This is a genomic window from Streptomyces sp. NPDC001194 (genome assembly GCF_042896985.1).
GTDB lineage: Bacteria > Actinomycetota > Actinomycetes > Streptomycetales > Streptomycetaceae > Streptomyces.
In genome coordinates this window covers 1-113,423 of sequence record NZ_JBIAXU010000024.1, presented here as the reverse complement: position 1 = coordinate 113,423, position 113,423 = coordinate 1, and the positions used below count along the sequence as shown (strand labels likewise).

99 protein-coding genes and 2 tRNA genes (1 of these 101 running past the window's edge) are annotated in these 113,423 nt (G+C 72.6%); 68 read left to right on the top strand and 33 right to left on the bottom strand.

What is annotated here, in order from left to right; genetic code table 11:
* Positions 1-225, bottom strand: partial view of a helix-turn-helix domain-containing protein gene (locus ACFY1T_RS32605; RefSeq protein ID WP_390791389.1) — the start only. It extends 660 nt beyond the left edge of the window; only the first 225 of its 885 coding nucleotides appear in the window; the start codon lies at positions 223-225; its stop codon lies beyond the left edge, outside the window.
* A gap of 277 nt (positions 226-502) precedes the next feature.
* Entirely contained in the window at positions 503-1,249 is a 747-nt protein-coding gene (locus tag ACFY1T_RS32600) for a GPP34 family phosphoprotein (protein WP_030865569.1), read from the bottom strand.
* A gap of 163 nt (positions 1,250-1,412) precedes the next feature.
* Between ACFY1T_RS32600 and ACFY1T_RS32595 the strand changes: the two genes are divergently transcribed.
* The 3 genes from ACFY1T_RS32595 (at position 1,413) to ACFY1T_RS32585 (ending at position 7,600) form a co-directional block, all read left to right on the top strand.
* Entirely contained in the window at positions 1,413-4,214 is a 2,802-nt protein-coding gene (locus ACFY1T_RS32595) for a hypothetical protein (RefSeq protein WP_390791388.1), read from the top strand.
* Positions 4,215-4,358: 144 nt separating this feature from the next.
* Positions 4,359-6,386, top strand: coding sequence for an MFS transporter (locus ACFY1T_RS32590; RefSeq protein ID WP_390791387.1), 2,028 nt, complete (start codon positions 4,359-4,361; stop codon positions 6,384-6,386).
* Between the two features lie 566 nt (positions 6,387-6,952).
* Complete coding sequence (locus tag ACFY1T_RS32585; RefSeq protein WP_390791386.1) at positions 6,953-7,600, top strand: sortase domain-bontaining protein; 648 nt, start codon at positions 6,953-6,955, stop codon at positions 7,598-7,600.
* A 53-nt stretch (positions 7,601-7,653) separates the two neighbouring features.
* On the opposite strand, the gene ACFY1T_RS32580 is transcribed toward ACFY1T_RS32585, so the two are convergent.
* Positions 7,654-7,726, bottom strand: a tRNA-Arg gene (locus ACFY1T_RS32580).
* A gap of 405 nt (positions 7,727-8,131) precedes the next feature.
* On the opposite strand from ACFY1T_RS32580, the gene ACFY1T_RS32575 reads away from it, so the two are divergent.
* Positions 8,132-8,305, top strand: coding sequence for a hypothetical protein (locus ACFY1T_RS32575; protein ID WP_390791385.1), 174 nt, complete (start codon positions 8,132-8,134; stop codon positions 8,303-8,305).
* 78 nt (positions 8,306-8,383) lie between these two features.
* Positions 8,384-9,280: an FAD binding domain-containing protein gene (locus ACFY1T_RS32570; protein ID WP_390791384.1), complete on the top strand. Its 897-nt coding sequence runs from the start codon at positions 8,384-8,386 to the stop codon at positions 9,278-9,280.
* 3 nt (positions 9,281-9,283) lie between these two features.
* On the opposite strand, the gene ACFY1T_RS32565 is transcribed toward ACFY1T_RS32570, so the two are convergent.
* Both ACFY1T_RS32565 and ACFY1T_RS32560 read right to left on the bottom strand, forming a co-directional pair.
* Positions 9,284-9,766: a RidA family protein gene (locus ACFY1T_RS32565; protein ID WP_384717040.1), complete on the bottom strand. Its 483-nt coding sequence runs from the start codon at positions 9,764-9,766 to the stop codon at positions 9,284-9,286.
* Between the two features lie 152 nt (positions 9,767-9,918).
* A complete protein-coding gene (locus ACFY1T_RS32560) occupies positions 9,919-11,196 on the bottom strand; it encodes a M6 family metalloprotease domain-containing protein (RefSeq protein WP_390791383.1) in 1,278 nt (425 codons plus the stop codon).
* Between the two features lie 246 nt (positions 11,197-11,442).
* On the opposite strand from ACFY1T_RS32560, the gene ACFY1T_RS32555 reads away from it, so the two are divergent.
* The 3 genes from ACFY1T_RS32555 (at position 11,443) to ACFY1T_RS32545 (ending at position 15,159) form a co-directional block, all read left to right on the top strand.
* The gene (locus ACFY1T_RS32555; protein WP_390791382.1) at positions 11,443-12,177 is read left to right on the top strand and encodes a TetR/AcrR family transcriptional regulator; all 735 of its coding nucleotides are present in this window, start codon (positions 11,443-11,445) and stop codon (positions 12,175-12,177) included.
* Between the two features lie 93 nt (positions 12,178-12,270).
* Entirely contained in the window at positions 12,271-13,809 is a 1,539-nt protein-coding gene (locus tag ACFY1T_RS32550; protein ID WP_390791381.1) for an MFS transporter, read from the top strand.
* A 372-nt stretch (positions 13,810-14,181) separates the two neighbouring features.
* Positions 14,182-15,159 carry an RNA polymerase sigma factor RpoD/SigA gene (locus ACFY1T_RS32545; protein ID WP_030865601.1) on the top strand — a complete coding sequence of 326 codons (978 nt, stop codon included), beginning with the start codon at positions 14,182-14,184 and terminating at the stop codon, positions 15,157-15,159.
* A 74-nt stretch (positions 15,160-15,233) separates the two neighbouring features.
* On the opposite strand, the gene ACFY1T_RS32540 is transcribed toward ACFY1T_RS32545, so the two are convergent.
* Positions 15,234-16,184 (bottom strand): YafY family protein, encoded by a 951-nt coding sequence (locus tag ACFY1T_RS32540; RefSeq protein WP_030865602.1) that lies wholly within the window; start codon positions 16,182-16,184, stop codon positions 15,234-15,236.
* A gap of 64 nt (positions 16,185-16,248) precedes the next feature.
* On the opposite strand from ACFY1T_RS32540, the gene ACFY1T_RS32535 reads away from it, so the two are divergent.
* The 3 genes from ACFY1T_RS32535 to pfkB all read left to right on the top strand — a co-directional run bounded on the left by ACFY1T_RS32535 (position 16,249) and on the right by pfkB (position 19,558).
* Positions 16,249-17,733 carry an MFS transporter gene (locus ACFY1T_RS32535; protein WP_390791380.1) on the top strand — a complete coding sequence of 495 codons (1,485 nt, stop codon included), beginning with the start codon at positions 16,249-16,251 and terminating at the stop codon, positions 17,731-17,733.
* 119 nt (positions 17,734-17,852) lie between these two features.
* Positions 17,853-18,611, top strand: coding sequence for a DeoR/GlpR family DNA-binding transcription regulator (locus ACFY1T_RS32530; RefSeq protein WP_390791379.1), 759 nt, complete (start codon positions 17,853-17,855; stop codon positions 18,609-18,611).
* Entirely contained in the window at positions 18,608-19,558 is a 951-nt protein-coding gene (gene pfkB, locus ACFY1T_RS32525) for a 1-phosphofructokinase (RefSeq protein ID WP_390791378.1), read from the top strand. Before ACFY1T_RS32530 ends, pfkB begins: the two co-directional genes overlap by 4 nt.
* 20 nt (positions 19,559-19,578) lie before the next feature.
* Here the strand turns inward: pfkB and ACFY1T_RS32520 are convergent, their stop codons facing one another.
* The gene (locus tag ACFY1T_RS32520) at positions 19,579-20,361 is read right to left on the bottom strand and encodes a DUF6227 family protein (protein ID WP_390791377.1); all 783 of its coding nucleotides are present in this window, start codon (positions 20,359-20,361) and stop codon (positions 19,579-19,581) included.
* 192 nt (positions 20,362-20,553) lie between these two features.
* Here ACFY1T_RS32520 and ACFY1T_RS32515 point away from each other — a divergent pair, with 192 nt between their 5' ends.
* A complete protein-coding gene (locus ACFY1T_RS32515; RefSeq protein WP_390791376.1) occupies positions 20,554-21,195 on the top strand; it encodes a vitamin K epoxide reductase family protein in 642 nt (213 codons plus the stop codon).
* A 107-nt stretch (positions 21,196-21,302) separates the two neighbouring features.
* Here the strand turns inward: ACFY1T_RS32515 and ACFY1T_RS32510 are convergent, their stop codons facing one another.
* Positions 21,303-21,713, bottom strand: a complete 411-nt coding sequence (locus ACFY1T_RS32510) for a rodlin (RefSeq protein WP_390791405.1) — start codon at positions 21,711-21,713, stop codon at positions 21,303-21,305.
* 281 nt (positions 21,714-21,994) lie between these two features.
* Here ACFY1T_RS32510 and ACFY1T_RS32505 point away from each other — a divergent pair, with 281 nt between their 5' ends.
* Positions 21,995-22,648, top strand: a complete 654-nt coding sequence (locus ACFY1T_RS32505) for a hypothetical protein (RefSeq protein ID WP_390791375.1) — start codon at positions 21,995-21,997, stop codon at positions 22,646-22,648.
* 169 nt (positions 22,649-22,817) lie between these two features.
* A complete protein-coding gene (locus ACFY1T_RS32500; RefSeq protein ID WP_030865615.1) occupies positions 22,818-23,057 on the top strand; it encodes a chaplin in 240 nt (79 codons plus the stop codon).
* A gap of 103 nt (positions 23,058-23,160) precedes the next feature.
* On the opposite strand, the gene ACFY1T_RS32495 is transcribed toward ACFY1T_RS32500, so the two are convergent.
* The 5 genes from ACFY1T_RS32495 to ACFY1T_RS32475 all read right to left on the bottom strand — a co-directional run bounded on the left by ACFY1T_RS32495 (position 23,161) and on the right by ACFY1T_RS32475 (position 26,267).
* Positions 23,161-23,508, bottom strand: a complete 348-nt coding sequence (locus ACFY1T_RS32495) for a hypothetical protein (protein WP_390791374.1) — start codon at positions 23,506-23,508, stop codon at positions 23,161-23,163.
* Between the two features lie 167 nt (positions 23,509-23,675).
* Entirely contained in the window at positions 23,676-24,890 is a 1,215-nt protein-coding gene (locus tag ACFY1T_RS32490) for a chaplin (RefSeq protein WP_390791373.1), read from the bottom strand.
* Positions 24,891-25,007: 117 nt separating this feature from the next.
* Positions 25,008-25,241 carry a chaplin gene (locus ACFY1T_RS32485; protein WP_390791372.1) on the bottom strand — a complete coding sequence of 78 codons (234 nt, stop codon included), beginning with the start codon at positions 25,239-25,241 and terminating at the stop codon, positions 25,008-25,010.
* A 245-nt stretch (positions 25,242-25,486) separates the two neighbouring features.
* Positions 25,487-25,897 carry a rodlin gene (locus tag ACFY1T_RS32480; protein ID WP_384713776.1) on the bottom strand — a complete coding sequence of 137 codons (411 nt, stop codon included), beginning with the start codon at positions 25,895-25,897 and terminating at the stop codon, positions 25,487-25,489.
* A 142-nt stretch (positions 25,898-26,039) separates the two neighbouring features.
* Positions 26,040-26,267 (bottom strand): chaplin, encoded by a 228-nt coding sequence (locus tag ACFY1T_RS32475; RefSeq protein WP_390791404.1) that lies wholly within the window; start codon positions 26,265-26,267, stop codon positions 26,040-26,042.
* Positions 26,268-26,456: 189 nt separating this feature from the next.
* Between ACFY1T_RS32475 and ACFY1T_RS32470 the strand changes: the two genes are divergently transcribed.
* From ACFY1T_RS32470 to ACFY1T_RS32430, 9 genes are all read left to right on the top strand, one after another.
* Positions 26,457-27,569: a DUF3344 domain-containing protein gene (locus ACFY1T_RS32470; RefSeq protein WP_390791371.1), complete on the top strand. Its 1,113-nt coding sequence runs from the start codon at positions 26,457-26,459 to the stop codon at positions 27,567-27,569.
* Positions 27,570-27,588: 19 nt separating this feature from the next.
* Entirely contained in the window at positions 27,589-28,806 is a 1,218-nt protein-coding gene (locus tag ACFY1T_RS32465) for a glycosyltransferase (RefSeq protein WP_390791370.1), read from the top strand.
* Positions 28,803-30,320 carry an exopolysaccharide biosynthesis polyprenyl glycosylphosphotransferase gene (locus tag ACFY1T_RS32460; RefSeq protein ID WP_390791369.1) on the top strand — a complete coding sequence of 506 codons (1,518 nt, stop codon included), beginning with the start codon at positions 28,803-28,805 and terminating at the stop codon, positions 30,318-30,320. Before ACFY1T_RS32465 ends, ACFY1T_RS32460 begins: the two co-directional genes overlap by 4 nt.
* Entirely contained in the window at positions 30,320-31,672 is a 1,353-nt protein-coding gene (locus ACFY1T_RS32455) for an O-antigen ligase family protein (RefSeq protein ID WP_390791368.1), read from the top strand. Before ACFY1T_RS32460 ends, ACFY1T_RS32455 begins: the two co-directional genes overlap by 1 nt.
* A 146-nt stretch (positions 31,673-31,818) precedes the next feature.
* Positions 31,819-33,546: a murein biosynthesis integral membrane protein MurJ gene (gene murJ / locus ACFY1T_RS32450; RefSeq protein ID WP_390791367.1), complete on the top strand. Its 1,728-nt coding sequence runs from the start codon at positions 31,819-31,821 to the stop codon at positions 33,544-33,546.
* Complete coding sequence (locus tag ACFY1T_RS32445) at positions 33,536-34,312, top strand: polysaccharide deacetylase family protein (RefSeq protein ID WP_390791366.1); 777 nt, start codon at positions 33,536-33,538, stop codon at positions 34,310-34,312. Before murJ ends, ACFY1T_RS32445 begins: the two co-directional genes overlap by 11 nt.
* Before the next feature lie 5 nt (positions 34,313-34,317).
* Entirely contained in the window at positions 34,318-35,547 is a 1,230-nt protein-coding gene (locus ACFY1T_RS32440) for a glycosyltransferase (RefSeq protein ID WP_390791403.1), read from the top strand.
* Complete coding sequence (locus tag ACFY1T_RS32435; protein ID WP_390791365.1) at positions 35,540-36,307, top strand: lipopolysaccharide biosynthesis protein; 768 nt, start codon at positions 35,540-35,542, stop codon at positions 36,305-36,307. Before ACFY1T_RS32440 ends, ACFY1T_RS32435 begins: the two co-directional genes overlap by 8 nt.
* Entirely contained in the window at positions 36,304-37,446 is a 1,143-nt protein-coding gene (locus ACFY1T_RS32430; protein WP_390791364.1) for a GNAT family N-acetyltransferase, read from the top strand. Before ACFY1T_RS32435 ends, ACFY1T_RS32430 begins: the two co-directional genes overlap by 4 nt.
* Before the next feature lie 5 nt (positions 37,447-37,451).
* On the opposite strand, the gene ACFY1T_RS32425 is transcribed toward ACFY1T_RS32430, so the two are convergent.
* A complete protein-coding gene (locus ACFY1T_RS32425; RefSeq protein WP_390791363.1) occupies positions 37,452-39,074 on the bottom strand; it encodes a glycosyl hydrolase in 1,623 nt (540 codons plus the stop codon).
* A gap of 294 nt (positions 39,075-39,368) precedes the next feature.
* Between ACFY1T_RS32425 and ACFY1T_RS32420 the strand changes: the two genes are divergently transcribed.
* The 4 genes from ACFY1T_RS32420 to ACFY1T_RS32405 all read left to right on the top strand — a co-directional run bounded on the left by ACFY1T_RS32420 (position 39,369) and on the right by ACFY1T_RS32405 (position 44,705).
* Complete coding sequence (locus ACFY1T_RS32420) at positions 39,369-40,673, top strand: ATP-grasp domain-containing protein (protein ID WP_390791362.1); 1,305 nt, start codon at positions 39,369-39,371, stop codon at positions 40,671-40,673.
* An 85-nt stretch (positions 40,674-40,758) separates the two neighbouring features.
* Positions 40,759-42,021: an NAD(P)-binding domain-containing protein gene (locus ACFY1T_RS32415; RefSeq protein ID WP_390791402.1), complete on the top strand. Its 1,263-nt coding sequence runs from the start codon at positions 40,759-40,761 to the stop codon at positions 42,019-42,021.
* 327 nt (positions 42,022-42,348) lie between these two features.
* A complete protein-coding gene (locus ACFY1T_RS32410; protein WP_390791361.1) occupies positions 42,349-44,436 on the top strand; it encodes a SpoIIE family protein phosphatase in 2,088 nt (695 codons plus the stop codon).
* Between the two features lie 89 nt (positions 44,437-44,525).
* Positions 44,526-44,705: a hypothetical protein gene (locus tag ACFY1T_RS32405; RefSeq protein ID WP_390791360.1), complete on the top strand. Its 180-nt coding sequence runs from the start codon at positions 44,526-44,528 to the stop codon at positions 44,703-44,705.
* A 43-nt stretch (positions 44,706-44,748) separates the two neighbouring features.
* Here the strand turns inward: ACFY1T_RS32405 and ACFY1T_RS32400 are convergent, their stop codons facing one another.
* Positions 44,749-45,210: a DUF6299 family protein gene (locus ACFY1T_RS32400; protein WP_390791359.1), complete on the bottom strand. Its 462-nt coding sequence runs from the start codon at positions 45,208-45,210 to the stop codon at positions 44,749-44,751.
* 162 nt (positions 45,211-45,372) lie between these two features.
* Between ACFY1T_RS32400 and ACFY1T_RS32395 the strand changes: the two genes are divergently transcribed.
* Positions 45,373-45,939, top strand: coding sequence for a hypothetical protein (locus tag ACFY1T_RS32395; RefSeq protein ID WP_390791358.1), 567 nt, complete (start codon positions 45,373-45,375; stop codon positions 45,937-45,939).
* A 56-nt stretch (positions 45,940-45,995) separates the two neighbouring features.
* On the top strand, positions 45,996-46,487 hold the full coding sequence (locus ACFY1T_RS32390; RefSeq protein WP_030866068.1) for a DUF5949 family protein: 492 nt from the start codon (positions 45,996-45,998) through the stop codon (positions 46,485-46,487).
* Between the two features lie 60 nt (positions 46,488-46,547).
* On the opposite strand, the gene ACFY1T_RS32385 is transcribed toward ACFY1T_RS32390, so the two are convergent.
* Both ACFY1T_RS32385 and ACFY1T_RS32380 read right to left on the bottom strand, forming a co-directional pair.
* The gene (locus ACFY1T_RS32385; protein WP_390791357.1) at positions 46,548-47,816 is read right to left on the bottom strand and encodes a cytochrome P450; all 1,269 of its coding nucleotides are present in this window, start codon (positions 47,814-47,816) and stop codon (positions 46,548-46,550) included.
* Between the two features lie 63 nt (positions 47,817-47,879).
* Positions 47,880-49,034 carry a low temperature requirement protein A gene (locus ACFY1T_RS32380; protein ID WP_390791356.1) on the bottom strand — a complete coding sequence of 385 codons (1,155 nt, stop codon included), beginning with the start codon at positions 49,032-49,034 and terminating at the stop codon, positions 47,880-47,882.
* Positions 49,035-49,229: 195 nt separating this feature from the next.
* On the opposite strand from ACFY1T_RS32380, the gene ACFY1T_RS32375 reads away from it, so the two are divergent.
* The 10 genes from ACFY1T_RS32375 to ACFY1T_RS32330 all read left to right on the top strand — a co-directional run bounded on the left by ACFY1T_RS32375 (position 49,230) and on the right by ACFY1T_RS32330 (position 60,982).
* Complete coding sequence (locus ACFY1T_RS32375; protein WP_390791355.1) at positions 49,230-50,654, top strand: MFS transporter; 1,425 nt, start codon at positions 49,230-49,232, stop codon at positions 50,652-50,654.
* A 265-nt stretch (positions 50,655-50,919) separates the two neighbouring features.
* Positions 50,920-53,190 (top strand): formate C-acetyltransferase, encoded by a 2,271-nt coding sequence (gene pflB, locus ACFY1T_RS32370; RefSeq protein ID WP_390791354.1) that lies wholly within the window; start codon positions 50,920-50,922, stop codon positions 53,188-53,190.
* A 111-nt stretch (positions 53,191-53,301) separates the two neighbouring features.
* Complete coding sequence (gene pflA, locus ACFY1T_RS32365; RefSeq protein WP_390791353.1) at positions 53,302-54,087, top strand: pyruvate formate-lyase-activating protein; 786 nt, start codon at positions 53,302-53,304, stop codon at positions 54,085-54,087.
* Positions 54,088-54,187: 100 nt separating this feature from the next.
* Positions 54,188-55,321, top strand: coding sequence for an MFS transporter (locus ACFY1T_RS32360; protein ID WP_390791352.1), 1,134 nt, complete (start codon positions 54,188-54,190; stop codon positions 55,319-55,321).
* Entirely contained in the window at positions 55,318-57,636 is a 2,319-nt protein-coding gene (locus ACFY1T_RS32355) for a molybdopterin oxidoreductase family protein (RefSeq protein WP_390791351.1), read from the top strand. Before ACFY1T_RS32360 ends, ACFY1T_RS32355 begins: the two co-directional genes overlap by 4 nt.
* Positions 57,637-57,642: 6 nt before the next feature.
* Positions 57,643-58,242: a 4Fe-4S dicluster domain-containing protein gene (locus ACFY1T_RS32350; RefSeq protein ID WP_390791350.1), complete on the top strand. Its 600-nt coding sequence runs from the start codon at positions 57,643-57,645 to the stop codon at positions 58,240-58,242.
* Complete coding sequence (locus tag ACFY1T_RS32345) at positions 58,239-58,892, top strand: ubiquinol-cytochrome c reductase iron-sulfur subunit (RefSeq protein ID WP_390791349.1); 654 nt, start codon at positions 58,239-58,241, stop codon at positions 58,890-58,892. Before ACFY1T_RS32350 ends, ACFY1T_RS32345 begins: the two co-directional genes overlap by 4 nt.
* Complete coding sequence (locus tag ACFY1T_RS32340; protein ID WP_390791348.1) at positions 58,889-59,257, top strand: hypothetical protein; 369 nt, start codon at positions 58,889-58,891, stop codon at positions 59,255-59,257. The genes ACFY1T_RS32345 and ACFY1T_RS32340 overlap by 4 nt, the downstream gene beginning before the upstream one ends.
* A gap of 2 nt (positions 59,258-59,259) precedes the next feature.
* Positions 59,260-60,687, top strand: a complete 1,428-nt coding sequence (locus ACFY1T_RS32335; protein WP_390791347.1) for a NarK family nitrate/nitrite MFS transporter — start codon at positions 59,260-59,262, stop codon at positions 60,685-60,687.
* A gap of 73 nt (positions 60,688-60,760) precedes the next feature.
* On the top strand, positions 60,761-60,982 hold the full coding sequence (locus tag ACFY1T_RS32330) for a hypothetical protein (protein ID WP_390791346.1): 222 nt from the start codon (positions 60,761-60,763) through the stop codon (positions 60,980-60,982).
* Between the two features lie 4 nt (positions 60,983-60,986).
* On the opposite strand, the gene mscL is transcribed toward ACFY1T_RS32330, so the two are convergent.
* From mscL to ACFY1T_RS32295, 7 genes are all read right to left on the bottom strand, one after another.
* Complete coding sequence (gene mscL, locus ACFY1T_RS32325; RefSeq protein WP_390791345.1) at positions 60,987-61,532, bottom strand: large conductance mechanosensitive channel protein MscL; 546 nt, start codon at positions 61,530-61,532, stop codon at positions 60,987-60,989.
* Positions 61,533-61,670: 138 nt separating this feature from the next.
* A complete protein-coding gene (locus ACFY1T_RS32320; RefSeq protein WP_390791344.1) occupies positions 61,671-62,009 on the bottom strand; it encodes a hypothetical protein in 339 nt (112 codons plus the stop codon).
* Positions 62,010-62,432: 423 nt separating this feature from the next.
* Positions 62,433-62,963 carry a hypothetical protein gene (locus ACFY1T_RS32315; RefSeq protein WP_390791343.1) on the bottom strand — a complete coding sequence of 177 codons (531 nt, stop codon included), beginning with the start codon at positions 62,961-62,963 and terminating at the stop codon, positions 62,433-62,435.
* Positions 62,960-63,793 (bottom strand): S-methyl-5'-thioadenosine phosphorylase, encoded by an 834-nt coding sequence (locus ACFY1T_RS32310; RefSeq protein WP_390791342.1) that lies wholly within the window; start codon positions 63,791-63,793, stop codon positions 62,960-62,962. The genes ACFY1T_RS32315 and ACFY1T_RS32310 overlap by 4 nt, the downstream gene beginning before the upstream one ends.
* 78 nt (positions 63,794-63,871) lie before the next feature.
* Positions 63,872-64,162: an FmdB family zinc ribbon protein gene (locus ACFY1T_RS32305; RefSeq protein ID WP_376018232.1), complete on the bottom strand. Its 291-nt coding sequence runs from the start codon at positions 64,160-64,162 to the stop codon at positions 63,872-63,874.
* Positions 64,163-64,229: 67 nt separating this feature from the next.
* Positions 64,230-65,564: an MFS transporter gene (locus ACFY1T_RS32300; RefSeq protein WP_390791341.1), complete on the bottom strand. Its 1,335-nt coding sequence runs from the start codon at positions 65,562-65,564 to the stop codon at positions 64,230-64,232.
* Between the two features lie 437 nt (positions 65,565-66,001).
* Positions 66,002-67,459 (bottom strand): potassium/proton antiporter, encoded by a 1,458-nt coding sequence (locus ACFY1T_RS32295; RefSeq protein ID WP_390791340.1) that lies wholly within the window; start codon positions 67,457-67,459, stop codon positions 66,002-66,004.
* A 289-nt stretch (positions 67,460-67,748) separates the two neighbouring features.
* Here ACFY1T_RS32295 and ACFY1T_RS32290 point away from each other — a divergent pair, with 289 nt between their 5' ends.
* On the top strand, positions 67,749-70,610 hold the full coding sequence (locus ACFY1T_RS32290; protein ID WP_390791339.1) for a penicillin acylase family protein: 2,862 nt from the start codon (positions 67,749-67,751) through the stop codon (positions 70,608-70,610).
* A 6-nt stretch (positions 70,611-70,616) separates the two neighbouring features.
* On the opposite strand, the gene ACFY1T_RS32285 is transcribed toward ACFY1T_RS32290, so the two are convergent.
* Complete coding sequence (locus tag ACFY1T_RS32285) at positions 70,617-71,231, bottom strand: 5-formyltetrahydrofolate cyclo-ligase (RefSeq protein WP_390791338.1); 615 nt, start codon at positions 71,229-71,231, stop codon at positions 70,617-70,619.
* Between the two features lie 96 nt (positions 71,232-71,327).
* Here ACFY1T_RS32285 and galU point away from each other — a divergent pair, with 96 nt between their 5' ends.
* The 9 genes from galU (at position 71,328) to ACFY1T_RS32240 (ending at position 82,465) form a co-directional block, all read left to right on the top strand.
* The gene (gene galU / locus ACFY1T_RS32280) at positions 71,328-72,230 is read left to right on the top strand and encodes a UTP--glucose-1-phosphate uridylyltransferase GalU (RefSeq protein ID WP_383514882.1); all 903 of its coding nucleotides are present in this window, start codon (positions 71,328-71,330) and stop codon (positions 72,228-72,230) included.
* Positions 72,231-72,234: 4 nt separating this feature from the next.
* Positions 72,235-73,575, top strand: coding sequence for a gephyrin-like molybdotransferase Glp (gene glp, locus ACFY1T_RS32275; protein ID WP_051805594.1), 1,341 nt, complete (start codon positions 72,235-72,237; stop codon positions 73,573-73,575).
* Between the two features lie 74 nt (positions 73,576-73,649).
* Entirely contained in the window at positions 73,650-74,162 is a 513-nt protein-coding gene (moaC, locus tag ACFY1T_RS32270) for a cyclic pyranopterin monophosphate synthase MoaC (RefSeq protein ID WP_390791337.1), read from the top strand.
* A 116-nt stretch (positions 74,163-74,278) separates the two neighbouring features.
* On the top strand, positions 74,279-74,779 hold the full coding sequence (locus ACFY1T_RS32265; protein WP_390791401.1) for a molybdenum cofactor biosynthesis protein B: 501 nt from the start codon (positions 74,279-74,281) through the stop codon (positions 74,777-74,779).
* A 17-nt stretch (positions 74,780-74,796) separates the two neighbouring features.
* Positions 74,797-75,387 carry a GNAT family N-acetyltransferase gene (locus ACFY1T_RS32260; RefSeq protein WP_390791336.1) on the top strand — a complete coding sequence of 197 codons (591 nt, stop codon included), beginning with the start codon at positions 74,797-74,799 and terminating at the stop codon, positions 75,385-75,387.
* A 154-nt stretch (positions 75,388-75,541) separates the two neighbouring features.
* Positions 75,542-76,591: a hypothetical protein gene (locus ACFY1T_RS32255; protein WP_390791335.1), complete on the top strand. Its 1,050-nt coding sequence runs from the start codon at positions 75,542-75,544 to the stop codon at positions 76,589-76,591.
* Positions 76,592-76,667: 76 nt separating this feature from the next.
* Positions 76,668-76,741 (top strand) — tRNA-Ala (locus ACFY1T_RS32250).
* Between the two features lie 277 nt (positions 76,742-77,018).
* Positions 77,019-81,014 (top strand): hypothetical protein, encoded by a 3,996-nt coding sequence (locus ACFY1T_RS32245; protein WP_390791334.1) that lies wholly within the window; start codon positions 77,019-77,021, stop codon positions 81,012-81,014.
* A gap of 92 nt (positions 81,015-81,106) precedes the next feature.
* Positions 81,107-82,465, top strand: a complete 1,359-nt coding sequence (locus tag ACFY1T_RS32240; RefSeq protein ID WP_390791333.1) for a CoA transferase — start codon at positions 81,107-81,109, stop codon at positions 82,463-82,465.
* 54 nt (positions 82,466-82,519) lie between these two features.
* Here the strand turns inward: ACFY1T_RS32240 and ACFY1T_RS32235 are convergent, their stop codons facing one another.
* Positions 82,520-83,014: a GNAT family N-acetyltransferase gene (locus ACFY1T_RS32235; protein WP_390791332.1), complete on the bottom strand. Its 495-nt coding sequence runs from the start codon at positions 83,012-83,014 to the stop codon at positions 82,520-82,522.
* Between the two features lie 38 nt (positions 83,015-83,052).
* Here ACFY1T_RS32235 and ACFY1T_RS32230 point away from each other — a divergent pair, with 38 nt between their 5' ends.
* Complete coding sequence (locus tag ACFY1T_RS32230) at positions 83,053-83,856, top strand: exodeoxyribonuclease III (protein ID WP_390791331.1); 804 nt, start codon at positions 83,053-83,055, stop codon at positions 83,854-83,856.
* Here ACFY1T_RS32230 and ACFY1T_RS32225 read toward each other — a convergent pair.
* Positions 83,838-84,521, bottom strand: a complete 684-nt coding sequence (locus tag ACFY1T_RS32225) for a MerR family transcriptional regulator (RefSeq protein WP_030865734.1) — start codon at positions 84,519-84,521, stop codon at positions 83,838-83,840. The genes ACFY1T_RS32230 and ACFY1T_RS32225 overlap by 19 nt on opposite strands.
* A 147-nt stretch (positions 84,522-84,668) precedes the next feature.
* On the opposite strand from ACFY1T_RS32225, the gene ACFY1T_RS32220 reads away from it, so the two are divergent.
* From ACFY1T_RS32220 to ACFY1T_RS32205, 4 genes are all read left to right on the top strand, one after another.
* A complete protein-coding gene (locus ACFY1T_RS32220; RefSeq protein ID WP_390791400.1) occupies positions 84,669-86,195 on the top strand; it encodes a flavin-containing monooxygenase in 1,527 nt (508 codons plus the stop codon).
* A complete protein-coding gene (locus ACFY1T_RS32215; protein WP_390791330.1) occupies positions 86,192-87,157 on the top strand; it encodes an alpha/beta fold hydrolase in 966 nt (321 codons plus the stop codon). Before ACFY1T_RS32220 ends, ACFY1T_RS32215 begins: the two co-directional genes overlap by 4 nt.
* Positions 87,154-88,047 carry an SDR family oxidoreductase gene (locus ACFY1T_RS32210; RefSeq protein WP_390791329.1) on the top strand — a complete coding sequence of 298 codons (894 nt, stop codon included), beginning with the start codon at positions 87,154-87,156 and terminating at the stop codon, positions 88,045-88,047. Before ACFY1T_RS32215 ends, ACFY1T_RS32210 begins: the two co-directional genes overlap by 4 nt.
* Before the next feature lie 76 nt (positions 88,048-88,123).
* On the top strand, positions 88,124-88,297 hold the full coding sequence (locus tag ACFY1T_RS32205; RefSeq protein ID WP_390791328.1) for a hypothetical protein: 174 nt from the start codon (positions 88,124-88,126) through the stop codon (positions 88,295-88,297).
* Between the two features lie 100 nt (positions 88,298-88,397).
* Here the strand turns inward: ACFY1T_RS32205 and ACFY1T_RS32200 are convergent, their stop codons facing one another.
* A complete protein-coding gene (locus tag ACFY1T_RS32200; protein WP_390791327.1) occupies positions 88,398-91,679 on the bottom strand; it encodes a S41 family peptidase in 3,282 nt (1,093 codons plus the stop codon).
* Between the two features lie 172 nt (positions 91,680-91,851).
* Between ACFY1T_RS32200 and ACFY1T_RS32195 the strand changes: the two genes are divergently transcribed.
* Positions 91,852-92,454 (top strand): TetR/AcrR family transcriptional regulator, encoded by a 603-nt coding sequence (locus ACFY1T_RS32195; RefSeq protein WP_051805598.1) that lies wholly within the window; start codon positions 91,852-91,854, stop codon positions 92,452-92,454.
* A gap of 113 nt (positions 92,455-92,567) precedes the next feature.
* The gene (locus tag ACFY1T_RS32190) at positions 92,568-94,769 is read left to right on the top strand and encodes an MMPL family transporter (RefSeq protein ID WP_390791326.1); all 2,202 of its coding nucleotides are present in this window, start codon (positions 92,568-92,570) and stop codon (positions 94,767-94,769) included.
* 131 nt (positions 94,770-94,900) lie between these two features.
* Here ACFY1T_RS32190 and ACFY1T_RS32185 read toward each other — a convergent pair whose 3' ends face one another.
* Positions 94,901-95,320 carry an SsgA family sporulation/cell division regulator gene (locus tag ACFY1T_RS32185; RefSeq protein WP_390791325.1) on the bottom strand — a complete coding sequence of 140 codons (420 nt, stop codon included), beginning with the start codon at positions 95,318-95,320 and terminating at the stop codon, positions 94,901-94,903.
* Positions 95,321-95,501: 181 nt separating this feature from the next.
* On the opposite strand from ACFY1T_RS32185, the gene ACFY1T_RS32180 reads away from it, so the two are divergent.
* The 4 genes from ACFY1T_RS32180 to ACFY1T_RS32165 all read left to right on the top strand — a co-directional run bounded on the left by ACFY1T_RS32180 (position 95,502) and on the right by ACFY1T_RS32165 (position 99,391).
* Positions 95,502-96,560 carry an energy-coupling factor ABC transporter permease gene (locus tag ACFY1T_RS32180; RefSeq protein ID WP_390791324.1) on the top strand — a complete coding sequence of 353 codons (1,059 nt, stop codon included), beginning with the start codon at positions 95,502-95,504 and terminating at the stop codon, positions 96,558-96,560.
* A gap of 1 nt (position 96,561) precedes the next feature.
* Entirely contained in the window at positions 96,562-97,323 is a 762-nt protein-coding gene (cbiQ, locus tag ACFY1T_RS32175; RefSeq protein ID WP_390791323.1) for a cobalt ECF transporter T component CbiQ, read from the top strand.
* Complete coding sequence (locus tag ACFY1T_RS32170; RefSeq protein WP_390791322.1) at positions 97,311-98,105, top strand: energy-coupling factor ABC transporter ATP-binding protein; 795 nt, start codon at positions 97,311-97,313, stop codon at positions 98,103-98,105. Before cbiQ ends, ACFY1T_RS32170 begins: the two co-directional genes overlap by 13 nt.
* A gap of 107 nt (positions 98,106-98,212) precedes the next feature.
* The gene (locus ACFY1T_RS32165; protein ID WP_390791321.1) at positions 98,213-99,391 is read left to right on the top strand and encodes a serine hydrolase domain-containing protein; all 1,179 of its coding nucleotides are present in this window, start codon (positions 98,213-98,215) and stop codon (positions 99,389-99,391) included.
* 70 nt (positions 99,392-99,461) lie between these two features.
* Here ACFY1T_RS32165 and ACFY1T_RS32160 read toward each other — a convergent pair whose 3' ends face one another.
* From ACFY1T_RS32160 to ACFY1T_RS32145, 4 genes are all read right to left on the bottom strand, one after another.
* On the bottom strand, positions 99,462-99,935 hold the full coding sequence (locus tag ACFY1T_RS32160; RefSeq protein ID WP_390791320.1) for a YbaK/EbsC family protein: 474 nt from the start codon (positions 99,933-99,935) through the stop codon (positions 99,462-99,464).
* Between the two features lie 142 nt (positions 99,936-100,077).
* Positions 100,078-101,712, bottom strand: coding sequence for a penicillin-binding transpeptidase domain-containing protein (locus ACFY1T_RS32155; protein ID WP_390791319.1), 1,635 nt, complete (start codon positions 101,710-101,712; stop codon positions 100,078-100,080).
* Positions 101,713-101,833: 121 nt separating this feature from the next.
* Positions 101,834-102,040, bottom strand: coding sequence for a hypothetical protein (locus tag ACFY1T_RS32150; protein WP_390791318.1), 207 nt, complete (start codon positions 102,038-102,040; stop codon positions 101,834-101,836).
* A gap of 91 nt (positions 102,041-102,131) precedes the next feature.
* Positions 102,132-103,928: a dolichyl-phosphate-mannose--protein mannosyltransferase gene (locus ACFY1T_RS32145; RefSeq protein ID WP_390791317.1), complete on the bottom strand. Its 1,797-nt coding sequence runs from the start codon at positions 103,926-103,928 to the stop codon at positions 102,132-102,134.
* A 317-nt stretch (positions 103,929-104,245) separates the two neighbouring features.
* Between ACFY1T_RS32145 and rsmI the strand changes: the two genes are divergently transcribed.
* The 8 genes from rsmI (at position 104,246) to ACFY1T_RS32105 (ending at position 113,333) form a co-directional block, all read left to right on the top strand.
* The gene (gene rsmI, locus ACFY1T_RS32140; RefSeq protein WP_390791399.1) at positions 104,246-105,094 is read left to right on the top strand and encodes a 16S rRNA (cytidine(1402)-2'-O)-methyltransferase; all 849 of its coding nucleotides are present in this window, start codon (positions 104,246-104,248) and stop codon (positions 105,092-105,094) included.
* Positions 105,095-105,255: 161 nt separating this feature from the next.
* Positions 105,256-105,756, top strand: coding sequence for a hypothetical protein (locus ACFY1T_RS32135; protein WP_390791316.1), 501 nt, complete (start codon positions 105,256-105,258; stop codon positions 105,754-105,756).
* 72 nt (positions 105,757-105,828) lie between these two features.
* A complete protein-coding gene (locus ACFY1T_RS32130) occupies positions 105,829-106,704 on the top strand; it encodes a TatD family hydrolase (protein ID WP_390791315.1) in 876 nt (291 codons plus the stop codon).
* A gap of 143 nt (positions 106,705-106,847) precedes the next feature.
* Entirely contained in the window at positions 106,848-108,275 is a 1,428-nt protein-coding gene (locus ACFY1T_RS32125; protein WP_390791314.1) for a ubiquitin-like domain-containing protein, read from the top strand.
* A complete protein-coding gene (rsmA, locus tag ACFY1T_RS32120) occupies positions 108,272-109,195 on the top strand; it encodes a 16S rRNA (adenine(1518)-N(6)/adenine(1519)-N(6))-dimethyltransferase RsmA (RefSeq protein WP_390791313.1) in 924 nt (307 codons plus the stop codon). The genes ACFY1T_RS32125 and rsmA overlap by 4 nt, the downstream gene beginning before the upstream one ends.
* Positions 109,196-109,200: 5 nt before the next feature.
* Entirely contained in the window at positions 109,201-110,100 is a 900-nt protein-coding gene (locus tag ACFY1T_RS32115; RefSeq protein ID WP_390791398.1) for a 4-(cytidine 5'-diphospho)-2-C-methyl-D-erythritol kinase, read from the top strand.
* Between the two features lie 74 nt (positions 110,101-110,174).
* Entirely contained in the window at positions 110,175-111,506 is a 1,332-nt protein-coding gene (locus tag ACFY1T_RS32110; RefSeq protein WP_390791312.1) for an acyltransferase family protein, read from the top strand.
* Positions 111,507-111,533: 27 nt separating this feature from the next.
* Positions 111,534-113,333 (top strand): ABC-F family ATP-binding cassette domain-containing protein, encoded by a 1,800-nt coding sequence (locus ACFY1T_RS32105; RefSeq protein WP_390791311.1) that lies wholly within the window; start codon positions 111,534-111,536, stop codon positions 113,331-113,333.
* Positions 113,334-113,423: the final 90 nt, after the last annotated feature.

Genomic DNA, 113,423 nt, shown 5'->3' with positions numbered 1-113,423 from the left:
GGAGTCGACGAGCCGGCGGTCCTCGACCTCGTACACGTCGCACAGGTCACGGACGTCGCGCTGGCTGATGGAACGGCGGCCGTTCTCCAGCCTGCTGATCTTCGACTGGGAGACGAGCAGGCGTTCGGCGACCTGCTCGGCCGTCATGCCCTTGTCCTCGCGGAGCTTGCGCAACTCCATGCCCAGTCGGCGGCGTCGGACGGTGGGATTGACATTGGACGCCACGTGGACGGCACCTCCGCCTTCTTCTGTTCTGTCTCTCTGCGTGTCTGATGGTGAGCAGACTGCCACCGAAGGGCGGGGCGGCGCCGGAGAACGGCCCGGAAATGCGGACGCGCGGGACGGCGGGGCCGGCGGACCGGCCCCGCCGTCCCGCGCGCTGGCGGCTCCCGAACCGGGTCATCGGGGACGCCGGTTGCGGCGATGGCGGTTCGGTGGAGCGGTGAATCGGTAAAGCCGTGGATCCGAAATTCCTTCGGTCCGGTGGTTCTTGCGGATCCGATCAGTGCGCGGCCACACCGGCGCGAGCCATCGCGCCCGTCCGGCGAGCCTGCAGCGGAACACCGTTCGCCGTGGCCCGGGCGGGCGGCGGGGCCGCCGGTGCGCGGTCGCGGCGCGGCTGCGCAGCCACACCGTTCTGGACGTCCATGACGGCGTGCGCCACGAGACCGCCCATCGGGTCGTGCCGGATCAGATCCCGCAGCCGGGACCTGGACGACCGCCCCTCGTTGCCGGGGTACAGGTGCTTGCCGAGTCCGACCGCGTGGGCCAGTGCGGCGAGCGCCGCGGTCCGCGGGTCCGGCGGTACACCGGTGCGGATCGCACTGTCGAGCCGGGCACGGATCTCCCGGCTGATCGCCGTGTCGGTCGCCTGGTAGCGAGTCGTCGGCAGCACTCCGCACATCTGGCCCGCGACGGCATGCACCATGCCGCAACGCTCCAGATGAGCGAGGTAAATCTGGCGGAGCCCCAGCCGGGGTCCACCGATCCAGTGGACGGCCCGTACCGGGCTGCCGCGCCTGCGCAGCAGTTCCAGTGCGGAGTCCAGAGTCGGATCTCCTGTCGGCCGTGGCATCACCACGGCGATACGATCCCCGTCAGGGGCTATCCGTCCTGCCAGAGCCAGCTCTACTAGCTGTGCCCCGGCCAGGCCGAGGTCGAGCGACTGCGGCTGCGCCGTGGTACCCGTGGTCGGGTCCAAAGCGAGCAGCAGAAGCTCCTCCGGAATTGTTCTGCGGCTCCTGCCCATCCATGCCTCCCCGCGTGGATGAGTGACAGGGTGACGCCTCTCACATTCATCTGTCGAGAGCGCGTGGTCGCTTTGTGGGGGAACTGGCAAGTATGTCGTTCTCGTCTAGCACGGGGGCGATGCCCCCTAGACGGGACACTGTTAGACATTCGGACAGCCGAACGTGGTGGCGATCGAGGAGGAACTGGTGGCGGGCGAGTCCCCCGACAAGTCGGTTGATGAAGGAGCGCCGGGGGCGGCGATGTCCTCCGCGGAGCGTGACCCGAGGCTGTCGGTGTTCCGGCCGCGGGAACCCGAGTCCGGGACCTCCGCCGCCGCTTCCGGCGAGGACCGGGATCCGCTGCGCGACGCGGTGGCGGCGTGGGTGGCCACGACCGAAGACGAGACCGAAGCCGAAGCCGAAGCCGAGTCCGGGACCGAAGCCGAGACCGAGCCCGAGGCGGCGGCAGAGGCCGAGCCCGAGGGCGAAGCCGGTGCCGGGTCCTCCGGACGGGTGGATGCGGCCGCGGATTCGGCCAAGGCGGGTACGGGCGCTCCGGCTCCGGATTCGGCCAAGGCGGGTACGGACGCCCCGGCCGAGGCCCCGGTCGCGGCTCCGGCCAAGGACCCGGCCAAGGACCCGGCCAAGGCGCCGGCCAAGGCCCCCGCCGTCGCCCCGGAGCCGGAGCCGGCTCCGGCAGTCGCCGAGGGCGACGCGGACGCCGCCGCCGAGGCTGCGCCCGAACCGTCGGCGCACGACAGCGAGCGCACCGCGGTCTTCCGGGCCGTGCGCCCGGAGAGCCGTAAGGATGCCCCGGCGCCCGCCACCGCGAAGTCAGCCGACGCCGAGCGGACCCGCGCGGCGGATTCCGATTCCGCCCCCTCCGACACCTCGACCGCGGGTTCCGACACCGCTCAGGCTGCCGCCGACGCCCCGTCCGGCAAGCCGGCTCCGGCTTCCGGCGGCAAGCCGTCCGGAGCCGCTCGACCTGATTCCGGTTCGGCATCCGCCACGGACAGGCCGACCGCTGCCGAGACCGCGGCCAAGCCGTCTGCGGAGAACGGTGAGCGCACCGCCGTCTTCCGCACCGTGAAGCCGGGTACGACCCCCGCGGCCAAGTCTGCGGATTCCGGTTCGGCTTCCGCTCCGGAGCGGCCGGCTGCCGCGAAGCCGTCTGCGGACGACAGCGAGCGCACCGCCGTGTTCCGCACGGTGAAGCCGGGTTCGGTCCCCGCGGGCAAGCCTGCGGATCCCGCGGCCAAGTCTGCGGATTCCGGTTCGGCTTCCGCTCCGGAAAAGCCGGCTCCCGCGAAGCCGTCGTCGGAGGACAGCGAGCGCACCGCCGTGTTCCGTGCGCCGAAGGTGGATTCCGCGGCCGGTGGCGCGGGCAAGGGCTCCGACGAGGCCGCGGACAGCGAGCGCACCGCGGTGTTCCGGGCCGTGAAGCCGGATGCCAAGGCCTCAGCCCCGGCCGCGGAGAAGCCCGCGGCCTCCCGGCCCGTGCCGCCGAAGGCGGTCGGCGGGGAGCGGGCCAGCACGTTCGTACCGCTGCGCAAGGACGACGCCCCGGCCCCGGCCCCGGCGAAGCCCGCGCCCGCGCCCGCGGGATCCGCCCCGGCTCCGGCGAAGCCCGCGGCAGCGACGCCGGCCCCCGTACCCGTACCCGAGCGGAGCGAGCGGACCACTCAGCAGCCGCTGCCGCCCAAGCCGCCGCTCGACATGCTCGCGGACCTCACCAACAACCCGCCTCCGCCGCCGAGCCCGATCCGCACGGCCGTCCGGCGGTTCAAGATCTACGCCCCGCTCGTCGCGCTCCTCGCGATCATCCTGGCCGTCGTCCAGCTCGTGCGCCCGATGCCCGAGCCGAAGCTCACGATGACCGCGAAGTCCTCGTACACCTTCGACGGCGGCAACCCGGTCCTGCCCTGGCCGAAGGAGGGCCAGGGCTACATGGCCGCCGCGGGCCTCGGCACCGTCGGCAGTTTCGGCGAGCAGAAGCCGGTCGCCATCGGCAGTGTCGCGAAGACCATGACGGCGTACGTGATCCTGAAGAACCACCCCCTCAAGAAGGGGGAGAAGGGGCCGCTGATCGACATCGACAAGACGGCGGTCGACGACGGCGCCAAGAGCTCCGAGGGCGAGTCCACGGTCGGCACGCTCAAGGCGGGCGACAAGATCAACGAGTACGACGCCCTCGCCGCGATCATGATCCCTTCGGCCAACAACGTCGCGCGGCTGCTCGCGCGCTGGGACTCCGGCGGCGACCAGGAGGCGTTCGTCAAGAAGATGAACGACGCCGCCAAGGAACTCGGCATGACCAACACGACGTACACCGACCCCTCGGGTCTGGACGCGACGACGGTCAGCACCGCCGAGGACCAGGTCAAGCTCGGTCTCAAGGTCGTGGAGATGCCGGAGCTGGTCGCGATCACCAAGCTGCCGGAATGGACCGACCAGTACGGCAAGAAGTGGCGCAACTACAACACCCTCATCCCGGGCAACGGCGCGCTCGGCATCAAGACCGGCTCCACCACCAAGGCCGGAGGCAACCTGCTCTTCGCCGCCGAGAAGCAGGTCGGCAACACCAAGCAGCTGATCGTCGGCGCGGTGCTCGGCCAGTACGGCGTCCCGATCCTCGACACGGCGATCGCGGCGAGCAAGCAGGTCATGCTGGCCACGCAGAAGATGCTGGTGAACGCGCCCGTCGTGAAGAAGGGCGATGTCGTCGGGTACGTGGACGACGGTCTCGGCGGCCACACCCCGGTCGTCGCCACCGCCGACGTGGAGGCGGTCGGCTGGCCGTCGCTCACGGTCAACCTCAAGCTCGCCGCCGGGGACGGCAAGCTGCCCCAGACCGCGAAGGCCGGCACCGAGATCGGCGTCCTGACCGTCGGTGAAGGGGCCAGCCAGGTGAAGGTGCCGGTGGCGCTGCAGAGCGACCTCGCCGCGCCGGGCATCGGCAGCAAACTGACCCGTGTCGGCTGATCGCCCCCGCGATACCGCGTGATTCCGGCGCCCCGGGCAACCCCGGGGCGCCGCCGCGCGTCTAGCGACCGGGGAACGGTACGCAGAAGTTCGATCGATGCTCCGGTGAACCCGGGGAGTCCGGGCCATCCGGGGAGTAGTGCAGTGACCACCGCTGAGCAGCAGAGCCAGGGCGACCGGAGTGCACCGGCGGCCGCCGGCGGATCCGGTGCGTCCGGCGTCGGTGACCTGCCGGAAGCCGCGCCCGGCGGCATAGGGGCCACCTCGGCCGCCACGGCCACCCCGGCCCATCCGGCCGCTACGGCAACCCCGGGTCCTCCGGCCACTCCGGCCACCTCGGCCGCTGCGGCCACCCCGGGCCTCCGGGCCGCCACCGCCGCCCCCGGTGCCCTCTCCCCGGTCTCCCGCTCCCTCGGCTTCCTCCGCCGCCACCCCGTGCTCGTCGCCACCGCGGTGGCCGCCCTCCTGCACGTCATCTGGTTCTTCAGCTTCGCCAACAGCGGCGGCGACCTCGCCGCCCAGGACGCCTGGGCCGAGTTCGTCGGCCGCCATCCCGACTCGGCGTACAACCTCGCCTGGTACGGCGGCATGCACCCGGTGTCGTACAGCGTGGTGTCCCCGTATGTGATGTACATGATCGGCGTGCGGACCACGATGATGGTCGCCGGTACGGTCTCGGCCGGGCTGCTCGCGCTGATCCTGACCCGCTGCCGGGGCCGCGTCCGCGAGCCGCTGTGGCCGGCCCTGGCCGGGGTGTACGGGCTGCTCTGCAACGCCCTGTCCGGCCGGGTCACCTTCGGGCTCGGCGCGATGTTCGCGCTCGCCGCCGTCGCCGCCGTCTTCTGCTGGCCCCGCAAGTGGGCGGAGCGGCGCTGGGCCAAGGCGGCCGTGGCGGCCCCGCTGGCCGGGCTCGCCACCGCCTCCAGCCCGGTCGCCGGGCTCTTCCTCGGGGTGATCGCGGCCGCGCTGTTCCTGAGCCGGCGGCGCCCGGGGGCGTACGCCCTGGGCCTGGCCCCGGTGGCGGTCGTCGGGCTGTCGGCCTGGCTGTTCCCGTTCTCCGGGACGCAGCCGATGAAGCTGGGCTCGGCCGCGCCGCCGTTCCTCTTCGGGCTGGCGATCCTGTTCCTCGTGCCGAAGCGCTGGAAGACGGTCCGGATCGCTTCCGCCGTCTACGCCTTCGGGGTGCTGCTGACCTGGGCGATCGACTCGCAGGTCGGCTCGAACGTCACCCGGCTGGTCATGCTGTTCGGCGGGGCCGTGCTGCTCGCGGCCCTCCCGTACGCGGTTCCGCGCAGCCGGCACTGGTACGCGGTGCTGCTCGCCTTCGTCGGCGTCAACGTCTGGATCACCGCCAACAGCATCACGGACATCGTCCGGACCACCCCGGTGGCCGCCTGGAACCGGGAGCTGGCCCCGCTGGTCGACCAGCTGAAGAAGGCGGGTGCCGAGCGCGGCCGGGTCGAGGTGGTCCCGGCCAGCAGCCATCGGGAGTCCTCCGCCTTCCCCGCGTACGTGAACCTCGCGCGCGGCTGGAACCGGCAGGCGGACCTGGAGCGGAACCCGCTCTTCTACGACGACACCCTTACGGCGGCGAGCTACCGGGAGTGGCTGGACCGCTGGGCCGTGCACTACGTGGTGCTGCCGGCCGACAAACCCGATTCGGGCGGTGAGGACGAGGCGAAGCTGGTGAGCGAGGGGCTCCCGTACCTCCGGCAGGTGTGGGGCGACCGGAACTGGCGGCTGTTCGAGGTCGACCGGCCGACGGACCTGGTGTCCGGACCGGCGACGGTGGTGCGGGCGGGCGCGGACCAGCTGGTCGTGGACGTGAAGGCGGCCGGGCGGGTGCTCGTACGGATTCCGCACTCGCCGTGGCTGGGGCTGGTGGACGGGGCCGGCAAGCCGGTGCCGCCGCCGCAGGAGACGTTCGCGTCGAAGGCGCGCGGCGGGGGCGGCTCGGGCACGCTGGCGAAGGAGTACGCGAACACGGCGGGGTGCCTGTTCAAGGCGGCCCCGGACACGGCGGGCGACGTGTGGACGGAGCTGCTGGCGCCGGGGCCCGGGGTGTACCGGGTGGCGGCGAAGTACCAGCTTCCGCGGGGGACGCCGTGCCCGGAGGAACTGACCCGGTGGCTGGCGGGACCGCTGGAGCGGCCGGCTCCGCCGCGCCCTTGATCGGGAGTTTTTACGGTCGGTCCGGGTGCGTTGCGCCGCATATCTGCATACCATCCCAATAGTCCGATTGGGTGCTTCCCGAGGGAGTTGACGACGGGATGAGCAAAGAGCAGCAGAGGCAGGATTTCCGTGAGGCCTTCCGGGCCCAGGAGCCGGATCGGCCGCCGCGCCCGGCAGGCCACGGCTTCGACGGTCTCGTGCGGAGCAAGGTCAAAGGCGGAGCGCACACGAAGGCGGCCCTGAAGCGGGCCGGCACCCCTCAGGGTGACCGCATCGGCGAGCGCAGCAGAGGCCTGAGCTGATCCCGAGATCCAAGCGCACGCGTCTCGCCGAAGGCCCTCCCGGCACCGGCCGGGAGGGCCTTCGTCTGCCGTCGTACGCGCTCACCAGGGGCTTCGGTCCTTCACGGGGTCGCGCGCCAGCATCCGGGCAATCGTTACATTGTCGATGTATCACCAGGACATGGCCCTCGTAGTGTCGCTTCCGTCGCCAGGCCGCACGCCCCACCGCACGGGGTGGACGGCCGGACCGAGACCCGCGGGCGACTCCCATCCGAGGGGAACACCATGCCCGGCAGCCTCATGCCCCGCACGCGCCGCGTGATCGTGACGACGGCCCTGACGCTGTCCGTCACGGGCGCCCTGTCCGCCTGCGGTGCCGGCGGGGGCGGCTGGTCCGGCGGCGCCGAGCTCCCGCCGGACCCCAAGGTCGGCAACGCGTCGGCGGCGGCCCCCGCGGCCGACACGACGACGGCCCTCCCCCCGTCGAAGCCGACCGGCATGAAGATCGACGCGGCGGGCGTGGACGCGAAGAGGATGGTCGACCTCACGGTGGACGCCGCCACCGGCGAGCTCGGCGTCCCCGACGTCGACACGGCCGCGGACGACCCCGGCTGGTGGACCGGGGGAGCGACCCCGGGCGAGCGGGGCGTCTCCGTCCTCGTCGCCCACTTCGACACCAGGCACGGCCCGGCGCTGATGAAGGACGTCAAGAGGATCGGGCTCGGCGACCTGATCGAGGTCCCGCGCGAGGACGGCAGGACCGCCAGGTTCAGGATCCGCGAGATCGAGGACGTCGACAAGAAGGACTTCCCGACCGAGAAGGTCTACGGCGAGACCCCGCGCCCCGAACTCCGCCTGCTCACCTGCGGCGGCGGGATCAAGGACGGCCACCGCACCAACAACGTCATCTTCTACGCCGACCTGGTCGCCTGACCCGCCCCACACGAAAGGGCACCCACCGGTTTCGGTGGGTGCCCTTTCCGCTGTGCCCTCGGCAGGATTCGAACCTGCGACACCGGCTTTAGGAGAGCCGTGCTCTATCCCCTGAGCTACGAAGGCGTGACCGCTGACAGCCTAGCGGATCGTGCTGGGCGTGGTCGCATGGATTGCCGCAGGCGCGGGTCCGAGGCGAGGTCATGGTCGCGACCGGGACGGGCTCGAAGGTGCGGGTCCCGTCGTCGAGGCGGATGCTTTGGGCGATGCGGCCTTGGCCGCACCCGAGTTCGTGACCGCTTCGGCACGACGTCTGGAACTGCTGTACGGGGATGGCTGCTTCGTCCTCGCACGCGCCTCCGGGTACGTGGGCGAAGCCGAGGATGGCGCGTGCCCCGGTGGCCGTTCCATCCCGACGGGTCGTCACGGCGGCCGTCGGCGTCCGCGTAGTTGATCTTTGCTTGCTCTTTGAGCTCTCCGCAGTTGTGAACGATCAGGCGCGGTCAGGGTCAAATGGCCGCGAGGAGCCGGGTGAGCGCCGTCTGCCTCTGGATCTGCTACGGAGTCATCCCGCTGGGCTCACTGTTCGGCGGCACCCTCGCGACGGCAGCCGGGCTCGAGCCGACGCTGTGGGTGTGCGTGACCGGCATGTGGAGCGCCGCGCTGTTCGTGGTGTTCTCGTCCGCCACTGCCCACACTCCGTGACGTGCCCGGCTCCCCGATGACCGGGGGAATTCGGCCTGATTCGGTTTGAGGCCGGACGCCCCGGTCCATGGGACACCCATGGAATTCCTTCGCCCCGCCGGCTGGGAGGAGGCGCTCGCCGCCAAGGCCGAGCACCCCACCGCCGTGCCCATCGCCGGCGGCACCGACGTGATGGTCGAGATCAACTTCGACCACCGTCGGCCGGATTACCTCCTGGACCTGAACCGCATCGGCCTGCTGCGGGAATGGGAGATCGGCGAGGACGTCGTACGGCTGGGCGCGTCCGTCCCGTACACGCAGATCATGGAGCACCTGCGGGCGCGGCTCCCGGGCCTGGCCCTCGCCTCGCACACCGTCGCCTCCCCGCAGATCCGCAACCGCGGCAGCGTCGGCGGCAACCTCGGCACGGCGTCCCCGGCCGGTGACGCGCACCCGGCGCTGCTCGCCGCCGGCGCGCAGGTCGAGGTGGAGTCCGTACGGGGCTCGCGGCTGATCCCGATCGACGCGTTCTACACCGGGGTCAAGCGCAACGCCCTCGCCCCCGACGAGCTGATCAAGACCGTGCACGTCCGCGTGGCCGACGGACCCCAGCAGTTCTCCAAGGTCGGCACCCGCAACGCCATGGTCATCGCCGTCTGCGCCTTCGGCCTGGCCCTGCACCCGCGGACCCGCAGCGTACGTACGGGCATCGGCTCGGCGGCGCCCACGCCGGTCCGGGCGAAGACGGCCGAGGAGTTCCTGGCCGCCGCCCTCGACGAGGGCGGTTTCTGGGAATCCCGCAAGGTCGTCACCCCGTCGATCGCCAAGCAGTTCGGGGACCTCGCGGCCGCCGCCTGCAATCCCATCGACGACGTCCGCGGCACCGCCGCGTACCGCCGCCACGCCGTCGGCATCCTGGCCCGCCGCCAGCTCCTGTGGACCTGGGAGGAATACCGCTCCGGCGCGGCCGCGTCACCGCGGTCCCCGGCCCGGTGACCCTCAGACGCCCATCGGGGTGTGCAGCTCCACGACGACCTCCACCTCGACCGGCGCGTCCAGCGGCAGCACCGCCACGCCCACCGCGCTGCGCACGTGGATGCCCGCGTCGCCGAAGGCGGTGCCGAACAGCTCGCTGGCCCCGTTGACCACGCCCGGCTGGCCGGTGAACCGCGGATCGCTCGCGACGAAGCCGACCACCTTGACCACCCGTTTGACGGCCGACAGGTCGCCGGCCACCGAGGCGATCGCGGCGAGCGCGTTCAGCGCGCACTGCCGGGCCAGCCCCTTGGCCTCCTCCTCCGAGACCTCGGCCCCGACCTTCCCGGTCAGGGGCAGCGCGCCGTCGATCATCGGGAGCTGGCCGGAGGTGTACACGTGGTGCCCGTTGACCAGGGCCGGCACGTACGCGCCCAGCGGGGCGAGGGTCTTCGGGAGCGTGAACCCGGCCGCGGCGAGCCGCTCCTCGGGGGTACCGGTCGTCATCCTGTCTCTCTCCTCGGTCTCGTGATCTCGTTGGCCGGCGTCTCGGTGGCTCGGCGTCTCGGTCGCCCGGCGTCTCGGCGTCTCGGCGTCTCCGTCGCCCGGCGGCTCTCGGCGGCGCTTTCCGTCTTCCGGCCCCTCCCGGCCGCGCGGTCTCAGGGGCGGGTGATCCGGACCTGGAAGCTCCCGTCGCGCAGCTCGCCCACCACCGAGATGCTGATGCCGGCCTGGTCGTCGGTGAAGGTCTCGCCCGGCCGGAACGGCGCGTCCGACAGCTCCCCGTGCACGTTGGGCCGCCGGGTGCAGCCGCCGCTGCCGATCGCGCTGTCGGAGACGGTGACGGGCCCGCGCCCGGTGTCCACCTGGGAGTCCACCTTGTAGATCAGTACTCCGGGCTTGCAGACGGCCTCGTCGTTCCCGGCCCGGGTGCGCACCTCCACCGCGTACCCGGCGGTCTCCGACAGCGGTACGAAGGCCAGCTTCGTGCCGCCCTCGACGGCCAGCGGGGTCAGGGTGTGGTCGCTGACGCCGGATTTCGCGGCGCAGCTGATCTGCGAGCTGTCCAGCCAGCCCAGCTTCCACTTGTGCCAGCCCAGCAGGTCGTTGTTGGCTCCCCAGTCCTCGCTCATGATGTCCCAGTGCCCGACGGTGCCCCCGCCGTCGGCGGTGTAGAGGTCGGGCAGCCCGAAGACGTGCCCGTTCTCGTGCGGGAGCACCCGGTAGCCGGTCTCCCGGTACGTGCCCGAGCCGTCGTCCTGGCGGCTGTAGACGAAGGACGTGTTCGCGAGCGGTACGCCGTCGGCCATCGGGGCCTCGGCGTTGCCGGAGAAGGTCACCGAGAGCACGGTGTCCAGGGCGGACGGTCCGGCGTTCGGCGTGACGAGGACGTTGACCAGGTCGTAGCGGCTGAAGTCCACCTCGGCGTCGGCGGCCTTCGCGATGTGCTCGACGAGCTGGCGGTAGCCGGGCTCGTACGCGGATCCGCGCTCGATCCCGTACGCGGCGAACGGCATCGGCATCCGCAGCCATGTCCTTATCGGCGCCTCGGCCCGGTACGTGAGCCGGCCGTAGGAGCTGGTGCGGAACCAGTCGGAGGTCTGGGGGAAGAACTCCGCCATGCGGTCCAGCGCGGTGCCCTCGCCCTTGGCGTCCGGGAAGTCGATCATCAGGTTCAGCGCGCGGATCTCGCCGGTCGAGCGGGAGTACCCGGGCGGGGTCGGCAGTCCCTCGGACATCTGGACGCCCATCGCGCCGGTGATCCGGCAGGGTGCCAGCGCCGACTCGGCGCTCGTGGCCACGGGCCCGGCCGCGGAGTGGCTGCGGCCGGATATCCCGGTGCTGGCGGTGGCGGTGATCCCGAGGGCCAGCACGGTGAGGCCGATGTACGCGCCGGCGCGGCGTGGTCTGCGTATCCGGTGGCGGGTCTGCGGCATGGAGATCGCCTTCGGGTCCGCGGCAGCCGGCCGGGCCCGGACTGCGCTCTGTGCGATCACCCTCCGTCGGCTGCGGCGCGCCCGCGCGCCGGGTGCGTCCGAACGGGAATCGGGATGTGAGCCAGGTCACACAAGAGAGTGAAATAACCGGGGACCCAATCCCCGTTTGTACGTGAGTCCCGCAAAGCGGGGACCGACTCCCCGTTTGGGGGGCGGGTACGAGACCCAGGCCCAGGGAGGCCTCGCATGAACCGCCTCACCACCCCGGCGGCGGCCCCGTCCGCCCCGGCGGAGGCCGTGGACCTGTCGGCGGATCCGTCCGCGGACCCGGCGCAGCCGTCGGCCGCGGCTGCCGCCCCGGTCCCGCGGCCGCGCGCGGACGCCGTGCGCAACCGCGAGCGGATCCTGGTGGCGGCGCGCGAGGTGCTGGTGGAGCAGGGCTCGGGGGCGCCCTTCGACGAGATCGCCCGCCGGGCGGGCGTCGGCAACGCGACCCTCTACCGGCACTTCCCCGACCGGGCGGCCCTCGTCCACCACGTCGTGCTCTTCGTGATGGACCGGGTGACCGTCCGGGCCGAGGACTCCCTCGCCGACGAGCCCGACGCCTTCGCCGCGCTGTGCCGCTTCACGCACGCCGCGGCGGACGAGCGGATCGGTGCCCTGTGCCCCATGCTCGCCGGGGACTTCGACGGCGAGCACCCCGAACTCATCGCGGCCCGCGAGGCCTTGGCGGCAGCCGTCGAGACCCTCGTGGCCGCGGGCCAGGAAGCCGGGCTGGTCCGCACGGACATCGGCGTCGGCGACCTGATGGTCGCCCTCTCCCAGCTCAGCCGGCCGCTGCCGGGCATCTCGTGCATGGCGGTCGACGGATTCGTCCACCGTCATCTCCAGCTGTTCCTGGACGGTTTGCGGGCGCCGGCCCGCTCCGAACTGCCGGGCGAGGCGGCCACGCTCGAGGACCTCAGGCAGAAAACCATGTGACGCCCCGGGTCGCGCCCGCTAGCGTCGTAAACCCGTCTCAAACAGCTTTAAAGATCATATTTCAGTCATTCCGCACAGTAAGTGGGTACTCCCATGTCGAAAACAGCCGCGCCCGCGCCGCTGGCTGCCGATCCCAGTCGCTGGAAGGCACTCGTCTTCATAGCCCTGGCCCAGCTGATGGTCGTCCTCGACGCGACGATCGTGAACATCGCCCTCCCGTCCGCCCAGACCGACCTCGGCATCTCCGACGGCAACCGCCAGTGGGTCATCACCGCGTACGCCCTGGCCTTCGGCGGACTTCTGCTCTTCGGCGGCCGCATCGCCGACAAGTGGGGCCGCAAGAACGCCTTCATCGTCGGCCTCATCGGCTTCGCCCTGGCCTCCGCGCTCGGCGGCGCCGCCAACGGCGAGGCGATGATGCTGGGCGCCCGCGCCCTCCAGGGCGCCTTCGGCGCACTGCTGGCCCCGGCCGCACTCTCCCTGCTGGCCGTCATGTTCACCGACGCCAAGGAGCGCGCCAAGGCCTTCGGCATCTACGGTGCGATCGCCGGCGGCGGCGGCGCCGTCGGCCTGATCCTCGGCGGCTTCCTCACCGAGTACCTGAACTGGCGCTGGACCTTCTTCGTCAACATCCCGTTCGCGATCATCGCGGCCGTGGGTGCGTGGATGATCATTCGTGAGCCCGCCGGCGGCCGCAACCGCGCGCCGCTCGACATCCCCGGCGTGATCCTGTCGACCACCGGCCTCGTCGCGCTGGTCTACGGCTTCACCCGCGCCGAGTCGGCCGGCTGGTCGGACACCGTCACCGTGGCGATGTTCGTCGCCTCGGCGGTGCTGCTCGCCGCCTTCGTGTTCGTCGAGTCCCGCGTGAAGTCCCCGCTGCTGCCGCTGCGCGTCCTGCTGGAGCGCAACCGCGGCGGTGTCTACCTCTCGCTCGGCCTGGCCGTCATCGCGATGTTCGGCCTGTTCCTCTTCCTCACCTACTACCTGCAGGTCGTGAAGGGCTTCTCGCCCGTCAAGACCGGCTTCGCCTTCCTGCCGATGATCGCGGGCATGATCACGGGCTCCACCCAGATCGGCGCCCGCCTGATGACCCGGGTCCCGCCCCGGCTGCTGATGGGCCCGGGCTTCCTGCTCGCCGCCACCGGCATGCTGCTGCTGACCCAGCTCGAGGTCGGGTCCTCGTACCCGGCGCTGATCCTGCCGGCGCAGCTGCTCCTGGGCCTGGGCATGGGCACGGCCTTCATGCCGGCCATGTCGCTGGCCACGCACGGGGTGAACCCGGCCGACGCCGGTGTCGCCTCCGCCATGGTCAACACCTCGCAGCAGGTGGGCGGGGCCATCGGCACCGCGCTGCTGAACACGATCGCCGCCTCGGCGACGACCGCGTACCTGACCGACCACGCGGCGGCGGTCGCCGCGGGCGGCCCGGCGGCGAAGCTGGTGCAGGCGCAGGCGATGGTGGAGGGCTACTCCTCCGCCATCTGGTGGGCGGTCGGCATCCTCGTCGCCAGCTCGGCCATCGCCCTGACGCTGATCAACACGGGCCGGCCGGGTGCCGGCGGTCCGGTCGCCTCCGGTGACGGGGCGGGTGCGGACGCCGAGGTGAAGATCCCGGTGATCGCCCACTGACGCGCCTGGGGGGACCCCCGGAATGACTGATGACCCCCGTGTCGTTCGAAATTGAACGACACGGGGGTCAGTCGTGTGCGGGTTCGGATGGGAATGGGTTGGTTGTCCGGGCAACCGGAAACGGGCGGGGGTCGTCTTCAAGGGTGGAGTGTGCAGCTGCGGCGCATGGTCGCGAAGTGTGACGGCGGTCACGTGAGCACGGCGGCGGGGCAGGATACTGCAAGATCTCCAAAAAGAGGGACCGGCGTGGGAATTCTGTCCCGATTCCAGTCGTTGTTTCCTTCGGAAGCGGGCACTCGGGAGAGTGTCCAGGGACGCGGAGCCGCGTCCCAGCAGCCGCACCGCGACCTAACTCATTGCAAGGGAGCACGCATGGCAACCCGCGCCGTCGCCCGTCGTCAGTCCAGGAGCAGCGCGCGCGCTGTGGGCGGGGAGATCGCCGACCGCGACCTGGTGGGCATGTACCTGGACGAGATCGCGCGTACCCCGCTGCTCGACGCGGCCAAGGAAGTGGAGCTCTCGCAGATCATCGAGGCGGGCGTGTACGCCCGGCAGATCCTCGACGGCGAGACGGAGCGCGAGGGCGAGACCCCGGCCCGCGAGGAGCTCGAAGCGCTGGCCGCCGAGGGGGAGCGGGCCAAGGAGATCTTCATCCGCTCCAACCTGCGCCTCGTCGTCGCCGTGGCCCGCCGCTACCCGCGCAGCGGCCTGCCCCTGCTCGACCTGATCCAGGAGGGCAACGCCGGCCTGGTGCGCGCCGTCGAGAAGTTCGACTACGCCAAGGGCTTCAAGTTCTCCACGTACGCCACGTGGTGGATCCGCCAGGCCATCACCCGCTCCATCGCCGACCAGTCCCGCACCATCCGCCTCCCCGTCCACCTGGTCGAGGAGCTCGGCCGGATCCGCCGCGTCCAGCGCGAGTTCAACCGCGAGAACGGCCGGGACCCGGAGCACGCCGAGATCGCCGCCGAGCTCGACTCGACGGAGAAGCGCGTGGGTGACGTACTGGACTGGGCGCGCGACCCGGTCAGCCTGAACATGTCCGTGGACGACGAGGGCGAGACGCAGTTCGGCGACCTCCTGGAGGACACCTCCGCGATCTCCCCGGAGCAGTCCGTCCTGTCCCTCCTGCGCAGCGAGGAGCTGGAGGACCTGCTGGGCAAGCTGGACCAGCGCACGGCCTCGATCATCAAGATGCGGTACGGCATCGACGACGGCCGCGAGCGGACCCTGACCGAGGTCGGCAAGCAGCACGGCCTGACCCGCGAGCGGATCCGCCAGATCGAGAAGCACGCCCTGCTGGAGCTGAAGCGGATGGCCCGCGACACGGGCTTCGACGCGGTGGCCTGACCCGCCCCGACCGCCCCCCGAACGAGCCCCCGGTGCCTACCCCCCAGGCGCCGGGGGCTCCCCCTCGCCCGCGCTCACCCCTGCGGGGGCACGGCCGCGGTGAGCCGGGCCGCCAGCGCGCGGGCCGCCTCGGCCAGGAAGTCCGGGGTGTGCACCGTGAAGGGCGCCGCGGTCAGCGCCAGCCGGGCCGCGACCCACTCCGGGGAGTCCCCGCTGGAGAACCGGACCCGGCACCCGGCGCCCACCGGCTCGGCATGCTGGCGCAGCCACCCCGGCAGCACCTCGGCCGGGGCCGCGAACGACACGTCCACCGCGTACGTCTCCCCGCCCCGCAGCCCGCGCCGGACGAACTCCGCCGCGTCCATCGGCAGCTCCCGCGGCGCGAAGCGGGCACCCGTCGCGAACGGCTCCGCCACCCGGTCCACCCGGAAGGTCCGCCAGTCCTCCCGGTCCACGTCGTACGCCACCAGGTACCAGCGGTTCCCCGTGCTCACCAGCCGGTACGGCTCCACCAGCCGCCGGGAGTCCGCCCCGTCCCGCGCCCGGTACGCGAACCGCAGCCGCTCGGGCCCCGCCACCGCCGCCGCGATCGTCGTCAGCGTGCGCGGGTCGATGCTGGGCCCGTCCCCGCGGGTCACCGCGATCGTGGCCGACTGCAGGGCGCCCACCCTTCGCCGCAGCCGCCCCGGCAGGACCTGTTCCAGCTTCGCGAGGGCCCGTACGGACGCCTCCTCGACCCCCTCGATCGCGTGCCCGGCGCCCGCCCGCAGCCCCACCGCGATCGCCACCGCCTCCTCGTCGTCCAGCAGCAGGGGAGGCATCGCGGCCCCGGCGACCAGCCGGTACCCGCCCTCCGCACCCAGCGAGGCCTCCACCGGGTACCCCAGCTCCCGCAGCCGCTCGATGTCGCGGCGGATCGTGCGCGGGCTCACCCGCAGCCGCTCCGCGAGCTCGCTCCCGGGCCATTCGCGGGGTGTCTGGAGCAGGGAGAGCAGCGTCAGCAGCCGTGCCGGGGTGTCGGTCATACGATCCACATTGCCACGGGAAATAGGACACCATCTGACCTAGATCCCGTCTAAGTTCTCTCCCATGACCTCCGAGACCACCTTGCCCGCCGATCGCCGCCGCTGGCTGGCGCTAGCCATCGTGATGACCGCGTCCTTCATGGACCTGGTCGACGTCACGATCGTCAACATCGCGATACCCAGCATGCGCCAGGACTTCGGCGCCTCCACCAGCGCGATCCAGTGGATCACCGCCGGCTACGCGCTCGCCTTCGCCGCCGGTCTGATCACGGGCGGCCGTCTCGGGGACATCTACGGGCGCAAGCGCCTCTTCCTCGTCGGCGTCGCCGGCTTCACCGCCGCCTCGCTCCTGTGCGGCATCGCGGCCGACCCCGCCATGCTCGTCGCCTCCCGCCTCCTCCAGGGCGGCATGGCGGCCATGATGGTGCCGCAGGTCCTGGCGATCATCCACGTCACCTTCCCGCCGCAGGAGCGCGGCAAGGTCTTCGGCATGTTCGGCGCGATCGTCGGCCTCGGCGCGGTCTCGGGGCCGATGCTCGGCGCGCTGCTCACCGAGTGGAACCTCTTCGGCCTCGAATGGCGCACGATCTTCCTGATCAACCTGCCCGTCGGCATCGCGGCCGTGATCCTGGGCCGCAAGTTCATCTCGGAGTCCAAGGCCCCCAAGGCCCTGCGCCTCGACCTGGTCGGCGTGGTCCTCGCCACCCTCGCCCTGGTCATGCTGATCTTCCCGCTCACCCAGGGCCGGGAGAACGACTGGCCGCTGTGGGGCTTCGTCAGCATGATCGCCTCGCCGCTGGTCTTCGCCGCATTCATCGTCTACGAGAAGTACAAGATCAAGAAGGACGGCTCCCCGCTCGTCGAGCTCTCCCTCTTCAAGGTCAAGAGCTTCGCCGGGGGCATCGCGGTCCAGCTGGCCTTCGGCCTGGCGACCGGCATCTTCTTCCTCGTCTGGACGCTCTACATGCAGATGGGCCTCGGCTGGAGCCCGCTGCGCGCCGGCACCACCGGCATCCCCTTCTCCATCGCCGTCTCCGTCGCCGCCGGCCTCTCGGTCGAGAAGCTCGTCCCGCGGTTCGGCCGCAAGGTGCTCCAGGCCGGCGCGCTGACCATGGCCGCGGGCCTGCTCCTCTACATCTGGGAGTCGCAGCACTACGGCATGGGGATCGCCTCCTGGCAGATGGCCGCCCCGCTCGTCGTCATGGGCGCCGGCATGGGCCTGATCGTCGCCCCGCTGAACGACACCATCCTGTCCCAGGTGCCGAGCGAGCACGCGGGCTCGGCCTCCGGCCTGATCAACACCACCGGCCAGATGGGCAACGCGCTCGGCCTCGCCCTGACCTCCGTCGTCTTCTTCGGGTCGATCGAGGACGACCGGATCTTCGGCGCACCGTACGTCGAAGCCTTCCGCGGCGCGCTGTGGTGGGTCGTGGCCGTACTCGTCGCGATCTTCGCGGTGATGTTCGTGCTGCCGCGCAAGCAGATCCCGATGGAGGAGCGCGAGGGCGGTACGCCGGCCCCCGCTTCCGACGCCGTCCCCGTCGGGTAGTCCCTCCCCACCGCTCACGGGCATGTCCGCTTCTGTTGGCGGACATGCCCGTTTGCTTTGGATTGGTCCGATATCGGCGTACAGTGGGGCGCAATCCGGAGAAACGGACGCGAATCCACATGTACGCACCGGAACGCCAACAGGAGATCCTCCGCCTCGCCCGCGAGGCGGGCCGCATCGACGTCCCCTCCCTCGCCGACCGCTTCCAGGTCACCGCCGAGACCGTACGCCGCGACCTGAACGCCCTGGACCGGGCCGGCCTGGTCCGCCGCGTGCACGGCGGGGCCATCCCGGCCGGCCGCCTCGACTTCGAACCGGACCTCACCGAACGCGAGGCGACCCGGGCCGACGAGAAGGACCGCATCGCCGCCGCCGCCCTCGCCGAACTCCCCGAGGGCGGGAGCATCGTCCTCGACGCGGGCAGCACCGTCGCCCGCCTCGCAGCCGCCGTCCCCGTCGACTGCGCGCTCACCGTGGTCACCCACTCCCTGCCCGTCGCCGCCCGGCTCGCCGACCACGCCGGCATCGACCTCCACCTCGTCGGCGGCCGCGTCCGCCACCGCACCCGGGCCGCCGTCGACGCCTGGGCCCTGCGCGCCTACGCCGAGATCCGCGCCGACGTCGCCTTCCTCGCCGCCAACGGCTTCTCGGCGCAGGGCCTCTTCACCCCCGACCTCGCGGAAGCCGCCGTCAAGCGGGCCGCGATGGCAGCCGCCCGCCGGGTGGTGCTGCTCGCCGACTCCTCGAAGGCGGGCCGGGAGCACTTCGCGTGCTTCGGCTCCTTCGAGGACGTGGACCTCCTGATCACCGACCAGGGGCTCGCCCCTGCCCAGCAGGCGGCCATCGAGGCCGCCGGTACGGAAGTCGTGCTCGTATGATCCTGACCGTCACCCCGAACCCCTCCCTCGACCGGACGTACGAGGTCCCCTCGCTGGAGCGCGGCGCGGTGCTGCGCGCGACCGGCGACCGCGTCGATCCCGGGGGCAAGGGGGTCAACGTCTCCCGGGCGGTGGCCGCCGCCGGGGTTTTCACGACGGCGGTCCTCCCGCTCGGCGGCGCCCCGGGTGCGCTGATCGCCGAACTGCTGGGCATGCAGGGCGTGGACGTCACGGCCGTGACGGTCTCCGGGCAGACCCGCTCCAACATCACGCTCGTCGAACGGGACGGCACCCTCACCAAGATCAACGCGCTCGGTCCCGAACTCACCGCGGAGGAATCCGCCCTCCTGTTGGAGACCGTCCGCACCGCCATGGGCCACCCCGACTGGATCGCGGCCTGCGGCAGCCTCCCGCGCGGACTGCCGCCCGAGTGGTACGCCGACCTCGTCACCCGCGCCCGCGAGACCGGAGCCCGCGTCGCCCTCGACACCTCGGGCGCGGCGCTGACGGCCGCCCTGCCGGCCCGCCCCGACCTCGTCAAGCCGAACGCCACGGAGCTGGCCCAGGCGGTGGGCCGCCCGCTCGCCACCCTCGGCGAGGTCACCCGCGCGGCCCAGGAGCTCCGTTCGCGGGGCGCGGGCGCGGTGCTGGCCTCCCTCGGCGCCGACGGGCAGCTCCTGGTGAGCGCCGAGGGCATCTTCCACGGCACGGCCCCCGTGACCGCCGTCCGCAGCGACGTCGGGGCCGGCGACGCCTCCCTGGCCGGATTCCTCATCGCGGGCGGGACGGGCCCCAAGGCGCTCGCCTCGGCCCTGGCCCACGGCGCGGCCGCGGTCCAGCTCCCGGGCACTGCCGTGCCGGCCCCCGCGGACCTGCGCCCAGAGGCCGTACACATCACCGAGAACCCGCCCGAGGCCCTCCGCCTCTCCTCCCCAGCCCTCCCCTAGGGAGCGTCGTCAAAATCCCGTCATCGCACCCGCGCGCGCAGCTCCATCGCTCCGCGGGCGGCCGTCTCGCTCTCGTACACCTCGCACATGTGCCGCCCGTCCGGCGTCGCCGTGTGCTCGACCTCCCACAGGCTGAGCTCGGTCCCGTCCAGCAGCACGAACGAGTGCTCGTACAGGTTGAATCCGGAGGCCCGCCCCTCCGCCGTGAACGGCCGGGCCCCGAACGCCTGCGTGATCTGGTGCGCGTACGCCGACCGCAGCAGCAGCGCCGTCCCCTCGCCCGGCCGGTCCGGGTTCTCCGCCCGGCGCAGCACCCGGCGGGCGTGGTCGGCGGATTCCTCCACCGCGTACTCCCGGTGCCGCCGCGCCGGCGAGCTCGCCGCGAACAGCGCGCTCAGGTCCGCCACACCCGTGTCCGGCTCCTCCTCGGCGGCGGCGAGCGCCGGATCCAGCGCCGGGTCGAAGGCCGCCTCCGCCGGGGCCTCGCCGAACAGCCGGGCCACCGCCAGGCAGGCTTCCGCCTTGCTCACGAAGACCTCGTGCCGGATCGTCCGGTCGCCCACCAACCGGTACACCAGCTCCCACAGGGACGCCGAACCGCCGTCGGACAGCAGGTACGTGTGCCGGTGGACCTCCCGCCACAGGCCCGCCGCCGGACTGTGGTGCGTCGTGTGCAGGGAGGAGCTGTGGGCGAGCGCCGCTTCCAGGCGCTCGACCAACCGGTCCGGCAGGTCGAAGGAGTTGAGGGCGCGGCCCAGGAGTCGCTCGAGGTGCGCCTCGGTTGTCTCGTACGGATCGCTCAAGGTGGGTCTCCAGGCCGTCGCAGCTAGTGACTTCGCGGAAGCTCAACGTAGCCCCTGGGTCTGACATCACGTCCGGGGTTCGGTAAAACGTCCGGGAAGCATCAGGGGTTCCCGCCACCCCTTCAGGTCAACTTGCCCCGGGATGAGCATGGTTCGCCCAGGTCTGTGCCGGAGAGGGGGAACATGGCCCGTATGGCAACGAAAACAGTGGGCCTTCCCCGCCAGCAGGGGCTGCCCCGGAGCAGACACGAGGACGAACCGGAGGGCGCCCCGCGGGCGTTGGCCTGGCTGCTGGCGCTCACCGGAGCCGCCGGGGTGCTGGCCTCCTGGGTGATCACCCTCGACAAGTTCCTCCTGCTGGAGGACCCGGACTTCAAGCCCGCCTGCAGTCTGAACCCGGTGGTCTCCTGCGGCAGCGTCATGAAGAGCGAGCAGGCGGCGGCCTTCGGCTTCCCCAACCCCCTGCTGGGGCTCGTCGCGTTCGGGGCCGTCGTGTGCGTCGGCGCGGGCCTGCTGGCCGGCGCCCGCTACCGCGGCTGGTTCTGGCTGGGACTCAACGCCGGGACGGCCTTCGGAGTCGGCTTCTGCAGCTGGCTGATGGTCCAGTCCCTGTACGAGATCAACGCGCTCTGCCTGTGGTGCTGCCTCACCTGGGCGGCCACCCTGCTGATGTTCTGGGCGGTCACCGCCCGCAACGTCCGTACGGACGCCCTGCCCGCGCCCGGCCCCGTACGGACCTTCTTCACGGAGTTCGCCTGGGCCCCGCCCGCCCTGCACCTCGGCGTGATCGGGATGCTGATCCTCACCCGGTGGTGGGAGTTCTGGACCGGCTGAAGCCCCGGCACGCCCGAGGGCCCCGGCAGCTGGAGGCTGCCGGGGCCCTCGTCACATCGCTCCACGGGCGCAGGGGGCCCGGACCGCGGAAAGCAGGGGAGCCGGAATCAGCTGCCGATGGAGCCGTTGCCCGACAGGACCGGGATGTTGTCCAGGATGTGGGAGAGCGGCTCGTCGCCCTTGGCCTGGGTGGAGTTCTCGGTGCACTGCTGGTTCATCGGGTTGGAGAGGACGTTGATGTCCTGGACGCCGACGTTGAGGGCCGCGAGGATCGACTGGGCGTTGACCTTGACCGGCAGGCCGATGCAGGGCTTGTTCAGGGTGCCCTGGACCAGGCCGAGCTGCGGGCTCATGTCGCCGGCGGTCTTCTGGTTGCCGTAGATCTGCGAGGCGCCGTTGCCGTTGACGGTGTTGATCCCGTTGTCGTTGCCGATGGCCATGGCCGGGGCCGCAACAGCAGCGCCCGCGCCGACGGCGGCGGCGGTGACCGCGGCAGCAGTCATGATCTTCTTGAGCATCATTGGTCCTTTTGTCGCACGAGTGCCCGCTAGTGGAGCGCCCTGGTCAACTGGCCTTCCCGGGGGTTGGTTCCGCTGCTTCACTCAAACGGCCCGTTGCGGCCGGGGATTTCCCCACCCCGGGTGAGCCTTCTGCGGACGCGTGCGCGAAGCCCGTACGCAGCGCCCAGGGCGGGCCGGACCGTTCAAGATCCGGTTGCGCTCCGTAGAAGGTGTTCGCACGGTGGGTGAGGAAGCGGATCGCTCGGGTCCGCCTCTGTGCGACCACCGAAGGAAATGCCATGCACCGCACGAAGCCGTCCCGCATCCGCGTCCTCGTCCCGTCGGCCCTCGCCGTCGTCATACTCTCCGGCGCGGCCGCCCCCGCGGGCGCCGCGGACGGTGACACGGCCGCCGCCGTCCGCAACCGGGTGGCGGCCGCCCGGCAACAGATCGAGCACCGCGCGGAGGCAGCCGCCGCGGCCGGTCCGCTCGACGACCTCCTGGCGGGGATCTCCGCCACCCTGGACGGACTCCTCAAGTCCCTCCAGAACCTGCTGCCCGGGGTGACGCTCCCGCCGATCAAGCTGCCGACCCTGCCGAGTCTGCCGGCGATCCCGGACATCCCGGCGCTGCCGATCCCCGCACTCCCCGAGATCCCGTCGATCCCCGCCCCGGAGATCCCCGACATCCCCGTCTCCAAGCCCGCGGCCCCGGTCTCCAAGCCGGCCGCACCCGTCTCCAAGCCGGCGCTTCCGGCGGTGCCGGCGGCACCCGTGGTCCCGGCCAAGCCGGCGGTCCCGGTCAAGCCGGCGGTCCCGGTCAAGCCGGCGCTCCCGGCGGTGCCCGCGGTCCCGGCCAAGCCCGCCGCGCCCGCGGTTCCGGCACCGGTCGAGCCGGCCGGCCCGGTCCTGACGCCGGTGGAGATCGTGCCGGAGGTCCCCGACCTCCCGTAGTGGGGGAGGAAGGATCGCACACGGCGGCCCGAAAACCGCGCGTGGTTACGACTATTGAGCTGAACAGGTCTGATTGCGTGCCGGGCCGTGTCGTCTTGGGAGCCAGAACCGTTTCGCTCGGTGTGAGCCCCGCGTCGGGGCAGAACATCGAACAGAAGGTGCACTTCCCATGAACTCTGCCAAGAAGGCCGCCCTGGTCCTGGCCTCCGCCGGTCTCGCTGCGGCCGGTGCCGCCGGCTCCGCCATGGCCGACTCGTCGGCCGAGGGCGCGGCCGTGGGTTCGCCCGGTGTCCTCTCGGGCAACCTGGTCCAGGTCCCGGTCCACGTGCCGGTCAACGTCTGCGGTAACACCATCGACGTGATCGGCCTGCTGAACCCCGCGTTCGGCAACGTCTGCGTCAACGACTGACGTCAGTCGGCACATGTGACTGTGGGCGTCACCGGCCTCGCCGGTGGCGCCCACAGTCTTGTCCGCTCCCGCGGTTCCCGCCGGGGCGGGGGGCCCGACCGGCTCAGTGGGCCCCGCCGTTGAGCTTCACGCCGCCGAGGAGCGGGGACGCCTGCGTGGCCCCGTCGGCGACCTTGAGCACCTCGCCCGGCGCATTGTTGCGGACCTTGTTGACGCGCTGCGCGGTGTCCACGACCTTGTTGACGGTCTCGCCCTGTTCGGCCACGCCGTTGCTCAGGGTCTGCGGGAGCTGCTCGGTGACCGGGGCGAGCGAGTCGAAGGCCTCCGTCGCCCCGCTCGTCAGGCTCATGGGGGGCATCGCGACCGGCGCTGCGGCGGCGAAGGCGGGGGCGGAGGCGCCGAGTGCGGCGACGGACCCGGCGATGACCGCGGCGACCTTCGTGAGCTTCATTATCGAAATCCTCTTCTTTCGTGGACAGAGGTGTCAGCGGCGACCGTCGCGCCGCTTTCGCCCTGCGTAACGATTCCCGTCCGGTCCGGAAACGCGTACGGCAACGGCCGGAGAATCCGACGGGGGATTCTCCGGCCGATATTTCTTCCGATTACCGGCATTGCCGGTCAGGCGGTTCGGGACCTCCGGTACAGAATGGCGCCGCCCAGGACCAGTGCCGAGGCGAGGGCCGCCGCGGCGCCGGGCTGACCCGCGCCGGTGGCGGCGAGTTCCGGTGCGGACACCTGCGCGGGGGCGGGCGCCGGAGCGGGAGCCGGCGCGGCGGGCGTCACCGGGATGGGCACCGGTGCGGGCGCCGGCGTCAGGTGGATCGGGGTGTCACCGGCGGGGGCGGCCGGCGGCTGGTCGGCCGGACGGACGACCTCGGGCGCCGGAGCGGGAACCGGCGCGGGGGCCGGGTGCTCCACGAACTGGCTGCCGTGCGGCGGCGCCGGTGCGGGCGCCTCCTCGGCGACCGGCGCGGGGGCCGGGAGCGGACGGGGCGCCTCCACGACCGGTGCGGGGAGCGGAACCGGTGCGGGGAGCGTTACGGGCGCCTCGTGGACCGGCGGCTTCGGAGCCGGGTGGGGGAGCGGCTTCGGCGCCGGGTGGGGCTGGGGCGCGGGCCTCGGAGCCGGGTGCTCCGCCGCCGGCTTCGGCTGCGGCTTGGGCTGCGGCTTCGGGTGGGGCCGCGGCTGAGGCCGCTCGGGCGCCGGGGGAGCGTGGTGGGCCACCGGGGCCGGGGCCGGGAGGGCGTGCGGGTGGTCGTCGCACTCCTCCTCGTCCGGGCCGCCGTAGCCGCCCTGCCCGGGGTGCGCTCCGTGGCCGACCGGTCCGCCGTGGCTCCGGTCGTCCTCCTGGCCCGATCCGCCGTAGCCGCCCTGGTCGCGCGGCTCTTCCTGCCGGGGGGCCGCGTGCCGGGGCGCGTGGCGGCGGGCCTCCTCGTGGCGGGGTTCCTCGTGGCGCTGCTCGGGCAGCGCGTGCCGGCCGCCCTGGTGCTCTTCGAGGTAGCGCTCGAACGCCTGGGCGTGCTCGGGGCTCAGGTAGCGCTCGTAGTCGCGGTCGGCGCGGTGGGCGTCGGAACCGGTCGTGGTGGCGCAGTTGTTCCCGAACGAGGGGTTCAGCGCCGCACCGCCGTCCACGCTGTTGCCGCACACGTTCGGCGAGACGGTGATCGGTACCGAGACGCTGTTGCCGGACAGCACGCCCGGCGAATGCGAGGCCTCGGCCGTCGCCCCCGGGTGCGCGTAGGCCGCGCCGGTCGCGATCGACAGCAGGCTCGAGGCGGCCGCCGCCGTGAGCATTCCCTTGCCCAGTACCTGTCGGCTCAGTACCTGTCGCATGGGTCCTTCCCTGTCTACCGGCTCCCGCCGGTGCTGAATCGAAGGTGGCCTCGGAGTGCACCGCCGTGCACTCCGAGGCCACCCCGAGGAGGTTTGCCCTTGCGGGCAGCCGCTTCGTCAGGCGTTGACGCAGGTGTTGCCGAACGCGGGGTTCAGCAGGCCGATCACGTTGACGCTGTTGCCGCAGACGTTCACCGGGATGTGCACCGGAACCTGGGCGAGGTTGCCGGAGAGCACGCCCGGGGAGCCGACGGCCTTGCCGTCGGCGACCGAGTCGGCCATGGCGGGCGAGGCGGCACCGGCGGCCACGAGAACGCCGGCGGCCAGCACCACTGCCTTCTTGTACGTCATTTGTTTTCGATCCTTCCCGCAGAGGCTTGTCCACTGCAGAAATAACAACGAGTGGGTCCGGGAAAAGAAACCGGAGATTTTCCCGGGCGGCTCCGCGAATTCATCCGGGCCGGCGCCGGCCGGAATTCATGCCGGTTTTACGCGCTATTTGCGGCGGGTGCGCGCGGCGCGACCGGGCCGGGTGGACAAGCGGCGAGGCCGCCGCGACCCGGAGGGTGCGGCGGCCTCGCTTGCACGGGCTGCGGTCAGCTGCCGGCCGACGCGTTGCCGGACAGGACCGGGATGTTGTCCAGGATGTGGGAGAGCGGCTCGTCGCCCTTGGCCTGGGTGGAGTTCTCGGTGCACTGCTGGTTCATCGGGTTGGACAGGATCGGGATGTCCTGGACGCCGACGTTGACGAGGGCGAGGATCGACTGGGCGTTGACCTTGGCCGGCAGCGCGATGCAGGGCTTGTTGAACGAGCCCTGGATGAGCGCCATCTGGGGGCTCATGGTGCCGTAGGTGGCCTGGTTGCCGTAGATCTGCGAGGCGCCGTTGCCGTTGACGGTGTTGATGCCGTTGTCGTTGCCGATCGCCATCGCCTGCGGGGCCATGGCCGCACCGATGCCCACGACCGAGGCTGCGGCAGCCGCAGTTGCCATCATCTTCTTGATCATTGTCGTCCCTTTTTTGCTGGATTGCCCGGTAGTGGAGCACCCGGATCAACGGCCGCGCCCCGGTTCGGGTTGCGTGGCTTCACTCGGATGCCTTGGTTTCGAGCGGCCTGATTGACGGTTCGGCTGACAGTCGGACCGTCGGTCAGGCGTTGACGCAGGTGTTGCCGAAGGCCGGGTTCAGCACGCCGACCAGGTTGGCCGTGAGGCCGCAGACGTTCACGGGGACGTTGACCGGGACCTGGACCAGGTTGCCGCTCCCCACGCCGGGGGACTCCGCCGCGAAGCCCTCGGCCGCCGAGTCCGCGGAGGCGAGGCCCGCGCCGCCCATCAGCACCGCGGTGCCGGCGACCGCCAGGGTGGTGGCGCGCATCAGCCTCTTCGTCATCTCCGTTTTTCCTTTCGGTTCGAACAATGGTGCTCCGCATAACGACCCGCCGCCTGCGAGGGTGCGTGTTATCGCCCAAAAGGCCGTACGAGCGAGTCCGGCGTGATTTCCAGCCTGATTTCTGACAAAGTTCACTCCTGTTTTGTCCCCTTGATCGAAATTGGAGACGGGGTCATGGGTTCGTCCCGCGGAATCCTCGGCACGCTCGGTCTGCTGTCCTGCCTCGCGCTTTCGGCGAACGTCCCCGCCGTGGCCGCCCCGCCGGGCCCCGCGGCTCCCGCCGTGCGGGAAATGGCCAAGATCCCATTCACCCAGCGTTACCAGGCCGTCCAGCGGGGCGGACTGGTCCGCGCCTCCAACTCCTCCATCGCCTGCCGCCGTGAGGAGGCGCCGGACGCCGAGCCGTGCGCCGAGGTCAACCGGGGCGCGGCGGGGGTCAACGGCGATTTCGACATGTTCTACAGCGAGGTCGACAAGGATCCGGACACCTACAACTCCACCCGGGCCGAGCTCAAGGTCCCGCAGGGCGCGAAGGTCTCGTACGCCCGCCTGTACTGGGGCGGGAACCTGCGGGTGGGCGAGCAGAAGCCGCCCGAGGACAACGGCCGGGTGCTGGTCGCCGAGCCGGGCGGGGCCTACAAGGAGGTCCTCGCCGACACGGTGATCGGCCACCGGACGGACGCGGGCAGCGATGCCTACCAGGCCTCGGCCGACGTGACCCCGATGGTCCGCAGGGGCGGCGCCGGCATGTGGACGGTGGCCCAGCTGAACATCGCGATGGGTCATTCCGAGGTGGGTGCCTGGGGCGGCTGGACGCTGGTCGTGGCGTACGAGCACCCGCAGGAGCCGGTTCGCCGGATCTCGGTGTGGGACGGCTTCGAGTCGATCGCCGCGGGCCCCGGCGGCGGGGCCGGCGAGACGGTCGAGATCGCCGGCCTGGACGCGGCCGCAGGGTCGGCCGGGAAGGCCGGGGTGGTCGCCTACGACGGGGACCGGGGGACCCTCGGCGACTCACTCACGGTGACCTCCGACAGTGGTCGCCGGGTCAACATCAGTGATGCCGAAAATCCTTTTAATGATGTTATGAATTCCACGATCACGGAATTCGGAGATCCCTCGTTCGTGCGACAGCCCGAACACATGAACAATCTCGGATATGACGCGGACGTGTTCGACCTGAGTCCCGCCTTGTCCGGTGGCGCCCGCAGCCTGAGCTTCAGGTTCACGGGCGAAAGCCAGGGTCAATTCCTCGGCGTGCTCTTCGTTCAGACAGACGCGCGCCGCTGAACGTAGGAGACCACTCCGCGTGCCGACACAGCCTTCCCCCGCGCAGCCCTCTCGTGCGCAGGATCCGATTCCCCGTCCCCTCTCCGTCCTGCACCTCGTCCAACCCGTCGACGGCGGTGTCGCCCGCGTCGTCGTCGACCTCGTCCGCGCCCAGACGGCCGCCGGCCTGCGGACCGCCGTCGGCTGCCCGCGCGGCGGACAGCTCGCCGACGCCGCCCGCGAGGCCGGGGCGGAGGTGCTCACCTGGCGCGCCGCCCGGGCCCCCGGACCCGACCTGCCCGCCGAAGTGCTCGGCGCCCGGCGGGTGATCCGCCAGGTCGGGCCCGACGTCCTGCACGCCCACAGCGCCAAGGCGGGCCTCGCCGGGCGGCTCGCCGCGCGCGGGGCCGTGCCCACCGTCTTCCAGCCGCACGCCTGGTCCTTCGACGCCGTCGGCGGGGCCACCGCCGCGCTCGCCCTGCGCTGGGAGCGGTTCGGCGCCCGTTGGGCCGACCGGGTGCTCTGCGTCAGCGAGGCCGAACGCCGGGCCGGAGAGGCCGAGGGCATCGCCGCCCACTGGTCGGTGATCCGCAACGGCGTGGACCTGGACCACTTCCGCCCCGGCGGCCCCGACCGCGAGGCCGACCGGGCCCGGGCGCGAACCGAACTCCCCTTGCCCGCCGCCTTCCTGGGCGACGGGCCGCTCGCCGTCTGCGTGGGCCGGCTCTGCCAGCAGAAGGGTCAGGACATCCTGCTCCGGGCCTGGCGGGAAGTGCTCGGCAACATCCCCGAAGCCCGTCTCGCCCTCGTCGGAGACGGCCCCGACACCGAGCGGCTGCGCCGCACCGCCCCGCCCGGGGTGCTCTTCGCGGGAGCCGCTCCCGACATCCGACCGTGGCTTCGGGCCGCCGATCTCGTTGTACTGCCGTCGCGGTGGGAGGGCATGGCGCTCGCCCCGCTCGAAGCCATGGCCTGCGGCCGACCGGTCCTGGTCTCCGACGTCAGCGGTGCCCGGGAGAGCCTGCCGCCCGGACAGGGGCGGCTCTGCCTGGTACCGCCGGAGGATCCGACGGCCCTGGCCAAAGCCCTGGGTCGGCTGCTCGCCGAACCGAGGCTGCTCGCCGAACTCGGGGAGCAGGCCGGGCAGCACGCCCGGACCGACTTCGACGTGCGGCGGACCACGGACGCGGTCACCGGCCTGTACCACGAACTGCTGGGCAGGCCCCGGCCCTTGAACCAGGAGCGCATCAGCCGATGACGATGGACAGCGCACCCGCCCGGCACACCGGGCAGGGCGGCACGGGGCCCGCCGGCGGCACCGCCGGCACCGCAGCCGTCCGACGGTCCGTGACCGCCATCCACCCCCCACGCCGGCCCCGGGCCGACCCGGCCCGGCCGCTCGCGCGGCCGCAGCGGGCACGGCGCAGCGACGGGGTCCTCCCGCTGCTGACCGCCGATGCGCTGGCCGCCGTACTCGCCACCACGGTCCTGTCCGCGCCCGGCACGGCGGTACCCCCGGCGGCGGCCGTCCCGATGGCCGTGCTGGCCGCCGCGCTGCACGCGCAGGCCGGGCTGTACCGGCCGCGGCTCGCGCCCTCCGCACTGCTGGAGCTGCCCGCGGTGGCCGGGCGGGCCGCCATCCTGTGGTGCGCCTTCGCCACCGTCGTGGCCGCCACGGCGCCGGGCGGGGCCCTGGGCTGGCCGGCCCTGCTGGAGGCCGTCCTTCTGCAGACCGTACTGACGTGCGCCGGGCGCGGGTTCGTCAACCAGCTCCGCCGCCGCGCGGCCCGCCGCCGGCCCGCCTCCGCACTCGTCGTCGGCCCCGGCGCCGGGGCGAGCGCGGTCGCCGCCGCCCTGCACGGGCGTCCCGAGTACGGGCTGCGGCCCGTCGGGCTCGCCGACACCGCCTCCCCCGAGGAGGGCGGCGGTGGCGTGCCGGTGCTCGCCACGCACGAGGACATCCGGCGCGCCGTCATCCAGAACTCGGTCCGGCACGCGGTGTTCACCCGCCCGCCCGAGGCCGACGAGCGCACCGCCTCCCTGGTCCGGCTCTTCCACGACCACGGTTGCCGGCTCTGGCTCGCCGACCCGGCCGGCACCGCCAAGGTGACCGGCATGCGGGTGGCCCAGCCCGCGGACCAGCTGTGGGGGTACGCCGTACAGCCGCTGCTGCCGCGCCCGTCACGGCCGGTGGAGCGGTGGGTGAAGCGGGCCATCGACGGACTGCTGGCCGCGCTCGCGCTGATCGCCGCCGCCCCCGTGATGGGCGCGTGCGCGCTGGCCGTACGGGTCTCCGACGGGCCCGGGGTGATCTTCCGGCAGGAGCGGGTCGGCCTGTACGGGCGCTCCTTCACGCTGCTGAAGTTCCGCACCCTGCGCGCCGACGAGCACGAGTCCGCCACCCGGTGGACGGTCGCCGGCGACAACCGGATGAGCCCGATCGGCTCCTTCCTGCGCAAGTCCTCGCTGGACGAGCTGCCGCAGCTGTGGAACGTCGTACGGGGTGACATGAGCCTGGTCGGACCACGGCCGGAACGGCCCTTCTTCGTCGCGAAGTTCAGCACCGTCCACCCCGGCTACGAGGCCCGGCACCGGATGCCCGTCGGCATCACCGGGCTCGCCCAGATCAACGGCCTGCGCGGGGACACCTCCATCGAGGACCGGGCCCGCTTCGACAACCACTACATCGACACCTGGTCGCTCTGGCAGGACCTGTGGATCCTCGCCCGCACCGCGGCCTCCTTCTTCCGCTTCCGGCTGGGGGGCAGCTGATGAGCCTCGCCGTATCCCCGTTCGGCGCGGCCGCCCGGCCCGGCACGGCGGGGCTGCTGCGGCGGCACTGGCCGCTGCTGCCGCTCGCCGCGACGGTCCTGCTGCTGCTCGCCCCGATCGCGGCGGGCGACGCGAGCACCTCCGGCAAGGTCGGCCCGGCCGACGCCGCCTCGCTGGTGCTGGTGCTGGTCTGCGCGGTGCAGGCGCTGCGCGGCCGGGTGCGGGAGCTGAGCCCGCTGGGCGCGGCGGTGCTCGGCGTACCCGCCGTGGGGCTGGCGGTGGCGACCGCCACCGCCGGGGACCCGTACGCGGCGCTGCCCGGGTTCGTGCGCTACCTCCAGGTGTTCGTCCTGGTCCCGGCGGCGATCGTGCTGCTGGTGCGCGACGCCGGGGAGTTCCGCCTGGCCGCCGGGTGCTTCGTGGTGCTGGCGCTGGTGCAGGGCGCGGTGGGGGTCGTGCAGTTCGCGACCCACACGGGGGCCTCGTACCAGGGCGAGGACATCCGGGCCGTCGGCACGTTCGGGCCCGGCGACGTGATGGGCATGGCCACGGTGGTGGCGTACGGGCTGGTCGTGGCGACCGCTGCGGCCCTGGCTCCGGGACTGCCGGGCCGGGTGCGGCGGATGGCCGGCGGCGCCGCCCTGGTGCTGGTGGTGCCGCTGGTGCTGTCGTTCAGCCGGGGCGCGTGGATCGCCACGGTCGGCGCGGCGCTGCTGGTGATCCTGCTCGCCGGGATCCGGCGGGCGCTGAAGGTGCTGCTCGCCCTGGCAGCGGCCGGGGTGGTCCTGGTGGGCGGGCTCGGGGTCGGCTCCGAGATGGTCGCGGAGCGGCTGACCTCGATCACGCAGGTCTCCAGCGCCCCCGACCAGTCGGTGACCGACCGCTACACCATGTGGGCCGCCGCCGAGTCGATGTGGCGCGAGCGGCCGGCCGTCGGGGTGGGGCTCAAGGGCTTCCCGGCCAACCGGGACGGGCACTCCTCGCTGGGCCTCTCCTCCGGCAGCGACACCGCCGGCGCGGGGCAGGCGTTCATCCGCCAGCCGCTGCTCTCCCCGCACAACATGTACCTGCTGGTGCTGAGCGAGCAGGGGCTGATCGGCCTGACCGCGCTGGTGGGCGGCTGGGCGGCGCTGCTGGTCGCGGGCCTGCGGCGGTACGCGGGCGGTGCCGGGCTCCGTGACTGCGGGCTGATCGCGATCGGGCTCTTCGTCTGGCAGCTGACCGACTTCCTCTACGCGGACATCGGCGGACCGTCCACGGTCCTCACCGGGGTGATCATCGGCCTGGCGGCCTGGTGGGCCCTGCCGTCCCCCTCCGAAGGGGACGCGGTCCCCGATGGTCCCGGCCGGTGACCGATACGACGCCTTGGCGGCCCGCCGCCGGCCCCCCGGCCGGGGCGGGCCCCGCCCGCGTCCCGGGCACACCGGCCCCGTCTTCCGCCGCGGCCCCGCACGGCTCCGCCGGAACCCGGCCCCCGTCCGCGGGCGGAACCGGAGCCGTGGCCGGAGCCCGCGCCGAGCGCGGTGTCAGGGTGGCGGCCCGGGCCGCGCGCCACGCGCTCCCCGAGAGCCCGGGGCCCGTACGGGACGACGCGGCCGCCGGCCCCCCGGGCACGAACGCGGCTCCGGCCCCGCTGGGGCGGTTCCTGGCCAAGGCCGCCGCCGTCACCGCCGGACTGACCGCCGCCGGGGCGGTGTTCGGGCTGTTCCGGGACCAGACCATTGCGCACCTCTTCGGGGCCGGGCACGACAGCGACGCCTTCCTGATCGCCTGGACCGTGCCCGAGATGGCCTCGACGCTGCTCATCGAGGACGCCATGGCCCTGCTGATGGTGCCCGCGTTCAGCCAGGCGCTGGCCCGGCGGGCGGCCTTCCGCGCGGGGCTCACCCGCAAGGAGGCCCGCTCGCAGGACCCCGTACGGCTGCTCGTGGGGGCGACCCTGCCGCGGCTGACGCTGTTCCTGGCCGCCGTCGCCTCCCTGCTCGTCGTCGCCGCGCCGCTCGTCGTCGCGGTGCTCGCGCCCGGACTGCCCGATCCGGCGCTGGCCGTGGAGTGCACCCGGCTGACCGCGCTGACCGTGCTGTCCTTCGGGATCGCGGGGTACTTCAGCGCCGCGCTGCGGGCACACCGCTCGTTCGTGCCCCCGGCCGCGATCTACGTCTCGTACAACGTCGGGATCATCGGGACGATGATCGCGCTGCACGCGGTCTGGGGGGTGCGCGCGGCCGCCGCCGGGGTCGCCGCGGGCGGGCTGCTGATGGCGCTCGTCCAACTGCCCGCGTTCGTGCGGAACGTGGGCTTCGGGCCGCCCCGCGCCAAGGGCGCGCCGCGCAGCCAGCGCGACCGGGACCGGCCCACCCTCATCGCGTTCGGCGTGATCGCCCCGGTGATCTTCTTCGCGGTGTTCCGGCAGTCGCAGGTCCTCGTCGAGCGGTTCCTTGCGGCCTCGCTGCCGTCGGGGGCCATCTCGCACCTGAACTACGCGCAGAAGGTCGCGCAGATGCCGATGGTGCTGTCCCTGATGATCTGCACCGTCACCTTCCCCGTCGTCGCCCAGGCCATGGCCGGCGGGGAGCGCGAGAAGGCCAGGCGGCGCGTCGAGCAGGACCTCGCGCTGGCCTCGCTCGCCGTCCTCGTGGGCAGCGCCCTCGTCATCGGGTACGCGCCCCAGATCATCCAGGTCCTCTTCGAACGCGGCGCGTTCACCCACCGCGACACCCTGGCCACCGCCTCCGTCATGCGGGTCTACGCCCTCGGACTGCTCGGCCACTGCCTCGTCGGGGCGCTGTCCCGGCCCTTCTTCTCGACCGCCCGGCCCACCTGGTTCCCGGCGCTCGCGATGGGCGCCGGACTCCTCGTCAACGTCGTGGCCGGCGCCTTCGCCGTCGGCTGGTGGGGCACCTACGGCATCGCCGCCGCCAACGCGGCCGGCATCTCCACCACCGCCGCCCTGCTGCTCACCGGGCTCGGCTCGCGGATCGTCGCCATCCAGGTCCGCCGGGTCGCGCTCAGCATCGGGCGGCTCTCCGTCGCCGCCGTCGGCGCCTGCGGCACCGGCTGGATCGCCGGTCCGATGATCCCCGACCCGCTGCTCAGCGCCGCGCTCGGCTGCCTGCTCGTCCCCGCCATGTTCGGCGCCTGCGGCATGGCCATACGGGCGCTCGAAATCACCGCCCTGCCCGCCCAGATCGCCCAGATGACCCAGAGGTTCCGCAATGCCCGCTGACACCCGCACGGCGCCGACCGCCCAGGTGGTCCACGCCCGCCGGACCGCCTCGCCGTGGGTCCTGATGTACCACTCGGTCGCCGAGTTCACCGACCCGGCCGAGGACCCGTACGGCATCACCGTCACCCCGGGCACGCTGGAGGCGCAGCTGCTGTGGCTGCGCTCGCGGGGCCTGCGCGGGGTGTCCGTCGGCGAGCTGCTGCGGGCCTGCGCGGCCGGGCGGGGCGCCGGGCTCGTCGGGCTGACCTTCGACGACGGCTACACCGACTACCTGACCCGGGCGCTGCCGCTGCTGCGCCGGCACGACTGCACCTCCACCCTGTTCGTGCTGCCGGGGCGGCTCGGGGTGGACAACGTGTGGGACCCGCTGGGCCCGCGCAAGTCCCTGCTGACCGCCGAGGGCATCCGCGAAGTCGCCGCCGCCGGGCAGGAGATCGGCTCGCACGGGCTGCTCCACCAGGACCTCACCGCGGCCGCCGACGACATCCTCCAGCAGGAGCTGAGGGGCAGCCGGGAGCTGATCAGGGAGCTGACCGGGACCCTGCCCGAGGGGTTCTGCTACCCCTACGGGCACCTCGACGAGCGGGTCGTCGAGGCGACGCGGGCCGCCGGGTACGGGTACGCCTGCGCCATCGACCCCGGCCGGCTGGCCGGCCCGCACGCCCTGCCGCGCACCCACGTCAGCCAGGCGGACGGGCCCGGAAGGCTGCGGATCAAGCAGCTGCGGCACCGGACGCAGGAGCTGCGGCGGGCGGTGCTCCGGTGAAGTCGCTGCGGGCGCTGCACATCATCACCGGGCTCGGGGTCGGCGGCGCCGAGCAGCAGCTGCGGCTGCTGCTGCGGCACATGCCGATGCGCTGCGACGTGCTGACGCTGACCAACCCCGGGCCGGTGGCCGAGGGCCTGCGGGCCGACGGGGTCCGGGTGGTGCACCTGGGGATGCGGGGCAACCGGGACCTGGGGGCGCTGCCGAGGCTGGTGCGGTTCATCCGGCGCGAGCAGTACGACCTCGTGCACACGCACCTGTACCGGGCCTGCGTGTACGGGCGCCTCGCGGCCCGGCTCGCGGGGGTCGGGGCGACCGTGGCCACCGAGCACTCGCTCGGCGAGGACGAGATCGAGGGCCGGAAGCTGACGGGCGGGGTGCGGGCGCTGTACCTGGCCAGCGAGCGGCTGGGTGCGGCGACCGTGGCGGTGTCCGACACCGTCGCGGCGCGGCTGGAGGGCTGGGGGGTGCCGGCCGCGCGCGTGCACGTCGTACCGAACGGGATCGAGGCCGTCCGCTTCCGCTTCGACGAGGGGGTGCGCCGGGCCACCCGGGCCCGGACCGGGCTGCCGGAGCGGGCGTTCGTGGTCGGCGGGGTCGGCCGGCTGGTGCCGGGCAAGCGGTTCGACTCGCTGGTGCGGGCGGTGGCGGCGCTGCCCGGGGCGCACCTGCTGCTGGCCGGGGACGGGCCGGAGCGGGCGGCGCTGCGGCGGCTGGCCGCCGAGCTGGGCGCGCAGAGCCGGATCCACCTGCTGGGGGAGCGGGATCCGCTGGGCGACAGCGCGGACGGGCGCACGCCCGGGATCCCGGCGCTCCTGGCCGCCATGGACGTGTTCGTGTCGCCGTCGCGGGAGGAGGCCTTCGGGCTGGCGGTGGTGGAGGCGCTGGCCGCGGGGCTGCCGGTGCTGCACGTCACCTGCCCGGCGATCGACGACCTGCCGGCCGCGGAGGCTCCGGGGGCGCGCCGGATCGGGACCGGGACCGAGGAGCTGGTCGCCGCCCTGCGCGGGCACATGGAGGCCGGGGCGCGGCGCCTGCCCCAGCCCCCGGTGGCCCGCCGCTACGACATCTCCCGCAGCGCGGAGCAACTCCTCGCGGTCTACGCCCTGGCGCTGCCGGGGGCCCGCCCCGCCCCGGTGCCCGGCGACGCCCTGATCGACGCACCACCGACGGGGTCCCCCGCGCGGGGGACCGAAACCACTCCCATCCCTCCAGGAAGGCACGTACATGGCTGACACCGCCGATCCGAAGAAGGCCGACCCGAAGAAGGCCGATCAGAAGGCCGATCAGAGGAAGGCCGAGAGGAAGTCCGAGCAGAGGAGGACCGACCGCCGCCGCCGCAAGGTGCGGCTGCTGCCGCCGCCCGCGTGGTGGCCGCTGCCCGCCGCCGCCCTGCTGGGCCTGGCCGCGGGCGGGGCGTACGGCGTGCTGAAGGCACCCGAGTACGCCGCCACCAGCTACGTCGTCGCCGTCCCGGACGAAACCACCGAGCCGGCCACCGCCCTCGGCTTCGCCCAGGCGTACGCCCGCATCGCCACCAGCAGCTCCACCCTCGGGTACGCCCAGCCGCGCGCCGGCATCAGCGCCCGCAAGCTCCGTACGCAGGTGCGCGCCGAGACCTCCCCCGAGTCCCCGATGATCGCCATCACCGGGACGTCGAAGAGCCCGGCCGAGGCCGCCGACATCGCCAACGCCGTCGCCGACGCGCTCTCGCTGAGCAGCAATCAGGCCGCCAAGAACACCGGCGTCCAGCTGCTGCTGTTCAACCAGGCCGTGGCGCCGAGCGAGCCCGCCTCGCCCTCCGCCGCCATCAGCGGGGCCGTCGGGCTGTGCGCCGGCGGACTGCTCGGCGGGCTGTGGCTGCTCGCCCGGCCCACCGCCCGCACGCGGCGGCCCGAGGAGCGCCCCGTCGCGGAGCCGGTCGTCGAGGAGTACGCCTCCCTGCCCGCCCAGGGCGAGCACACCGAGACCAAGGAGAAGGAGTCCGTGCGATGACCACGGGCTCCACCGGGGCCCTGTCGGTGACGCTGTGCCGCGACCCCCGGCAGTTCGCCGCGCTGGAAGAGCCGTGGAACCGGCTCTTCCGGGCCTGCCCCACCGCCACCCCGTTCCAGAGCCACGCCTGGCTGCACTCCTGGTGGCTCTCGTACGGCCGCGACGGGCGGCTGCGGATCGTGCTCGTACGGCGCGGCGGGGAACTGGTCGGCGCCTGCGCGCTGATGCTCGTCCACCGGCCGCTGCCGCTGCTGGTGCCGCTCGGCGGCGGCATCACCGACTACTTCGACGTCCTGGTGGACGCCGCGTACGCCGAACAGGTCGTCCCGGCCCTGGTCCAGGGCCTGCACCGGGCCGCCCGCGGCGCGGTCGTCGACCTGCGCGAGGTACGCCCCGGGGCCGCCGCGGAGGCGCTGTACGGCCAGTGGCCGGGGATCCGGAGCAAGCTCACCGACTCCACCTGCATGGAGCTGCCCGCGCTGCCGTTCGACGAGCTGGTCAAGCGGATGCCGGCCTCCGGGGCCCAGCGGGTCCGGGCCAAACTGCGCAAGACCGACGCGGCCGGGATCGAGGAGCGCGAGGTCACCGAGCAGGAAGTGCCGCGTGCCGTACGGACGCTGCTGCGGCTCCACGAGAAGCAGTGGCGCGGACGCGGGGTGACCCCGGAGCACCTGAGGCCCCGCTTCGCCGAGCACCTGACCCGGGCCACCCGGCGGATGGTGCGGGTCGGCGAGGGCCGGCTGACCGAGTTCCGGCTGGACGGGAAGGTGGTGGCCGCCAACGTCACCCTGCTGTCGGGGGCGCTCAGCGGCGGCTACCTGTACGGGGCCGACCCGGACCTGCGGACCCGGAAGGTGGACGTGGCCACGCTGCTGCTGCGCTACGAGGCGGGCCGCGCACTGGCGGAGGGCCGCCCGGTGGTGAGCTTCCTGCGCGGCAACGAGCCGTACAAGAACCACTGGCGGCCCGAGACCGTCGTCAACCAGCGTCTGCTGCTGGCCAGGACGACGCTCGCGCCCCTGCTGCGCCTGCACGAATCGCAGGTGACGGGGCGCGAGCGGGCGGTGGACGCGCTGCGCGAGGCGCTGCCGGCCGCCAGGGACTGGCGGGCGCGGCTCAACGAACTGCGGGTCCGATGACGGCTCTACCAGGGCCAGAAGCCGGAGTCCCTGCCCCAGTCGATCTTGACGCAGACCGACTGCTTGCCGACCAGCTTGGAGAGCCACTCGCCGAAGTTGACCGGCACGCACCACTCCGTGCTGTTGACGGGCGGCTCGGTCGGCTGGGGCTTCGGCACGGCCGGGGGCAGCACCGGCGACGGCTCCGGGACCGGGACCGGTACGGGGTCCGGGCTGGGGCTGCCCGGACCCACCGGGGTCTGCGGGGACGGGACAGCGGGCGAGGGCACGGGCTCGGGGGAGGGGCTCTCGGGCGCCGGGACCTGCGGGCTCGGCCGGACCGGGTCCGGGGACACGGGGACGGTGACCGGGACCTCGGGCGACGGAACGGCCGGCGAGGGTACGGGCACCGGCTCGGGGACGGGTACCGGGGCGGGCTCGGGCACGGGGCTCGTACCGGGGCCGGGACCCGTGTCCGGGGTCTCGGGCGACGGGACCGGCAGCGGGATGCCGGGGGTCGGGACCACCGGGGAGGGCACGGGGACCTCGGGCGTCGGGATCGACGGGGTCGGGATCGACGGGGTCGGCACGACCGGGGTCGGGATCACCGGCGTCGGGACGACCGGCGTCGGGATCACCGGGGTCGGGACGACCGGCGTCGGGACCGGGCCCGGACGCTCGGGCGCGAGCGCGGCCCGGAAGGCCTTCGCGGACCGCGGGTTCTGCTTGCACTGCCACACGCCGTGCGGGCAGTAGTCGGTGATGGTGTGGTAGAGCGGCTTGTGCTGCTCGATCCACTTCAGCATGCGCTGCACGTACACCGGGTTGTCCCCGTGCCGGAACAGGCCCCACTCCGGGTACGAGATCTCTTTGCCGTGCGCTTTCGCGAAATCGACATGCTGCTGGAGCCCGTACGGCTGGCTGACCATCTCGTCGAAGGTCTTGCCGGGAGCCTGGTCGTACGAATCCATGCCGACGACGTCGACCACGTCGTCACCCGGGTAGCACTTGGTCCATCCGACCGCGTCCGAACCGCGGTTGGGTGCGAAATCGAACTTGAACTGCTGACCGGGGACGGAGCGCATCGTGTTGACGATGCGGTTCCAGTACTCCTTCCAGCCCTCCGGGTCGGGAGCGCAGCGGTGCGTGTACGTGGCGCCGTTCATCTCCCAGCCGAGCACGATCACCGTGTCCGGAACGCCCAGATCCACCAGCTTGTGGGCGAGCTGTTCGAAGTGGTGGTCGAACTCGCCCTCCGCGCCGGCCCGGATGAGCCGGGCCACCTCGCGGTCGGGGACGTGGTCCTCGTTGTGCTCCTGCATGGGCACGTTGAGGACGAAGAGCCGGTCGGGCCTGGCCCGGCGCCACTGGGCCCAGGCCTCCAGGAAGTCGGGGTTCTCGATGCGGGCCCACCGGTCCCCGGGCAGATAGGTGTGCCCGACCCGGATCTCCTTGCCGCCCAGCCAGCGCGACAGCTGCGGGATCCGGGCGACTCCGCTCTGGCCGGAGTCGAGAAAGGCGCCCATGGCGATGTCGGAACCCTTGGGCTGCTCCTTCTCGGGGGCCGCGAGCGCGGCTCCGGTGGCGAGCAGTCCGGCCGTCACCGTACCGATGCAGGTGCTCGCCAGTCGGCGGTGTGGTCTGGGCATGGCGTCTCCCGAACTTTCCTGAATCGGTGTGCTTGTCAAAGACGTTAGGCATCACATCTGACGAATGGCCTGTCCGGTGACCGCCGCCTAGGCCATTCGCAGCTGCGTATCCTCCCCGCTTGGTCCGACTAGGTGAAAGACACCGTTCCCATGCACGCGTTCGACGGCCATGTGCCCGCAGTAGTGCTCAGACTCGATCGGAATCCGTTCCACCACGGAACCCTCGGCGCCGTCAGATCGCTCGGGCGCAGGGGCGTGGAGGTCCATGCCGTCGTCGAGGCCGGGGGAGGTCCCATGGCGCGTTCGCGCTACCTGCGCGCCGTACACCCCGGGCCGGCCGGGGGGTTGGACCCCGAGGCCCCTGAGACGCTGCTGGAATGCCTCGTCGGGGTGTCGGAGCGGATCGGCCGGCCCGCGGTGCTCGTGGCGATGGACGACCTGAGCGCCATCGCCGTCGCGCGGATCGCCCCGATGCTCGACGGGCGCTTCCGGATCCCCCATCAGCCCGACGGGCTGCCGGCCCGGGTGGCGGACAAGGCCGAGCTGTCGCGGCTGTGCGCACGCTGGGACGTCCCGCACCCGGAGACGGTGATCCCGGCGAGCGGGGCCGAGGCGGCGGATGCCGCGTGGCGGCTCGGACTGCCGGTGGTGGCCAAGTGGAGCCGGCCGTGGCTGCTGCCCGCGGGCACGGGGCTGCGCAGCACGACGCTGGTGCACACCGCGGCCGAGGCGCGCCGGCTGTACGAGCGCACGGAGGCGGCCGGGAGCCGGCTGCTGCTCCAGCGGTTCCTTCCGGCCGGGACGGACACCGACTGGTTCTTCCACGGAGCGTTCGGCCGGGGCGGGCATCCGCTGCTCGCCGGGTCGGGCCGCAAGGAGCTGTCCTGGCCGGTGCGGACGGGGCTGACGGCGGTGGGGCGCTGGCTGCCGGACCCGGCGGTGGAGGAGGCGGGGCTGCGGCTCGCCCGGCGCCTCGGCTACCAGGGGATCCTGGACCTGGACTTCCGCCGGGACGAGAAGGGCTGCTTCCGGCTGGTGGACTTCAACCCCCGGCCGGGCGCGCAGTTCCGGCTCTTCACGGACGCGGGCGGCCTGGACGTGGTCCAGGCGATGTACCTGGACCTGACGGGGCAACGGGTCCCGGAGCCCGCGGGCGGACCCGGCCGGGTGTTCGTCGCCGAGAACTACGCCCTGCTGGCGGCGGTCCGCGGCCGCCGACTCCCCCGGCGCTCCCCGGCCGAGGGGCGGGCGTCGGTTCCCGCTCCCGCACGGGCCGGGGAGGCCGGGGCCGGGCACGGCCGTACCGGGGGCGAGCGGCCCGGACCGGTGCGGGTGGCGCCGCGGGCGGAGCGGGGGCGGGTGGAGGCGGCCTGGTTCGCCGCCGACGACCCGATGCCGTTCCTCGCGATGCTCGCCGCTTTCCTCGGCAGGGGTGCGGGGAAGGGCGTGCGCGCGCTGCGCGGTGTCCCGGCGCACGGCCGGCGTACGGCGCGCGCCGTGGTGCGCGCCCCGCGCCAGCGCGCCCGGGGCCTGACCCCGTCGCAGACCCCGGCCACCCCGGCCGCCTCCGCGGAACCGGACGAGCTGGTGACCAGGTGACGCCCCGCCACCCGCCCCCGACCGCCTTCGGGGGCGAGGGCACTGACGCGGGGCCCATGAGACTGGAGGGACAGCGGTGACGCGGATGGACGACCTCGTCGTGGTCGGCGCCGGACCGTACGGGCTGTCGATCGCCGCGCACGCGGCATCGGCCGGGCTCGGCGTACGGGTGCTCGGACGGCCCATGGCCTCGTGGCGGGACCACATGCCCGAGGGCATGTACCTGAAGTCGGAGCCCTGGTCCTCCAACCTGTCCGCCCCCGGCGGCCGGCACACCCTCGCCGCGTACTGCGCCGGCCGCGGCATGGCGGCCGATCACGGCAGCCCGCTCCCGATCGACGTGTTCAGCTCGTACGGCATGTGGTTCGCCCGGAACGCCGTGCCCGAGGTGGAGGAGGTGACGGTCACCGAGGTCTCCCCGCAGGGCGAGGGCTTCCTGGTCCGCACCGCCGAGGGGCCGCCGCTGCTCGCCCGTACGGTCGCACTGGCCGTCGGGGTGATGCCGTTCGTGCACCTCCCCGAGCCGCTGCGGGGACTGCCTCCCGGGCACTGCTCGCACAGCAGCGGGCACCGGGACCTGGCCCGGTTCGCCGGCCGTGAGGTCGCCGTGATCGGGGCCGGGCAGGCGGCCCTGGAGACCGCCGCCCTGCTGGCGGAGAACGGGGCCCGGCCCTGTCTCGTCGCCCGCCGCTCCCGGCTCAACTGGAACACCGTGCCCCAGCCGCTGGAGCGTCCGGTGCTGCGCGCCCTGCGCGAGCCGCACAGCGGCCTCGGCACCGGCTGGCGCAGCTGGGTGTGGTCCGAGCTGCCCTGGGCGGTGCGCCGGCTGCCCGCGCCGACCCGGGAGCGGATCGCGGCGACCGCGCTCGGGCCCGCCGGGGCCTGGTGGCTGCGGGACCGCTTCGAGCGCAGCGTCCCGGTGCTGCTGGGGCACCGGCTGCACCGGGCGGCGGCGGTGGGCGAGCGGACCCGGTTGGGGCTGACCACCGCGTCCGGCGAGTCCGTCGTACTGGACGTCGCGCACGTGGTCGCGGCCACCGGTTTCACCCCGCACATGGGGCGTCTGGAGCTGCTGGACGCCCGGCTGCGGGCCGCCCTCACCACCGTCGGGGGCGGCGGCACGCCGGAGCTGAGCGCCGGTTTCGAGTCCTCGTGGCCGGGACTGTTCTTCGCGGGACTGCTGACGGCTCCCTCATTCGGCCCTTCCATGCGATTCGTGCACGGTGCGGGGTTCACGGCGGGGAGACTGGTCAATGGAGTCCGAAAGCGCCTGGGAGGTGCTGTGAGGATCAGGCCGGATCAGAGAACGGCCTCCGGTGCCGGGCATCCCAAGACGTCTCTCCGGTGAGGTCGAGAGGGGACCGCGATGAGTGCGGAGCAGCGAGCACAGGGTGGCCGTGGCTGGGTGCGCATTCCCGCGAGCCGGGCGGAGCAGCCCGGCCCCGGGCCCGCGGCGCGGCCTGCCGCGAGGCCCGCGGTCAAGGCCGCCGCCTCGCCGTACTCCCCTCCCGCCTACGGCCCTCCCGGGCACGCGGCACCGGACCAGCCGACGATCTACCTTTCCCTCGTCAAGCGCTGGCAGGAGGCCGGGCGCACCCTTCCGGGGCATCCTGACGAGGAGTGGGAGCGGTTGATCTCCCAGCCGTGCTGGCCCGGCCGTTAGGTGGTGTGTCTCGTGGCAGCGGCGGAGCGCGACAGATCCGGGCAGGGCAGCCGGGACCCCGTGACCGGGCCCGGCGAGCGGCTCGCGCTGAACGGCATGGGCAGCTTCGAGTGGGACCTGGACGCCGGGACGCTGAGGCTGGACGAGTCCGGGCTCGTGGTCTTCGACCTGGAGCGCGAGGAGTTCGACGACACCCCCGAGGCGCTGGGGCTGCGGATCCCGCCCGACGACGGAGCCCGGCTGGCGGAGTCCACGCAGGCGGCCCTGGACGGCGGCATGGAGACGTACGGCTCGTACTTCACCGTGCAGCGGCGCGACGGCGTCGACCAGTGGACGCACACGCAGGGCCGGATCCTGCGCGACGCGGCGGGCCGGCCCCTGCGGATCGTCGGGATCGTCCGGGACGCCACGGCCGAGCTCGCGCACGCCACCGTGCTGCGCAAGCTGGAGTCGGCCCGGGCTCAGCAGGCCGCGATCGTGCAGCGGACCACGGAGGCCCTGTCGCGGGCGGTGACCGTGGACGACGTCACGGCCACGCTGACCGGGGCGGGGGCGCTGGAGCGGCTCGGCGCGGACGGACTGGCCCTGGGACTGGTCGAGAACGGCGCCATCAAGATCATCGCGCTCAGCGGGGAGTCTCTGGAGATCCTCAGCGAGCGGCGCTTCACCCGGCTGGACGGCTCGCTGCCGCTGTCCCAGGCGGTGCTCACCCGCAAGGCGCGCTTCGTCACCTCCCTCGCCGATCTGGCGGGCGAGTTCCCGCTGCTCGCGGACTACCTGCGGCGGATCCGCTTCGACGCCGCCGCCTATCTGCCGCTGATCGCGCAGGCCAAGGCCATCGGCGGGCTGGTGCTGTTCTACCGGCGGCGCAGCGATTTCAGCCCGGAGGAGCGCAACCTCTGCCTCGGGCTGGCCGGCATCGTCGCGCAGTCCCTCCAGCGGGCGCTCCTGTTCGACCAGGAACGGGAGTTCGCGACGGGCCTGCAGGCCTCGATGCTGCCGCGCCGGATCCCCGAGATCAGCGGCGGGGAGATCGCGGTGCGCTACCACTCCGCGTGGAGCGGGCGGGAGGTCGGCGGGGACTGGTACGACGTGATCGCGCTGCCCCGCGACCGGGTCGGCATCGTCGTGGGCGACGTACAGGGCCACGACACGCACGCGGCGGCGATCATGGGCCAGCTGCGGATCGCGCTGCGGGCGTACGCGGGCGAGGGCCATCCGCCGTCCACCGTCCTGGCCCGGGCCTCCCGCTTCCTTGCCGAGCTGGACACCGAGCGCTTCGCGACCTGCATGTACGCACAGGTGGACCTGGAGACCGGAGGCGTACGGGCGGTCCGCGCGGGCCATCTCGGCCCGCTGATCCGGCACACGGACGGGCGCACGGGCTGGCCCAACGTACGCGGCGGGCTGCCGCTCGGGCTTGCCTCGGTGTTCGAACAGGAGGACTTCCCCGAGACCCGGCTCGACCTGGTGCCCGGGGAGACCCTGGTGCTGTGCACCGACGGCCTGGTCGAGGAGCCCGGCACCGCCATCACCCAGGGCATGGAGGCCCTCGCCCACGCCGTGCGCAGCGGCCCGCAGGAGGCGGGGGCGCTCGCCGACCACCTCTCGGACCGGCTCTGGGAGCGCTGGGGCTCCGGGGACGACGTGGCCCTGCTGGTGCTGCGCCGGGCCCCCGACCCGGGCACCCACCGTGCACCGCGGATCCACCAGTACATCCACCAGGCCGACCCGGAAGGGCTCTCGGAGGCCCGCTACGCCCTGCGCCAGGCCCTGCGCGACTGGGGCATGCCGGAGCTCGCCGACGACGTGGAACTGGCCGCGGGGGAGCTGCTGGTCAACGCCCTGCTGCACACGGACGGCGGGGCGGTGCTGACCATGGAGGTGCTGCCGGAGCCGGTCCGGCGGATCCGGCTGTGGGTCAAGGACCGCTCCAGCGTCTGGCCGCGCAGGCGCACCCCGGGGGAGGCCGCGACCACCGGGCGCGGGCTGCTGCTGGTGGACGCGCTGGCCACGCACTGGGGCGTGGAGTCCCGGGGCGACGGCAAGGCGGTGTGGTGCGAGTTCGCCGTCGCGGGCACCGTGCGCGGCATGGGGTGACCGTACGGTCACTCCGAGTTGTGGGATGCCGGGGCCGGAGTGATGATGCGGTCCATGGAAGGGACGACCACTCGGGCCGGGACGCCGCCGTGCACCGGCTGAACAAGCGGCCGGGCAGGGGGGCCGCGACCGCTCTCCTCGCGCTGCTCGTGCTGGCCGTCGGCGTACCGACGGCCGTGCACCGTACGGCCGGGCACCCGCACGCGGATCCCGGCTGCCGCACCGTCGCGTTCATGTCGATGACCGGCGTGGCCCCCGCCTGCCGGTAGCGGCGGCCACCGGCCGCGGGCGGGTCGCCGGGCCGGCGCCGGCTCAGCGGTGCTTCTCCTCCAGGACGACGTCCTGCTCGGCCTGCGCCAGGTAGGACACGCTCAGCTTGAAACCGGAGTGCAGGCTGGCCGTCTGGAGCCGGGCCTGCGCACCGGCCGCGCCCGGGTGCAGGTTCACCAGGGACGGGTTCACGTCGGCGGAGGCGGACCAGTCGTGCGGCTGCCCGTCGCACTCGGCCTCCTGGCCGCCGAAGCCCAGGCGGGTGGTGCCCCGGTCGCCGGCGTCCTGGGTGAGCGTGACCTGGATTTGCACTCCACGGGGTGACGAGGGCGCGCACGCGTAGGTCCCGTAAAGAGTGACGTGGCCGCCTTCGGAAATGTGACCGACTTCCTGTACGGAAATCGCATTCTGGTGGGAGCGGGCATCGGCCGGGGCGGTGAGCGCGGTGGCGGCGGCCAGTGCGGAAAGCACCGTCACGGCCAGGCGGCGGGTGGAAACGCGCATGAATCCTCCATGGGGGTGGGGCGGCACAAAAGCGCCGAAACGCATTGTGCTGGCAGATGGCGGGCAACTCCCTCCGCACACCCGTGTCGGTGTGTGCAATTGCCCGCTCGGGCGCGTGAGACTGGCCGGAATACCTCCCGAAGGTCCCCGAAGGGATCACGCATGCGCCAGTCCGCTTCCGTCCTCGCCGCCGCTCTCCTGCCCTTCCTGCTGTTCGGTGCCACGGCCTGCTCCGGTGCCCCCGAGGGGGCCGCGCTCGCCCCCGCGGCGGCGCCCGCCGTCCCGGTGGACGACGGCGCCCCGGGGGCCGCCCCGAAGGACGCCCACGTCGGAGACCCCGTACGGGTGCGGGGCCGCCAGATGGGCCGCCACCTGCAGGCCGTGCTCAACGCGTACGTCGACCCGGCGGTCAGCGTGGAGAAGAACTACGCCCCGCCCGCGGGCAAGCGCTGGGTGGCCGCCTCGATGTCGTTCGTCAACGTCGGCGGGGACTCGTACGGGGAGCTCGGGCGCATGTGGGCGTACGACAGCGCGGGCGGGCGCCACGGGGTGGTGCCGACCGGTGAACTGACCACCGGGAAGCCGCTCGTCTTCGATTCCCTCGCGGTGGGCCGGCGGGCCGAGGGGTGGGTGGTGTTCGAAATCCCGGAAAAGGCGCGCATCGTGCGCCTCCAGTATCAGGACGCGAACATGCGGGCGAATTCCGGAGAGGGATTCTGGGCCGTATAGCCCGCGCGGGTGAAAGGCCGAAAAGGCGCGGCGGAGAGAGCACTAGGGTGCGGCGCATGACTTCAACTCAAGCCGAAACCGACCGGTCCCACCTCGGCACCCTTTCCGTGCTCGCCTGGATCGGCGACCCCTCCGAGGGCCACGACATCCCGTACCTGCTCGCCTACACCCTCGGCGACGGGCCGCTGGGTGCGGAGGCCGGGGAGAAGGCCGCCCGCGGGCTCCTGGAGGAGATCGGCCTGCCCATCGGTGACGTGGTCATGGACGGCACCCGCAACCCGGCCGGCTTCCCCGTGCAGATCGTGCTCGCGGACAACCAGGTCGCGCTGACCCTGCCGGGGCTCAACGCGACCTGCACCGCCCCGGACGAGTGGGTCGCCGCGGCCAACGAGAGCGGCCAGGCCTACTTCCTGTTCGCCACGCGCGCCTGGCCCGAGGCGGTTCCGGGCCGGCCGGTCGACCCGAAGACCCTCCAGGAGTTCGCGGGCGACGAGTCCGTGCTCACGGGCAGCGCCCACTGCGTGCTCGCGGTCCGGCGCCTCCAGTAGGGACGCCCCCCGCTCCGGCCGCCGGGCCCCCAGCCCGCCCGGCGGCCGGTACCGCCGTCCTCAGGGGCGTTCGAAGGCGAACCTGAGCGAGCGGACCCGGTTGTCGAAGTTCGAACCCGCCAGGTCCGGCAGCCCCACCGCCCGCAGCCCCACCGGCCGGGTCAGCAGCTCGCGGAACAGGGCCTTCATCTCCACGCGGGCCAGGTGCGCGCCCAGGCAGAAGTGCGGGCCGCCGCCGCCGAAGCCCAGGTGCGGATTGGGCGAGCGGGTGATGTCGAAGGCGTCGGGATCGGGGAAGACCGCCTCGTCGCGGTTGGCGGAGGCGTAGTACAGCACCACCTTGTCGCCGGGGCGGAACAGGTGCCCGCCCAGGGTGTGTTCGGCGGCGACGGTCCGGCGGAACTGGATGATCGGCGTCGAGTGGCGGATCATCTCGTCCACCGCTCCGTCCGCGTACGTCTCGAAGTCCCCCAGCAGCAGGTCCCGCTGGCCGGGGTGGTCGGTCAGCAGGGTCAGCCCGTGGGTGATCGCGTTGCGGGTGGTCTCCACCCCGGCCACCATCAGCAGCGAGAAGAACGCGCCGAGCTGGCGGGCGTTCAGCGCCTGCCCGTCCACATCGGCGCGGACCAGCGCCGAAATCAGGTCGTCGGTGGGGTTCTTGCGCCGCTCCCGGCCGATGCCCGCGACCATCCGCTGCATCTTGGCCAGGGCCCGCAGTCCGCGCCCGGGCATCCGCAGCCGCGAAGCCAGCCCCCGCTCCACACCGATGTTCTCCGAGGCGTGGTTGACGCGGTCGGCGATCTCGGCGCGGTAGCGCTCCGGGATGCCCATCATGTTGCAGATGACCTCCAGCGGCAGCCGGGAGGCCACGGCCGTGACGAACTCGTCGGGCTCCTCGGCCAGAACGTCGTCCACGATCCGGGCGGCCACCGCGTGGATGTCCTCCTCGGCCGCCGCCAGCAGCCGCGGTGTGAACGCACGCTGCACGATCTTGCGCAGCTGCGCGTGGTCCGCGCCGTCCAGGTTGACCATCGAGTCCCCGAACAGCGCCCGCACCCAGCGGGCCGGCTCGGGCGTGGTCACCCCGGGCGCGCTGGCGAACACCTTGGGCAGCCGGCTCGCCTCCTGTACGTCCGCGTGGCGTACGAGGGCCCAGTGCCCGCGGCCCTTGCCCTCGGGCACGTAGACCGGGGAGTCCAGGGCCCGCAGCCGGGCGAACGCCGCGAGCCGGGCCGCCGGGGGCTGCTGCCAGAACGCCGGGTCGGCGAGCTCCCCGTACTCCGCCACCGCCGCGCCCGTGTCCGCGTACCGCTGTACCGGGACCTTCATCGTTTCTTCTCCCTGTCGCCGGCGCGCTCGCCCTGGCCGCCGCGGCCGTGCCGCCCGCCGTCCTCACGCACCAGAACGCTCCTGGTGGGCCAAGGTCACGCCCACCGCGACGGAGGCCGAGGCGACCAGCCCGGCCCACAGCACCGCCTGCGCGCCGGTCCACGCGCAGGCGAGGATCGCCAGGGCGGTGAGCGGCAGCACCGACTGCTGGGCCGTGCCCCGCTTGAAGTGGCGGGAGTGCAGGAGCCAGACGAAGGCGAGGAAGAGCGCCGCCGGAACGCACACCGTGAGATTGGCGGACAGGGCCGAGACGTGGGCCTTGCCGACCGCGTGCTCGATCGCCACCTCGAGGCCGGCGCCGATGGCGGCGGCCGAGGCGAAGATCACGTAGTGCCCGTACCCCCACGGGATGGCCTCGCGGTTGCCCCGCAGCCGGTCGTGCGCGGGGACGGCGAAGTAGATCCACCAGGCCGCGAAGACCAGCAGCAGCCCGCCGGCGGCGATCGGCAGCAGCTCGCCCAGCGCCTCGTGCTCGTCGATCGCCGACTGGACCGCGACCGTGCTGGCGGCGATGGTCTCGCCGAGGACGATGATGGTGAACAGGCCGTACCGCTCGGCGATGTGGTGCGGATGCCAGTGGGTCTGGTAGCTGCGCTCGGCGACGGCCGGAATCAGCAGCTCGACCATCACCAGGACCAGGAACAGCCACCTGCGGGAGTGCTCGGGGGCCGAGAGCAGTGCCACCCAGCCGGCCTGGCAGACCAGCAGGCCGATCGCGTACGTGAGCGCCGTGCGCCGGGCCGCCCCCTCCTCCCCGGCGGCGGCGCGCAGCCACTGCACGGTGAGCGCGAGCCGCATCACCACGTAGCCGAGGACGCAGACGGTCCAGTCGTTGTCGTTGAAGGCGCGCGGGATCCCCGCCGAGTAGATGAGCACACCGGCGATCTGCACGAGGGTCGCGATCCGGTACGGCACGTCGTCGACGTCGTAGGCGGAGGCGAACCACGTGAAGTTCATCCAGGCCCACCACACCCCGAAGAACACGAAGAGGTAGCCGGTGATCCCGGCTCCGACATGGCCCTCGGCGAGCGCGTGGACGAGTTGGCGGCCCGCCTGCGCCACGGCGACGACGAAGCAGAGGTCGAAGAACAGCTCCAGCGGGGTCGAGGCCCGGTGGCTCTCGTGCCGGCTGCGGGAGGTCATTCGTACATACGTCATACCGCACAGGACAGCAGCCGTACGCCGGTCCGCAGGCGAGGCGCGCGGCCGCGGCCCCAGACCTACGCACTGTGGGCGACGGGACCTTGTCCTTGTCGGCCGCGCGACGTTCTCCTCTGATGCCGGGGGCCCGCCGGAGCGGAGCCTGGAGGGGCAAGGACCCCCAGGAGTCTTCTCAAACCCCCAGGACATGCCATGAGTTCCGCCACGCAGGAGCTGCGCACGCAGGCCGGCCGCCGCGCGCAGGCGCCCGATCCGGCGCAGTACCGCCCCGGCCGCACGATCACGGACTGGACGCCGGAGGATCCGTCCTTCTGGCGGACCACGGGCAAGCGGGTCGCCACCCGCAACCTGTGGATCGCGGTTCCGGCCCTGCTCGTGGCCTTCGTGGTCTGGCAGGTCTGGAGCATCACGGCGACGAACCTCAAGGACGTGGGCTTCGGCTTCAGCCAGTCGCAGCTGTTCTGGCTGACGGCCGTGCCGGGCATCACCGGAGGGACGGCGCGGATCCTCTACACCTTCCTCGGGCCGATGATCGGCCAGCGCCGCTTCACGGCGATCTCGACGGTGGTGCTGATCGGCCCGCTGCTGTGGCTGGGCTTCGCCGTGCAGAACCCGGACACCCCGTACGGCACGATGATCGCGATCGCCGCGCTGTGCGGCATCGGCGGCGCCAACTTCTCCTCCTCGCTGGCCAACATCGGCTTCTTCTACCCCAAGCGGGAGAAGGGCAGCGCGACCGGCATCAACGGCGGCCTGGGGAACCTGGGCGTGTCGGTGGTGCAGCTGCTCACCCCGATCCTGATCACCTCGTCCGTGCTGGCCATCGGGGCGGGCCGGAAGAAGGCCGACGGCTCGGAGATCTACCTGCAGAACGCGGCGTTCGTCTGGGTCCCGGTCCTGATCGTGCTCGCCGCCGTCGCCTGGTTCGGCCAGAACGACCTGAAGGTGGCCTCCACCCCCTTCAGCCGGCAGAAGGTCATCTTCAAGCGCAAGCACAACTGGCTGATGACCTGGCTGTACGTCGGCACGTTCGGCTCCTTCATCGGTTTCGCGGCGGCCCTGCCGCTCCTCATCAAGACGACCTTCCCGGCGTACCCGGTCGCGACGTACGCCTGGATGGGCCCGGCGCTGGGCGCCCTCGCCCGCTGGGCGGGCGGCTGGATCGCCGACAAGCTGGGTGGCGCGCGGGTGACGATCCTGTCGTTCGCGGGCATGGCGGGCTCGATCATCGGGGTGATCACCTTCCTCCCCTCCGGCTCCGACCAGGGCTCCTTCTACGGCTTCTTCTTCTGCTTCCTGTCGGCGTTCTTCTTCTCGGGGATCGGCAACGGATCGACGTTCCGCCAGATCCCGGTCATCTTCCGGAACCAGCACCTGAAGGGCCTGACGGAGGGGACCCCGCAGTACGCGGCCGCGCTGAAGCAGGCGGAGATCGAATCGGGCGCGGTCACCGGTTTCACGGCGGCGATCGCGGCGTACGGGTTCTTCTTCATCCCGGCGATGTTCGCCAACTTCGCCGTGACGAGCGCGATGTGGGGCTTCGTGGGCTTCTACGCCAGCTGCGTGGCGGTGGCCTGGTGGTTCTACGCCCGCAAGGGAGCGGAGGCCCCGAGCTAGGGGGTGCCTTGCCGATCAGGCCGGGCTCGCGGACGCCGGCGGGGCAGCCCCGCCGGCGTCCGCGCATCTTTGTGAATCCATTCACAAGCACACAAAGGTCTTTCGGTCCGGGGAAACCGGCAGGTCGGCGGGGGTGTGGTGATCGAGCCTTCGCGCGGGGCGGGACCTTCGGGCCGCAGGTCGGGACCAACGCGGCGACAAATGATCGATCAAACGGCGTCCAATGGAACCAAGCAACGAGGCGACGGATCGAGAGGTGCCGGCCATGACTGCCATCCCCGCGGAGACCACCGGGAACGCCGAGGCCTGGGAGGGCTTCAAGGGCGGCCTGTGGCGCGACGCCATCGACGTCCGCGACTTCATCCAGCAGAACTACACGCCGTACGAAGGCGGCGACGAGTTCCTCGCCGGCCCCACCCCCCGCACCACGGCCGTCTGGCAGGCCATCACCGACACGTTCCCGCAGGAGCGCGAGAAGGGCGTCCTCGACGTCGCGTACGACATCCCGTCGACCATCACCTCGCACGCGCCCGGGTACATCGACCGCGAGAGGGAACTGATCGTCGGCCTCCAGACGGACGCCCCGCTCAAGCGCGCGATCATGCCGTACGGCGGCTGGCGCATGGTCGCCGGCGCCCTGGAGACGTACGGCTACCCGGTCTCCGAGGAGCTGGAGAAGGTCTTCACGCAGTACCGCAAGACCCACAACGCCGGTGTCTTCGACGCCTACACCCCCGAGATCCGCGCCGCCCGCAAGGCCGGCGTCATCACCGGGCTGCCGGACGCGTACGGCCGCGGCCGCATCATCGGCGACTACCGCCGCGTCTGCCTCTACGGCGTCGACCGCCTCATCGCGGTCAAGAAGGAGGAGAAGGAGGAGCTGAACTCCCTCTCCGCGAGCCCCCGCCCGCTGGAGGAGACGATCCGTCTGCGCGAGGAGCTCTCCGAGCAGATCCGCGCGCTCGCCGAGCTCAAGGCGATGGCCGCCTCGTACGGCCACGACGTCTCCGCCCCCGCGCGCACCGGCCGCGAGGCCGTCCAGTGGCTGTACTTCGCCTATCTGGCCGCCGTGAAGGAGCAGAACGGCGCCGCCATGTCGCTGGGCCGCACCTCCACCTTCATCGACGTCTACCTCCAGCGCGACATCGAGGCAGGGGTCCTGACGGAGGAGCAGGCGCAGGAGCTCGTCGACGACTTCATCATCAAGCTCCGGATCGTGCGCTTCCTGCGCACGCCCGAGTACGACGAGCTGTTCTCCGGCGATCCGACCTGGGTCACCGAGTCCATCGCCGGCATGGGCGAGGACGGCCGCCCGCTGGTCACCCGCACCTCCTTCCGCTACCTCCAGACCCTCTACAACCTGGGCCCGGCCCCCGAGCCGAACATGACCGTCTTCTGGTCGCCGAGGCTGCCCCGGGGCTTCAAGGAGTTCTGCGCGCGCGTCTCGATCGACACCTCCTCGGTGCAGTACGAGTCCGACGAGCTGATGCGCCCGCGCTTCGGCGACGACACCGCGATCGCGTGCTGCGTCTCGGCGATGCCGGTCGGCAAGCAGATGCAGTACTTCGGTGCCCGCGTGAACCTCGCCAAGACCCTGCTGTACGCGATCAACGGCGGCCGGGACGAGAAGTCCGGGGAGCAGGTCGGCCCGGCGGGCGGCGCCATCACGGCGGACGTGCTCGACTACGACGAGGTCATGGCCAAGTTCGACACGCAGATGGAGTGGCTCGCCGACACGTACGTCCACGCGCTGAACGTCATCCACTACATGCACGACAAGTACGCGTACGAGCGGCTCGAGATGGCGCTCCACGACCGCGACGTGCGGCGCACGATGGCCTGCGGCATCGCCGGTCTGTCGGTGGCCGCCGACTCCCTGGCCGCCATCAAGTACGCCAGGGTCGGCGTGGTCCGCGACGAGAGCGGGCTGGCCGTCGACTACACCGTCGAGGGCGAGTACCCGGCGTACGGGAACAACGACGACCGGGTCGACGGCATCGCGGTCCGGCTGGTCGAGGAGTTCATGCGCAAGGTGCGCCGCCACCCGACGTACCGCGGCGCCGAGCACACGCAGTCCGTGCTGACGATCACCTCGAACGTGGTCTACGGCATGAAGACCGGCAACACCCCGGACGGGCGCCGCGCCGGCGAGCCGTTCTCCCCGGGCGCCAACCCGATGAACGGCCGCGACACCCACGGCTACGTCGCCGCGGCGCTGTCGGTCGCGAAGCTGCCGTACGAGGACGCCGAGGACGGCATCTCGCTGACCAACACCGTGACCCCCGACGGCCTGGGCCGCACCCCCGAGGAGCGGATCAAGAACCTGGCCGGCGTCCTCGACGGGTACGTGGACGGCGACGGCTTCCACATGAACGTCAACGTCCTGAACCGCGAGGTGCTGCGGGACGCCATGGAGCACCCGGAGAACCACCCGCAGCTGACCATCCGCGTCAGCGGCTACGCGGTGAACTTCGTCCGGCTGACGCGGGACCAGCAGCTCGACGTGCTGAACCGCACCTTCCACGGCTCGCTGTAGCCCGCGCGAGCGCGCAGTCCGGGGCCGGCCCTCATCCGGCTCCGGACCGCTCGCCAAGGATCTCCGACCGAGATCGAGAAACGACGGACCACCGCTCGAGGGGTGCCTGCCATGACCGTCCTGCTTCCCCTTCCCACGACCCTGGCCGCTGCCGCGACCCACCGGCCCAGCGAGGGCTCGGTGCACTCCTGGGACCTGTCGACGGGTGTCGACGGGCCCGGGACCCGCTTCGTCACCTTCCTCTCCGGATGCCCGCTGACCTGCCTGTACTGCCACAACCCCGACACCTGGCGGATGCGGGCCGGCAAGCGCACCTCCGCCGACGACGTCATCGCCGAGGCCCGCAAGTACACGCGGTTCATTTCCGCCGCGGGCGGCGGCGCCACCGTCTCGGGCGGCGAACCGCTGCTCCAGCCCGTCTTCGCGGGCGAACTGCTGCACCGGATGAAGCACGAGCTCGGGCTGCACACCGCCCTGGACACCTCCGGCTTCCTCGGCGCGCGGGCCACCGACGCGCTGCTGCGCGATGTGGACCTGGTGCTCCTGGACATCAAGTCCTGGGACCGCGAGACCTACCGGAGGGTGACCGGACGGCCGCTGCGGCCGACGCTGGACTTCGCCCGGCGCCTCGCCGGCCTCGGCAAGGAGGTGCACCTGCGCTTCGTGCTGGTGCCGGGGCTGACCGACGCCCGGGAGAACGTCGAGGGCGTCGCCGACTTCGCCGCCGGCCTCGGCAACGTCTCGCGGGTCGACGTCCTGCCCTTCCACAAGCTGGGGGAGGGGAAGTGGCAGGCGCTCGGCAAGGAGTTCACGCTGCACGACACCCCGTCGCCCACGGCGGAGCAGACCGCGCGGGCCAGGGCGTTCTTCGAAGAGCGCGGGCTGACGGCCGTCTGAGCCGCGGGGCGGTGCGGGCCCGCTGGACCTTCACTCGTCCGGCCCACCTTCCACTACGTCATAACGGGCCTAATCGGTACAAACCACCTAGCGTGGTGCTGTGCCCGAGCCCTCAGAAGCCCTCGCCGCGGAGCCGCCGACGCCACCGCCCCCGTCCGTTCCTCCCCACCCGGCCTCGCCGCCGCTGACGGGGACCCTCCCGCCGGCCGGGCCGTCCGTCACGGCACGGGCCGCGCTCGCCGGCACGGTCGTCTCGGTCCTGCTCATCGCCGCGATCGTGCTCGGCAGCCGGCTCCTGCGCGACTTCGACTCCGCGCTGCTCCCGTACGCCGTCGCCACCGTCTTCCTCGCCTTCGGCGTGGCCTACCGGTACACGGTCTGGGTCTCCGCGCCGGGCGCCCGGCGCCTGTTCAAGAAGGGCTTCGGCAGCTTCTTCTCCGCCGCCAACTTCCGCAAGGCCCCCACCGCCGTCCCGCGGATGATCGCCACCTACCTCGGCTTCCAGAAGTTCCTCGGCGCCCGCTCCCGCTCCCGCTGGGCCGCCCACCAGCTGATCTTCTGGGGCTGCCTGCTGGCCGCGGCGATCACCTTCCCGCTCACCTGGGGCTGGTTCACCTTCACCTCGTCCACCGGCTCGGGACCCGGCTACGAGATGCGGATCTGGGGCTTCAAGATCCTCGGCTTCAACGCTCTGAACACCGTCGGCTGGCTGATGTTCCACGGCCTGGACATCGCCGCCGTGCTCGTCATCCCGGGGGCCTCGTACTTCCTGTGGCGGCGGATGAAGGACCGCGGGGCCATCACCGGCCAGCGCTTCGCCTACGACCTGCTGCCGCTGATCTGCCTCATCGTGATCTCGGTGACCGGGCTCCTGCTGACCTTCTCCTCGATCTTCCTGCACGGCGGCGGGTACGAGTTCCTGGCGCTGATGCACATGGTGTCCGTGGTGTTCACCCTCATCTACATCCCGTTCGGGAAGTTCTTCCACATCGTCCAGCGGCCCGCCGCCGTCGGCATGCAGCTGTTCAAGTACACCGCCCGCCAGGACGAGCAGGTCTTCGCCTGCAAGCGATGCGGCGAACCCGTCGACACCGCCCCGTACGTCGAGAACCTGCGCGGCACGATGCAGGACCTGAAGCTCGACTTCAACGCCTTCGTCGAGTACTGCCCGCGCTGCAAGCGGGTGCTGCGCGGCAACGCCTACCTCGCGCACGTCAAGAAGGGCTTCAAGTGACCGCGACGGACCCCGCCAAGGCGGCCGCCCTGCCCCTCGACCCGTCGATCGCCCCGCCCGGCACGCGCAACTTCCGCGACGCGGGCGGCATCCCGGCCGACCGGTGGCACGCCGACCAGAACGGCGAGACCCTCGTCCCCACCCACTGCTGCTTCTGCGGGGTGCAGTGCGGGATGTACCTGCGGGTGGACCGCGGCGGCAAGGTCTTCGGCGTGGAGCCCCGCAACCACGACATCAACCGGATGCGGCTGTGCCCCAAGGGCATCAACGCCTACCAGCAGGTCAACCACCCCGACCGGCTCACGAGTCCGCTGCTGCGCCGCTCCCGGGACGAGGAGTTCCGGGAGTGCTCCTGGGAGGAGGCCCTGGACTTCACCGTCTCCGAGATCCGCCGCATCCAGGGCGCGTACGGGAACGACGCCTTCGGCCTGCTCGGCGGCGCCAGCCTGTTCTCCGAGAAGACGTACCTGGTCGGCAAGTTCGCCCGGGTGGCACTGAAGACCAAGCACGTCGACTACAACGGCCGCCTGTGCATGGTCAGCGCCGCGGGCGCCAACAAGCTCGCCTTCGGCATCGACCGGGCCGGCAACCCCTTCTCCGACATCCTCCTCACGGACTGCCTGCTCATCGCCGGGTCGAACGTGGGGGAGTGCTTCCCCGTGATGACCCAGTACCTGTGGGGCGCGCGGGACCGCGGCGCCACGCTGATCGTGGTCGACCCGCGGGAGACGGCCATCGCCCGTACCGCCGACATCCACGTCGCGATCAAGCCCGGCACCGACTCGGCCTTCTTCAACGCCGTCCTGCACGTGGTCGTCGCCGAGGGCCTGACCGACGAGGCCTACCTCGCCGCCCACACCACCGGCTGGGACGAGGTCAAGGCGACCGTCGCGCAGTACCCGCCGGCCCGCTCGGCCGAGATCTGCGGGGTCCCCGCCGAGCAGATCGTCCAGGTCGCGCGCGTCTTCGCCGGCGCGGGCAAGGCCATGGCCTGGCACGCCCGCGGCATCGAACACCACTCCCAGGGCGTCGAGAACTGCCTCTCCGTCATCAACCTGTGCGTCGCCACCGGCCACATCGGCAAGCCCGGCGCCGGCTACGGGACCATCACCGGCCAGGGCAACGGCCAGGGCGGCCGGGAGCACGGCCAGAAGTCCGACCTCCTTCCCGGCGGCCGCTCCATCACCAACCCGGAGCACCGGGCGCAGATCTGCCGGATCTGGGGCATCGAGGAATCCGAACTCCCCGGCGCCGGCACCTCTATGATGGAGATGGTCTGGCAGATGCAGCGGAAGGAGATCCGCGGCCTCATCGGGATCTGCAACAACCCGTTCGTCTCCCTCCCCAACTACGCGGTGGTCAAGGACGGCTACGACACCGCCGAGTTCCACGCCCAGTTCGACTTCTTCCTGTCCGAGACCGCGGCCAACGCCCACGTGGTCTTCCCCGTCACCACCTGGGCCGAGGACGAGGGCGTGATGGCCAACGCCGAGGCCCGCGTGGTCAAGCACAACAAGGCCCAGGAGCCCCCCGCCGGGGTGCGCACCGACACCTGGGTCATGTGCGAGCTGGCCCGAAGGCTCGGCGCCGGGCAGCACTTCGATTTCCCCGGCTCCCGCGAGGTGTTCGAGGAGCTGCGGATCGCCTCCGCGGGCACGGTCAACGACTACTACGGCATCACCTACGACCGGCTGGAGGAGACCGGCGGGATCGCCTGGCCCTGCCCGTCCACCGAGCATCCGGGCACACCCCGGCTGTTCGAGGACGGCCGGACCTACCACCCCGACGGAAAGGTCCACCTCCAGGTCGTGGAGTGGCATCCGCCCATGGACCCCTACACCGACGAGTTCCCCCTCTCGCTCACCACCGGCCGCACCGTCGCGCACTTCCTCTCCGGCAACCAGACCCGCCGCCTGGGCGCCCTCGTCGAGCAGACCCCGCGCCCCTGGGTCGAGGTCCACCCCTCCCACGGCTTCCGCAACGGCGACCCGGTGCGGGTGATCACCCGCCGCGGCAGCGAGGTCTTCCCGGCCCTGGTCACCGAGGCCATCCGCCCCGACACCGTCTTCATCCCGTACCACTGGCCCGTCCCGACGGCCGCGAACGCCCTGACCATCGACGCCCTCGACCCCCGCTCGAAGATCCCCGAGTACAAGGTCTGCGCCGCCCGGATCGAGGCCGCCGAGCGGGTCGACGAGGTGCCCGCACCGCCCACGGCCCCGGGCCACGAGGCGTACCCGCAGGCCCAGGCCTCCCGGACCGACCGCCTGCCTCCCACGTCCCCGCAGGGCCGTGGCACGGCGGAGAGGAGCTGACCCGCCATGATGGGCCGCACGATCTTCATCGACCCGGGCCGCTGCATCGGCTGCCAAGCCTGCGTCTCCGCCTGCCGCGAATGCGATTCCCACCGCGGCAAGTCGATGATCCACCTGGACTACACCGAACCCGGCATGTCCGTCGCCTCCCTTCCGACCGTCTGCATGCACTGCGAGGACCCGGTCGCGCCCTGCGCCGAGGTCTGCCCCGCCGACGCGATCCTGGTGACCGCCGACGGCGTGGTCCAACAGGCCGACACCGCCCGCTGCATCGGCTGCGCCAACTGCGTCAACGCCTGCCCCTTCGGAGTCCCGAAGATCGACCTCCAGGCCAAGCTCCAGATGAAGTGCAACCTCTGCTACGACCGCACCGCCTACGGGCTGGCACCGATGTGCGCCACCGTCTGCCCGACCGGCGCCCTCTTCTACGGAACCCTCGAAGAGCTCCAGGCCGAGCGCCCCGGCGTCCAGGTCGCCGATTCCTTCGCCTTCGGCGACGTCATGGTCAGCACCGGCGTCGCGATGGTCGTCCCCGCCGACAAGGTCCAGTGGCCGGTCCCCGGCGGCCTGCCCGTCGTCGAGATCAACGGAGTGGATGTGCGATGAGCCTCACCGAACCGCCCCCGCCCGCCACGGGACCGGAACTCGCGGGAGAGGACGCCGCCGAACGGCTGCGCGACCGGATCAGCGCCGACTCCCTCACCACCCGCCGCGACTACCTGCGGATCGTGGCCACCGTCTCCGGCGGCCTCGCCATCGGCGGCGTGGGCGTCGCCTCCGGCATCCTGCACCGGCACGGAGACAGCGACGGCCTGCCCCCGGCCAAGAAGGTCGCCGACCGGCTGGCGCCGGGCGAGTCGGTGGCCTTCCGCTTCCCCGGGGACGAGGACCGGGCCCTGGCCGTACGGCTGTCGGACGGCTCCCTCGTCGGCTACTCCGCCGTCTGCACCCACCTGGCCTGCGCCGTGCTGTGGCGCGAGGACCGGGGCGCCGACGGGGAGCTGTACTGCCCCTGCCACGAGGGCGTCTTCGACGCCCGCACCGGCGAGGTCACCGCCGGCCCGCCGCCGCGTCCCCTCCCCAGGATCTTCCTGACCGAGGAGGTCGACGGCAGCGTCTGGGCCGTCGCGACCGCCCGGTCGGGAGAGCCGGCGAAGGAAGCCCTGTGCCGGCAGTTCGGCGGGTCCCGCCCCGAGATGGCCCGCAGGCTCGGCTGCGCCGGGGCGGACCGCGCCACCGAGAGCAGGCGGACATGAGCGACGGCGCGCTGCCTCCGCGCCCGGACTACCGACCGGGCAGCGCCCAGCCCCGGCTGAACCGGCCCGTGCGGGAGCGGTATCCGCAGATCCGCCCCACCAGCGGTTACGGCGACCCGCGGATCCGGCACACGGGCCCCGGCCCCGGAGCCGGCTCCGAACAGGAGCCGGAGCGCTCCTCGAAGCTCAACGCCCGTCTGGCCCTGGCCCTCACGGTCGTGATCGGCCAGCTCTGGGGGCTGACGGTGACCGTCAACGAGTGGATGGAGGGAAATACCGGCACGGCCTGGTGGGGTGCGGGATTCCTGATCCTGTCCTTCCTCGTCGTGCTGGCACTGTGGCTCCTCGACCCGAAGGACCGATGACCATGTCCATACCCACCCCCACCCCGTCCGCGGTGCGCTCGCACCGCCGGGAGACCTACAAGCCCGGTGCCACCATCGGTGACTGGCGGCCCGAGGACGAGGGCTTCTGGCAGTCCACCGGCCGCACCGTCGCCCAGCGCAACCTCTGGGTCTCGATCCCCGCACTGATGCTCGGCTTCGTGGTCTGGCAGGTCTGGTCGGTCACCGTGGTCAAGCTGAACGACGTGGGCTTCGGCTTCTCGAAGTCGCAGCTGTTCTGGCTGACCGCCATCCCCGGCCTCACCGGCGGCACCTTCCGGATCCTGTACACCTTCATCGGGCCGATCTTCGGCGAGCGGAAGTTCACCGCGTTCAGCACGTTCATCCTGATCGCGCCCATGCTGTGGCTGGGCTTCGCGCTCCAGGACACCGGCACCCCGTACTGGGAGCTGGCGCTGATCGCGGCCGTCTGCGGGATCGGCGGCGCGAACTTCGCCTCCTCGATGGCGAACATCGGCTTCTTCTTCCCCAAGCGGGAGAAGGGCAGCGCCAACGGCCTCAACGGCGGCCTCGGCAACCTCGGCGTCAGCGTGGTGCAGCTGGTCGCCCCGCTGGTCGTCACCGCCGCCGTACTCGGCGCGCCCGCGGGCGGTCCGCAGCACGACGCGAAGGAGAACACCGACATCTGGCTCCAGAACGGCGCGTTCCTCTGGGTGCCGCTCCTGGTGATCATGGCGCTGCTCGCCTGGTTCCTGATGAACGACCTCCGGGTGGCCGCGGCCCCCTTCAGCCAGCAGAAGGTCATCTTCAAGCGCAAGCACAACTGGCTGATGACCTGGCTCTACGTCGGCACCTTCGGGTCCTTCATCGGCTTCGCCGCCGGCCTGCCCCTGCTGATCAAGAACAATTTCGAGGCGCAGGGCTACCAGGCGACCACCTATGCCTGGATCGGCCCGTTCGTCGGCGCGCTCATGCGCTGGGCCGGCGGCTGGCTCTCCGACAAGATGGGCGGGGCCAGGGTCACCATGCTCTCGTTCGTCGGCATGGCGGCTTCCCTGGTCGTGGTGGTCTTCGCGCTGCCGTCGGGCGGCGACCAGGGCAGCTTCTGGGCCTTCTTCATCGGCTTCCTCGCCGCCTTCGCCTTCTCCGGCCTCGGCAACGGATCGACCTTCCGGCAGATCCCGGTGATCTTCCGGGACCAGCACATGCGGGAGGCCGAGGGCAAGGGTGCCGAGGCGCAGGCCGCGGCCCTGAAGCAGTCGGAGATGGAGGCGGGCGCCGTCACCGGCTTCTCCTCCGCCATCGCCGCCTACGGCTTCTTCTTCATCCCCGCGATGTTCGCGGCCATGGCCGTCACGAACGCGCTGTGGCTCTTCATCGGCTTCTACGCCACCTGCCTGGCCGTCTGCTGGTGGTTCTACGCCCGTCCGGGCGCCGAGGCCCCCAGCTGAACCCGCGCCCGGGCCGGGGAGGGAGCGGGGCCGCGGGCCGGGGCGGGGGCGGGGGCGGCCGTACCCTGGAGGCATGAGCAGCGCCCCCGCCTCCGACCCGCAGCCCCCGCAGCCCGAGCCCCGGCCCGAGGCCGCTCCCGCGCCGCGCCCCCGGCCCCGGCTCGTCTTCGACGACCCGCTGGACCAGCAGTCCTCGGACGACACCGACCGCGGGTGGGGCGAGCGGCCGGCCTCCGCCGGGAGCGCGGCCGACCTGGCCCGCTTCCTCGACGAGAAGCCGCCGCACCACGTCTGATCCGCTAGTACCCCGAGCCGGGGTGGCCGTACTGGCCGCCCGGGCCGCCCTGGCCGCCGTACCCGCCCTGGCCACCCTGCCCGTTCTGGCCGTTCTGGCCGCGCTGGGCGATGAGCTCGTCCCGGATCTCCTTGAGGACCACCAGCTCGGTGATCTCCATCGTCTCCTGCACGCCTTCCTTGGCCCGGCGGCGCTGCTCCATCCTCGCCAGGTACTTCGACATCGGCAGCACCATCAGGAAGTAGACGACCGCGGCGGTGATCAGGAAGGTCAGCGCGGCATTCAGCACCGAGCCCCAAAGGATGTTCACGCCGATGGCATCCCCCTTCGCGTCGATGCCGCAGGGGCCCTTCAGACAGGACGTGTAGCCGTCCAGGCTCTTCGTGCCGATCGCGCCGACCAGCGGGCTGATGATCCCCTTCACCACCGAGTTCACGATGTTCGTGAACGCGGCGCCGATGACGACCGCCACCGCCAGGTCGACCACGTTGCCGCGCATCAGGAAGGCTTTGAAGCCTGCCAGCACGCCTTCCTTCTTCTTCTCGCTCACGACTGAGCCTCTCTTCGAATCCGCCGAACATGGAGCCAACGGTTCCGAAAGCTACGGCAGTCCGGGCCCGGCGTGTCCAATCGGGGCAGGACTTGTGGTGACGTGACTGCACGTCAGTCCGATTCGGTACGGGCCGCCTCAGCACAGTGTCACCGCCAGTCGCGCCACCGCGCCCGCCCCGACCAGGGCCCGCGCCGTGTCCCGGGGCACCGACAGGACGACCAGCGCCCCGGCGTCCCCGACACCCTCCTCCGGACGGGGCACTTCGGCCACGCGGGCGCCCGCGGCCACCACCCGTGGCGGACCCGCGCGCTCCGCCGCGACCACGTCCACCCGGTCCCCGGGCCGCAGCAGCCGCACCGTCGCCGCGTCCGCGATGCGCACCGGCGCCGACACCCACCGCACCGCGGCCGGCGGGGACTTCACCTCCGGGGGCGCGGCGCCCCGCGAAGCCTGGGCCGCCTCCGTGCCGCCCACCACCGCAAGCGCGGCCGCCAGGACGGCCAGGCCACCCGACGCGGCACGCCGCCGACGCCGCACGGCCCGGCGCAACCGGTCCCCGCCCCGGCCCACGCGGAGCGGGGGAAAGGACGGCACCGGCCGCGCGGGGGGACACGTGGAAGGAGAGGGCGAACACGAGGACTGGGACATGACGGCCACCACCTGCGGATCGGGTTCCGATGCCCGGACCCGTCGCCCGGACACCCCTCACGATCCGCCGCCCCGCGAAATCCCGCTCACGCCTGTGGACGATCCCCACCCTGTGGACAACCCCGTCACCCGCACGAGTGGGCGGCCACCGACTCCGGCGGGGTGCGGGGAGAGCGAGGCGGCGCGTACCGCGCCCGCCGCGGGATTCGGGAACGGGGAGCGCCTCGGCTTCCCCGCGGCCCGTCGGCGTCAGAGCGCCGTCGGAGTCCTCGTGGCGGCGAACTCCGCCACCGCGTTCGCAAGTCGTTCGAGGAAGCCGCGCAGGTCGTCCGCGACCAGGTCGAACTCGCTGTCCGTGGACGCGGTCCGCGAGCGGTACACGCCGCCGTCGGGGCCGGTGGCGTACAGGATTCCGCCCCCGTCGCTCGCGAAGACGAAGCCGTCGCCGAGGCCCTCACCGGAGCCGTCACCGACAACGTCACCCTCGGCGCCGAGCTCCACGCGGTCGCCCAGGACCCCGCCCGCCGGGTGGATGAAGAAGGCGTTGCCGATGTCCGACAGCACCACCTCGTCGATCACGCCGTAGAACGTCGGCAGATCGCCGGGCAGCGCGGCGTGGGCCGGTGAGCCGTCGCGGCCGGGGCCGGCCGGGACGACCTCGTTCCGACCGGGCGGGAACGGGTAGTAGGTGTCGAAGGCCGCGAGGACGGCGTCCACCCGCGCCGTGAGGTCCGCGGCCCAGGTCCGGACCCAGGCCGCGTCGAGGGCTTCCGTGCTCACGGCAGTTCGATGCCCAGGTCCCAGCCGTCGTGGGCGTGGGTGCACAGGCAGTCGCGGGACTCGGTCGCGGGAAGGGCCGAGACCGCGTCGAAGAGGACCTCGCGCAGGCGGCCGACGTTCTCGCCGAACACCTTCAGGACCTCGGTGTGGGACACGCCCTCACCCGTCTCCGCGCCCGCGTCCAGGTCGGTGACCAGCGCCATCGAGGTGTAGCAGAGCCCCAGCTCGCGGGCGAGGACCGCCTCGGGGTGGCCGGTCATGCCGACGACCGACCAGCCCATCGCCGCGTGCCACTTCGACTCGGCGCGGGTCGAGAAGCGGGGTCCCTCGACGACGACCATCGTGCCGCCGTCCACGGGCTCCCACTCCCGGCCCCGCGCCGCCGCCAGCGCGACCGAGCGGCCCACCGGGCAGTACGGGTCGGCGAAGGTGGTGTGCACGACGTTCGGAACGCTCCCGTCGGGGAGAGCCTCCCCGTCGAAGAAGGTCTGGGCGCGGGACTTCGTACGGTCCACCAGCTGGTCGGGGACGAGCAGCGTGCCCGGGCCGTACTCGGCGCGCAGGCCGCCGACCGCGCACGGGCCGAGCACCTGGCGCACGCCCACCGAGCGCAGCGCCCACAGGTTGGCCCGGTAGTTGATCTTGTGGGGCGGGACCTTGTGGCTGCGGCCGTGCCGGGGGAGGAAGGCGACCTGGCGCCCGGCCAGCTCACCGAGGAAGAGGGAGTCGCTCGGGGGCCCGTACGGGGTGTCCACCTCGACCTCGGAGACGTCGTCCAGGAAGGAGTAGAAGCCCGAGCCGCCGATGACACCGATCTCTGCGTTAGCCATGCCGCCACCCTAACCGGGCATGCGTGAGGCCCCGCCGCCCGGAAGGGCTACGGGGCCTTACGTATCAGAGACGGGAGCTCAGGCGGCCGACGTGGAGCTGCTGCTCGTGCTCGACGACGAGGTCGTCGAAGCGGCCGGGGCGGCGGCAGGCGTCGACGGCTTCGAGGAGGCAGGGGTGCTGCTCGACGAAGCGCCACGGCTGTCGTTCCGGTAGAAACCGGAACCCTTGAAGACGATGCCGACCGCGGAGAACACCTTCTTCAGGCGTCCGTGGCAGTTCGGGCACTCGGTCAGTGCGTCATCGGTGAACTTCTGCACGGCCTCAAGGCCCTCACCGCACTCGGTGCACTGGTACTGGTAGGTCGGCACGAATTTCCTCCTGGCACTCTGACTCGATGAGTGCTAACGACGTTCCATGGTGACGTATTCCGGCCGATCAGTCCACCGTCACCGGCACGCGGTGACCGACACCACGCTCGTTCACCCGCGCAGCAGGGGCCTCGGGGGCCACGGCGGCGGACGATACCGGGGACGAGTTGATGATCCGGCTCGGAGCCTTCGGAGCCAGGCTCGAGCGCAGCGCGAGCAGGGTCGCCAGCGCCAGCAAGGTGCCCGCCATCGGCACCAGGAAGCCGTACGAGGACCCGTGTGCGTCCGTCAGGCGGCCGGCCAGGGTCACGGCGGTGGCCTGACCGAAGGCGACGGCGCCGGTCAGCCAGGTGAAGGCCTCGGTCCGGGCGTTCGCCGGGATCAGGGACTCGATCATCGTGTAGCCGGTGATCAGGGCCGGGGCGATGCACAGGCCGACGGCCAGGCCGAGCGCGCCCAGCAGGATCATCGAGTGCGCGGTCCACAGGACCGAGGCGGCCACGGTGAGGCCGGCGTAGCCGAGCAGCAGCCGGCGGCGCGGGCCGATCTTCCAGGCGATGGCGCCGCAGGCGATGCCCGCGGTCATGTTGCCGGCCGCGAAGACGCCGTACAGCAGGCCGTTGGCGCCCGGGTTGCCGATCTCGTTGGAGAAGGCGGCCAGCGACACCTGCATGCCGCCGAAGACGGCGCCGATGCCGAGGAAGGCGACGATCAGGACGCGCAGACCCGGGAAGGACAGCGCGGAGGCGTGCTTCTCGCCGCCGGCCACGACGGCGTGCGGCTTGGGCTGGGTGGCGCGCTGGGCGGCGAAGACCAGACCGCCGGCCAGCGTCAGCGCGGCCTCGGTGATCAGGCCGGCGGCCGGGTGGACGCCGGTGCACAGCGCGGTGGCCAGCACCGGGCCGACGACGAAGGTGAACTCGTCGGTGACGGACTCGAACGCGGCGGCCGTCGGCAGCAGCGGGGAGCCCTCCAGCTTGGCGGCCCAGCGGGCCCGGACCATCGGTCCGACCTGCGGGACGGAGGCGCCGGCGGGGACGGCCGCCAGGGCCAGCGCCCACACGGGAGCGCCCAGCAGCGCGAGCGCCACGAGGGTGCTGACGGCGGCGGAGTGCATGAGGACGACGGGGACCAGGACGGCGCTCTGGCCGCGGCGGTCGGTGAGCTTGCCCATCACCGGGGCGGACAGCGCCATCGAGACGCCGGTGACGGCGGCGACGATGCCGGCGCTGCCGTAGGAACCGCTGGTGTGCTGGACGAGCAGCAGGATGCTGATGGTCAGCATTCCGAAGGGGAGCCGGGCGGCGAACCCCGGGAGAACGAAGCCGATGGCGCCGGGCGTGCGCAGAAGCTGCCCGTAACCGGGGCGTGCGGACTTGTCGGTCGTGACCGCGGATGTCACGGCCTGGCCTTTCCGCTGCCTGGTAGAGCGTCCCCGTCTGCGGACGGTGTGCCGCCTTGTGAGCGACCGCACCCGTACATGTGGGAGCCCCGAGAGCTGTCCTCTTGCGCAGAACCGAGTGATACCTGGGCGCCCACTGCGGGAGGGAGCCACGGCCGCTTTGCGGTCGCGCCAGCTCTGCGTCAGGCAGAGTTGGTTCGATGTGGTGTGCCTTAATCGTACAGGCAGACCCGGTGTGTGTCCTGTGATTCCGGCGACATGCGGTGTCTTCACCTGCGATTAACTGGAAGTTCGCATTCCGTGGCCCATGAAAGCGGGGTGAAACGGCCCGGAAACCCCGAAAACATAGAATTAGAACGACGCTCTAACGCTCTGTTGAAGTCAGATCCGGGCCGTGTCGGCCCCCGCCGGCCCCGGTCAGCCCCGGTCAGCCCCGGTCAGCCCCCGTTCGAGCCCGTCCCCAGCCATCCGGCCAGCTTGCCGCCCCGTGCCACCGCCCGCAGCCGGGCCTCCGCCGCGTCCCGTACCGGATCCGTGGCCACCACCAGCAGCTCGTCCCCGCGCCGCAGCACCGTGGACGGCAGCGGTACGAAGCTCTTCGAGTCCCGGACCACCAGCGTGACCGAAGCCCCCGGCGGCAGCCGCAGCTCGCTCACCTCGACGCCGTGCATCCGCGAGGCCTCCGGAATGGCGAAGGACAGCAGGTGTCCGCGCAGCTTCTCCAGCGGCGCCGACTCGATCCCCAGGTCGGCGGCGCCGGCGTCGGAGTCGCCGAGCTCCAGCTTGCGCGCGAGCCAGGGCAGGGTCGGGCCCTGGACCAGGGTGTAGACGACGACCAGCACGAAGACGATGTTGAAGACGCGGTCGCTGCCCTCGATCCCGGTCACCATCGGGATGGTCGCCAGGATGATGGGCACGGCGCCGCGCAGCCCCGCCCACGACATGAGGGCCTGCTCCTGCCAGGGCAGCCGGAACGGCAGCAGGCTGACGAAGACCTCCAGCGGCCGCGCGACCATGGTCAGCACCAGCCCGATGACCACGGCCGGCCAGAAGTCCTGGGCCAGCTCGTGCGGGGTGACCAGGAGCCCGAGCAGGACGAACATGCCGATCTGGGCGATCCAGCCGAGCCCGTCCGCGAACCCCCGGGTCGCCGGCCAGTGCGGGAGCTTCGCGTTGCCGAGGACCATGGCGGCCAGGTAGACGGCGAGGAAGCCGGAGCCGTGCGCGATCGCGCCGGCCGCGTACGCCGACACCGCGATCGCCATCACGGCGATCGGGTAGAGGCCGGAGGCGGGCAGGGCCACGTGCCGCAGGCCGTACGCCCCCAGGAAGCCGACGGACAGGCCGATGGCGACGCCGATCAGCAGCTCGAGGGCGATCTTGCCGATCAGGACGTACCACTGGTCCACGGGGCCGACGGTCGCGAAGGCGACGACCAGGATGACCACGGGGGCGTCGTTGAAGCCCGACTCGGCCTCCAGCACACCCGTGATCCGGGAGGGCAGCGGGACCTTGCGCAGGACGGAGAAGACGGCCGCGGCGTCGGTCGAGGAGACGACGGCGCCGATCAGCAGGGCCTGCCGCCAGTCCAGCCCGACCAGGTAGTGCGCGCCCGCGGCCGTGACGCCGACGCTGATGGCGACGCCGACCAGTGACAGTACGATCGCGGCCGGCAGGGCCGGTTTGATCTGTTTCCACTTGGTGCCCAGACCACCCTCGGCGAGGATCACGACGAGCGCGGCGTAGCCGATGACCTGTGTCAGCTCGGCATTGTCGAATACGACGTTGCCTATGCCGTCCTGGCCTATCGCTATGCCTATGCCGAGGTAGATGAGCAGGCTGGGAAGGCCGCTGCGTGAAGAGATGCGCACCGCCGCGACGGCGACGAGCAGCACGAGCGAGCAGACCAGCAGGAGCTCATTGAGCGTGTGGACGGTCAGCGGGCGGCCCTTTCCTCAAGTTGCCCGGCGGAACGTTCCTCCAGGCGACAAGTCCGGCAAGATCGGCAGGTACTTCGTTACCTTACCTAATATTTGACGCGCCCTTTACGCGATACCCACATTGTGAAACGCCTGTCAGGCCCTGTCCTCGTCACCTCGACCCCTGGCGGATCAACGCACCCGGTCCTGCGCCTATGGTTGCTCCCAGCACTCCCAGGACCACCCTGCCCCTCTAAGGACAGCGATGCCCGCCAACGAAACCGCTCCTCCCGCCAAGAAGAGGGGACGACGCGCCCGTCTGATCGTGCTCGTGCTGGTCCTGGCGCTCCTGTCGGGCTTCGGGTACGGGACGTACTGGAGCATGGACAACGTCCGTGCCTCGTTCCCCCAGGCCACCGGCACCCTCAAGGTCCCCGGCCTGACCGGGACCGTCGAGGTCAAGCGCGACTCCCACGGCATTCCCCAGCTCTACGCCGACAACGACGACGACCTCTTCCGCGCGCAGGGCTTCGTCCACGCCCAGGACCGCTTCTGGGAGATGGACGTCCGCCGCCACATGACCTCCGGCCGGCTCTCCGAGATGTTCGGGCCCGACCAGGTCGAGACCGACGCCTTCCTGCGCACGCTCGGCTGGCGCCAGGTCGCGCAGGCCGAGTACGACACGAAGCTGTCGGCCGAGACGAAGAAGTACCTGCAGGCCTACGCCGACGGGGTCAACGCGTACCTGAAGGGGAAGTCCGGCAAGGACCTCTCCGTCGAGCACGCCACCCTCAAGCTCAGCGACGACTACCAGCCCGAGCAGTGGACGCCCGTGGACTCGGTGGCCTGGCTCAAGGCGATGGCCTGGGACCTGCGCGGCAACATGCAGGACGAGATCGACCGCGCGCTGATGTCCAACAAGCTCACGCAGGCGCAGATCGACGAGCTCTACCCGCCGTACCCCTTCGACCGCAACAAGCCGATCGTCGACGCCGGCAAGATCGAGAGCGGGAAGTACGCCCCCCAGGGCGCGGCCGCGGGCTCCCCCGGCACGGGCTCCAACAAGGGCTCCGGCGGCAGCACCAGCGGCTCCCAGGCCTCGGTCAACGGTTCGCAGGTCTCGACCGGCGGTTCGCCGTCCACGCCCACCGGCCTCGCGGACGACACCACCGCCCAGGGCGCCACCGTGGGCCTGCGCAACTCGCTGACCTCCCTCGCCAAGACCCTGGACAAGGTCCCGGCGATCCTCGGCCCCAACGGCAGCGGCATCGGCTCGAACTCCTGGGTCGTCTCCGGCCAGTACACGACCACCGGCAAGCCGCTGCTCGCGAACGACCCGCACCTGTCCCCGCAGCTGCCCTCGGTCTGGTACCAGATGGGCCTGCACTGCCGCACGGTCTCCAACCAGTGCAAGTACGACGTCGCCGGCTACACCTTCTCCGGCATGCCCGGCGTGGTCATCGGCCACAACGCCGACATCGCCTGGGGCATGACCAACCTCGGCGCCGACGTGACCGACCTCTACCTGGAGCAGGTCAAGCCCGAGGGCTACGTCTACGACAACAAGGTGGTCCCCTTCACGACCCGTGAAGAGGTCATCAAGATCGCGGGCGGCAAGAGCAAGAAGATCACCGTCCGCACGACCAACAACGGCCCGCTGATCTCCGACCGCAGCGACGAGCTCGGCACGGTCGGCAGCCGCGCCCCCGTCTCCAGCTCGGCCCCCGACCGCGGCAACGGCTACGCCGTCGCCCTGCGCTGGACCGCCCTGGACCCCGGCAAGTCGATGGACGCGGTCTTCAGCCTCGACCGGGCCAAGGACTTCGCGGGCTTCCGCGCCGCCGCCCGCGACTTCGAGGTCCCCTCGCAGAACCTGATCTACGCCGACAACAAGGGCCCCTCCGGCAACATCGGCTACCAGGCCCCGGGCCGCATCCCGATCCGCGGCGCCGGCGACGGCCGCATGCCGGCCCCGGGCTGGGACTCCAAGTACGCCTGGAAGGGCGGCAAGGACGGCAACGCGGGCTACATCCCGCAGGACGAGATGCCGTACGACTACAACCCGGCGCGCGGCTACATCGTCACCGCCAACCAGGCGGTCGTGGAGAGCGGTACCGGCGCGGGCAAGTACCCGTACGTCCTGACCACCGACTGGGGCTACGGCGCCCGCAGCCAGCGGATCAACGACCTCATCGAGGCGAAGGTCAAGGACAACGGCAAGATCTCCACCGACGACATGCGCACCATGCAGATGGACAACAGCAGCGAGATCGCCGCGCTGCTGACCCCGATGCTGGCCAAGATCGAGGTCTCGGACCCGGACGTGCGCTCCGCGCAGAAGCTGCTGGAGGGCTGGAACTACACGCAGGAGCCCGACTCGGCGGCGGCCGCGTACTTCAACGCGGTCTGGCGCAACATCCTCAAGCTGTCCTTCGGCGACAAGATGCCGAAGGAGCTGCGGATCGAGGGCAGCTGCATGAACGTCCAGGAGGAGAGCAGCGGTCCGGTCGACGACCTCGCCAAGACGGTGCGCGAGTGCGGTGCGCGCGACGCCGACTCGGCGCAGCCGGACGGCGGCGACCGCTGGTTCGAGGTGGTGCGCCGCCTGGTCAAGGACGAGAAGTCGGCCTGGTGGCAGACGCCCGCCGCCCGCAACCAGCCGGCGACCACCACCCGCGACCAGCTGTTCGCGCGGGCCATGAAGGACGCCCGCTGGGAGCTGACCGCCAAGCTCGGCAAGGACCAGTCCACCTGGAGCTGGGGCCGCCTGCACCAGCTGACCTTGAAGAACCAGACCATCGGCACCGGCGGCCCCGGCTTCATGCAGTGGCTCCTCAACCGCGGCCCGTGGAACCTGGGCGGCGGCGAGGCCACCGTGAACGCGACCGGCTGGAACGCCTCCAGCGGGTACGGGGTCACCTGGGTCCCGTCGATGCGCATGGTCGTGAACCTCAACGACCTGGACAAGTCGCGCTGGATCAACCTGACCGGCGCCTCGGGCCACGCGTACCACGACAACTACACGGACCAGACGACGATGTGGGCCAAGGGCGAGCTGCTGGACTGGCCCTTCGGCAAGGAGGCCGTGGACAAGGCGACCACGGAGACCCTCACGCTCAAGCCGTGACGGCCCTCAGGCCGTGAACCTGACCACCCCCGACGGGGTGGCCACCGCCTGGACGGGGTGGTCGTGCGGTTCCTCCGGGACCCGCGCGACCACCTCTTCGTCGTAGAGGAGCACGACCAGCGCGGGGTGCGCCCCGGCATGCGCCAGGCGCGCCAGCACCCGGTCGTACGAGCCCCCGCCGCGCCCCAGGCGCATGCCGCGCCCGTCCACGGCCAGCCCGGGCAGCAGGACGGCGTCGGCGGCGGTGACCGCGTCCGGCCCGAGCCGCGGCCCGGCCGGCTCCAGCAGGCGCATCTTCCCGGGGTGCGCGGCCTCGGCGAGGCTGCCGGGGCCTTCGTACGCGGCCCAGTCGAGGTCGTTGTCGGGCAGCAGGACGGGGAGCAGCACCCGCTTCCCGGCCGCGCGCAGGGCGTCCAGCAGATCGCGGGTGCCGGGTTCGGAGCCGACGGAGACGTACGCCGCCACCGTCCGGGCATCGGCCAGCTCGGGCAGTTCACAGGCGGAGCGGGAGAGCGCGCGGGCCGACGTGGGAAGGAATTCGGGGGGCAGGGCCCGGCGGGCGGCGAGGATCTCCCGGCGCAGCGCGGCCTTTTCGGACGGGTTCGGCGGTTTCTCTACCACAGCTGACTCTGAATTCCTTTCAAATCGGGGCAATGTCGGATCTATTTACCGGAATCAAGCCCGGAGCGGTCCGCGTGACCCACTATCGTTCTGCCCATGACTCAGTTGCACCCTGTGATCAAGAAGGCCGTGATCCCGGCCGCAGGTCTCGGTACCCGCTTCCTTCCGGCGACGAAGGCGACGCCCAAGGAAATGCTCCCGGTCGTGGACAAGCCGGCCATCCAGTACGTGGTCGAGGAGGCCGTGTCGGCCGGCCTCGACGACGTCCTCATGATCACAGGACGTAACAAGCGTGCGCTCGAAGACCACTTCGACCGCAACTACGAGCTGGAATCGGCCCTCATCGCCAAGGGCGACGACGACCGCCTGAAGAAGGTCCAGGAGTCCAGCGACCTGGCCACCATGCACTACGTCCGCCAGGGCGACCCGCGGGGCCTCGGCCACGCCGTCCTGTGCGCCGAGCCGCACGTCGGCGACGAGCCCTTCGCCGTCCTCCTCGGCGACGACCTGATCGACCCGCGCGACCCGCTGCTGCGCCAGATGACCGACGTCCACGCCCGCACCGGCGGCACGGTCATCGCGCTCATGGAGGTCGACCCCGCCAACGTCCACCTCTACGGCTGCGCCGCCGTCGAGGCCACCGACGAGGAGGACGTCGTCCGCATCACCGGGCTCGTCGAGAAGCCCGACCCGGCGGACGCGCCCAGCAATTACGCGGTCATCGGAAGGTACGTCCTCCACCCCGCGATCTTCGACATACTGCGGGAGACCGAGCCGGGCCGCGGCGGGGAGATCCAGCTCACCGACGGCCTGCAGAAGCTGGCCGCCGACGAGAGCGTGGGCGGCCCGGTGCACGGCGTGGTCTTCCGGGGCCGCCGCTACGACACCGGGGACCGCGGGGACTACCTGCGGGCCATCGTCCGCCTCGCGTGCGAGCGTGAGGACCTGGGCCCGGAGTTCCGCACCTGGCTTCACCGTTACGTCACGGAGGAGATGTAGCACCTTGAGCAGCCGCGCACCGCAGGACACCGGCCACGCCGCCCAGCGTCTGTGGTCGGTCGACGAGCACCTCGCGGACGTCCTCGCCGCGATCCGGCCGCTGGAGCCCATCGAGCTCCAGCTGCTCGACGCCCAGGGCTGTGTCCTGGTCGAGGACGTCACCGTGCCCGTCGCGCTCCCGCCCTTCGACAACAGCTCCATGGACGGCTACGCCGTCCGGACGGCCGATGTCCAGGGTGCGAGCGAGGAGTTCCCCGCGGTGCTGACGGTGATCGGGGACGTGGCGGCGGGCAGCGGAGAGCTGCCCACCGTCGGCCCCGGGCAGGCCGCCCGCATCATGACCGGCGCCCCGCTGCCGCCGGGCGCGGAAGCCGTCGTGCCGGTCGAGTGGACCGACGGCGGCAGCGGCGGCGGCGCGGCCGCCGGCATGACCCCGGCCAGCGCGGCCCCCGAGGGCGCCGGCGGCGAAGTGCGGGTGCACCGGGCCGCCGAGGCGCGGGCCCACGTCCGCGCGCGCGGCAGCGACGTCCAGGCCGGGGACCTCGCGCTGGCCGCGGGCACCGTGCTCGGGCCGCCGCAGATCGCGCTGCTCGCCGCCATCGGGCGGGGCACCGTACGGGTGCGGCCGCGCCCGCGCGTGGTCGTACTCTCCACCGGCAGCGAGCTGGTCCAGCCGGGCGAATCGCTGGCCGCGGGGACGATCTACGACTCGAACAGCTTCGCGCTGGCCGCGGCCGCGCGCGACGCCGGGGCGATCGCCTACCGGGTCGGGGCCGTGGCCGACGACGCCGACACCCTGCGCTCCACCATCGAGGACCAGCTGATCCGGGCGGACCTGCTGGTCACGACGGGCGGGGTGAGCGTCGGCGCGTACGACGTGGTCAAGGAGGCGCTGACCTCGGTGGGCACGGCGGACGAAGAGGCCGACGGCGGGCGGATGGACTTCCGCAAGCTCGCCATGCAGCCCGGCAAACCGCAGGGCTTCGGCACGATCGGCCCCGACCACACCCCCCTGCTGGCCCTGCCCGGCAACCCGGTGTCCTCGTACGTCTCCTTCGAACTGTTCGTGCGTCCCGCGATCCGCGCGCTCATGGGCCTGGCGGACGTCAGCCGGCCCAGCGTGCGGGCCGTCCTGGAAGCCGACAAGGCGCTGGGCTCCCCGGCCGGCCGCCGCCAGTTCCTGCGCGGCAAGTACGACGCGCAGAGCGGCACGGTCAGCCCGGTCGGCGGATCGGGCTCCCACCTGATCGCGGCACTGGCCCACGCCGACTCCCTGATGGTCGTACCGGAGGACGTCACCTCGGTGGAGCCGGGGGCCGAGCTCGAAGTGGTCCTGCTCGGCTGAAGTACGGCCGGTGCGGGTAGCGTGTTGCACCACACAGGCCCTTGCGGGGCCCGGAGCGGGAGCGGCACGAACCTATGGCAGCGTTTTCCCGGGGGGCGACCCCCGGACCCCCTGAGCACAGCAGGCTGACGCACATCGACGAGGCCGGCGCGGCCCGGATGGTGGACGTCTCGGAGAAGGACGTCACGACGCGGACGGCACGGGCCAGCGGGCGCGTGCTCGTCTCCGCGCGGGTGATCGAGCTGCTGCGCGGCGAGGGCGTGCCCAAGGGCGACGCCCTCGCCACCGCGCGGATCGCCGGGATCATGGGCGCGAAGAAGACCCCCGACCTGATCCCGCTCTGCCACCCGCTCGCGGTGTCCGGGGTGAAGGTGGACCTGTCGGTCGCCGACGACGCCGTCGAGATCCTCGCCACCGTCAAGACGACCGACCGTACGGGAGTCGAGATGGAGGCGCTGACGGCCGTGGCCGTCGCCGGCCTCACCGTGATCGACATGGTGAAGGCCGTCGACAAGGGCGCCGTCATCACGGACGTCCGGGTGGAGGAGAAGACCGGCGGCAAGTCCGGCGACTGGAGCCGCGCGTGAACGCCCCGCGCGGCGGCGACGCCTTCAGCCGCGTGAGCGCGGCCGCCGGTTCGTCCGCGGCCGCCCGGGCGGCCGGGCCGGACGCGGCGGGGGCGCCCCCGGAATCCGGGCGCGCCCTGCGCGGGCTCGTGGTCACCGCCTCGAACCGCGCCTCGGCGGGCGTGTACGCCGACCGGGGCGGGCCGCTGCTGGCCGAGGGGCTGGAGAAGCTCGGCTTCGCGGTGGACGGCCCGCGGGTCGTGCCCGACGGGGACCCGGTCGAGCAGGCGCTGCGCGAGGGGGTGGCCGCCGGGTACGACGTCATCCTGACCACCGGCGGCACGGGCATCTCGCCGACCGACCGCACCCCGGACGCCACGGCGCGGGTGCTGGACTACGAGGTCCCCGGCATCCCGCAGGCCATCCGCGCCGAGGGCCTGGCGAAGGTGGCGACCGCGGCCCTCTCCCGGGGGCTGGCGGGAGTGGCCGGGCACACCCTGATCGTGAACCTGCCGGGTTCGACGGGCGGGGTGCGCGACGGACTGGCCGTCCTGGCCCGGATCCTGCCGCACGCCGTGGACCAGATCCGGGGCGGCGACCACCCCAGACCGGCGGAGCCCTCCGGGAGCGCGAGCTGAACGGACCCACCTGGCCGGTGGTGCTCGGCGACGGCGACGTCACGCTCCGGCCGATAAAACTGCGGGACCAGAACGCGTGGCGCGAGGTCAACCGGCGCAACCGCGACTGGCTCCGGCCGTGGGAGGCGACGATTCCGCCGCCCGCGCCCTGGGGGCCGGTGATCCACCGGCCGACGTACCGCCAGATGGTCCGCCATCTGCGGGCCGAGGCGAACGCGGGGCGGATGCTGCCGTTCGTCATCGAGTACCGGGGTCGCCTCGTCGGCCAGCTGACGGTCGCCGGGATCACCTGGGGCTCGATGTGCGCGGGCCACGTCGGCTACTGGGTGGACCGCGAGGTGGCGGGCCGGGGCGTGATGCCGACGGCCGTCGCGCTCGCCGTGGACCACTGCTTCACGAAGGTCGGGCTGCACCGGATCGAGGTCTGCATCCGCCCGGAGAACGGGCCGAGCCGGCGGGTCGTGGAGAAGCTGGGCTTCCGCGAGGAGGGTCTGCGGCCGCGCTACCTCCACATCGACGGCGCGTGGCGCGACCACCTCGTGTACGCGCTGACGGCGGAGGAGGTCCCGGAGGGACTGCTGCGCCGCTGGCACCGCGCTCGCGCATAAACGAATAACTGTTCGAATTAATGGGGGTCGCGGCCGATTCGCCCATAACCTGATCCGAAGAATCACAAAAAAAGTCCGTGATATCAGCCGGTTCGCGCGACACACCGGCCCAATTGGCGGATCCGCCCGGCCGCGCCCCTCTACGGTGTGAGGTGTGAGCAGCAGCGGCCTCATCTACGCAGTCATTGTCGGGGCCTGGGCCGCCTACTTGGTGCCCATGTGGCTCCGGAGGCAGGACGAGCTGAACGAAGCCCGTCCGACGGAACGCTTCTCCACTGCCATTCGGCTGCTTTCCGGCCGGGCGGGAATGGAGCGCCGTTACGCCAAGGGGCTGCGTGAACGCGGCGACCAGGAGGCCGGTCCCGAGCACCGCGCGGACCCGGACGCCGCGACGGAAACGGTGAATTCCGTGGACGCCGACGCCCGGGCCGTCGCCGTACCCCCGACCAGGGCGGAGCCGAGGTCGGCCGTGGCGGAGCGGCACCGGCGCGAGCAGCGCCTCCAGGTGCTCGCGCGTCGCCGGCGTACCACCGCGCTCCTCTTCCTGGTCTTCACGCTCGGCGCGATCGTCGCCGCGGTCGGCGGCCTGGGCTACCTCTGGGCGCCCGCCGTGCCGGCCCTGCTGCTGAGCGCGTACATCGTGCACCTGCGGGTCCAGGAGCGGCGCCGCTACGAGTTCACGATGGACCGGCGGCGCGCGGAAGCCGCCGCCCGGCAGCTGCGCGAGAACCGCCCGCGCCGCCGCGAGCCCGAGGCGGCCGCCGGATCCGAACCGGACCCCGCGCCACCGGTCTCCCCGCAGGAGGCCGGACGGCGCGCGCTGGTCGAGCAGACCGACCACGCGGAGTGGGTGGACCAGCAGCGCGAGCGCGAACGCGGCCCCGCCCGCGGTGACAGCTGGGAGCCGGTCCCGGTCCCGCTGCCGACGTACGTGACGGCCCCGGTCGCCCCGCGCGCCACCGGCCCGGTGACCCCGGACGCCTGGAGCGCGACCCGCTCCAGCACGGCCGAGCCGACCGACCCCCGACTGCGCGCCCAGCCCTCGCCGGCCGCGAAGCCCGAGGCGAAGACGGACCAGAAAGCGGACCAGATGCCGGAGCAGAAGGGCCACCCGAACGCCCGCCCGCGCGGACAGGGCCGCGGCCGCACGCCGCTGTTCGATCAGTACGAGAGCGACGACCGCCCCCGCGCCGCGAACGAGTGACCGGACCTGCGCGGACGCTCCCCGGTATCGGTTTTGGAGCACCAGCGCGGGGATGCTAATGTTTCACACGTCGCAAGGGCCTGTGGCGCAGTCTGGTAGCGCACCTCGTTCGCATCGAGGGGGTCTGGGGTTCAAATCCCCACAGGTCCACAAACGACAGTTCGCGGGTAGCTCCCGAGAACGTCATGAAATCCCGTCCGGTCGGAAGACCGGGCGGGATTTCGGCGTTTGGTCACGTCGACGGCCGCCCGTGGCAACCGGCACGTGCCGGCCGGACCGTGATGCCCCAACGGGTGGACCACCACCAGCGCCTGCTTCCCGGGTCCGTTAATCCCCTTGGGTTCCTCGTGTGGGCGGTGGTTAGATTCCGGCTGCCCGCAACCCGTGTGATGGTCATCCGGGTCGGGCCGTTTGACCTGGGGGATTCATGACTTTGCTGCCGATCGGCAGAAGAGTGCGGGAAAGACGGGGGAGAGGCCGCGGAGCGATTGCCTCCGGCGCCCTGCTGCTCGCCGCACTGACCGCGTTCACCGGCCAGACCGGATCCGCGTTCGCGGCCGCCGCGCCGCCCGTGGCCGCCGCCTCACCGCAGTCCGAGCCGGCCGCGCCGGCCCCGGCCGGGCCCAAGGCGCCGCCGAAGGCGGACCCGAAGGCCGACCACGAGGCCGCCGTGCGGGCGCTGCGCCAGAGCGGTGTCGCCGGGGACTGCCCGGCGGCGCTCGCGCCGCACACGACCGTCAACTGCACGGTGGAGCCGAACAAGACCGCGTCGTTCGCGCTCACCCTCCCGCAGCAGAAGGACCTGGTGCTGCTCCAAGCCGTCTCTGCCCAGGGGTCCGTCTACTCCAAGCTCGTGGGGCCGGACGGCGCCGCGGTGACCTGTGAGCCCGCCTTCGGCAGCAGCTTCGGGTACGGGGCCCAGCGCTGCGCCACCGCCAAGGCGGGCGCGTACACCCTGCAGGTCTGGAGCAACAGCGGTTCGCAGAACGACATCTCGGTGTCGTACGTCCCGCTGCTCTCCTCCACCTCCTGCAAGGCGGTGGGCGCCGCCGACCGCAAGCTCGGTGCGCCGACCGTGTTCCACGGTGCACCGCCCGCCGGCTCGGCGGGCGAATGCTACACGCTGGACCTGGCCGCGAACGACGTACTGCGCGGCTACGCCTCCACCTACCGGGTCACCCAGAGCGTCTACGACGCCACCGGCGCGCAGATCTGCTCCTCCCGGGACCACGAGGGCGAGGCGCTCGACTGCAAGCTCACGGGCACCGCGCCGTACCGGATGTCGGTGCTGCAGTTCTCCGGGGCGGCCGAGACCTACGACCTCACGGTGGCCCGGCTCTCCAGGCCCGAGGGCTGCACCGTGGTGGAGCCGCAGGCGTTCGGGGTCTCCCCGGACCTGAGCTCCACGGCGCGCTGCCGCACCCTGCGGGTGTCGCAGGCAGGCGCGTACTCCTTCGAGCCGGTCTCCGCCGGTTCCGCCCCCTACGGCGGGCTGTTCGCGGCCGACGGTGCACCGGTGGCCGGCTGCGCGCAGGGCGCCTGCGACCTGCCCCCCGGTGACCACAGCTGGGTGGCCGACCCCCGCAGCGCCGACGCCGGCGCCTTCGGGATGGCCTTCCTCTCCACCAAGGAGGCCCGGGGCTGCACCGCGACCCACGACAACGGGCTGGTCGCCGGCCCGGCCACGGGCACGTTCGGCGGAGCCGGGCAGAGGCTGTGCCTGACGCTGCCGACCGCCACCGGCAAGGGCGTCTACCTGCTCAACCGGCCGCCCGCCGAGGGCACCGACGCCACCGTCGTGGTCTACGACGCCTCCGGCGCCAAGCAGTGCGAGGACGACGCCCGCGCCTACGCCGTCTGCAAGCTGACCGGTACCGCGCCGTTCCGCGCGGTGCTCAGCGGCACGCCGTCCCAGGCGTACGGGCTGGTCATCCACCGGACCGGGGAGACCGCGGGCTGCACCACCTGGCAGCAGACGGGCTTCGACGGCACCTGGGGCGCCGAGGTCTCGCAGACCCCGGCCGACCCGATGCGCTGCCTGGCCATCGCGGCGGACCGGCACTCCACCGCGGAGATGCTCGACTACGCCAACCTGAACAACAAGGTGAACGCGTCGGTCCAGGTGGTCGACCCCGCCGGTACCACGGTCTGTTCCACGGCCGGTTCGTCCACGACCGTGTGCGCTCTCGCGGCCGGCGTCCCGCACACGGCGATGCTGATCCTGTCCGGCTGGCAGCCGGACACGTACAAGCTGGTGCGCCGGGACGTCTCGGCGACCGCGAAGTGCCTCACGCCGTCCTCGACCGCCGTCGGCGGCAAGTCGACCCCGCTCGACCTGACCTCCGCGCTCGACGCCCGCTGCGTCCGGGTCACCGCAGCGGCCACGGACAAGATCTGGCTGAGTTCCCGGTCGCTCGGGGACCCGCGCTACGAGCCCTCCACCCTGATGATGGCGGTCGACGCCGACGGCAAGTACGTCTGCCGCCAGTGGGGCGTCTCCTGCCGGGTCACCGGTTCGACCTCGTACCTCGCGGTCGTGCTGGCCTCCGGCTACACGGACAAGCCGATCCACGCCGACGTGGACACCTGGAGGGTGGGCACGGCGGCCGGCTGGGCGCCCGAGTGCACCGCCCACCCCGTCTCGGTCAACGGCTTCCCGGCGCGGAGCGGGGTGCTCTCCGAGTCCTCGGCGGGCTACTGCGCCGTGGTCGACGTGAAGCCCGATCAGGCGTTCAAGGTCGCCGGCACCACCAGCACGGCCACCAGCGAGAACCCGTCGCTGAGCCTGCACGGCGCCGCTCAGTGGACGAGTACGGGCTCCGAGTTCCAGTGCAACCAGTCGTGGGGCGTGTTCGGTGCCCGGTGCCTGACCCTCGGGAACGCCGAGGCCGGCCGGGCCGTTCTCCTGCTGAGTGCCGCTCGCAGTGCCACGCCCGTGGAGTTCAGCATGCAGGGACTGTGCGACTCCGAGTGCGTCCGCCCGCAGCCGGGGGCCCTGCCCGCGTCGATCAGCCCCGCGACCGGCGCCGCCGGGACGCAGACCCACGCCGTCGTCCGCGGGACGGGGCTCACCCTGGACAGCAAGATCCATCTGGTGCGCAGTGACGTCGGGGGCGATCCGAGGCCGGTCATGAAGGTGCTCTCCGTGAACGCCGACGGCACCGCCCTCGATGTGCTGGTCGACACCAACGGGCTGGAGCCGGGCACCTACGACGTGGTGCGCGACGGCTACGTGTCCACTCCCGGAGTGCCCTCTCCGGGCTACCTGCCGAAGGCGTACACGGTGACGGCGGCCGCGACCGCGGCGAAGAGCCGGTTCGTGCCGATCACGCCCTCTCGGTTCCTGGACACGCGCGACGGCACCGGGGCGACGAAGGCCCGGGTCGGTCCGGGTGGTGTGGTCACCCTCCAGGTGGCCGGTGTGAAGGGCGTCCCGGCGAGCGGGGTGACCGCGGTGGTCATGAACGTGACCGCCGTCAACCCGACCGAGGCCGGGCACGTGATGGTCTACCCGAGCGGGCAGCCGAAGCCCGCGGTGTCGAACCTCAACTTCTCGGCCGGGCAGATCGTTCCCAACCTGGTGACGGTGCCGGTCGTGAACGGCAAGGTGGACCTGCGCAACAACGCCGGTTCGGTGGACCTGATCGCGGACGTGACCGGGTACTTCACCGACAAGGCCGCGACGGGCTCGGCATTCACGCCGATCACGCCGTCACGGTTCCTGGACACGCGTGACGGCACCGGGGCCAACAAGGCCCGGGTCGGTTCCGGTGGGGTCGTGACCCTCCAGGTGGCCGGTGTGAAGGGCGTCCCGGCGAGCGGGGTGACCGCGGTGGTCATGAACGTGACCGCCGTCGACCCGACCGAGGCCGGGCACGTGACCGTCTACCCGAACGGGCAGGCGGCCCCGGGGGTGTCGAACCTCAACTTCACCGCCGGGCAGGTCGTCCCCAACCTGGTGACCGTTCCGGTCGTCAACGGCAAGGTCGACCTGCGCAACAACTCGGGCTCGGTGGACCTGATCGCCGACGTCACGGGCTACTACTCGGCGAACGGGTCGACGTTCTCGGCCGGTTCCCCGGTGCGGCTGCTCGACACCCGTACCGGCACCGGCGCCCGCGCCGGGGCGGTCGGCCAGGGCGGCGTCGTCAGCCTCAAGGCCGCCGGGGTCGAGGGCGTGCCGCTGACCGGGGTGACCGCGGTCGTGCTGAACGTGACCGTCACCAACCCGACCCAGGACGGTCACCTCATCGTCCAGCCGCACGGGGTCGCGCGTCCCAACGTGTCGAACCTCAACTTCACGGCCGGACAGACCGTTTCCAACCTGGTCGTGGTCCCGGTCGTGGACGGTCGGGTGACCTTCTACAACAACACCGGTTCCGCCGACGTGATCGCCGACCTGAACGGGTTCTTCACTTCCTGACCCGGATCGGCACCGCCTGACGGGAGATCCCGTCCGATCGCACCGGTCGGGCGGGATCTTCCGTTTGCGCGGACTGCTCGCAGAATGGACCCATGGCGATCTTCGACGGTGGGACGCGGCAGGCCTGGGGCGCACTGGGCGGGGCGGACGAGCTGGTGGGGCGGGTCGGCTACCGGGGTGTGAGCGGGCTGGGGGAAGGGCCGCTGCCGGTACGGGAACTGGCGCGGGCCACCGTCGGCGTGTGCGCGCTGGCCGCCGCGGAGCTGGCCGCCGTACGGGCCGGGGGCTCGGCGGACGACGTGGAGCCGCTGGTGGTGGACGAGGGGGCCGTGGCCACCGCGTTCGTCAGCGAGCGGCACCTGCGGGTCGGGGGACGCGAGCCGGTGACCTTCGCGCCGCTGTCCGGGTTCTGGCGGGCGGCGGACGGATGGGTGCGGACGCACGCCAACTACCCGCATCACCGGGCCGCCCTGGTGCGGGCGTTGGGACTGCCGTCCGCGACGCCCGAGGCGCTGCGGGACGCGGTGGCGGGGCGCGGAGCCGTCGAGGTGCAGGAGCTGGTGTACGGGGAGGGCGGTCTGGCGGTCGCCGTCGCGGGCGGGTACGGGGATCCGCAGCCGCTGGTGGAGGTGGGGGAGTTCGGGGGCGCGGGGAGCGCGGGCCGGGCGCTCGGGCCGGGGGCGCTCCCCTCGCTGCCCGCGGCCGGGGTGCGGGTGCTGGACCTGACCCGGGTCATCGCGGGGCCGGTGGCGACGCGGACGCTCGGGCTGCTGGGGGCGGACGTGCTGCGGATCGACCCGCCGCGGCTGCCGGAGTCGGACGACGCGTACGCGGACACCGGGTTCGGGAAGCGGTCGGCGCTGCTGGACCTCGCGGACGCGGGGGAGCGGGCCGTCTTCGAGGGGCTGCTGGCCGGGGCCGACGTGGTGGTGACCGGGTACCGGCCGGGGGCGCTGGAGCGGTACGGGCTCGGCGCGGACGAGCTGCTGGAGCGGCGGCCGGGGCTGGTGGTGGCGCAGCTGTGCGCGTGGGGGTGGCAGGGGCCGTGGGCGGGGCGGCGGGGGTTCGACTCGCTGGTGCAGGCGGGGTACGGGGTGGCCGCGGCGTACGGGGACGGGGCCTCGGGGGCGCCGGGGGTGCTGCCGGCGCAGGCGCTGGATCACGGGACCGGGTACCTGGCGGCGGCGGGCGTGCTGAGGGCGCTGGCCGCGGGGGGCGGGCGGTCTTTGCGGTTCTCGCTGGCGGGGACGGCGTCGTGGCTCGTACGGGAGGTTCCGGCGGAGGCCCCCGCCGCTCCCCCGGGGCGGGCGTACGCGGCGGAGCCGTGGCTGCGGGAGGCGGACTCGGGGTACGGGGTGCTGCGGTACGCGGGGTCGCCGCTGCCCTTCGGGCAGTGGGGGCGGGGTCCGTCCCGGTGGGGGACGGACCGGGCGCAGTGGCTCCCGCGGTAGCCCCGCCGGGCCGCAGCGGCGGCCCGGAGCCCGCGCAGCGGTGCGGGGGGCGCGTCAGGGGAGGAGCGGTTTGGCCATGCAGCGGCTCGATTCGTAGTCGCGGTAGTGGCCGAACTTCGCGGAGAGGGCGTAGCCCGAGGAGAAGTAGAGGGATATCGCCTCCGGTTGCCGGTCTCCCGTCTCCAGGACCATGCGGGTGCGGCCCGCGGCGCGGGCGTCGGCCTCCAGTTCGGCCAGGATGCGCCGGGCCAGGCCCAGGCCCCGGGCCTCGGGGATCACGTACATGCGCTTGAGCTCGGCGTCGCCGTCCGAGTAGCCCTCGTCGTTCTCGTCCTGGCTGCGCCAGCCGCCGCTGGCCACGGGTGCGCCCGCGGCGTCGTACGCCAGCAGGTACAGGCCCTTCGGCGGGGCGAACATCGCCGGGTCGAGGGGTGTGACATCGCCCTCACCGCCGTAGAGCACCTGGTACCGGAGCTGGACCTGGTCGTTGAGTTTGAGCGCGTCCGGGTGGTCGTACGGCACGATCCGGAGCTCTATCCCGTGAGACATCGGAACATCGTACGGAACGCTCCCGTTATCGTGCGGGGATGCTCACTGTGACCTCCGTGAATGTGAATGGGATCCGCGCAGCCGCCAAGAAGGGCTTCTCCCCGTGGCTGGCCGGGTCGGACGCCGACGTGGTCTGCCTGCAGGAGGTGCGGGCCGAGGAGGGGCAGATCCCGGAGGAGGTCCGCAGGCCCGACGGCTGGCACACCGTGTTCGCGCCGGCCGCCGCCAAGGGTCGTGCCGGGGTCGCGCTCTACACGCGCCGCGAGCCCGACCGGGTGCAGGTGGGTTTCGGGAGCGCGGAGTTCGACACGAGCGGGCGCTACCTGGAGGTGGATCTTCCGGGCGTCACCGTCGCCAGCCTCTACCTGCCCTCCGGCGAGGCCGGGACCGAGAAGCAGGACGAGAAGTACCGGTTCATGGCGGAGTTCCTGCCCTACCTGGAGGCGCTGAAGGCGCGCGCCGCCGCCGACGGGCGCGAGGTCGTCGTCTGCGGTGACTGGAACATCTGCCACAACGAGGTCGACCTCAAGAACTGGAAGACCAACCGCAAGAACGCCGGCTTCCTGCCCGAGGAGCGGGAGTGGCTCGGGGAGGTCTACGGCACCGCCGGGTACGTGGACGTCGTACGGAGCCTGCACCCCGACGCCGAGGGACCGTACTCCTGGTGGTCCTACCGCGGGCGGGCCTTCGACAACGACGCCGGGTGGCGCATCGACCTCCAGGTCGCGACCCCGGGGCTGGCCGCCAAGGCCGTGAAGGCGTTCGTCGAGCGGGCCGAGACGCACCCGGAGCGCTGGTCCGACCACGCGCCCGTGACGGTGGTCTACGAACTGGGGTCCTGAGCCCCCGAGGCCAGGAGGCGGTCCATCGCCATGGTGAGCTCCGCCTCCACCACGCTCTTCGCGAGGGGGCGCAGCCGCGGCAGCGCCTCCTCCGTCAGATGGGCGGAGATCAGCTCCGTGAACAGGGCCGCCATCGCGTCCGCGTGCTCGCGCACCCGGCGGCCGGTCTCCAGCACCGCCGCGAGCGGGACGCCTTCGCGGACCAGTGCCGAGGAGACGTCCAGCAGGCGGCGGCTGACGTGCACGATCGCGTCGCCGTCGGTGGCGAGGTAGCCGAGGTCGAGGGAGGCCGCCAGGTTCTCCGGGGTGACCTCGCCCTCGAAGTAGTCGGCGAGGGCCTCGGGCGTCAGCCGTACCGGGGTCTCCTCGGACCAGCCGATGCCGAGCAGTTCGCCGAGCTGGCCGACGTCGCGCCCGTTCTCGAAGGCGGCGGTCAGCTCGGCGATGCCGCCGAGGGTGTGGCCGCGCTCCAGCAGGGCGGCGATGGTGCGCAGCCGGGCCAGGTGGTGCTCGTCGTACCAGGCGATCCGGCCTTCGCGGCGGGGCGGCGGGAGGAGCTTGCGCTCGCGGTAGAAGCGCAGGGTGCGGACGGGGATGCCGGCCGCCTCGGCCAGTTCCTCCGTACGGTATTCACGCACTGTCGTCCCCGCTTCCGTGTCTTCCACAGGCGCAGCCTATGGCGTACCGACAGTAACTTTCCGGGCGTGACCTCTACCCATGAGTACGGAGCTGCTCTAGTCTCCGATTGTGCCAGTGATTGCTGGCAGTGTTGCGCTGTGGGGCTGCGGAAGGCGGCGGGCATGAGCGGTGGCATGGGCGGGCGCGAGCACGTACGAGTGGCGGTGATCGGGTCCGGGTTCGGCGGACTGGGCGCGGCCGTACGGCTGCGGCGCGAGGGGATCACGGACTTCGTCATCCTGGAACGGGCCGATTCCGTGGGCGGGACCTGGCGGGACAACAGCTATCCCGGGTGCGCCTGCGACGTACCCTCCCATCTCTATTCCTTCTCCTTCGCGCCCAATCCCGACTGGCCGCGGACCTTCTCGGGGCAGCCGGCCATCCGCGCGTACCTGGAGCACGTCGCCGACACCTTCGGGCTCCGGCCGCACCTGCGGCTGAACTCCGAGGTCCGGATGGCGCGCTGGGACGCCGACCGGCTGCGCTGGGAGATCGAGACCTCGGCCGGCGAGCTCACCGCCGACGTCGTCGTGTCCGCGACCGGGCCGCTGTCCGACCCGAAGATGCCGCAGATCCCGGGGCTCGCCGAGTTCCCCGGCAAGGTCTTCCACTCCGCGCGCTGGGACCACGACTACGACCTGCGCGGCAAGCGCGTCGCCATGATCGGCACCGGCGCCTCGGCCATCCAGATCGTGCCGGCCATCGCCCCCGACGTGCAGCGGCTCACGCTGTTCCAGCGGACCCCGCCGTGGGTGATGCCGCGCACCGACCGCGCCATCACCGGCGCGGAGCGCTGGCTGCACCGCCAGCTGCCGTTCACCCGGGCGGCCCGCCGGGGGCTGCTCTGGGGGATCCGGGAGCTCCAGGTCAGCGCCTTCACCAAGCGGCCGAACCAGCTCGGACTCATCGAATCGCTGGCCAAGGCCAACATGGCGCGTTCGATCAAGGACCCGGCGCTGCTGGCCAAGCTGACGCCCTCGTACCGGATCGGCTGCAAGCGGATCCTGCTCTCCAGCGAGTACTACCCGGCGCTGGCCCGCCCCAATGTCGACCTGGTCGCCTCCGGGCTCAAGGAGATCCGGGGCTCGGTGCTGGTCGCCGCCGACGGGACGGAGACCGAGGTCGACGCGATCGTCTTCGGCACCGGCTTCCACGTCACGGACATGCCGATCGCGGACCGGGTGGTGGGCGCGGAGGGCCGGACCCTCGCGGACCACTGGAAGGACGGGATGCAGTCGCTGCGCGGGGCGACGGCGGCCGGGTTCCCGAACTGGATGACGGTCATCGGGCCGAACACGGGGCTCGGCAACAGCTCGATGATCCTCATGATCGAGTCGCAGCTGAACTACATGGCGGACTACCTGCGCCAGCTGAACGTACTGGGCGGGCGGGTCGCGCTCGCGGCCCGGCCATCGGCCGTGAACCAGTGGAACCGGCAGGTCCAGACCCGCATGGAGCGGACCGTGTGGAACACGGGCGGCTGCACCAGCTGGTACCTGGACGCGCAGGGCCGCAACACGACGGTCTGGCCGGGCACGACCGGCGAGTTCCGGAAGGAGACGCGGAGCGTGGACCTGTCCGAGTACGAGGTCGTCCGGCTCCGCGAGGCCGGGGCCGAACGGGTCCCCGCCGGCGCCGAAAGCACGGAGGGAGCCGCGTGAGCCGGCCCGCGTACGTCACCTCGGGGCGGTACGCCCCGCCCGCGGCCCGGCGGGAGCTCGTCGCGGTCTCCGCCGACGGGGCCCGGCTGCACGTGGAGGAGCACGGGGACGAGGGAGCGCCGGCCGTGGTGCTGGCGCACGGCTGGACCTGCTCCACCGCCTTCTGGGCCGCGCAGATCCGCGAGCTCGCCCGGGACCACCGGGTCATCGCGTACGACCAGCGCGGGCACGGGCGCAGCCCCGCCGCCTCCCGCTACGGCACCGACGCCCTCGCCGACGACCTCGTGGCGGTCCTCGGGGCCGCCCTGGCCCCCGGGGAGCGGGCGGTCGTCGCCGGGCACTCCATGGGCGGCATGACGATCATGGCGGCCGCGGGGCGGCCGGAGTTCGCCGAGCACACCGCCGCCGCGCTGCTGTGCAGCACCGGCAGCGCCCGGCTGGTCGCGGAGGCGCTGGTCGTGCCCCTGCGCCCGGGGCGCGTACGGACCCGTATCACCGGCGCGGTCCTCGGGGCGCGCGCCCCCCTCGGGCCCGTCACGCCGGTTGCCAAACGGGTGCTGAAGTACGCCACCATGGGCCCCGGGTCCGCGCCCGACAAGGTCGAGGCCTGCGCCCGTATCGTCCACGCCTGCCCCACCGGCGTCCGGCACGCCTGGTCCGAGGTGCTGGCCGGGCTGGACCTGGAGGCGAACCTCGCGGAACTCACCGTGCCCACCGCCGTGATCGGCGGCAAGAACGACCGGCTCACCCCGATCGTGCACGCCCGCGGACTGGCCGCGGCGCTGCCGCACTGCGTGGGGCTGACCGAGCTGACCGGCATGGGGCACATGACCCCGATCGAGGCTCCCGAGGCCGTCACCGACGCCGTACGCGAGCTGACCGTCCACGTGAAGCACCCGAAGGACCCGAAGCAACCGAAGCACCCGAAGCAGTCGAAGAACCTGAAGGAGAAGACGCCGTGAGCGCGAGCAGGAGTCTGGAAGGCCAGGTCGCCGTCGTCACCGGCGCGGCACGCGGGGTCGGCGAGCTCCTCGCCCGCAAGCTGTCCGCGCGCGGCGCGAAGGTGGCACTGGTGGGCCTGGAGCCGGAGGCCCTCAAGGAGGTCTCCGAGCGGCTGCACACCGACAGCGGGCACTGGCACGCCGACGTCACCGACCACGAGGCCATGGCCCGCGTCGCGCAGGAGGTCAAGCAGCGCTTCGGCAAGGTCGACATCGTCGTCGCCAACGCGGGTGTGGCCGCCGGCGGGCCGTTCGCCGAATCCGATCCCGAGGCCTGGCGCCGGGTGATCGAGGTGAACCTGATCGGCGGCGCCGTCACCGCCCGCGCCTTCCTCCCCGTACTGGCCGAGAGCCGCGGCTACTTCCTCCAGATCGCCTCGCTCGCCGCGATCACGCCGGCGCCGATGATGAGCGCGTACTGCGCCTCCAAGTCCGGCGTCGAGGCCTTCGCGCACTGCCTGCGCGCCGAGGTCGGCCACAAGGGGGTCAAGGTCGGGGTCGGCTACCTCTCCTGGACCGACACGGACATGGTGCGCGGCGCCGACCAGGACGAGGTCATGCGGGAGCTGCGGCAGCGGCTGCCGTGGCCGTCGAACCGCACGTACCCGCTGGGCCCGGCCGTGGACCGGATCGTCGCGGGCATCGAGCGGCGCTCGCCGCACGTGTACGCCCAGTGGTGGCTGCGCGGGATGCAGGGCGTGCGCGGCTACCTGCCCGGGATTATCGCGACGGTCGGGCAGCGGGAGATGAAGCGCTTCGAGCCCAGGCTGACGAGCGTCTCCCGGGGGCTGGTGGGCGCCGGAGGCGCCGCCGACGAGAAGGAGCGGGCGCTGGGCACGGAGCGTCATTGATCGAAATGCGAGCTTTGTCCCCTCGTGCAAATCTGGTCGCAGCCCGGTCCCCTACACCCCTCCAGGAGTGAACAGCATGGGCATCAAGGACCAGTTCCAGGACAAGGCGCAAGAGCTCGAGGACAAGGCCAGGGCGGCCCGGCAGGGCGCGAAGGACGAAACGTCCGAGCGCGCCGCGCACGCCTCCGACCCGGCCAAGAAGAAGAAGGAAAAGGTCCACGACGAGCTCGACGACAACTGGGACTTCTGACGCCCGGAGTTCGTGGCGGAAGGGGCGCGGCCCGTGCGGGTGCACAGGCCGCGCCCCTTCTCCGTGCGTTCCCGCCCCACGGCCGCGGTGCGTCCCCGCCCTACGGCCGCGGCGGCAGCTTCGGACGCTTCAGGTCCGGTACGTCCGCGTACCCGGGCGGCACCGCGGCCGGCTCCTGCTCCAGCAGCTCCACCGCCAGGAACACGGCGTCGTCCAGCTGCGCGTGCCGTCCCTCGGCCCAGTCGAGCGGGGTCCGCAGGATCGCCAGGTCCGGTTCCACGCCGTGGTTCTCCACCGACCAGCCGTACTCCGGGAACCAGGCGGCGTTCATCGGCACGGTGATCACCGTGCCGTCGCCCAGGGTGTGCCGGCCGGTCATCCCGACCACCCCGCCCCAGGTGCGCTGGCCCACCACCGGGCCGAGCCCGAGCAGCTTGAAGGCCGCCGTGATCATGTCCCCGTCCGACGAGGTCGCCTCGTCGGCCAGGGCGACGATCGGACCGCGGGGCGCGTTGGAGGCGTAACTGACCGGCTGGGCATTGCGCGTCAGGTCCCAGCCGAGGATCGAGCGGGTCAGCTTCTCCACCACCAGCTCGCTGATGTGCCCGCCCGCGTTGCCGCGCACGTCCACGATCAGCGCCGGCCGGGACATCTCCATCCGCAGGTCCCGGTTGAACTGCGCCCAGCCCGAGCCGCCCATGTCGGGGATGTGCAGGTAGCCGCACTTGCCGCCGCTGAGCTCCCGCACCACCGCGCGCCGCTTGGACACCCAGTCCTGGTAGCGCAGCGGACGCTCGTCGATCAGCGGCACGACCGCCACCCGCCGGGCCCGCCCCTCGCCTTCGGGGGGTACGAAGGTGAGCTCGACCGTGGTGCCGCCGGCCGCCGCGAGCAGGGGATAGGGCCCGGCCACCGGGTCGACCGGCCGCCCGTCGATGTGGGTGAGCACGGCCCCCTCCCGGATGCCGGTGCCGGCGAGCGGGGAGCGGGCCTTGGAGTCGGAGGACTCGCCGGGCAGGATCCGGGCGAGCATCCAGCCCTCCTCGCGGGGCACGAAGTTGGCGCCGAGAAGACCGATGGGGCGGTGGTAGTGCGGCGGGCCCTCGTTGCGGCGGGAGGGGGAGACGTACGCGTGCGAGGTGCCGAGCTCGCCGAGCACCTCGCGCAGCAGGTCCGCGAACTCGTCGGGCGAGGCGACCCGTTCGACCAGGGGGCGGTACTGGCGCAGCACCCCGTCCCAGTCGATGTTGCACATGTCCGGCTCCCAGAAGTACGCGCGGATCAGCCGCCCGGCCTCCTCGAACGCCTGGCGCCACTCGGCCGCCGGGTCCACCTCGTGCAGGATGCGGCGCAGGTCCAGGTAGACGGTGGAGTCGCCGTCCCCGGACTCGGTCGAGGGGACCGCGCGCAGGTCGCCGTCGTCGTAGACGACGAGCCGGGTGCCGTCGCCGCTGACCGCGAACCAGTCCAGCCCGGAGGCCAGTTCGCTCTTGCGCGCCTTGGTGATCTCGAAGTGCTCCAGGGTGGGCTTGCCGCTGGTGTCGGTCGGGTTGGCGAAGGTCTCGCCGAGTGCGCCCGAGATCGGCCAGCGCAGCCACACCAGCCCGCCGCCGCTGACCGGGTAGAGCGCCGAGTACTTGGACGCCGTCACCGGGAACGGGGTGACGCGGCTCTCCAGCCCCTCCACCTCCACCATGACGGCGCCCTCGCCCTCGGTGGACTCGCCGTCGCCCGGGTCGAGGCCGCCCGCCGCCGGGCGTCCGTCGGGGGTGAAGGCGAAGGGCGAGGGGGTCGCCGAGGACAGCGGCACCAGGTACGGGCGGCAGCCCAGCGGGAAGGACAGGTCGCCGGTGTGCACGTCGTACACCGGGTCGAAACCGCGCCAGGACAGGAAGGCCAGGTAGCGGCCGTCGCGGGTGAAGACCGGGTTCTCGTCCTCGAAGCGGCCGTTGGTGACGTCCACGACGGAGCGCGGCCCGGGGCCGGAGATCCGGGCCATCTTGATCTGGCGCAGCGAGCGCCCGATGCCCGGGTGCGACCAGGTCAGCCAGGCCCCGTCGGGTGAGAACGCCAGGTCGGTGACGGGTCCGTTGATGGACCGGATCAGCTCGGTGACCTCGCCGTTGGACTCCTCGCCCGCGTCGATGAGCAGCAGCCGCCCGTCGTTGGAGGCGATCGCGAGCCGTTCCCCGTCCGGATCGGAGAGCAGCTCCAGTACGCGGCCCAGCTCGCCGGAGGCCAGCCGGCGCGGCTCCCGGTCCCCGGAGGCCCGCGGGAGGTAGGCGATCTCGATCGCGTCCTCGCCCTCCGCGTCCGTCACGTACGCGACCTGCCCGCTGCTGCCGAGCATCTCGGGCAGCCGCACCCGTACGCCCGGGGTGTCGGCGATGGTCCGCGCGGGCCCGTCGCGGTGGGTGAGCCAGTACAGGCTGCCGCGGACGACGACGGCGCTGGCCCGGCCGGTGGCGTCGACGGAGAGCGAGTCGACGTGGCTGGAGGCCGGGACCTGGTACGTACGGCGGCCGGCGCGGGGACCGCCGAGGCGGACGTCGAGCCGGCGCGGGGCGGCCTCGGGGGCGAGGGAGTCGACGAGCCAGAGGTCCCCGCCGCACTGGTAGACGACGCGCGAGCCGTCGCTGGAGGCGTGCCGGGCGTAGAACTCCTCGTGGTCGGTGTGGCGGCGCAGGTCGGTGCCGTCGGGCAGGCAGGAGTACAGGTTGCCGATGCCCTCGTGGTCGGAGAGGAAGGCGATCCGGCCGCCGACGAACATCGGGGCGTCGAGGTGGCCCTCGATGTGCTCCATCAGCCGCTCGCCGTGCAGCCACAGCCGACCGGTGGCGCCGCCGCGGTAGCGCTTCCAGGCGGCGGGCTCGTGCGGGGGCTTGCCGGTCAGCAGCAGGGTGCGCCGCTCGCCCCCCGGCTCCTCGTGGACGGCGATGTCGGAGACCGGCCCCCAGGGGAGCTTGCCGCCGGGCGAGCCGTCGGTCGGCACGCTGTAGGCCCAGGCGTAGTAGGAGAAGGGCTGCCCGTGCGAGGAGACGGCGAGGATGTCGCTGCGGCCGTCCTTGTCGGGCGGGGTCCAGCCGCAGACCCGGGTGTCGGTGGCACCCCAGTAGGTGAGCTGGCGGGCCGGGCCGCCGGCCACCGGGGCGAGGTGGATCTCGGGGTCGAGGCTGCGCCAGTTCGTGAAGGCGATGTTCCGGCCGTCGGGGGAGAACCGGGGGTGGCCGACCCTGGTCCGGTCGACGGTGATCCGCCAGGCCCGGCCGGGGGCCTCGCCCGGGGGGACCAGCGGGGCGACCCAGAGGTCGTCCTCGGTCGCGAAGCACAGCAGATCGTCGTGGAGGTGCGGGAAGCGGAGGTACGCGCCGTCGTGACTCACCCCACAATGCTTTCCGCGCCAGGGGGGCCTGGCAACTCGTACACCTGATCCATGCCCGCGACGGGTGACCCACGCCACGCGACGAAACGAAACGGAACGGTTTCGTTTCGTTGGTGGCGGGGGTATTCTCATCGGTGTACGAAACAGTTTCGTTCGGATGGGAGGTACGGAGATGCCCGAAGAAGTCTCGCCAGAGGTCTCGTCGCGGCGCAGCCGGATCACCCCCGAGCGGGAAGCCGAGCTCCACGAGGCGGTCCTCGACCTCCTCCGCGAGGTCGGCTACGAGGCGCTGACCATGGACGCGGTCGCCGCCCGTACCAAGTCCAGCAAGGCCACCCTCTACCGCCAGTGGGGGAGCAAGCCCGAGCTGGTCGCCAAGGCCCTGCGGTGCACCCAGCCGACCTCCCTCCGGGAGATCGACACGGGCACGCTGCGCGGCGACTTCCACCGCATGGTCGAGCTCTCCGACAACGCGCAGATGGCGAAGGACACCGCACTGCTGCGGGGCCTCGCCCACGCCGTCCACGCGAGCCCCGAACTGCACCAGGCACTGCGCAGGCTGCTCATGGAGCCGGAGATCTCCGGACTCGACGAGATCCTGCGACGCGGAGTGGAGCGGGGCGAGATCGCCCCGGACTGTCCCGCGATCCGTTTCGTGCCGCACATGCTGATCGGCGCCTTCATCGCCTTGCCGCTGATGGAGGACCGGTCCGTGGACCAGGCGTTCCTTGCCGACTTCATCGACTCCGTGGTCTTCCCCGCCCTCGGCGTCTGAGTCCCCGCGACTCGTTCCTGCTGCTCCTGACACGCCGCTCTCGTCGTCGGGCCGGCTCTCCACGCCCTGATCCGTCCCGGATCCACCACGACCTGAACGGGAGAACCGCCTCCGTGGCTACCTTCCTCTACCGACTCGGCAGAGGCGCCTTCCGGCGCCGAGGCCTCGTCGCCCTGCTCTGGGTGGCACTGCTGTTCGCCGCCGGCTTCGGCGCGGCGACGGCGTCCGCACCCACCTCCGGCTCGTTCTCGATACCCGGCACGGAGGCCCAGAAGGCCTTCGACGTGCTGGACAAGAAGTTCCCGGGCATGGCCGCCGACGGCGCCACCGCCCGCATCGTCGTCAAGGCGCCCGCGGGCTCCTCGGTCAACGACGAGAAGAACAAGGCCCAGGTCGAGAAGATCGTCTCCGACCTGAAGGGCGGACCGGGCAAGGCCCAGGTCGCCTCGGTCGCCGACCCGTACCAGGCGCAGGCGGTGAGCCAGGACGGCTCCACCGCGTACGTGAGCGTCAAGTACACCGTCAGCGGCATGGAGCTGAAGGACGAGACGCGCGACGCGCTCAAGGACTCCGGTGCCGGGGCCAAGGCCGCCGGGCTCACCGTCGAGATCGGCGGCGACGCCCTGATGACGGCCCCCGAGACGGGCTCCGGCGAGATCGTCGGCATCCTGATCGCGGCGATCGTGCTCGTCATCACCTTCGGCTCGCTGGTCGCGGCCGGGCTGCCGCTGCTGACCGCGATCATCGGCGTGGGCATCGGCGTCTCCTCCATCACCGCCCTCGCCAACGTGCTGGACCTCGGCTCCACCACCTCCACCCTCGCGATGATGATCGGCCTCGCGGTCGGCATCGACTACGCCCTCTTCATCGTCTCCCGCTACCGCGTGGAGCTCGCCGAGGGCCGGGCGCGGGACGAGGCCGCGGGCCGGGCCGTCGGAACCGCCGGCTCCGCCGTCGTCTTCGCCGGTCTCACGGTGGTCATCGCCCTCGTGGGCCTGGCCGTGGTCAACATCCCGATGCTGACCAAGATGGGCTTCGCGGCCGCGGGCACCGTGGTCATCGCCGTCCTCGTCGCGCTGACGCTGGTCCCGGCCATCCTGGGCTTCGCGGGCAAGAAGGTCCTGCCGGCGGGCAAGAAGAGCAAGCTGTTCGGCAAGGGCAAGCCGGCCGGCGCCGAGCCCAAGGCCAACGGCGGCACCCGTTGGGCCCGTTTCGTCCTGCGCCGCCCGATCATGGTGCTGCTCGTCGGCGTCATCGGCCTCGGCGCCATCGCCATCCCGGCGAGCAAGCTGGAGATGGGCCTGCCGGACGACGGCGCCCAGCCGGTCTCCACCACCCAGCGCAAGGCGTACGACCTGCTGTCGGAGGGCTTCGGCCCGGGCTTCAACGGCCCGCTGATGGTGGTCGTCGACGGCGACAAGAAGCTCGCCGACGAGACGGTCGACCGGATCAAGGGCCTGGAGGGCGTCGCCGCGGTCACCCCGCCGACCCCGAACAAGGACGGCGACGCCGCGGTGATCACGGTCATCCCGAAGGACCGCCCGTCCTCGGTGGAGACCGAGAACCTGGTCCACACGATCCGCGACGGCAGCGGCGAGGACGTCCTCGTCACCGGCGCGACCGCGATGAACATCGACTTCTCGCAGAAGATGAACGACGCGCTGCTGCCCTACCTGGCGCTCGTGGTCGGCCTCGCCTTCCTCCTGCTGATGGTGGTCTTCCGCTCCATCCTGGTTCCGCTCAAGGCGGCCCTCGGCTTCCTGCTCTCGGTGGTCGCCGCCCTCGGCGCCGTCGTCGCGGTCTTCCAGTGGGGCTGGCTCGGCTCGCTCTTCGGGGTGGAGCAGACCGGTCCGATCATGAGCATGATGCCGATCTTCATGGTGGGCGTCGTCTTCGGCCTGGCCATGGACTACGAGGTCTTCCTCGTCACCCGGATGCGTGAGGCGTACGTCCACGGCGAGCGCCCGGGCCAGGCCGTCGTGACCGGCTTCCAGTACAGCGCGCGGGTGGTCGTGGCGGCCGCCGTCATCATGATCGCGGTGTTCTCGGGCTTCATCGGCGCCAGCGAGCAGATGATCAAGATGATCGGCTTCGGCCTCGCGATTGCCGTCCTCTTCGACGCCTTCGTCGTCCGCATGGCGATCGTCCCGGCGGTGCTCGCGCTGCTCGGCCACAAGGCCTGGTGGCTGCCGCGCTGGCTGGACCGGCTGCTTCCCAACGTGGACGTGGAGGGCGAGAGCCTGCGCAAGCACCTCGAAGGCTCCGCCGGTTCCCCGGACGGACCGGACAAGGACCGCGAGCTGGTCAACGCCTGACCCGCGGTCCCCGTACGACGGCCGGCCCCGCACCTGATCACCAGGTGCGGGGCCGGTCCCGTTTCGCGCGCTCCCGATGCGCACGGTCCCGTTTCGTCCGGTGCCGTTCCGTCCGGTCCCGTTCGGGCCCGTTACGCCTGCCGGGTGACGACGGCGTTCGTACGGCGCAGGAAGCGGCGCAGCGCGGCGATGTCGAACTGGATCACCGCGACGCCCTCGGGGGAGTGGAACTCCACGACCGCCTGGACGCGGCCGCACGGCCAGACGCGTACGTCGCCGGTGCCGGTCGGGGCCTGCAGGCCCGCCTCGAGGAGCGCCCGGGGGAAGACCCACTCGTTCTCTGTGCCCTCGGGGGAGAGCCCGGCGGGGAAGACGATCCGTACGGCGAGCGGCTCCGCGGGGGCGAAGCGCAGGGCGACCGGGATCTTCCGGAAGAGCGGGTCGTCGCTGATCACGCGGGCGGTGACGCGGTCCTCGACGGAGGCGACGACGGCGGTGGCGACGGCGGTGGCGACGGCGGCCGCGGGGGGATTCTCGGCGGTGGCTGGCACGACAAGACTCCTCAAATCGGAACACATGAGTCCGTATTGCCCCCAGCCTCGCACATTCCCACGAATCCGCGCGGAGGTATTTGTGGCGCAGACGCTCTTGCCAACAGTTTGCAAGTGGGCACTATTCTTAAACGGTTAAAGATTTTGTCAGCTCAAAGACCGCAGGAAGCGGAGCAGCCCCATGCATGTGCCCGACGGCTTCATCGACGCCCCCGTCTCCATCGCCGCAGGTGTCGCCGCCGCGGGCGCGGTGGCCGTCAGCCTCCGCGGCGCCCGCCGGGAACTCGACGAACGGGCCGCGCCACTGGCCGGGCTCGTCGCCGCGTTCATCTTCGCCGTCCAGATGCTGAACTTCCCGGTCGCCGCCGGGACCAGCGGGCACCTGCTGGGCGGGGCGCTCGCCGCGATCCTCGTGGGCCCCTACACGGGTGTGCTGTGCGTGTCCGTGGTGCTGCTCATGCAGGGCGTCCTGTTCGCCGACGGCGGGCTGACCGCCCTCGGGGTCAACGTCGTGAACATGGCCGTGGTGACCGTGGTCGTCGCGTACGCCGTCTTCCGCGGGCTGCTCAAGCTCCTGCCCGGCACCCGCCGCTCGGTCACCGTCGCCGCCTTCGCCGGAGCGCTGCTCTCGGTGCCCGGCGCGGCCGTCATGTTCACCCTCCTGTACGCCCTCGGCGGGACCACCGACGTCCCGCTCGGCAAGGTGTTCACCGCCATGGTCGGCGTGCACGTGCTCATCGGCATCGGGGAGGCCGCGATCACCGCCGCGACCGTGGGCGCCGTACTGGCCGTACGGCCCGACCTGGTGCACGGGGCGCGCGGGCTGGCCGCGCCGCTGAAGCTGCGCGTCGGCGGAGAGCTGGTCGACGCCCCCGCCGCCGCGCCGGCCGCAGTCCCCGCCCCCGCGCGGTCCACGAAGCCCGTCTGGGTCACCGGCCTGATCACCGCCCTCGTCCTGGCCGGGTTCGTCTCCTTCTACGCCTCCACCAGCCCCGACGGCCTGGAGAAGGTCGCCGCCGACAAGGGCATCGACCAGAACGTGAAGGAGCACGCCAGCGCCGACTCCCCGCTCGCCGACTACAGCGTCAAGGACGTCGACGACGCCCGTCTCTCCGGCGGCCTCGCCGGTGTCATCGGCGTGGGCGCGACCGTCGCCGTCGGCACCGGGATCTTCTGGACCGTGCGCCGCCGGCGCGCGGAGGACCTGACGGCCGCCTCGACCGCGTCCACGGCGGTCTGAGATGGGCGCGGGCCACGCCCACAAGCTCTACCGGCACGGCCACTCGCCGATCCACGCCCTGCCGCCGCACTGCAAGCTGGCCGCGGCCTTCGCCTTCGTCCTGGTCGTCGTCTCCACACCGCGCGAGGCGGTGTGGGCCTTCGGGCTGTACGCCCTCCTCATCGCGGTGGTCGCGGCCGCGGCCCGGATCCCGGCCGGGTTCCTGCTGCGGCGGCTGCTGATCGAGGTCCCGTTCGTGGCCTTCGCCGTGCTCATGCCGTTCGTGGCACAGGGTGAGCGGGTGGAGGTCCTCGGCATGTCCCTCAGCGTGTCGGGCCTTTGGGGCGCCTGGAACGTACTGGCCAAGGGCACGCTCGGGGTCGCCGCGTCCGTCCTGCTCGCCTCGACCACCGAGCTGCGCGCGCTGCTGCTCGGGCTCCAGCGGCTGAAGCTGCCGCCCCTGCTGGTGCAGATCGCCTCCTTCATGATCCGGTACGGCGACGTGATCACCGACGAGCTGCGCCGGATGTCGATCGCCCGGCGCTCGCGCGGGTTCGAGGCCAGCGGGATCCGGCACTGGGGGGTGCTGGCCAAGACCGCCGGGGCGCTGTTCATCCGCTCCTACGAACGCGGTGAGCGGGTCCACCTCGCGATGGTCAGCCGCGGCTACGCCGGCTCGATGCCGGTGATCGACGAAGTCGTCGCCACGCGCGCCCAGTGGGCGTACGCGGCCGTACTCCCGGCGGCGGCCCTCGCCGTCTGTCTGATGGGATGGACCCTGTGACCCCCTCTCCCGCCACTCCCGCCACTCCCGCCTCCCTCGAGGTCTCCGGCCTCGCCTACGCCTATCCGGACGGGCACCAGGCCCTCTTCGGAGTGGACCTGACCGTCGGACAGGGCGAGCGGGTGGCCCTGCTCGGCCCGAACGGCGCCGGCAAGACCACGCTGGTGCTGCACCTCAACGGCATCCTCGGCGGCGGGGTCGGCACCGTGACGGTGGCCGGGCTGCCGGTGGACAAGCGGAACTTCGCCGAGATCCGGCGCCGGGTCGGCATCGTCTTCCAGGACCCCGACGACCAGCTGTTCATGCCGACCGTGCGCGAGGACGTGGCCTTCGGCCCGGCGGCCGCCGGGATGCGGGGCGCGGAGCTGGAGGCGCGGGTCCGCGAGGCGCTGGAGCAGGTCGGCATGGAGGCCTTCGCGGACCGGCCGCCGCACCACCTGTCGTTCGGGCAGCGCCGCCGGGTCGCGGTGGCGACCGTACTGGCCATGCGGCCGGAGATCCTGGTCCTGGACGAACCCTCCTCCAACCTGGACCCGGCCTCGCGGCGCGAGCTCGCCGACATCCTGCGCTCGCTGGACGTGACGGTGCTGATGGTGACCCACGACCTGCCGTACGCCCTGGAGCTGTGCCCGCGGTCGGTGATCCTCAGCGAGGGGGTCATCGCCGCCGACGGGCGCACGCAGGACCTGATGTGCGACGAGGAACTGATGCGGGCGCACCGGCTGGAGCTGCCGTTCGGGTTCGACCCGCGCACGCCCTCCCTGGCGCGGCCCCCGCACTGACCGGCGCCGTTTCCCGCGGGCCCCGGGGAAGGAGACGGAGCCGGTCCGTGTTGGACTCTTCGGGCGGACCGACCAGGCGGCACCCGCGGTGAACGAGGAGCAGGGACGTGGACGTCAACGGGACCGTGGCCGAGGGCTTCGAGGCCGTCCGGGACGCTTTCGTACGCAACTTCGAGGTGCTCGGGGACCGGGGCGCGGCGGTGGCCGTGTACCGGGACGGCCGGAAGGTCGTCGACCTGTGGGCGGGCCCCAAGGACGTCGACGGCGGCGCCGGGGTTCCCGGCGCGGAGCCCTGGGAGGCCGGTACGGCCCAGGTGGTGCGCTCGGCCACCAAGGGCGTGGCCGCGGTCGTGCCGCTACTGCTGCACCAGCGGGGGCTGCTGGACCTGGACGCGCCGGTGGGGGCGTACTGGCCGGAGTTCAAGGCGGGCGGCAAGGAGCGGACGCTGGTGCGGGACCTGCTCGCACACCGGGCGGGAGTGCCGGCGCTCGACGTCCCGCTGACGCCCGCACAGGCGGTGGACGGGGTCTCGGGGGCCCGAGCGGTCGCCGGACAGCGGGCCTTCTGGGAGCCGGGTTCCGCCCACGGCTACCACGCGCAGACGTACAGCTGGCTGCTGTCGGAGCTGGTGCTGCAGGTGACCGGCGCCTCGCTGGGACAGTGGCTGGCGCAGGAGGTCACGGGGCCGCGGGGGCTGGAGTTCTGGATAGGCCTGCCGACCGGGGCGACGGGGCGGGTAGGCCGCGTGGGGCCGGTGGAGCCGCCTGCCGGTATGGCGGGCGGACTCAGGACGCGGCCGCGCAGGAACGTTTCGCAGGCGTGGGAGGACCCCTCCTCGCTGACCCGGCGCGCCTTCGCGGCGATCACGCCGCTGCCGGACGAGAACGCCCCGGAGTTCCGGGCGGCCGAGCTCCCGGCCTCGGCGGGCATCGGCACCGCGCGGGGCCTGGCGGGCGTGTACGCGGCGCTGCTGGGGGACACGGAGGACGGCGTGGGTCTGTTCACCCCCGACACGCGCGCGCTGGCGGGTACGGAGCTGTCGGCCGGCCCGGACCGGGTGCTGGTGGTCAACACGCGCTTCGGGCCGGGGTACATGCTGCACAGCCCGGCGTCGCCGCTGCTGTCGGCGGGCTCGTTCGGGCACCCGGGGCGGGGCGGATCGCTGGGCTTCGCGGATCCGGAGGCCGGGGTGGCGTTCGGGTACGTGACGAACGCGCACGCGAAGTCGGTGACCGCCGATCCCCGGGCGCAGGCCCTGATCCGGGCGGTGCGCGGCTCCCTGTGACCCGGTGACGCCGCCACGCGGCGTCCCGGCGGTCCGACGGCCCGGCGCCCGGCCGGGAGCGGCCGGACGGTCAGCGCTCGCGTACGTCGGCCAGGGCGGCACCGGCGTGGGCGATCAGCTCCCGCGGGGGCATCGGGAACACCGAGTGCGGGGTTCCGGCCGCGGCCCAGACCACCTCGTGGGCCAGCAGCGAGTGGTCCGCCAGGACCCGGGTCCGGGTGCGGTGCCCGAACGGAGGCACGCCGCCGATCGCGTAGCCGGTGGTCTCCCGGACCAGCGCGGCGTCCGCCCGGGTGACCTCGCGCGCCCCGAGCTCCCGGCGGACCGCCTCCACGTCGACCCGTGAGGCCCCGTCCATCAGGACCACCACCGCAACCCCGTCCGCCGCGAAGACCAGCGACTTCGCGATCTGGCCGAGCTCGCAGCCGATCGCCGCGGCCGCGTCGGCGGCGGTCCTGGTGCCGTCGGGGAACGTGCGTACGCCCACGTCGAGCCCCAGCTCGGCGAGGGCCTGTGCGAAGCGGGGGTGGGTACCGGTCGTCATGCGGGCACGCTAGCGCCCCGCCTCCCGCTCGCGCCACGCCGTTCTGCCAGGCCGCTCACGCCACGCCGTTCCGCCAGGCCGCTCACGGCAGGCCGCTCACGCCACGCCGTTCCGCCGTGCCGTTGCCCGCCGGGACCCGGCGTCAGGACCCGGACAGCACCGAGGCAACGATGGGGCCGGCCGCGTCGGCGCCGTGGCCGCCCGCCTCGACCATCGCCGCCGCGGCCACGTCGCCGCTGTAGCCCGTGAACCAGCTGTCCGGGCTGCCCGCGCCGTCGACCTCCGCCGAGCCGGTCTTCGCGCCCTTGTCGGAGCCGCCGACCGCCGCCATCGTCTTCGCCGCCGTGCCGCTGCTCGCCGTCTGCTTCATCATCCGCACCAGCTGCTGCTGGACCGACGGCTTCATCTGCCGTCCGGCCTGTGCGATCGGCCGCCCGTCCAGCTCCGCCGAGACGAGCAGCGGCTGGTGGAAGACCCCGCTGCGCGCGGTGGCCGTGAACGAGGCGACGTTCAGCGGGTTCATGGTGATCCGGCCCTGCCCGATGTACTCGGCGGCCGCCTCCGCGCCCTTCGCCTCCGGCACCTGGCCGTCGGTCGACCGGATGCCCGTCTTCCAGTTGTCCAGCCCGAGGCCGAAGACCTCCCGGGCCTCCTTCGCCAGCGCCGAATCGTCGTCGACGTCGTCGATCTGCTTGATGAAGGCGGTGTTGCAGGACTTGGCGAAGCTGGTCGCGAAGTTCGCGCCCGGCAGCTCGAAGTTGTCCAGGTTGTGGAACGTACGGCCGCCCCAGGAGGCGTCCTTGGTGCATTCCGCCGGCCGGTCGGCCGCCGCCTTGCCCCGGTCGATCAGCATCGCCGCCGTCACGATCTTCATCGTCGAGCCGGGGGCCCGCCGCCCCTCCATCGCCGCGTTGAAGCCGTCCTTGCGGTTGTTGGCGACGGCCAGGATGTGCCCGTTGGTCGGCTGAACCGCGACCACCGAGGACTCCGGGTACTTGGCGACGGCCTTCTCGGCCGCCGCCTGGACCTTGGCGTCCAGGTACGTCTTCAGCGTGCTCGGCTCCCCTTCCACCAGCGTGAGCAGGGTCCGCTTCGGCGCGTCCTGGGCGGCCGGCTCGATCCACAGCTCGGCCCCGGTCCTGCCGCCGGTCTTGCCGCCGTACGCCTGGCGCAGCTGGTCGAGGACCGGCCGCAGCGAGGGGTACTTCTCGGCGGTGAGCTCCTCGCCGCCCCGGTCCACGGCCTTGACCGGCGGGGCCGCGGGCGCGCCCGCGCGCAGCTTCTCGTCCTTCTGGAGCTGCGGGTGGATCACCGAGGGCTGCCAGTCGACGAGAGGCTTCCCGCTGGTCAGCCCGCGTACGACGGTCAGCTTGGACTCGTACGCCAGCGGCTTGGTGGCGCCCTCGTACGTGATCTCCGCGGCGACGGCGAACGGGATGGTCGTACCCGCCTGCGTCCCCGGGGTGATCACGGCCTTGGACACGTACGCCTTGGCCCGGTAGTCGGCCACGGCGGTCTGCGCGGCCTGCACGTTGTTCGTCAGCTCCGCCGCGGCCCGCGCGTCCCCGGCCGCCCACGCCGCGAGGAAGGCCTTCGCGGTCTGCGCGGCCTCCTTGTCCGTGACGGGCCCGCTGCCCTTCTCGGCCCGGACGGCGGTGTCACCGCCCTTGCCTTCGTCTGCGCCGTCCCCGACGAGCGCGTACACCCCGTACCCGGCGCCGCCGAGCATCGCGAGGAACACCCCGCCGACGATGGCACCTTTCGCCGCCCCGTTCACGTACGTTCCTCCCCAGATTCCCCGTATTCTCTGAACGTGTTCAAAGAACCTCTGGTGCGGACCTTACGCTGTGCAAACCGAACGCGTACGGCTTGTTACCAGACCGGAACACCGCGGCCGGTCAGTCGACCCTCACCTGCGTCCCGTCGGGGAGCACGCAGACCGTTCCGCCGTAAGGGATGTTCCTGACCGTTCCGCCCTGGGCCGTGCAGTCCGCGGACGTGATGGCCGGGGACGCCGCCGCCTGCGCCGTCGCGGCACCGAGGGCGCTCGCGCCGGCCAGGGCCGCCGTGGCGAGCGCGAGGCCCAGCAGTCTTCGTATGCGCATGGCGCTTCACCTCCTCCTTCCAGCATGGGTACGGCCCGCCACCGCCGCGAGCGGTGACGGGCCGTACCCCGCGCGGGCGGGCTCGGGGCGGCTAGACCCAGGTGTCCAGCCACATGCGGCCGCGCCAGGAGTCCATCGGGAGGGTCTCGCCGGTGTAGATCGGCCAGAAGTAGATGAAGTTCCAGATGATGAGGAGGACCAGCACGCCCGCCGCGATCGCGCCCAGCGCGCGTCTGCGCTCCGAGGAGCCCGACGGGCCCAGCAGGGCGCCGATCATCATCGCCACCGCCAGGCACAGGTACGGGACGAAGACCACCGCGTAGAAGAAGAAGATGGTCCGCTCCTGGTAGTTGAACCAGGGCAGCAGGCCCGCGGCCAGCGCGCACGCGATCGCGCCCGCCCGCCAGTCACGGCGGAAGAACCACCGCCACAGCACGTACAGCAGCGCGAAGCAGCCCGCCCACCACAGCAGCGGGGTGCCCAGGGCCAGCACCTCGCGGGCGCACTTGCCCGCCTCCGTCGCCGGGCAGCCGTCCGTCCCCGGGTCGGGGGACTCGTAGAAATAGGAGACGGGCCGGCCGAGGACCAGCCAGCTCCACGGGTTCGACTGGTAGGTGTGGCCCGAGGTCAGGCCCACGTGGAACGCGTAGACCTCCGTCTCGTAGTGCCACAGGCTGCGCAGCCACTCCGGCAGGAACGCCAGCGAGCTGTGCTGGTCGTTCTTGGCGGCCCAGTCGCGGAAGTAACCGCCCTTGCCGTTGTCGGGGGAGAGGATCCAGCCGGTCCACGAGGCCAGGTACACCGCGACCGCCACCGGCACCGTCGACAGGAAGCCCGGCAGCGCGTCACGGCGCAGCATCGCCGCGTACGGGGCGCCCGCCCCGGCTGTGCGGCGCGCGGCCGCGTCCCACAGGACGGTCAGCACGCCGAAGAACGCCAGCACGATGAGGCCGTTCCACTTCGTGCCGAACGCCAGGCCCAGGCAGACGCCCGCCAGGATCCGGTACGGGCGCCAGCCCAGGCGCAGCGTTTCCGTGACCGTGACGTCCGGGCGGGTGCGCCCCTCGTCGTCCACCGGCAGCGCGTCCGCGAGTCTGGCCCGCGCCCGGTCCCGGTCGATGAGCAGCGCCCCGAAGGCGGCCAGGACGAAGAACATGAGGACGAGGTCGAGCAGGGCCGTACGGCTCATCACCAGGTGCAGGCCGTCCACCGCGAGCAGCGCGCCCGCCAGGCAGCCCAGGAAGGTGGAGCGGAACAGGCGGCGGCCGATCCGGCACAGCATCAGCACCGACAGGGTGCCGAGCACGGCCGTCATGAACCGCCAGCCGAACGGCGTGAAGCCGAACATCCACTCGCCGAGCCCGATGACCCACTTGCCGACCGGCGGGTGCACCACGTAGCCGGGGTCCAGCGGGAGGGAGACCCCGTCGGGGTTGGCGAGGATCGACTTGTCGATGTCCTTGGGCCAGCTCGCCTCGTAGCCCTGCCGGATGGTGGCCCAGGCGTCCTTGGCGTAGTACGTCTCGTCGAATATCACCGCCTTCGGGCTGCCCAGGTGCACGAAGCGCAGCACCCCGGCCACCAGCGCCACCAGCAGCGGCCCCGCCCACGCCAGCACGCGCTGCCAGGTGCCCGCCGCGGAGAGCGGCACGCCGAGCGCCGTCCACAACTGCGCGGAGGGCCGGGCGTACGGGGGCACCAGGCGGGCGCGGACGTCCGGACTCGGGACGTCCGCGCGCCCGGAGCCCTGGCGCCGGGCGTCGGCGGGCGGCGCGTAGCCGAAGCTGCGCAGGCGGCGCAGCCAGGTGGAGGGCTGGTCTACGCGCCCCGCCGGAGGGGCGGGCGGGGCCCCCGCGGGGCTGGGCGGCGGCGTCGCGGTACTGGTCACCGGGTCATCGTAGGGAACGCGGCTGTGGGAACCCCAGTGCCGGGGAGCCCCGGCCGGTGTGCCGGGTGGGACGGATGACGTGTGCGGGGTGGGACGCCCGAGGTCTGCGGGGTGGGACGCACGAGGTCTGCCGGGTGGGACGCACGAGGTCTGCCGGGCGGACGTCCGAGGTCTGCCGGGCGGACGTCCGAGGTCTGCCGGGCGGGACGCATGACGTCTGCCGGGCCCACGGCTGAGAGGATGGGCGGGTGACGACTGACCAGCCCACCGGCTCCGAAACCCCCTCCTCGACCTCCGCCCCCGCGGGCTCCGCGGGCGTGCTCGTGCTCGCCGGCACCCCGATCGGCGATCTCGCCGACGCCCCGCCGCGGCTCGCGGCCGAGCTGGAGCGGGCCGACGTGGTCGCCGCCGAGGACACCCGGCGGCTGCGCCGGCTGACCCAGGGGCTCGGCGTGCACACCACCGGGCGCGTCGTCTCGTACTTCGAGGGCAACGAATCGGCGCGCACCCCCGAGCTGGTGGAAGCGCTGGAGCAGGGCAAGCGGGTGCTGCTGGTCACCGACGCCGGCATGCCGTCCGTCTCCGACCCCGGCTACCGCCTGGTCGCCGCCGCCGTCGAGAAGGACATCAAGGTCACCGCCGTGCCCGGGCCTTCCGCGGTGCTCACCGCGCTCGCCCTGTCGGGGCTGCCGGTCGACCGCTTCTGCTTCGAGGGGTTCCTGCCCCGCAAGGCGGGCGAGCGCCTCGGCCGGCTCCGCGAGGTCGAGGGCGAGCGCCGCACGCTCGTCTACTTCGAGGCCCCGCACCGCCTCGACGACACCCTCGCCGCCATGGCCGAGGTCTTCGGCGCCGACCGGCGGGCCGCCGTGTGCCGCGAGCTGACCAAGACGTACGAGGAGGTCAAGCGCGGCGGGCTCGGCGAGCTGGCGGCCTGGGCCGCCGAGGGCGTGCGCGGCGAGATCACCGTCGTCGTGGAGGGCGCACCGGCGGCCCGGCCCGGCGACGTGGACGCCGAGGAGCTGGTGCGCAGGGTGCGCGTGCGCGAGGAGGCCGGGGAGCGGCGAAAAGAAGCCATCGCGGCGGTGGCGTCCGAGGCCGGAGTACCCAAGCGGGAGGTCTTCGACGCGGTCGTCGCGGCAAAGAATGCGGCTCAAAAGGTGCTGTAAGACGGTAAAGGTCTAACCTGAAAAGCAAAGCTCAGACCGCGCACCGGGCGCTTTGGGACATGAGTCGCCCAAAGACCGTCCAACAGTCGACAGGGCCTGATGCGCTCCTGCCCGAAGAGGCGTCCACTGGCAATGGCACCAGTGGAACAAGAGGAGCTGGCATGAGTGAGATCGCAGACACCTCGGCACCCGTACCCGCGCCCGCAGTGGCCGTACCCGTCTCCCTGCCGAAGCCTGGTGTGCACACCGTGCACGAGGCCTACTCCTTCGCCTGCATGAAGTGCGGATACGCCTGGGAACAGGGCTACGAGATCGAGCACCACGTCGACGGCAAGGGCCAGCCCTTCATCATCTACACCGTCCAGGGCGAACGGGTCCCTTCCCCGCTGTCGAACCCGACCTGCCACAACTGCGACGGGCACGTGGTGCGGATCATGCGAGAAGGCCAGGTGTCCTCGGTCCTCGGCACGATCGACAAGCTCTACCACCACCGCATCTCGCCCGGGATCGCCGGCCCGGTGCCGGCCGGGGCGAACGTCCCGAGGGCCCCGAAGCAGCGCACGATCCCGCTGCACGACGCCCCCGGGCCCGTGTCGGCGGACGAAGGCCCGCGGCGCGGGAGCTGGCTCTCGCGGCTGATGAGGCGCTTCCGCCGGTCGTGAGGGCCGATGGCCCTGAGGGCCGGTGGGCCGGTGGGCCTGAGGGCCTGAGCGCCCGGTCATAAGATCGGCTCCATGAGCACTGCCTCCAAGGACACCCCGCCGCCGCTGCCCGAACCCCTCCGGGTGGCGGTGGCGGACTCCCACACCCACCTGGACATGCAGGCCGGCACCGTCGAGGAGGGCCTCGCCAAGGCCGCCTCGGTCGGCGTGACCACCGTCGTCCAGGTCGGCTGCGACGTGAAGGGCTCCCGCTGGGCGGCCGAGACCGCCGCCGCGTACGAGAACGTCCACGCGGCCGTCGCCCTTCACCCGAACGAAGCGCCCCGCATCGTGCTCGGGGACCCCGACGGATGGTCGCGCCAGGGCGCCCGGGCGGGCGGCGGCGAGGCCGCCCTCGACGAGGCGCTGGCCGAGATCGAGGAGCTCGCGAAGCTCGCGCACGTGAAGGCGGTCGGCGAGACCGGGCTGGACCACTTCCGCACCGGACCCGACGGAATGGCCGCGCAGGAGCGCTCCTTCCGCGCCCACATCGAGATCGCGAAGCGTCAGGGCAAGGCCCTCGTCATCCACGACCGCGAGGCCCACGCCGACGTCCTGCGCATCCTGCGCGAGGAGGGCGCGCCCGAGCGGACCGTCTTCCACTGCTACTCCGGGGACGCCGAGATGGCGCGCGAATGCGCCGCCGCCGGGTACTACATGTCCTTCGCCGGGACCGTGACCTTCAAGAACGCCGCTCCCCTGCGCGAGGCCCTGGCCGTGGCCCCCCTGGAGCTGGTGCTCGTCGAGACCGACGCCCCGTACCTCACCCCGGCGCCGTACCGCGGACGGCCCAACGCGCCGTACCTCATTCCGCTGACCGTACGAGCGATGGCGGCGGTCCGGGGGATCGGCGAGGACGCGATGGCGACCGCCCTGGCGGCGAACACGGCACGCGCCTTCGACTACTGAGGGGCCGCCGGGGCGGGTCCGAAACGCCCCGGGACCACCCACCCTTTCGACACGCTGGGTAGCCGTCCGACTTTGGCGGGTGACGGACGTCCGCTAGGGTGCCGTGCCCGAACCGATGGGGCCGGACCAGTGGAGCGAGCGTCGTGAGCGAGAGTCCTTTCACCGGGGTGCACGGGAACGAGGCCGTCGCCCCGGACCCCGAGCCCGCCGTGGTGCCCGCCCCGCGCACCGGGGACCGGCGGGCCGCCCGGCGGCGCAAGATCGCCGAGGCGGGCCCCCCGCCCGCCGCCCCGACCGGCCGGCGCCGCGCCGCACCCACCGGGGGCGGCGCGGACCGCGCGGCGCCCGTGGGCGCCGTACCGGGAGCGGGCCCCGGCACGGGCCGCCGCCGCAGCCCGGACCCCGGCCCCGGCCTCCCTCAGGCCGCCGCCCCGACCGGCCGGCGGCGCCGCGGGGCTCCCGCCGGGACGGTCGCCGGCCAGGCCGGCTGGCGGCGGATCGTCCCGCAGGCACTGGTCGTCGCCTTCCTGGCCGGCGGCACCACGGCCTTCGTCGCCGCCGACAAGTCCGTACGGCTCACCGTGGACGGCGAGCCCCGGACCCTGCACACCTTCGCCGACGACGTCGACGAACTCCTCGCCGCCGAAGGCCTCGGCGTCGGCCCGCACGACCTCGTCGCCCCCGCCCGCACCGAGGCCCTCGACGACGGCGACGAGATCGTCGTCCGCTACGGCCGCCCCCTGCGCCTGACCCTCGACGGGCAGAGCCGCCAGGTGTGGACCACCGCGGGCACCGTCGAGGGGGCCCTGCGCCAGTTCGGCGTCCGCGTCGAGGGCGCCTACCTCTCCGCCCCGCGCACCGCCCCCGTTCCCCGGGCCGGCCTCACCCTCTCCGTCCGCACCGAACGCAGCGTCACCTTCATGGCGGACGGCCGCGAGAGCACCATCCGCACCAACGCCGCCACCGTCCAGGAGGCCCTCGGCCAGGCCGGGATCACCCTCCAGGGCCAGGACACCACCTCCGTCCCGCCCGCCTCCTTCCCGCGCGACGGCCAGACCGTCACCGTGCTGCGCATCACCGGCACCCGAGAGGTGCGCGAGGAGCGCATCCCGTACGAGACCGAGCGGACCGAGGACGACGCCCTGTTCGCCGGCACCGAGGTCGTCGAACGGGCGGGCCGGCCCGGAGCGCGCCGGGTCACGTACGTCCTGCGCACGGTCAACGGGGTCCGGCAGAAGCCCCGCATGGTCGCCGAGGAGACCGTCCGCGAGCCGGTCACCCAGCTCGTCAGGGTCGGCACGAGGCCGCTGCCCACCTCCGTCGCCGGGGCCGACGGCCTCGACTGGGGGGCGCTGGCCCAGTGCGAGTCCGGCGGCCGCCCCTCCGCCACCGACGCCTCGGGCACGTACGGCGGCCTCTACCAGTTCGACGTCCGCACCTGGCAGAGCCTCGGCGGCTCCGGCCGCCCCCAGGACGCCCCGGGCCCGGAGCAGACGTACCGGGCGAAGAAGCTCTACGTACAAAGGGGCGCGACCCCGTGGCCCCACTGCGGCCGTAGGCTTTACCGGTGAGCACCGCAGAGCAGCAGCCCGAGAGCACCTCCAGCACCACCTCCGGCACCACCTCCGACGCCCTTCTCGGGCCGGCGGACATCCGTGAGCTGGCCGCCGTACTCGGCGTACGGCCGACGAAGCAGAAGGGCCAGAACTTCGTCATCGACGCCAACACGGTGCGCCGCATCGTGCGCACCGCCGAGGTGCGGCCCGACGACGTCGTCGTCGAGGTCGGGCCGGGGCTGGGGTCGCTGACGCTCGCGCTGCTGGAGGCCGCCGACCGGGTCACCGCCGTCGAGATCGACGACATCCTGGCCGCGGCGCTGCCCGCCACCATCGAGGCGCGGATGCCGGAGCGCAAGGACCGCTTCGCGCTGGTGCACTCCGACGCGATGCTGGTGGAGGAGCTGCCCGGGCCGGCGCCGACCGCGCTCGTCGCGAACCTGCCGTACAACGTGGCCGTGCCGGTGCTCCTGACCATGCTGGACCGGTTCCCGACCATCGAGCGCACGCTCGTGATGGTGCAGGCGGAGGTCGCCGACCGGCTGGCAGCCGAGCCGGGCAACAAGGTCTACGGGGTGCCGTCCGTCAAGGCCAACTGGTACGCGCACGTCAAGCGCGCCGGGTCCATCGGCCGCAAGGTGTTCTGGCCCGCGCCGAACGTGGACTCGGGCCTGGTCTCGCTGGTGCGGCGGGCCGAGCCGATCAAGACGACCGCCACCAAGGCGGAGGTCTTCGCCGTCGTGGACGCGGCCTTCGCACAGCGCCGCAAGACCCTGCGGGCCGCGCTGGCCGGCTGGGCCGGCTCTGCGGCGGGCGCCGAGCAGGCGCTGGTCGCCGCCGGGGTGTCCCCGCAGGCGCGCGGGGAGTCCCTGACGGTGGAGCAGTTCGCGGCGATCGCCGAGCACAAGCCCGCGGCGGAGAGGCCCGCGCTGTGAACAAGATGAAGAGCGTGACCGTACGGGTCCCGGCGAAGGTCAACGTCCGGCTGGCGGTGGGCGCGGCCCGGGCCGACGGCTTCCACGACCTGGCCAACGTCTTCCTCGCGGTGTCCCTGTACGACGAGGTGACGGTCACCCCGGCCGAGACCCTGACGGTCACCTGCGCCGGCCCGGACGCGGACCAGGTCCCGCTGGACCGTACGAACCTGGCGGCGCGGGCGGCGGAGATCCTCGCGGCCCGCCACGGCCTGTCCGACGCGGTCCACCTGCACATCGCGAAGAACATCCCGGTGGCCGGCGGCATGGCGGGCGGCAGCGCCGACGGCGCCGGCGCCCTGCTGGCCTGCGACGCCCTGTGGGGCCTGGGCACGCCCCGCGCCGAGCTCCTGAAGATGTGTGCGGAACTCGGCAGCGACGTGCCGTTCAGCCTGGTCGGCGGAGCGGCGCTGGGCACCGGGCGCGGGGAGCTCCTGACCCCGGTCGAGGCGGGCACCTTCCACTGGGTGTTCGCGGTCGCCGACGGCGGGCTGTCGACGCCGGCGGTGTTCCGCGAGTTCGACCGGCTGGCCGAAGGCCGGAGCATCCCGGTCCCGGAGGCCTCGCCGGAGCTGCTCGCCGCCCTCGCCTCGGGCGAGGCGGACGCCCTCGCCGCGACCCTGGCCAACGACCTCCAGCCGGCGGCGCTGTCGCTGCGCCCGCAGCTGGCCGCGACGCTGGAGGCGGGCACCTCCGCCGGAGCCCTGGCCGCGCTGGTCTCCGGCTCCGGCCCGACGACGGCCTTCCTGGTCCGCGACCCGGAAGCCGCCCTCAAGGTGGCCGCGGCCCTGGAAGCCTCCGGCACCTGCCGCACCACCCGTACGGCCACCGGCCCGGCCCCGGGAGCGACGGTCCTCCCGGCCTGAGGTTCCGGGTACCCAGGGCGAAGTGAGTATCCGCGCTCTGTTCCCGCCCGGGTCCCGGGCGGGAACGTGCACCCATGGGACACGCCGCACACAGCATCAAGGACCTCGCAGAGGCCACGCCCGCGAGCCGGGACCGGTACGTCGACCTGTTGCGGGTCGCCTCGCTCGGGACCGTGCTGCTCGGGCACTGGCTGATGGCCGCCGTCAGCGGTGACGGCATAGGGAACCTGCTCGCCCTCGTCCCCGCGCTCCAGGTGCTCACCTGGGTCCTGCAGATCATGCCGGTGTTCTTCTTCGTCGGCGGGTTCTCGCACGCGCTGTCGTACCGCTCCCTGGCCGGGCGCGCCGAAGGGCGGCCCGTCTACGCGGCCTTCCTGCGGGCGCGGCTGCGGCGGCTGCTGCGGCCCACCCTCGTCTTCGTCCTCGTCTGGACGGCCGGGGCGCTCGCCGTACAGCTCGCCGGCGCGGGGGAGGGGAAGCTGACCGGGGCCGCCCTGCGGCTGGTCACCCAGCCGCTGTGGTTCATCGGGATCTACCTCGCCATGGTCGCCTTCACCCCCGCGCTGCTGAAGCTCCACCGGCGGTGGGGCTGGGGGGCCTTCGCCGCGCTGGCCGGGGCCGCGGCCGCCGTCGACGTACTGCGCTTCGCGCTCGGCGTCCCGTACGCCGAGTTCCTGAACTTCGGCTTCGTCTGGCTCGCCGTCCACCAGCTGGGCTTCCTGCGCGCCGACGGGCGGATCACCCGCCCCGGACTGCTCGCCGCCGCCGGGCTGCTCGGCGCCGTGCTGCTCGTCGCGTACGGGCCGTACCCGCTGTCGATGGTCGGGATGCCGGGCGAGAAGGTGTCCAACATGGCCCCGCCCACCCTCGCGCTCCTGGCGCACGGGGCGTGGCTCGTCGGCGCGGTGGAGCTGCTGGGGGCGCCCGCCGCCGCGCTGCTCGCCCGGCCCCGCGTCTGGCGCGGGGTCGTCGCCGCCAACGGGATCGCCATGACCGCCTTCCTCTGGCACCTCACCGCCATGCTCGCCGTGTACGCCGCCCAGCTCGGCCTCGGCCTGCGCCTGCCCGACCCCGCCACCGCCGCGTGGTGGGCCCAGGTCCCCGTCCGGCTGCTGGCCGCCGCCGCGCTGACCGGCGTACTCGTCGCCCTCTTCCGCCGCTTCGAGGCCCCCGGCCGCGGCGGCGCCGAGCCCGGATCCGGGCTCGGCGCCGCCCTCGGCATCACCCTGTGCCTGCTCGGGATCCTCGGCCTGTCCATGACCGGGCTCGGCGGCCTGCTGGAGGGTCACAGCGCCACCCTGATCGCCCTGCCGGTCACCGCGCCCGCCGCCATCGGCATGGCTCTGGGAGGCTGGCTCCTGGTGGAGCGCCCGGCGCCGGTTCGGAGGGTTAGGCTGAGGGGCTGATCCACACCCTTCCCTGGAGCGCGTCTGATGGCCGTCAATCTGGTCAATGTCGAGGCAGTCGGCAAGGTGTACGGAACCCGTGCCCTGCTCGACGGCATCTCCCTCGGCGTGTCCGAGGGAGACCGGATCGGTGTCGTGGGCCGCAACGGCGACGGCAAGACCACCCTCATCCGCATGCTCGCGAAGCTGGAGGAACCGGACACCGGCCGGGTCACCCAGAGCGGCGGCCTGCGCATGGGCGTGCTCACCCAGCACGACTCCCTCGACCCCGCGGCCACCATCCGCCACGAGATCATCAGGGACATGGCCGACCACGAGTGGGCCGGCAACGCCAAGATCCGCGACGTGCTCACCGGGCTCTTCGGCGGCCTCGACCTCCCCGGCTTCGGCCAGGGCCTCGACACCGTCATCGGACCGCTCTCCGGTGGTGAGCGCCGCCGCATCGCGCTCGCCAAGCTGCTCATCGCCGACCAGGACCTCCTCGTCCTCGACGAGCCCACCAACCACCTCGACGTCGAGGGCATCTCCTGGCTGGCCAAGCACCTCCAGGAGCGCCGCTCCGCGCTCGTCTGCGTCACCCACGACCGCTGGTTCCTCGACCAGGTCTGCACCCGCATGTGGGACGTCCAGCGCGGCACCGTGTACGAGTACGAGGGCGGCTACAGCGATTACGTCTTCGCCCGCGCCGAGCGCGAGCGGATCGCCGCCACCGAGGAGACCAAGCGGCAGAACCTGATGCGCAAGGAGCTCGCCTGGCTGCGCCGCGGCGCCCCCGCGCGGACCTCCAAGCCGCGCTACCGCATCGAGGCCGCCAACGAGCTCATCGCCGACGTGCCGGAGCCGCGCGACAAGTCCGAGCTGATGCGCTTCGCCAACGCCCGCCTCGGCAAGACCGTGTTCGACCTGGAGAACGTCACCGTGCAGGCCGGGCCGAAGACCCTGCTCAAGCACCTCACCTGGCACCTCGGCCCCGGTGACCGGGTCGGCCTCGTCGGCGTCAACGGCGCCGGCAAGACCTCGCTGCTGCGCGCGCTCGCGGAGGCGGCCCGTACGCAGGGCGACGTCCAGCCCGCGGCCGGGTCCGTCACCGTCGGCAAGACCGTCAAGCTGGCGTACCTCTCCCAGGAGGTCGGCGAACTCGACCCGTCCCTGCGGGTCCTCGAGGCCGTGCAGCGGGTGCGCGACCGGGTGGACCTCGGCAAGGGACGCGAGATGACGGCCGGTCAGCTGTGCGAGCAGTTCGGTTTCACCAAGGAGAAGCAGTGGACACCCGTCGGCGACCTCTCCGGTGGTGAGCGGCGCCGGCTGCAGATCCTGCGGCTGCTGATGGACGAGCCCAACGTGCTCTTCCTCGACGAGCCCACCAACGACCTCGACATCGAGACCCTGACCCAGCTGGAGGACCTCCTCGACGGCTGGCCGGGCTCGATGATCGTGATCTCCCACGACCGGTTCTTCATCGAGCGCACCACCGACACGGTGATGGCGCTGCTGGGCGACGCGAGCCTGCGGATGCTGCCGCGCGGCCTGGACGAGTACCTGGAGCGCCGGCAGAAGATGATCGAGGCGGCCGCCCCGGCGCCCGCCCCGGCCGCCGCCGCCAAGTCGAGCGCCTCCGGCGACGCGCGCGCCGCGAAGAAGGAGCTCCAGAAGATCGAGCGCCAGCTCAACAAGATGTCGGACCGCGAGTCGAACCTGCACGCGCAGATCGCCGAGAACGCCACCGATTTCGACAAGGTGGCCAAGCTCGACGCCGAGCTGCGCGAACTCATCTCGGACCGGGACGAATTGGAGATGCGCTGGCTGGAGCTGGCCGAGGACGCCTAAAGGGTGTTGCAGAAGGTCTGCCGCGGGCAGGCCGGAGCGGTGTCTGACGTGCTGTTTCACCCTGTGAGGGTGAGGTTGTGCATGGTGGCG

Bases quoted from the DNA above. Each gene is read 5' to 3' on its own strand.
- ACFY1T_RS32600 (WP_030865569.1), bottom strand. From the start codon at position 1,249: ATGGGCAGGAGCCGCAGAACAATTCCGGAGGAGCTTCTGCTGCTCGCT.
- ACFY1T_RS32585 (WP_390791386.1), top strand. From the start codon at position 6,953: ATGCCCGGCAGCCTCATGCCCCGCACGCGCCGCGTGATCGTGACGACG.
- ACFY1T_RS32570 (WP_390791384.1), top strand. From the start codon at position 8,384: ATGGAATTCCTTCGCCCCGCCGGCTGGGAGGAGGCGCTCGCCGCCAAG.
- ACFY1T_RS32565 (WP_384717040.1), bottom strand. From the start codon at position 9,766: ATGACGACCGGTACCCCCGAGGAGCGGCTCGCCGCGGCCGGGTTCACG.
- ACFY1T_RS32560 (WP_390791383.1), bottom strand. From the start codon at position 11,196: ATGCCGCAGACCCGCCACCGGATACGCAGACCACGCCGCGCCGGCGCG.
- ACFY1T_RS32555 (WP_390791382.1), top strand. From the start codon at position 11,443: ATGAACCGCCTCACCACCCCGGCGGCGGCCCCGTCCGCCCCGGCGGAG.
- ACFY1T_RS32550 (WP_390791381.1), top strand. From the start codon at position 12,271: ATGTCGAAAACAGCCGCGCCCGCGCCGCTGGCTGCCGATCCCAGTCGC.
- ACFY1T_RS32545 (WP_030865601.1), top strand. From the start codon at position 14,182: ATGGCAACCCGCGCCGTCGCCCGTCGTCAGTCCAGGAGCAGCGCGCGC.
- ACFY1T_RS32540 (WP_030865602.1), bottom strand. From the start codon at position 16,184: ATGACCGACACCCCGGCACGGCTGCTGACGCTGCTCTCCCTGCTCCAG.
- ACFY1T_RS32535 (WP_390791380.1), top strand. From the start codon at position 16,249: ATGACCTCCGAGACCACCTTGCCCGCCGATCGCCGCCGCTGGCTGGCG.
- ACFY1T_RS32530 (WP_390791379.1), top strand. From the start codon at position 17,853: ATGTACGCACCGGAACGCCAACAGGAGATCCTCCGCCTCGCCCGCGAG.
- pfkB (WP_390791378.1), top strand. From the start codon at position 18,608: ATGATCCTGACCGTCACCCCGAACCCCTCCCTCGACCGGACGTACGAG.
- ACFY1T_RS32515 (WP_390791376.1), top strand. From the start codon at position 20,554: ATGGCAACGAAAACAGTGGGCCTTCCCCGCCAGCAGGGGCTGCCCCGG.
- ACFY1T_RS32510 (WP_390791405.1), bottom strand. From the start codon at position 21,713: ATGCTCAAGAAGATCATGACTGCTGCCGCGGTCACCGCCGCCGCCGTC.
- ACFY1T_RS32505 (WP_390791375.1), top strand. From the start codon at position 21,995: ATGCACCGCACGAAGCCGTCCCGCATCCGCGTCCTCGTCCCGTCGGCC.
- ACFY1T_RS32500 (WP_030865615.1), top strand. From the start codon at position 22,818: ATGAACTCTGCCAAGAAGGCCGCCCTGGTCCTGGCCTCCGCCGGTCTC.
- ACFY1T_RS32495 (WP_390791374.1), bottom strand. From the start codon at position 23,508: ATGAAGCTCACGAAGGTCGCCGCGGTCATCGCCGGGTCCGTCGCCGCA.
- ACFY1T_RS32490 (WP_390791373.1), bottom strand. From the start codon at position 24,890: ATGCGACAGGTACTGAGCCGACAGGTACTGGGCAAGGGAATGCTCACG.
- ACFY1T_RS32485 (WP_390791372.1), bottom strand. From the start codon at position 25,241: ATGACGTACAAGAAGGCAGTGGTGCTGGCCGCCGGCGTTCTCGTGGCC.
- ACFY1T_RS32480 (WP_384713776.1), bottom strand. From the start codon at position 25,897: ATGATCAAGAAGATGATGGCAACTGCGGCTGCCGCAGCCTCGGTCGTG.
- ACFY1T_RS32475 (WP_390791404.1), bottom strand. From the start codon at position 26,267: ATGCGCGCCACCACCCTGGCGGTCGCCGGCACCGCGGTGCTGATGGGC.
- ACFY1T_RS32470 (WP_390791371.1), top strand. From the start codon at position 26,457: ATGGGTTCGTCCCGCGGAATCCTCGGCACGCTCGGTCTGCTGTCCTGC.
- ACFY1T_RS32460 (WP_390791369.1), top strand. From the start codon at position 28,803: ATGACGATGGACAGCGCACCCGCCCGGCACACCGGGCAGGGCGGCACG.
- ACFY1T_RS32455 (WP_390791368.1), top strand. From the start codon at position 30,320: ATGAGCCTCGCCGTATCCCCGTTCGGCGCGGCCGCCCGGCCCGGCACG.
- ACFY1T_RS32445 (WP_390791366.1), top strand. From the start codon at position 33,536: ATGCCCGCTGACACCCGCACGGCGCCGACCGCCCAGGTGGTCCACGCC.
- ACFY1T_RS32435 (WP_390791365.1), top strand. From the start codon at position 35,540: ATGGCTGACACCGCCGATCCGAAGAAGGCCGACCCGAAGAAGGCCGAT.
- ACFY1T_RS32430 (WP_390791364.1), top strand. From the start codon at position 36,304: ATGACCACGGGCTCCACCGGGGCCCTGTCGGTGACGCTGTGCCGCGAC.
- ACFY1T_RS32425 (WP_390791363.1), bottom strand. From the start codon at position 39,074: ATGCCCAGACCACACCGCCGACTGGCGAGCACCTGCATCGGTACGGTG.
- ACFY1T_RS32420 (WP_390791362.1), top strand. From the start codon at position 39,369: ATGGCGCGTTCGCGCTACCTGCGCGCCGTACACCCCGGGCCGGCCGGG.
- ACFY1T_RS32415 (WP_390791402.1), top strand. From the start codon at position 40,759: ATGGACGACCTCGTCGTGGTCGGCGCCGGACCGTACGGGCTGTCGATC.
- ACFY1T_RS32400 (WP_390791359.1), bottom strand. From the start codon at position 45,210: ATGCGCGTTTCCACCCGCCGCCTGGCCGTGACGGTGCTTTCCGCACTG.
- ACFY1T_RS32395 (WP_390791358.1), top strand. From the start codon at position 45,373: ATGCGCCAGTCCGCTTCCGTCCTCGCCGCCGCTCTCCTGCCCTTCCTG.
- ACFY1T_RS32390 (WP_030866068.1), top strand. From the start codon at position 45,996: ATGACTTCAACTCAAGCCGAAACCGACCGGTCCCACCTCGGCACCCTT.
- ACFY1T_RS32385 (WP_390791357.1), bottom strand. From the start codon at position 47,816: ATGAAGGTCCCGGTACAGCGGTACGCGGACACGGGCGCGGCGGTGGCG.
- ACFY1T_RS32380 (WP_390791356.1), bottom strand. From the start codon at position 49,034: ATGACGTATGTACGAATGACCTCCCGCAGCCGGCACGAGAGCCACCGG.
- ACFY1T_RS32375 (WP_390791355.1), top strand. From the start codon at position 49,230: ATGAGTTCCGCCACGCAGGAGCTGCGCACGCAGGCCGGCCGCCGCGCG.
- pflB (WP_390791354.1), top strand. From the start codon at position 50,920: ATGACTGCCATCCCCGCGGAGACCACCGGGAACGCCGAGGCCTGGGAG.
- pflA (WP_390791353.1), top strand. From the start codon at position 53,302: ATGACCGTCCTGCTTCCCCTTCCCACGACCCTGGCCGCTGCCGCGACC.
- ACFY1T_RS32350 (WP_390791350.1), top strand. From the start codon at position 57,643: ATGATGGGCCGCACGATCTTCATCGACCCGGGCCGCTGCATCGGCTGC.
- ACFY1T_RS32345 (WP_390791349.1), top strand. From the start codon at position 58,239: ATGAGCCTCACCGAACCGCCCCCGCCCGCCACGGGACCGGAACTCGCG.
- ACFY1T_RS32340 (WP_390791348.1), top strand. From the start codon at position 58,889: ATGAGCGACGGCGCGCTGCCTCCGCGCCCGGACTACCGACCGGGCAGC.
- ACFY1T_RS32335 (WP_390791347.1), top strand. From the start codon at position 59,260: ATGTCCATACCCACCCCCACCCCGTCCGCGGTGCGCTCGCACCGCCGG.
- ACFY1T_RS32330 (WP_390791346.1), top strand. From the start codon at position 60,761: ATGAGCAGCGCCCCCGCCTCCGACCCGCAGCCCCCGCAGCCCGAGCCC.
- ACFY1T_RS32310 (WP_390791342.1), bottom strand. From the start codon at position 63,793: ATGGCTAACGCAGAGATCGGTGTCATCGGCGGCTCGGGCTTCTACTCC.
- ACFY1T_RS32290 (WP_390791339.1), top strand. From the start codon at position 67,749: ATGCCCGCCAACGAAACCGCTCCTCCCGCCAAGAAGAGGGGACGACGC.
- galU (WP_383514882.1), top strand. From the start codon at position 71,328: ATGACTCAGTTGCACCCTGTGATCAAGAAGGCCGTGATCCCGGCCGCA.
- moaC (WP_390791337.1), top strand. From the start codon at position 73,650: ATGGCAGCGTTTTCCCGGGGGGCGACCCCCGGACCCCCTGAGCACAGC.
- ACFY1T_RS32245 (WP_390791334.1), top strand. From the start codon at position 77,019: ATGACTTTGCTGCCGATCGGCAGAAGAGTGCGGGAAAGACGGGGGAGA.
- ACFY1T_RS32240 (WP_390791333.1), top strand. From the start codon at position 81,107: ATGGCGATCTTCGACGGTGGGACGCGGCAGGCCTGGGGCGCACTGGGC.
- ACFY1T_RS32235 (WP_390791332.1), bottom strand. From the start codon at position 83,014: ATGTCTCACGGGATAGAGCTCCGGATCGTGCCGTACGACCACCCGGAC.
- ACFY1T_RS32230 (WP_390791331.1), top strand. From the start codon at position 83,053: ATGCTCACTGTGACCTCCGTGAATGTGAATGGGATCCGCGCAGCCGCC.
- ACFY1T_RS32220 (WP_390791400.1), top strand. From the start codon at position 84,669: ATGGGCGGGCGCGAGCACGTACGAGTGGCGGTGATCGGGTCCGGGTTC.
- ACFY1T_RS32205 (WP_390791328.1), top strand. From the start codon at position 88,124: ATGGGCATCAAGGACCAGTTCCAGGACAAGGCGCAAGAGCTCGAGGAC.
- ACFY1T_RS32195 (WP_051805598.1), top strand. From the start codon at position 91,852: ATGCCCGAAGAAGTCTCGCCAGAGGTCTCGTCGCGGCGCAGCCGGATC.
- ACFY1T_RS32180 (WP_390791324.1), top strand. From the start codon at position 95,502: ATGCATGTGCCCGACGGCTTCATCGACGCCCCCGTCTCCATCGCCGCA.
- cbiQ (WP_390791323.1), top strand. From the start codon at position 96,562: ATGGGCGCGGGCCACGCCCACAAGCTCTACCGGCACGGCCACTCGCCG.
- ACFY1T_RS32170 (WP_390791322.1), top strand. From the start codon at position 97,311: ATGGACCCTGTGACCCCCTCTCCCGCCACTCCCGCCACTCCCGCCTCC.
- ACFY1T_RS32160 (WP_390791320.1), bottom strand. From the start codon at position 99,935: ATGACGACCGGTACCCACCCCCGCTTCGCACAGGCCCTCGCCGAGCTG.
- ACFY1T_RS32150 (WP_390791318.1), bottom strand. From the start codon at position 102,040: ATGCGCATACGAAGACTGCTGGGCCTCGCGCTCGCCACGGCGGCCCTG.
- ACFY1T_RS32135 (WP_390791316.1), top strand. From the start codon at position 105,256: ATGAGTGAGATCGCAGACACCTCGGCACCCGTACCCGCGCCCGCAGTG.
- ACFY1T_RS32130 (WP_390791315.1), top strand. From the start codon at position 105,829: ATGAGCACTGCCTCCAAGGACACCCCGCCGCCGCTGCCCGAACCCCTC.
- ACFY1T_RS32115 (WP_390791398.1), top strand. From the start codon at position 109,201: ATGAAGAGCGTGACCGTACGGGTCCCGGCGAAGGTCAACGTCCGGCTG.
- ACFY1T_RS32110 (WP_390791312.1), top strand. From the start codon at position 110,175: ATGGGACACGCCGCACACAGCATCAAGGACCTCGCAGAGGCCACGCCC.
- ACFY1T_RS32105 (WP_390791311.1), top strand. From the start codon at position 111,534: ATGGCCGTCAATCTGGTCAATGTCGAGGCAGTCGGCAAGGTGTACGGA.